Below are 112,135 nucleotides of genomic sequence, written 5' to 3' on the forward strand. Positions count from 1 at the left end.
CGCCGCCAGCACGGAGGCCAGCAGCAGCCAGGGCAGATAGCCGAAAATCAGCCCCAGCAGTAAGGCAGGCAGGCAGAAAAGGGCCAGCTCCAGGGCCAGCCTCTTCCAGGATAGACGTTCTAGCACGGCATATTCTCCAGCGCGGCGCGATCAGTAGCGCGTTGAGAATCGGTAGCCGGTGCCCCGAACGGTTTGAACCATTTTGTCATGACCACTGGTCTCTAACGCCTTACGGAGTCGGCGGATATGCACGTCAACGGTGCGGTCTTCCACATAAACGTTAGTGCCCCAGACGTGATTAAGCAACTGTTCGCGGCTATAAACACGCTCAGGATGGGTCATAAAGAAGTGCAGTAATTTGAACTCGGTCGGCCCCATATCCAGCGCCTGCTCGTTGGCCATCACCCGGTGTGAAGAAGGATCCAGGCTCAGCCCTTGCATTTCAATTACTTCTTCCACCGCCATCGGTGAAATACGGCGCATGACCGCCTTGATGCGTGCCACCAGTTCCTTTGGCGAGAAGGGTTTGGTGATGTAATCATCCGCCCCGACTTCCAGACCACGTACCCGGTCTTCTTCTTCACCGCGGGCAGTCAGCATCATCACCGGAATATCTCGGGTCAGTGCTTCACGCTTCATATGTTTGATAAACTGAATGCCGGAACCTCCGGGTAACATCCAGTCGAGCAACACTAAATCAGGGAACGGCTCAGACAGGCGCGTCACTGCGCTGTCATAATCCTCAGCTTCCAACGGTTGGTAACCATTCTGTTCCAACACAAAGCACACCATCTCACGGATCGGCGCTTCGTCTTCCACCACCAGTATGCGTCTTGCCATCGTCAATCCTGCCAATGTGTTAGCGATCACAGTTGATTGCGGTCGCCATTATGCGTCAGTTTTGTGACACTTTTATGAAAAATCCTACCTGTTATAGCCAGTAAGCATAGCGATTATTTCCAACGTCAAAGAAAAATCATTCAGTTGTCATAATGATTGCGTCACGACAGCCACCGCAACGCCCTTTATAATCCCTGCCATTACTCTATCGCCCTGGGAGTGTCATGCGCCTGATCCACACCTCTGACTGGCATCTTGGCCAGTATTTTTTCACCAAAAGCCGCGCCGCCGAACATCAGGCTTTTCTGCGCTGGCTGATCGAGCAGATCGAACAACAGCAGGTGGATGCGCTGATCGTCGCCGGGGATCTGTTCGATACCGGCTCGCCGCCAAGTTATGCCCGCGAGCTGTATAACCGTTTTGTGGTCGAGCTGCAGCGCACCGGCTGCCAGTTGGTGGTGTTGGGCGGCAACCACGACTCCGTGGCAACCTTAAATGAATCGCGTGAATTGCTTTCCTGCCTGAATACCACCGTGATTGCCAACGCACAGAGCGAAACCGAACAGCAAATCCTGGTGCTAAATCAGCGCGACGGCCAGCCGGGCGCGGTGCTGTGCGCCATCCCGTTCCTGCGCCCGCGCGATTTGCTCACCAGCCGCGCCGGGGAATCCGGGGTACAAAAACAGCAGGCGCTGCAAGAGGCCATCGCCGACCATTATCAAACGCTGTATCAGGCGGCCTGTGCACGCCGTGACGCGCTGGGCTTGCCCCTGCCGATTGTTGCCACCGGCCACCTGACCACCGTGGGTGTCACCACCTCCGATTCGGTGCGAGATATCTATATTGGCACGCTGGACGCCTTTCCGGCGCAGGCCTTCCCACCGGCCGATTACATCGCGCTGGGGCATATTCACCGTGCGCAGAACGTCGCAAAATCCGAACATATCCGTTACAGCGGCTCGCCGATCCCCCTCAGTTTTGACGAGTTGGGCAAGGCCAAAAGCGTGTTTATGGTGGATTTCAGCGCGGGTGCCCTGCAACAGGTCAGCGCGCTGGAGATCCCCAGCTTCCAGCCCATGCAGCTTATCAAGGGCGATTTTGCGCAGATCGAGCAACAATTGCGGCAGTTCGCCGATTATCAGGGTGAATTACCGGTGTGGCTGGATATCGAAGTGGCAACGCAGGATTACCTTAGCGACATTCAGCGCCGCATCCAGCTACTGGCCGACCAACTGCCAGTAGAAGTGGTGCTGTTGCGCCGCAGCAAAGAACAACGCCGCCAGGCAATTGAACAGCAGGACAAAGAAACGCTGAACGAACTGAGTGTTAATGAGGTGTTCGAGCGGCGACTGGCGCAGGAGCCTGAAATGGCTGAAGAACGTCGGCAGCGAATGAGCCAAATGTTCCAGCAGGTTGTCGAGGCCGTACAGCATAACGACCAGGAGCCGAGCCAATGAAAATTCTCAGCCTGAGATTAAAGAACCTCAATTCATTGCAGGGCGAATGGAAGATCGACTTCACCGCCGAACCCTTTGCCAGTAATGGGTTGTTCGCCATCACCGGGCCCACCGGCGCGGGCAAAACTACCCTGCTGGATGCCATCTGTCTGGCGTTGTACCACCAAACGCCACGCCTTAACGTTACGCCAAGCCAAAACGAGCTGATGACGCGCCACACCGCCGAATCGCTGGCTGAGGTCGAATTTGAAGTTAAAGGCATCGGCTACCGTGCTTTCTGGAGCCAACGACGCGCCAAAAACGCCCCGGACGGCAATTTGCAGGCACCAAAGGTCGAACTGGCGCTGCGTGAAGACGGCAAGATCCTGGCAGACAAAGTGCGCGACAAGCTGGATATGACTGCCGCGATCACCGGGTTGGATTTCGGCCGCTTTACCAAATCGATGATGCTGTCCCAGGGGCAGTTCGCCGCCTTCCTCAATGCCGACGCCAACGATCGCGCCGAACTGCTGGAAGAGCTGACCGGTACCGAGATCTACGGCCAGCTTTCCGAGCGGGTTTTCGAACAGCATAAGCAGGCCAAGGCCGACCTGGATGCACTGCACCAACGCGCCAGCGGCATTGAACTGCTGAATGACGAACAGCGTCAGCAACTGGAAAATCAGTTGGTTGAGCTGGGGACGCAGGAAAATACCCTTAGCGGACAGACCCGCCAGCAGCAGCAGGCGCTGAACTGGTTACAGCAGTGGCAACAGACGCAGCACAAGCAGCAGGAATACCAACGCCAACTGAACGCGGCACAGCAGGAACAGGCCGCAGCCGAACCGCAACTGCAGCAGTTAGCGCGCAGTGAGCCGGCAGAAAAACTGCGACCGCTGCTTAACGAACGTAACCGCTGCCGCCACGATCAACAGGCGCTGCAACAGCAGATCGCCCAGTTGACGCAGCAGCAGGCGCAACAACTTGCCCAGATGGCGCCGTTGCAGCAGGCGGTAGAACAAGCACGCGCGCAACTGCAGGCGCATGTTGAACACCAGCAAACCCAACAGCGTGTGATCGATGAGCAAGTGGTTCCGCTCGATAACCAGATCGCCCAGTGGCAGAAAACACAGGCCGAACTGCAACAGGCCTGCACTAACGCCATCCAGCAATACGCACTGCAAAAAGCGGAGCTGGAAAAGCTCGAGCTTCAGCGAGTCCAGTTAACCGCACAGGCCGGACAGCATCAGGAAAAGCTTAACGGTCTCACCGCCGCGCTGGCAACGCAGCAACAGCTGCAAAATGCACTGGAAGCCCAGTCCCCGCTGGCGGCGCTGCGTCAGCGTCAGACCGAATTGGCCGAGCTGCGCCCGGTGCGCCATCAGTTATTCGCCCTCTCCTCGCTGTTCAGTCAGGTCAGCGAGCGGCTGGAACAGCAACGTAAAGAATTTGCCGCCCGTCAGACACAGCTCGGCGACCATGAAAAACAGCTCGAAGAGACGCGGCAGCAGTATAAACAACAAAAAGCCCACCAGTTGGACGTGGAGAAAGCCCTCGAGCTGGAACAGCGCATTGTCAGCCTGGAAGCCGAACGTGCCCGCCTGCAAACCGGTGAACCCTGTCCGCTGTGCGGTTCCAGCAGTCATCCGGCCATTGAACAGTATCAGGCGGTAAAACCTTCTGAGACCGCATTGCGCCTGGCCCAAATGCGCGTCACAACCGAGGCTTTGTATACTCAGGGCACCGAGCTGCGCACCCGGTGCGAAAGCCTGAAAGAGCAGCAACAGCGCCAACAGCAACTCATCGCGCAAGACGAGCAACAGCTGGCCGCACACCTGCTGCAGTGGCAAACACTCAGCACACCGCTGGCGTTTGATTTTGCCCTGCAGGATGCCGAACGTCTGAGCCAGTGGCTGAACGCCTGCGACAGTGAAGAACGTCTGGGTCAGGCTGCTCTGCTGCAACACGAGCAGGCGTCGCGCGCCGTGCAACAGGCCAAAGACCAATTGGCCGCACTGCAAACACAACAGCAGCAGGCGCAACAAGACAAAGCACGGCTGGACGAGCGTTTCACCCTGCTGGAGAAAAGCCACACCGAAGCCCTGTTGCAACAGCAGCGTTTGCAGCAGCAGTGGCAGGAAGGTGAACAAGCCCTTGGTGAACAACGTGCACAGCGGCTGGCCCTGTTTGGCGAACAGCAAATCACGCAGGTGCGCGAACAGTTACGCGCCCGCCAGACGGCCTGTGAGCAGGCCAGCCAGCAGGCGGCCGAACAATGGCAGAAAGCCCAGGAGCAACGCGATCGTCTGAGTGGCCAGTTGGCCGTACTACAGCAGCAACTGCGGCAACAGACCGAGCGGTTGCAGCAGGCAGAGCAAGAGTGGCTACAGGCGCTGGCCGCCAGTGAATTCAGCGACGAGGCCGCCTTTAGCGCCGCGCTGTTGGATGACCACCAGCGCCAGCAATTGCAACAGCGTAAAGAGCAGTTGCAACAGCGTCAGGTTGAAGCCAGCGCCCTGCTGGCCCAGGCCACAGACAGCCTGCAGCAGCACCAACAACAGCGCCCCGAAGGGCTGAATGAGAGTCAGGTCGATCCCCACACCCTGAGCCAGTGTCTGGAAGCGCTGGCACAGCAGTTAAAAACCCTGCAGCTACGCCAGGGTGAGGTGCGCAATCAGTTAGAAAGCGATGCCGCACGCCGCATCAATCAGCAGTCGCTGTTTGAACAAATCAGTCAGAGCCAGAGCCAGTACGACGACTGGAGCTATCTCAACCAGCTCATCGGCTCCAAAGAGGGCGATAAATTCCGCAAGTTTGCCCAGGGGCTGACGCTCGATCACCTGGTGTATCTGGCGAATAACCAGCTTGGGCGGCTGCATGGGCGCTACCTGCTGCAACGCAAAACCAGCGACGCGCTGGAGCTGCAGGTGGTGGATACCTGGCAGGCGGATGCGCTGCGCGATACCCGCACCCTGTCCGGCGGTGAAAGCTTCCTGGTGAGCCTGGCGCTGGCATTGGCGCTGTCCGATCTGGTCAGCCACAAGACCAGCATCGACTCGCTGTTCCTCGACGAAGGCTTTGGCACGCTGGATGCAGAAACCCTGGATACCGCGCTGGACGCCCTCGACAGCCTGAACGCCTCCGGGAAAACCATTGGCGTGATCAGCCACGTTGAAGCCATGAAAGAACGCATTCCGGTGCAGATTAAGGTGAAAAAGGTTAACGGCCTCGGCATCAGCCGGCTGGAGCCGCAGTTCCGCCTGGAATAATGCTGCACTGACTAAGAAATGTGACCGCGGCGGCAGTCCGCACTCAAAAGCATTGAGCCACTACGGACAAAGGTTATGATGCGGCTGATAACAGGATTGTTACTGTATACCCGTCGCCTTTCAAGCCGCAGCGTTGTTACCTGCACTCGCTCACCCCAGTTACTTACTCAAGTAAGCGCCTGGGGATGAGCGAGTTGGCCGCCTAGCCGCAGCTTGAAATTCATAGGGTAGAGATATTTAAATACAGGCAAAACCTGACGCACGGGATCGCTCCTGTGCGTCAGGTTTTTTCGTTTTCAGCATGCTGAAACATCCGGGAATAGCCATGAAGATCGAAAAAATACTCAATAATAACGTGGTGATTACGCTGGACGATCGTCAGGAAGAAACGGTCGTCATGGGGAAAGGTATTGGTTTTAAAAAGAAGGCCGGCGATCCGCTGGACGAAAGTCTGATCGAGAAGATCTTCACCCTGAACGGCAGCGAAATGGCCGAGCGCTTTAAAACGCTGCTGTCGGAGATCCCATTGGCCTGTGTGACCACCGCCGACAAGATTATTACCCTTGCCCGCCAGCGTCTGCCGGGCAAGTTGCACAACATCGTCTATATCACGCTGACCGATCATATCCACTTTGCGTTGCAGCGCCACGCGCAAGGGCTGGACATTAAAAACGTGCTGCTGTGGGAAATCAAAAAACTCTACCCGGCGGAGTTTGCCGTCGGGCTGGAAGCGCTGGCGCTGATCGCTCAACGGCTCGGCACCGCCCTGCCGGAAGATGAGGCCGGGTTTATCGCCCTGCACCTGGTCAACGCCCAACTGAATGACGAAATGCACAACACCCTGCACATCACCCGGGTGATGCAGGAGATCCTGAATATCGTCAAATATCACTTCCGTTTTGACTACAACGAAGAAGCCCTGAGCTATCACCGTTTTGTCACCCATCTGAAGTTCTTCGCGCAGCGCCTGCTGGGGAAAAACTACGTCGACAGCGACGACGATTCGCTCTATCAGGTAGTGAAAGAAAAGTACCGCGAGTCCTTCGCCTGCTCAGGCAAGATTAACCAACACATCGAAAAAAATTACCAGCACCAGCTCACCAGCGAAGAAATGATGTTCCTGACTATTCATATCGAACGGGTACGCAGCGAGAGCGAAGTGAAATAGATCTAGCGCCGGGCGTCAAACACCCGGATGCCATACTGCGGGAAAGCGGCATCGGCGGAAATCAGCGTCAGCCCTTCGGCTTGTGCCTGAGCGATCAGCATGCGATCAAAAGGATCCTGATGATGTGGCGGCAATTGGCCCGCCTGCTGACCATGAAAGGCGGCCATCGGCAATGGCAGAAAATCTTCGGCATCAATCACCTCGAAAATGTCCTCCGGCAGGGCCAGCTTGCCCAGCGCCCGCTTAATCGAAATCTCCCAAATGCTGGCCGCGCTGACGTACACCACATTACCCGGATCGGCGATCTGCCTTCTGGCGTTCTCCCCCAGGCTGGCGTCATCTATCAGCCACCACAGCAACGCATGGGTATCCAGCAGCAGGCGTTTCATTCATCGCCCTCAAACAGCGCGGTGATGTCTGCATCGCCATCATTAAAATTGTCCGGCACGGTAAACTTGCCCTTGGCAGCACCGGGCTGGCGGGTTTGCCCCTTGATGGCCATCAGCTGAACATACGGCTTCCCTGCTTTCGCTATAATCACGGTCTCTCCCTGCGCGGCTTTATCCGCCAGTTGGCTCAGGTTGGATTTGGCTTCATGCATATTGGCCTGGATAGGCATACGCGATCTCCTTAGCTAAGTTAGCTAAAGCATAGGGGGGAGTCTAGTTTTTGTACAGCGGATTGATTAAAGCGCGAGTGGGCCCGCGCTTTTTTGCAACAGTTACAGCTGTGGCCACAACCAGGCCGCGCCGCGCACGCCGCTGGAGTCGCCGTGGATGGCCTTGCGGATCGGGGTTTCACATTCGCCGCCGAATACCCAGGATTTCACTAACTGCGGCACCTGCTGATACAGACGATCCACATTGCTCATCCCGCCGCCCAACACCACCACGTCCGGATCAAAAATATTGATCACGTGCGCCAGCGACTTAGCCAACCGCAGCTCATAACGGCTGATGGCTTGCTCTGCCAGCCTGTCCCCTTGCTCCACCAACGTCATGATTTCATGCCCTTTCAGCGGGTTGCCGCTCAAACGGGCATAGTCGGTGGCAAAACCGGTACCGGAGATAAAGGTTTCAATGCAACCCTGCTTCCCACAGTAACAAGGAACCTCAGCGCGAAAACGCAGCTCGTCCTCATCCAACCACGGCAGCGGATTATGCCCCCACTCGCCAGAGATCCCGTTCCCACCCGAGTGTGCCTGGCCGTTGATCGCCACCCCAGCACCACAACCGGTGCCGATAATCACCGCAAATACGGTTTGCTTGCCGGCGGCTGCGCCATCGGTAGCTTCCGACACCGCAAGGCAGTTGGCATCGTTAGCAATACGGACTTCGCGCGCCAGCATCGCTGACAGGTCTTTATCCAGCGGTTGGCCGTTGAGCCACACCGAGTTGGCGTTTTTGACCAGCCCGGTATAGGGCGACAGCGTGCCGGGAATGCCCACGCCGACCGAGCCCTGCTGGCCGGTATTTTCTTCTGCCAGCTTCACCAGACCGGTAATCGCATCCAGCGTTTGCTGATAGTCATGGCGCGGCGTGGCGATGCGATGGCGGAACAGTTCCCGCCCATCGTTGGCCAACGCGATCACTTCAATTTTGGTGCCACCCAGGTCGATACCAATGCGCACGATTTTTCTCCTCAATGCACCACAACGTTGCCACAGCCTAATATATTCAGTTGCCAGGATCACTCAATCAGCGCCGAGTGTGACGGTGATGGCAATTTCCGCATCAGATCCACACCGGCTACCGCTTATTAATTAGCCATCGGGTACACTGCAGTTAGCCAGTTAACTTATTGATAACATTTTCCGCATCATAAAATCCGGAGAGCAGCGATGAAACCTGCCATATTGATCGTCGATGACGACCCCGCTATCTGTGACCTGCTTTGCGACGTGCTCAATGAACACGTATTTACCGTGCATGCCTGCCACCGGGGCAGCGAGGCGCTAACGTTACTCAACCAGCAGCCTGACATTGCGCTGGTGCTGCTTGATCTGATCCTGCCGGACACCAACGGCCTGCTGGTGTTGCAGCAAATCCACCGGCTGCGTCCGGATCTGCCGGTGGTGATGCTGACCGGCCTGGGCTCCGAATCCGATGTGGTGGTCGGTCTGGAGATGGGGGCCGACGACTACATCGCCAAACCCTTTAACCCACGCGTGGTGGTCGCCCGCGCCAAGGCGGTATTACGTCGTACCGGTGCGCTGGCGCTGGAACCGGCCGCCGCCGGTCACAACAAATCCGAAGGCTGGCAGTTTAACGGCTGGTGCCTGGATACAGCCCGCTGCACCTTGCACAACCCGCAGCGACAACCGGTCGATCTGACCCAGGGCGAATACGGCCTGCTGCTGGCGCTGGTGCAACATGCGCGCAAAGTACTGACCCGCGACCGCCTGTTGGAGCTGACCCACAGCGAAACGCTGGAGGTGTTCGATCGCACCATCGACGTACTGATCATGCGGTTACGACGCAAGATCGAGAGCAATCCACATCAGCCCGAATTGATCCGCACCATTCGCGGGCTGGGCTATGTTTTTGCCGCCGACGTCAGCCAACCGGTGGCTGTCGCCTGATATAATCCTGCAGTTCCGGCAAGGATCGTGCGCCATCGATCGCGTTGGCGCACAGTAAATTGAACCGCGCACAGGCATGTGCCAATTGCAACGTCTCTACCAGTGACCAGTCTTCATGGCTGGCGTACAACACACCGGCGCAGAAAGCATCCCCGGCACCGACGCTGCCGACAATTTCGCTTTCACTGACACGCCACGACGGCTGCCAGCGTGCTTCTCCCCCTTGCTCGACGCCGTATGCGCCTTCCGGGCAGTGGATCACCACTCGTCGCCGCACACCGGCCTGCAATAACTGTTCTGCCGCCTCGGCCATCAACTGCGGCTGCACCTCACCATTAGCCGCACGCAATGCCAGCCCGGTAAACTCACCGGCCTCCAGCTCGTTGATCACCAGATAATCCAGCCAGCGCAGGGCCGGTAACACCAACGGGCGATAGCGTGGATCGCCCTGGCGCGATACCAGATCCAATGAAGTCTGGTAACCGCGCTGCTGCATCTGTGCCAGCAGGCGGGCGCTGCGAGTACCGAATTCTTCATCCGGGCGATCCAGGCTGTCGAGCAGCAACAGATAACCCAGATGGAAAATTTTATGCTCGCTGTGCAGCCCGTCAAAATCGACCAGATCCAGACAGCGATTGGCACCCGGAGCATGGAAAAACGTCCGCTGCCCGCCCGGTTCGGTCATCACCTGCGACATGGCGGTCATTGCCGTTTCGCTACGCCGCACCAGGTCGCTGTCGACCCGATGCTGCGCCAGCATCTGCAGAATGTAGTCACCATCCGCATCGCAGCCGATCAACCCGAGCGCCGCCAGCGGCAACCCGGTCTCCATGCGTGCCAATGTCAGCAGCACATTCAGTGGGGCGCCGCCGGTGGCACGTTGGCTGTGTTCAATCTCCACCAACCAGCCCGGCTGCGGCCAGTGCGCTATTTGATGCACATGATCCACCAGCATATTGCCGGCCGAAACAATGCCACGCCGGCTCATCACAACCGTCCGGCGCTGCCGAAAATATGCATCTGCTGCTGCACCACTTCGCTGATCGACTGCTCCACCGCCAGCAGCACTTCGGCAAACTCATCGTAAATCGCGTGGCGCTGCGTGATGCGCTGTTCAACCGCCCCCAGCGCTGCCTGTGACATGCCGGTATAGAAGTTGATTTTGTGAATGCCCAGGCCGATCGCGCGTTTGAAATCGGCATCGCTAATGCCGGACCCGCCATGCAGCACCAGTGGGATACCGGCCTGCTGCTGGATCGCCGCCAGCCGCTCAAAATCAAGCTTCGGCTCGCCTTTGTATTTGCCATGCGCATTGCCAATCGCCACCGCCAGCGCATCAATGCCAGTCAATTCGACAAACTCGCGCGCCCGCTGCGGATCGGTAAATTTGTTGCTGTCCGCCTCGCCGTACAGCGCACCACCTTCGTCACCGCCTACAGCACCCAGCTCCGCCTCCACCGATACGCCGACCGCGTGGCACATGCGTACCACTTCCTGCGTCTGACGTACGTTCTCTTCGTAGCTCAGGCCGGAGCCGTCGAACATCACCGAGCTGAATCCCAGTCGCAGTGCCTGCACCACCGCCTCAAAATGCAGGCCATGATCCAGATTCAACACCACCGGAATATCGTGCTGCGCCACTTCGCTTTTAATCGCCGCCACCAGGGATTCCAGCGAGACGTACTTAAAGTGCACTTCGGCAATATTGATAATGAAGGGCGATCGCGCCGCCTGCGCCGCGGCAAACAAGGCACGCAGAAAGTGGCTGTCGAGCACGTTGAACGCGCCCAGCGCATAGCCGTGTTGACGAGCCTGCGCCAACCCCTGCGCCAGTGAAATCAATGCCATGCTGGTTCTCCTTAAGCGATAAAGCGCAAGTATTCGTGACACAGCAACCACTGCGGCGGCTGGTCTTCTTCAAGCTGGCTAAAACGACTGAGCGGCAGCAGGAAACGGTTGTCGTTGTCGTCATCGTTTACCGTCGACACTTCGCCCACCAATACGTCACCAAACCCCTCCTCGCCCCAGAAGCTGTGATAGATCCCCGGCGTCAGGCAGATGCTTTCTCCCGGTGCCAGCCGCAGGCGCGAACCGGCGGCGTGGGTCTGTCGGCAGCCATCCAGCGTCACGGTCACCGCGCTATCGGCCAGCCCTTCCTGAAGGTCTGCGTTATACAGCTCGACAATCAGGTTGCCGCCACCACGGTTGATAATGTCTTCCCGCTTGCGCCAGTGGAAATGCATCGGCGTCACCTGCGCTTCGCGGCAATGCATGATTTTCTCCGCGTAACCTTTGGCGTAGGGTTGACCACCGGGTGAACCGTTGCGCAGGGTAAATAGCGTTAACCCTTTGCGGGCAAAATCGTTATCGCCAAATGCCGTGACGTCCCAACCCAGTTTCAGGTCAAACACCTCCAGCCACGGCTGGCGATCGAGCTGCTGCCAGACCGCTGGGCTAAAATGGGCAAACGGCGGCAGATGGACGTCGAAGCGGGCAAAAAAATGCTGGGTTTGCTGCAGGATTTGGTTCACGGCGGAACGGTTCATGGTGCCTCCGGAAGCGATAAGGAATGAGGGGCCCGATCGGACAGGCCCCGCCGATAACAGGTTATTTCACCGTCCAGCCTTTGTAGCTGCCGATATTGTTTTTATCGATCATGGTTACCGGGATCAGCACCGGGCCGGTTGGCGCGGGTTTACCCTGCAAAATGTCGTAACCGATCTCGACCGCCTTGGCCGCCATCACCTGAGGATCCTGTGCCGGCGTCGCGACAAACAGCGATTTTCCGCCGCGTTTGAGCGCCTCTTCACCGTCCGGCGATCCATCGACACCAACGATAAAGAATTCGCTGCGCTGCGCCTGCTTGGCGGCCAGATCGGCACCGATCGCCGTAGGATCGTTAATGGCGAACACGCCGTCGATCTTCGGATTGGCCGCCAACAGCGCGGTCATGATCTCCAGCCCACCTTCACGGCTGCCCTTGGCGTTTTGGTTATAAGACAACAGCTTGATCTCCGGGTGTTTCTTCAGCTCGGTCATGCAGCCTTCTACCCGGTTTTGCACGGCAGACACCGGCGGCCCGTTGATGATCACCACGTTGCCTTTCTCTTTCAGACGATCGCTGATGTATTTACAGGCCATCGCCCCGGCCTGGGTGTTGTCCGAGGTGATCGTGGCATCGGCCCCTTCGGCCGCCACGTCAACCGCCACCACCACGATACCGGCATCCTTGGCGCGTTTTACCGCCGGGCCGATGCCCTTGGAGTCCGCGGCGTTCAGGATGATCATATCGACCTTGGCAGCGATAAAGTTGTCGATCTGCGCCACCTGCTGGCCAAGATCGTAACCGCTCGACACCAGCGTCACGTTGACCTTGTCGCCGGCCAACTCACGCGCTTTCATTTCTGCACCCTTGGTGATCTGGACAAAGAACGGGTTGGCCAAATCGCCTACCGTCACCCCAATCGATTTCAACTCTTTTGCCTGCACCAACGAGGCGCTGCCGAGCGCAGCGGTAACCAGTAAAGCAGTAATCAATGGCTTGAAACGCATAGTGTTTTCCTCATTATTTTCTGATCTACGAAAAAACCTGCCCCGGTGGGCGCCAACCAACCTTTCTTTATCACCCAACCTTACCCTATGGATTTCAAGTTGCAGCTAGGCGGCCAGCTAGTTCATCCCCAGGCGCTTACTTGAGTAAGTAACTGGGGTGGGCTAGTGCAGGTAACAACGCTGCGGCTTGAAAGACGACGGGTAAGCTAGTGCTGGTAATTGCGGGTGCGGTACTTGTCTATCAGTACAGCTATGATGATCACCGCCCCCTTGATCACCAATTGCCAGAAGTATGAGACGCCCATCAGCGTCATGCCGTTGTTCAGGGTGGCGATAATCAGCGCCCCCACCAGCGTGCCGGTAATGGTGCCAATGCCACCGACAAAGCTGGTGCCGCCGAGGATCACCGCAGCGATCGCGTCCAGCTCATAGCCCATGCCAAGGTTGCCGTTGGCGCTGTACAACCGTGAGGCACTCATTATCCCCCCCAGCCCTGACAGCAAGCCGCTCATGCCGTAGACGAACAGCAACACCGCACCGACCTTGATCCCGGTCAGGCGTGCCGCCTGGATATTACCGCCCACCGCGTAGATATGGACGCCCAGCGTGGTGCGGCGCAGGATGAACCAGCACAGTGCGATCACCGCGAAAGCGATAATCACCAGCCAGGGGATCGGCCCCAGATAAGAGTTGCCGATCCATTCAAAATTGATATCGGAATTGATAATGGTGGTGCCGTCGGCCAGCAAATAAGCCGCGCCGCGCAGGGCGGTATAGGTCCCCAGCGTGACAATAAACGGCGGCAGACCGGCGTAAGCCACCAGAAAACCGTTAAACAGGCCCATGCCCAAACCGGCCAGCAGCGCCAGTGGGATCGACAGCCCGGCCAGGCCCGGCATCAGTGAGACCGCCATCGCCACCACCGCGGTGGTACCCAGCATCGACCCCACCGAGAGATCGATACCGCCGGTCAGGATGATGAAGGTCATGCCCGCCGCCAATACGATGTTAATCGACGCCTGCCGGGCAATATTCAGCAGGTTGGCGTCGGTAAAGAAATTGGGCGCGACAAAGCCGAAAACCGCGACGATCAGGATCAAGATCGGCAAGATCCCGACGGTTTGCATCATATCGCCCAAAAATGCCCGTTTCAGCGTCGGATTTTTTGCGGCCGGTGGCAGCGGGTTTGAAGTCATGACAGGCTCCTTGAGCGTAGGGATAGAATTATTCATGGCTGGCCGCCTCCAGGACAGGTTCGACGCCGGTGGCCAGCGTCATAATACTTTCCTGACTGATCTCACCGCCGCCCAGCTCCCCGGCAATGCTGCCTTCGTGCATCACGTAGACCCGGTCACTCATGCCGACCACCTCGGGCAGTTCACTGGATATCATCAGGATCGCCACTCCCTGCTGCGCCATCTGGCTCATAATGCGGTAAATTTCGCTTTTGGCGCCGACGTCAACGCCGCGTGTCGGTTCATCGAGGATCAGAATGCGCGGGCCGATCGCCACCCAGCGTGAAATCAGCAGCTTTTGCTGGTTGCCGCCGGACAGCCCACCGGCCCGTACCTGAGCATGCGGCACGCGGATGTTCAGCAGGCCGATGGCATCGCTGGAAATACGCTGTGCCTTGCGGCGATTAAGCAGGCCATAGCGCCCGTCGCGCTCCAGCGTCGCCATAACGATATTTTCATGCGCCGCCAGATCGAGGAACAAGCCCTGCTCTTTGCGGTTTTCGGTGAGAAAACCGATGCCCAGCGCAATGGCGTCGCGCGGTGAATGGATATTGGCCGGTTTGCCGTCAATTTCTACCCTGCCGCCGCTCGGCTTGCGCACGCCGAAAATCAACTGTGCCAGTTCGGAACGGCCCGCGCCCACCAGCCCGGCAAGGCCAACGATCTCTCCGGCACGGACCTGCAGGCTGACCGGTTTCACTTTCTTGCCGTCGGTCAGCCCGTGTAGCGTCAGGCGCGGTTCACCCACGGCAATGCCCTGTTCCTTGTTGAACAAATCGCTCAGTGGACGGCCCACCATCATGCGCACCAATTCGCTGGCAGACAGTTTGTCGCGCATCAGGCTGCCGACGTACTGGCCGTCGCGCAGCACGCTAACGCGATCCGACAGCTCGTACACTTCCGCCATGCGGTGGCTGATGTAAATGATCGCCATTCCCTCATCGCGCAGACGTTTGATCAACTCAAACAGCCGATGCGTCTCACGCGAAGAGAGTGCCGCCGTCGGTTCGTCCATCACCAGAATGCGGCTGTTGCGGTGCAGCGCGCGGGCGATTTCCACCTGCTGCTGTTCGGCGATGGTTAATTTCATCACCCGATCGCCGGCGCTGAACTGGGCGCCCAAACGGTCGATCACCTTCTGTGCTTCCAGCAACATCTGCTGGCGCTTCACCAGACCGCCGCGCTGGATCTCGCTGCCCAGAAAAATGTTTTCCGCCACCGTCAGATTCGGCGCCAGATTCATTTCCTGATAAATCAGCGTGATACCTGCTGCCAGGGCATCTTTTGGCCCCTTAATGGCAAACGGCTGCCCATCGATAAAAATTTCCCCGCTGCTGGCGATATAAGCGCCGGCCAATATTTTCATTAACGTGCTTTTACCCGCGCCGTTTTCACCCATCAGCGCGTGGATCTCACCGCTATAAACCGTCAGGTTGACGCCCTCCAGTGCATAGAACTGACCAAAACTCTTGGCGATGTTGTGCATTTCCAGAATCGGGGTTGCGCTCATCGTCATACCTCAGGTTGCGGTTCGGATTGAGTGCAGTTAACCACGCATAAATAAATGCAAAATGTCAGCGGCCGTTCATCTTTGTCATATTGTTAATGGAACGAGGATTTATACTGCGAACAGTCAGTTACGGGGGATACGATGCGCAGACTGCCTTTCCTTGCCGGCGCACGTGGGCGCCTGCTGATGTTCAACCTGCTGGTGGTGGCGGTGACGCTGATGGTCAGCGGCGTGGCGATCGTCGGTTTTAACCATGCGGGCAAGCTGCAGGAACAGGTGCAGGCGCAGACGCTGAAAGAGATGAACGGCAGCATGGCGCTGAGCCGGGATACCTCGAACGTGGCGACCGCCGCCATTCGGCTTTCACAGGTGGTGGGCGCGCTGGAGTACCAGAGCGAATCGGCACGATTGAAACAGACCCAGTTGGCGCTGCAGGCCTCGCTCAGCCGACTGGCGGACGCTCCGCTGGCACACAGCGAGCCGGAACTGGTCCAGCGCATCATCAGCCGCAGCAACGCGCTGGAAACCAGCGTGACCCGCATGCTGGATCTCGGCCATGCGCGGCATCTGCAACGCAATATCCTGCTCAGTGGGTTGTATCAGTCGCAGAGCACGCTGCGGCATATTGCCAGCCTCAATCAGCGTAATAACCTGGACCAGCCTTCGCTGCCGCTGCTGAGCCAGATCGACCGGCTGCTGGCGATCGCCATTCAAACCCCAACGCCCAAGGCCGCCGCCCAACAGCTCGACAGCGTGATGGCCTACTGGCCGCAGCGCAGCCCGGATGCCCTGGTAGACGAGAAAATGCGGCAGTTTCGCGACAGTGAGCAGCGCCTGCTGCCCGAAACGTTGGAGCTGGAGCAAAGCGATCTGGCGCTGGCCTATTACACCTACCACATCAAAGCCCTGGTGGCGATGCTCAACGACGACATCAACCTTTACGTGCAGAAGGTGGCGGACGAGTCGGAGCTGCGCACCCACCAAACGCATCGTGAGCTCAGCTCCATCAGTTGGTTTATCGGCCTGTTCGCACTGTTGGCGCTGGTGATTACCGGCTTCGCCGGGCTGTATATCTACCGCAATCTCGGTTCGAACCTGACGGCAATCGCCGGTGCCATGACGCGGCTGGCGCGTGGCGAACGTGATGTCAGCGTACCGGCGTTGCAACGGCGTGACGAACTGGGCGAATTGGCGCGGGCATTCAACGTCTTTGCGCGCAACACTGCCTCACTGGAACAGACCTCCCGCCTGCTGAAAGAGAAAAGCACCCAGCTGGAAACCACCTTTCTGGCGATGCGCGACGGCTTTGCGCTGTTTGATAACGACGGCCAGTTGGTAGTGTGGAACCCGCAGTATCCGTTGTTGCTGGGACTCAACGAACACCAGTTACACCGTGGTCAGCACTACCGTGAGTTGCTGCAACACGTGACGCCACCGGCGGGCCAGCGTTGGGAAGCGGTACTGGCTAACCTGTCCAGCGAACTGCCGCAGCCACAGGAGTTGCGCCTGAGCGATGGCCGCACCGTCGAACTGCGTTTTAGCCCGGTACCCAATCGCGGCGTAGTCAACGTGGTGCTGGAACGCACCGAGCGCAAAGCGCTGGAAGAGGCGCTGCTGCACAGCCAAAAAATGAAGGCGGTCGGCCAGCTCACCGGCGGGCTGGCCCATGATTTTAACAACCTGCTGGCGGTGATCATCGGCAGCCTGGAACTGACCACCCAACAGACTCAGGATGCGCAAACCGAGCAGCGCATCGCCCGCGCGCTGAAGGCCGCCGAACGCGGTGCACAACTCACCCAACGGTTACTGGCCTTCTCGCGTAAACAGGCGCTACATCCGCAGGCCATCACGCTGCAGTCACTGGTGGAGAATCTGCAGGAGCTGCTACGCCATTCTCTGCCGACCACGCTGTCGCTGACCATTGAGTCTCAGCGGCTCGGCTGGCCGGCGTGGGTCGATGCCAATCAGTTGGAAAACGCACTGATCAACCTGGTGGTCAACGCCCGGGATGCCATGGAAGGCCGTAGCGGCGTGGTGAAGATCCGCATCTACAACCAGCGGGTACAACGCAGCGGCGGCAAAAAGCAGGACATGGTGGCGCTGGAGGTGATCGACACCGGCTGCGGTATGTCGGAAGAGGTGAAGGCACAGGTGTTCGAGCCCTTCTTCACCACCAAGCCCGTCGGCAGTGGCAGCGGACTGGGGCTGTCGATGGTGTACGGCTTTGTCCGCCAGTCCGGCGGTCGGGTGCAGATTGAAACCGCACCGGGCGAAGGTACGCTGGTGCGACTGCAACTGCCGCGAGCACCGACACCGGCCGTCACGCAAGCGCCAACCCTGCTGCCAGAGGAAAACGACGGCACCGACAATCTGGTGCTGGTGCTGGAAGATGAAAACGACGTGCGTCATACACTGTGCGAGCACCTGCACCAGCTCGGCTACCTGACGCTGGACTGCGCGGACAGCCATGAAGCGCTGGCTCTGCTGCGCCAGACGCCGGATATTGGAGTATTGATCAGCGATCTGATGTTGCCGGGTGAACTGGATGGCGTGCAGGTGATTGGCCTGGCGCGAGAGATTAATCCGCATATCACCGCGCTGCTGATCAGCGGTCAGGATATACGCCGCCACCACGAAGACACACTGCCCAATGTGGAACTGCTGCGCAAGCCTTTCAGCCAGCGGCAACTGGCGCTTGCACTGCAACGGGCACGCCATTCAAACGCGGCCGGCGACGCAATTAGGAGGGAATGAGGCGATTTTTCGCCTCTGATTCGTTATTATGCCGCCCTGCTTTTGATGAATCAGCGTGCCAGACGCACGCCCAGCCAGGGATAACATTATGCTGTGGTTTAAGAATTTGATGGTTTACCGTTTGAGCCGCGAAGTGGCGTTAAACGCGGATGAAATGGAAAAACAGCTCAGCGCTTTTGCTTTCACCCCGTGCGGCAGCCAGGACATGGCGAAGACCGGCTGGGTTTCCCCGATGGGCTCACACAGCGAATCACTGACGCATGCGGTTAACGGCCAGATCGTTATCTGCGCGCGCAAGGAAGAAAAAATCCTGCCGTCGCCGGTCATCAAACAAGAGTTGCAGGCCAAGATTGAACGCCTGGAAGGCGAACAGCACCGCAAGCTGAAGAAAACCGAGAAAGACGCGCTGAAAGATGAAGTGCTGCACAGCCTGTTGCCACGCGCCTTCAGCCGCTTTAACCAGACCTTTATGTGGATCGACACGGTTAACGATCTGATCATGGTTGATGCCGCCAGCGCCAAACGCGCGGAAGACACTCTGGCGCTGCTGCGCAAGAGCCTGGGTTCACTGCCGGTGGTGCCGTTGACCATGGAAAGCCCAATCGAACTGACGCTGACCGAATGGGTGCGTTCCGGCGAACTGCCGGCTGGGTTTATCATTCAGGACGAAGCGGAGTTGAAAGCAATTCTGGAAGACGGCGGCGTGATCCGCTGCAAAAAACAGAACCTGATCAGCGATGAGATTGCGGTGCATATCGAAGCCGGCAAGCTGGTGACCAAGCTGGCAGTGGACTGGCAAGAGCGTATTCAGCTGGTACTGGCAGACGACGGTTCGCTGAAGCGTTTGAAGTTCGCCGATACCTTGCGTGAACAGAATGACGATATCGATCGTGACGACTTCGCCCAGCGTTTTGACGCCGACTTTATCCTGATGACCAGCGAACTGGCGGCGTTAATCAAGAACACCATCGAAGCCCTGGGTGGCGAAGCCCAACGTTAAGCCTGCCTGAAAATACCAAGGGCTCTGCATGCAGAGCCCTTATTGCTATATATTAGGCAGGAAAATCACTCAATTTCCCCCACCCATAGTATTTTCTGAATAACTGCCATCCGTTTTTAATTATTTTCATCTACACGTATTGATACCACTTATAAATGACATTAAAAACTTTATATTCTCATCAATTAAATCATGAAAATGAATTATTTATGTTGCAGGAAAATAGATTACAATCTCTCAGACAACTGTCAAAGCCCGTTATTAGGGAGAGCGTGCCGAAGGGGTCGTAGCAGCTTTAGCTGCCGGAGCGCCCCTCGGTGCGCTAGGCCCGAGTATCTCGGGTTCAAAGGCAACCTCGTCATTACACTCAGAGATTGCAATCTCTCCGTTTAAGCAAAGGAGTGCGTTGTGAAACAGGAAAGATTAAAAAGATTGATGTTCGTTGCAGGGGTTTCCTTTTCATCATTTTTAATCGCAAACATAAGGGAGTTGTCCCTCCCCACCACATTAATCAAAGCCTTTTTCGCGTCTATTATCTTCACATTGATTTATGCATTTCTTTCCAGCCACTTCTGGAAAAAGTATGTTCTAAAAATAAAAGATGAAGAATAACCTGAGGGTTCAGCGCCACGTTTTTTCCCAACATCCCAGTCGCAAACGTCTAAGGGCTCTGCATGCAGAGCCCTGATTTATCACCGAAGGGTGAAAATTATTTACTTAAGTAACGGCACAGGTAGGCGGTAGCGTCAGCCACCTGCAGGTTGAACTCACTGTGGGCCGGCACGAAGAATTTCTCACCCGGCATAAACACCTGCCAGTCCGGCGAGCCCGGCAGCAACACTTTCAACGCTCCGGTAATCACGGTCATTTCTTCCGGCTGGGCGGTGGTGAAGGTGTACTCTCCCTCTTCCATAACACCGACGCTGGTAAGGCCGATGCTGCTACTATCGAAACCGATAGACTTCACTTTTCCGGCAAAATACTCGTTCACTTTCAGCATAGACTGACACCCGCGTAATCAACTTTATGGGAAATCCATATTGGGGGATTGCGGTTGATCTGTCACTGGTTTTTCTCGCGAAATGCGATCGTGGCGCAGAGTAAAACTCTGCCGAGCGGTTGACCGTCAGCCCGCCGTTCTGGATCCACGGCCAAAAACACGCAGCGGCGCCCCCGACGGACCGCGAGATAAGATTTTATTAGCTTTTTAATCAGTCGATTAGCTCTGCAGCCAGCTTGGCCACCAGCGCGTTGGACAACAGCACCGGTATTTCAAGCCGTGCCTGCAGGAAATCACGATGCTGGCGGTGATAACCGATACAGTCGAGCACCACTACCTGCGCCCCCTGCCGCTGCAGCTCGCACGCGGCCAACTCCAGTACCGCGTCATCCGCCAGATAAGGGCTGGCAACGGCGAAACAGGGCGGCGTCGCCAGTAACTGCCACTTGCCTGCCTGCTGGCTGATTTGCTCCACCACCGGTACCACAATGCCAACCCGATGTTGGCTGACGATGGCAGAAATCAGCGGTGGAATAATGCGATCCGGCTCCAGTAACAGCGCCTGTTCTGCATGCAACTGACCAAACTCTCCGGTGCACAACAGCAGGATCACCTCGCAACCCTCCGCTTCCAGCGCATTGATTTTCTGCTGCAACCCCTGTTCAACCCGCGAGGCCGCCAATCTCACCTGTGTGCCGTCCAGCAGGCGTGAAACCAACACCTTCTCTCCGGCCTGCGGTGCGTAACCTTCGTCAATCTGGCGGGCGTTCAGCCCGTCCAGCAACCCGACATGCCTCACCTGCTCCGCAGGCAGATAGGCAGACAGCAACGGCATAATGTCGTTGCGCGGCGCCTGGCCGATAGTCAGCGTGGCAAATGAGGCATTCATCCGGTTATTTCCTTTTTTGCAGGTGGCTCAGGCTGCCGTACAGCGCCAGCAGCTGCGCATATTCGTCGGCCTGATAAAAATGACAGGTACCGCGCCCGAACTCTTTCGCCACTTCCACCGCAAACTTAACGGTTAGCGCAATATCCACTTCATGGCTGGCACCGGTACCGCAGCCCGGCACCACCGACTCAGTACAAATCGCCACACCGACCACCGGCGCAGAGGTCGCGGTAGAAGGCTGCAGAATGCTGTTCAGATGGTGCACCCCGTTACCGTACGGCGTAATGTCCTGGGTGGTGATCGGGAAGGTCACCGCCGGGCGACCGCTGGTCATCTCCATAATCCGCAGCAGATCTTCCGCCACCCGCAGGATGTAGCCTTCCTTCACCGTCGGCGACAACGCATAACCTTTGTGGTTGATGATGCGATTGCCCTTGGTGGTGTCGATGGACAAAATCGCATCGACCTCCGCCACCACTTCATTATCGTTCATCGTCACGTCATCGATCGGTGAATCCATAAAATCGACCGGATCGTGCGGACGAGTGGGGGCATCTGGACAAATATGGGTGGTGATGATCACATCGCCCGCCAGTACATCGCCCTTGCGCTGCATTTCCGCCAGTTTCAGCGCACTGGCAATCGCAGCGATCGCCCCGTCGCCGTCGGATACCAGACCAATACGCGTTGGCCGCGCACCGATGCCACCCAATCGGCCGATGATGCCCAACGTCGGCGCATCGCCACCCTGGCTTTTCCCGGCGCTGCCGGGGATCTCAATGCGCACGAAGTCGGTCGCGCCTTTCGGCCCGCTGGCGCGCAGCGTGCTGGCCCGGATACCGGGATACGAAGTAAACAGATCGACAACTTCCTGACCGCTCACATAAGCACTATCAATTAATTCAAAAACCTGCAGCGTTTGTTGCAAACTCATAATCGGCTGACCTCACAATTTAACCGGATGGGTTATTTCCCTTTACTGGAAAAAATGGAATTGAAAAAGCTGTACAGCGCGTCACCGGCGATAAAACCGGCCGCCATGATCTCCATCGGCGTGCGGCCCTTATCACCCCAGCGGCGAATAATCAGGATGCGCAGCGCAATACCGACAAGCACTGCCCAACCCGCCAACGCGTTGTTGATCAACAGGCCAGTGGCCAACAGCACGCCGAGCTGACGCTTGGGTCCGCCAATCCACTGTACGATGGCACCGGGGATCGCCCAGATCAGCAGGCTGTAGGCAATGCCCGGCTGGGCACCCGCCTCGATGGTTTTGGCATACACCCGTGCAACCGGCGGGATCAGGTCCTGCAGGAAATAGCTGGTGTAAGCGAAGTACACCACCGGAATGGCGACGACAAAGGCGATCAATGCGGCAAACAACTGAATGCGACGTCCCAGCAGCTCCTGCTGCAGATCTTTGCCGTAGCCGCGCAGAATGAAGCCGGCTTTCAGATCAAAGCCCATGTCGGCAAACGCCGGGCCGGTAGCGGCGGTAAACCCGGTCAGCACGCACAGCGCCAACGGCGGGAAGCCAATCAGAATGCCGATAATCAGGGTAATCAGCGCCACCGCAAAGGCCGGGAACCAGCCGGAATGCATCGCGGCGATGCCGACGATCAACTCATGCACGAAGGCAGCAAACGCGGCGTAAATCACAAACAGCACCAGCATGCCCAGCGACATCTCGCTGTACAGCCCAGCGGCCAATGCCAGCAGTACGGCAATAACGATATAACCCACCGCGCCCAACCCCAGCGCCTTGCGGACTTCACTGTCGTCCCGGCTGAAACCGGTGGTGTCTACGCGCTTGCTGCGGATCACCTGCACTACCTGGATCAACGCCACCAGCCCGGCACCGACCATCACTCCGTGAGGGATGAAATTCGCATTGATGTCGAAACCCGCCATCGGTTCTGCATAGGCTCGCAATAACAGGCCAACACCAAACATACCCAATGCCCAGATATTGCCGATAAACGCGGTACCAAACGCCGCCATCGGGATTTTCAGCATCGAACCGGCGATACCTACCCCCACACCCACCACCAACAGCCAGGCCTGTTTACCGCCCCGGTCACCGGCCTTAATGGCTTCCGCCGCCGCGACGCCCGGTGGCCAGGCATTGGCCGCAGGAAAGATTTTGGTGTCAAACAGGCGATACAGCAGGTAGGCGTCCAGCAACATCGCCGCAGCCACCCCGCAAAACATCGGCAGGATCAACTGCGGTTGCCCCATCACATAAGGCACGGCAATCGGCATCAGCAATGAGTTGGCAGCGCCAAAGGTGGCGGAGGAGATCACCGTCTGCGCCAGATTTTGCGTATGCACCGAGCGGTAACGCTGGAACATTTGCAGCGGAATACGCGCCAACAACATGGCGAGTAACGCGCCAATGATCGACGTGTTGGGCGTAACCCCCAGCGTAGTAATCAACTGCACGCCGATAATTGCGCCGACGATGGACAGCAGCACCATCACCAGCAAGGTGCCAATATCTTTCAACGGATTGATGCTGCTATTTGGTTTCATCGTTTTAATTTCCCTGAATATTCCATGGCGTTTGACCACGTTAATTTCGGCATAAGACGGCCATCGCAGTTCCAAATATTGGAACTGCGAGTGAAATTAAAGAGTTATTACCCATAACGCTAAGTGAGATAATTAAGAAATTCCCTGGTGTTGGTTTTCGTTAATTATCGGGTGCTGACGAACTGTTTCGGTGTGTTATTTTATCTGTTGCCAATAATCATCACCGAGTTTTTCCGCCACTTGCCGGGATACTGTCATTAATGCCTCCAGCACGCCGGGTGAATACGGCTGTTCTTCCGCCTGCGTGGGGAAAGACAAGCACAGACCGACCGTTTCATTGCGGTGTTTGTTGGTCACCGCAGTCGCCAGTGAACTGATGCCCTGCAGGGTTTCGTTGCGCGCCAGAGACCAGCCCTGCCGCCGGATCTGCGCCAGCTTATTCAATAACGCCTCCAGCGTTTGCGGGGCGTTAGGTGAAGCCGCACGGTAGCCGGCAGTAAAACGCGCTATCACCTGTTCATCGCTGTCACGCGCCAGTATCGCCCGGCCCACCGAGGTTTCCGCCACCGGTGAGCGGCTGCCCGCCGGCGTCACTACCTGGAGGAAATGGCGGCCTGGAAACATGCGCATCACCATGATTTCCTGCGCCTCCAGCACCGAAACATAACCCGTGCAGTGGGTCTGCTGACTGAGCTGCACCATGTTGGCCGCCACGCTGTCGACCAGTGGCGTCGACAAATAGTGACTGGAGACCGATAACAACAAACGGCCAATTTTATACAGCTTGCTGTCAGCATCCCGTTCCAGCATGCCCTGGCTCTCCATGGTCTGCAGCAGGCGCGATGCGGTGCTTTTTGGCAGTGCCAATTGATTCACCACATCACTGAATGAAATACCGGGCTGGCCGTGCATCATTCGCTGTTGTGAAAATAACTTTAATACCGCAGCAGCATTTTCCAGGGTTGTCATGGCACGCCTTGTTCCACTATATGGAACTTAGTTCCTGTTTGATAATAAGAAACTAAAACTCGCACAACTTATCGTCAAGCAGTTTATTTTATACCCTGCGGGTTAATAGCAGCGGATGATGCTTCACTAAATTAAATGCAACAGAGAACGCTGATAAAACAGGCTAATTACCGCGTGGTTATTCGACTATGACGTTATAAACCAGCATGTCGTGCTAATTGGGTTCGGCATTACGAGGTAATTAGTGAAAGTGGTAAGTGGAATAAATAAAGAAACCGACCTGACGTCGGTTTCTGAGGCGAGCTAATTAATCTTCCAGCGCCGGATCTTCATAGCGGTGCTTGGCATCGAGCGCTTCCTGCTCGGTAGGATGTTCACTGAGCAGCGTATTCGGCTCAATGTCATCGGTGCGCACCTCAAAACGGTGCATATTCAAACTCGGATCGCCCCGGTCAACGGCGACCACTCGAGCGGTTCTCGGATAGCCAGGTCGGTCATTTTCGCGCATGCTGATCTCCCGTGTGATTCCACAGGCTTAAGTATAGCAGCGGTATTTATACCGACAAGCGCGACCCCAAATCGCGATCTTTGTGTTCACCTTCCAGCAGTTGCGTCAGCTCATCGCAGGCGCAGATCTTGCCGTCGCGCACGGTGAAATGCGCCAACACCTTGACCAGGCTGCGGCCGCCATCGCGCTTTTCCACTCGTACCCGGTGGTGGGTCAGCACCGAATCCCCCTGCCCGGCCACGGCGACGATCTCCAGCGTCATGCTGCGAGTGAGTTGTTTCAGTAACGCCATATGCTGCATAAAATGGGCGTAATCCAGCGTGTTGCCGTCCACCTGCTGGTGGTAATCCTCACTGAAAAACTCAGCGATCAGCACCGGCTGGTGTTGGGGTGCTGCAACGACCCGTCGCAAGGCCTCGAGCACGAGGGCGGTTGGGGTTTTCAGGCTCATCATTTATCTCCAAAATTGAATGATGTGGAGATCATAGATCAGGCAGAAGGTGGCATAATAACCACAACTGGACTTTCTATACGGTAAATCGGCCAATCATCATGATCCTGCAAAGCGAGCGACTTTGGCATGAGAAAAAACACTTAACGCCCTGGCATCAACACGCCAGCGGACAGGTCTATTTATTAACCCACGGCATGATCGCGCTGGAAACCCAGGAGCAGCAATGGGCTATGACCGCCGGCAGCATCGGCTGGCTGCCACCGAACTGCGCGCACCAGGCATTGGCCTGTGGCAACGTCGCCGGCTGGAGCCTGTATCTGCCCGGATCCCAATGTGCAGCGCTGCCGGAACAGCCGCATCTGAGTAGCGCATCCGGGTTGATTCTGGCGTTAATGGAACGCATTGCACAATTCGCAGGCCAAAGGCTGAACGCGCCGCAACGGCGACTACTGCAAGTATTGTTGGATGAGATGCGCGCGCAGGAAAACACGCCGTTGCAACTGCCGTTGCCGCAGGATGCCCGACTGCTGAAAATCGCCCGGGCGCTACTCAATGAGCCGGCCAACAAACGCAGCCAGAGTGAATGGGCTGCCTGGGCCGGATTGAGCGTCCGCACCCTGAGCCGGCATTTTCTCAGCGAAACCGGCGTGACTTTCGCCCGCTGGCGCCAGCAAGCCCGGGTGATCCGCTCACTGGAGCCGCTATCACGCGGTGAAGCCGTCAATCAGATTGCCGGCGACTGCGGTTATGACAATGTCAGCGCCTATATAGCTGCTTTCCGCCAGCGCTTTGGCACCACCCCAGGGCTGTATTTTACTCAGCGTCCGCCGGCAGCAATGCCTGACGCGCCGCGTTGAGAAACTGTTCCGACACAGCATCACCCTGGGTTGCCCTCGCCAGCGTTAGCGCGCCCACCAGCATCGCCATCTGCGCCAGCGCCTGCTGCTGTCGTTGTTGCTCATCCTCCACCGGGGACAGCGACTCCAGCCGCGCCAGCATGGATTTCACGCCATTCAGGTAAGCCTGATGTACCGGTTTATCCACGCCCTCTCGCGCCACGTCGCTGGCCAGAGCTGTCACCACGCAGCCTTCTGCCGGGCCGTCGCGATGTTTGACATCCAGATAGCCGTCAACCAGGGCCTGTAAATTGTGTTTACCGGGCTGACGACTCATCGCGTCCCAACGTTGAGCGGATTCTTCCGCCGCCCTGCGGCTGGCTACCGCCGCCAGTTCATCCTTGGAGGCAAAATGGCCATAGAAACCACCGTGTGTCAGCCCCACTGCCGCCATCAGATCGTTGACGCTGACGCCATTCAGGCCGCGTTCGCGAAACAGCTGTGAGGACACCTGCTCAATCGCCTCGCGATTGCGCTCCATCTGTTGTTTTGATACCCGTGCCATGGCGTTTCCCCTTATCAATCAGACACCATCTTAGGCCATCCCTGAACGGCGCTCAATAGATGATGACCTTCATCCAAAAAACCACCGGGGAGGAAGCACGGCGGCGAGACTATCTATCGATTGTGAGGAATAAAGAGGGGTATAGCCGGGATCCGGGCACAGGTGACTGTGCCCGAAGGGAAAGCGAAAGGTGAATTACTTTACCGTTTCCAACTGCAGGGCGGTCAGGATCTGCTCCACCACCTGCTGCGGGTTGCCGGTGCCGTCCATCACGTAGTGTGCGGCCTCCTGATACAAAGCTTCGCGCGCGGCCAGTACTTCCAGCATCTCTTCGGCAATCGGACGGCCGGTCAGCGTAGGGCGCTGCGTGTCTTGCGGGTACTCTTCCAGCCGCTGAGCCAACACTTCGGCCGGGGAACGCAGATAAATCACGGTGCCATTCTGACGCATAAAACGGCGGTTCTCTTCCGCCAGGATCGCGCCACCGCCAGTGGCAACTACAGTTGACGGTTGAGTCACCGTTTGCAGCGCAATGCTTTCACGGCGGCGAAATCCCAGCCAGCCTTCTTTTTCGACCATTTCCGCCACGCTCATCTGCGTAGTCTGTTGCATAAACAGATCGGTATCGATAAATTGATAGCCCAGCGCCAGCGCCAGTACGCTGCCCACCGTGGTTTTACCGGCTCCGCGCGCGCCTACCATGAAAATGGTTTGTGTCATTACGGGTTGTCCCTTATACGGTGACTTGAATACATTTGCCCGCCAGAAACCGGCGTGCAGATCCTGCGATGGCGTGGTTGCTGCATCATACCGCCATCCACCTGTATTTCAATATTTACGATAGTGTAAATTCCATGGCACAGCGACTGCCTGCGGCAAATCCCTGTGCCCGTTCTTCCGCCAGGTGATGGCTCAGTGACGCACTGAGCCGTTCGACGGCTACCGGCCGGAACCCCAGCCGTTGGTAATAAGGTGCATTCCAGGGCACATCAATAAAGGTGGTCAGCGTCAGGCGCTGCGCCCCTTGCAATCGGGCCTGAGCGGCCACTTCGGCAATCAATCGGCGCCCAATCCCCTGGCGTTGCCAGTCGGCGGCGACCGACAACTCGGCGATATGCCAATCCTGCGGCTGTGCCGCCACGGCGATAAATCCGACCAACTCACCCGCGGCGCTTTCCGCCAGCCATTCTCCCTGCTGTTGAATAAAATCGGCATGCTGCTCTGCGCTCATCACCGGACCTTCGGCGATATAGCGCCAGGCCGGTTGTTGATGAAATAGTTGCGCTGCCGATCGCTCAACCGCGATCAGTTGAGCAATATCCTGAGGTTGCGCTAGACGGATCTTCAGGCTCATCGGGCTCTCCTCAACAACAGGGCCGGGTATTTAACCAGATTTCCCCGGTGGCAGATACCTGCCACCGGGCCTGCTTTTTAACCGCCAAATCAGAAATCAACGCTGGCACGCAGCACCACTTCACGCGGTTCCCCCACCGCCACGCGTAAATTGCCGCCGCTGGAAGGGTAATAGGTTTTGTCGAACAGGTTCTTCAGGTTCAACTGCCATTTCACCCGATAACCATTCACCGGCATGGTGTAAGCAGCAAAAGCGTCGGCGACGGTGTAGTTATCAAGATTAAAGCTGTTGGCAGCATCACCCGGACGGCGCCCTACGTAACGCGCACCGGCCCCCATTCGCACGTTGTCCCCGCTGTACAATCCTGGGGAACCCAGATCCTGCGTCAGGAACAATGAGGCAGTATGACGCGCCACGTTGGTCATTTCTTTGCCTTTGTTGTCAGGATCATCCACCACCCGCGCGTCGGTATAGGCGTAAGACCCGATCAGGCTCAGGGAATCGGTAATATTCCCGGCGACATCCAGCTCCCCCCCCTGCGAGCGCACACGCCCAGCGGTGCGGGTGACGGTTTCCCCATTCACCAACTCGCTGACCATCACGTTGCGCTTGGTGATATCAAACAGCGCCAGCGTACCGGTAATGCCATTCGGCAACTCAAGCTTGCTGCCCACTTCCCAGGCCTTGCCCTGTTCCGGCGGCAACGAACCAATCTGGCTGGCGATGGAAGAGTTCGGCTTGAAAGACTCGGTGTAGCTGCTGTACAGCGACACATACGGCGTCAGCTTGTAGACCACCCCGGCACGCGGCACCAGTTTGCCGTCGGAGCTGTCGGTATTGGTGATAAACGGCCGCCCCTTGCCGGCGAACACGTCAAAGGCGTCATAGCGCAATCCGCCCATCACCAGCCATTTATCGGTCAGTTGCACGGAGTCCTGCATAAACCAGCCGTAGCTGGTGAGGTTTTCACGCTGATCGCTGTCTTTGGCACTGACGGCATTCGAGGTGGGCATCTGGCCGTACACCGGATGGTAGATATTGAAATCGCTGTTCTTTTTACCGCGGATCATATCGCCACGGTAGGTGCGGTTATCTTCAAAATCAAAGCCGAACAGCATCTGGTGGTTGATACTGCCCCAGTCGACGTCACCGTTGAACGTCAGTTGCACCGCATTGGCATGACTAACGGCATGGGCGGTAGAGTCAGCCTGACGCGACAGCACGCCGGTTTCAGGATCCAAAGCCAGCGCACGCGCCTGGTTGTCACTGTAGCTATTGCGGCTGTAGGCGTAAGTCAGTGAGCTTTTCCAGCTCTCGTTCAGCACCTGATCGACCTGCAGAGTAACGCTATCCTGATCGCCACGCGTGGCGTTATAGCCTTCATCGAAGCGGCGGTCGCGCGGCGTATTCTCCGGCTTGCCGGTACGCGAATCAATGATGGTGCCACGATCGAACGGTACCAGATATTCCATATGTTCGTAGGCAACGCGCACCGTGGTGCTCTCGCCGTACCACATCAACGAGGGTGCGATCACCGTCTGGCGATTACGGCCGAAATTGCGCCAGTAGTCAGTTTCATCGTGATCGACAATCATCCGATAGGCAAATCCGGAAGTCCCCAACGGCCCGGTAACGTCCAACTGACCGCCACCGCCCTTGAAACTGCTGCCCCAGCCTTCCACATGGGTGTGCTGCTGCAACTGCGGCTTCTTGGTGATCATATTAATCATCCCGCCCGGCTCGCCCATGCCGTACAACATCGAGGCCGGGCCTTTCAGCACCTCAACCCGTTCGGTGGTGGGGGTAAAGTTGCGCGCCTGTACCGAACGCACGCCGTCGCGCAGAATTGAGCCGTCGCGGTTATCACCAAAGCCACGCTTCATCACCGCGTCCTGAGTTCCGCCCAAGGTATTTGCCTGGGTGATACCGCTGACGTTATACAAGGCCTCATCCAGGCTGCTGACCGCCTGATCGGTAATCACCTGCTGCGGCACTATGTCGATAGCCTGCGGCACGTTCAGCAAGCTGGTTTCCGTGCGAGTGCCGGTCACGCTGGTCAGCGGCTGATAGCTTTGCACGCCATCGGTCTGCGTCTGGCCGACCACCACCAGGGTTTCGCCCTTCTGTGCGGTTTTGTCGGCACCGATCGCCGGTGCAGAGGCACAGGCTGCCAAAGGCAGTGCACACCACCAGCCACGCTGAGTGTTATTCATTATTTAACTGACTCCAATAGGTCCCTGAAAAAGGTAACGGCAAAAATTGTTGATATAACTGCTTAAAGGTCTGCTGCGGGTTGATGTCTGCAAACAGATCCGGATAGAAGGCTTTGGCGAACATCTCAACCGCCACCACGTGGTAAGGGCTGAGATAGAAGTTGTGCCAGATGCTCCAGGCCTGGTGGTTTTTTATTGCTTTCAGGTTGGCGAGCATCGGCTGTTTTTTCATAACCCTGCGGAAGCTCTCATCGGCGTCCTGCTGAGTGACCAGTGGTCCAAGGCGCAGATCGGAAAAATGCTTGCCCTGCGGCCCGGCCATGCCGGTGGCAATATAGATGTCAGGATTGGCGGTCAGGATGGTTTCCGGGTTCAGTTCACCGTAGACGCCCTTGATGCTGGCGTTAGCGATATTGTCACCGCCGGCAAAGGCCAGCAGATCGCCGAGGTTGCCATGGGCCGCCGTGGTGCAGCAGGTTTCGCGCCGCCCAAGATGCAGATGCAGCATCACCTTGGGCTTCGGCCCCTGGTAACCGGCCAACCGTTGCTGGATCACCGCCATATGCTGCTGATAGAAACTGATGAATTGCTCTGCACGCTGTTGGCGATTAAGCACTTCGCCCAGTAGGCGGACGCTCGGCACGGTGTTATTCAGCAAATCGACCCGTAAATCGACGTAGATCACCGCAATGCCAGCCTTGCTCAACGCACTCAGCACTAAATCACTGTCACCCTCTTCCCGTGCATAGCGCGCAAGGATCACCAGATCCGGCTTCAACCGGATCAGATTTTCAATGTTAACCTGGCGAAAATTACCCTTGCTGATAGAAGGTATCGCTTTGATCTGCGGGAATTTCTGCGTATAGAGCTGCCAACTTTGCGCATCAAAACGCGCCATGTCTTCCGGCCAGCCGACAATACGTTGGGCTGGGTTACCCGGCTCCAGCAGCGCCAGGGTATACAACATTCGACTTTCGCCCAGCACGATACGCTGCGGATTGTCCGGCACCTTAACCTGACGGCCAGTGATGTCGGTGACCATTTTCGCCTGGACGCCAAAAACGCCCAGTAGCAAGGAAAGCAGCAGAAAAATGAGGGAATTGCGCATCAGTAAGCCGGGTTAGCTAAAATATGCGCGCATGATAATCACTCTCATTAGCACTTTCAATCCCAACGCGCGCAGAGCGGGTCAAATCTGCGGAATTCCGCTATTTCGACGCTGATGCGTGCAAAACCGCTGTAAATACGGTTTTATAAAGTTAAAAATTTGGGAGATAACCCGAAGTCAGATTGCAGATCATTCAGGAGGTGCAGAGATGACCCAACGCATTATTCCCCTGACGGAGTGCCCAGAGCTCAGCGACGTCTGTGCCGCATGGGCATTTGGTCAATGGGGCTCGCAACGCGGCGGTTCGCTGGAACGCACGCGTCAGCGCTTTGCCCTGTGTACCCAGCCGAGTGAAGACTACACCACGTTGTTGATGCTTGAGGGCGAGCGCCCACTGGGAATGGCCAGCCTGTGGCCGAGCGACGATCATCACCGGATGGACCTTTCCCCCTGGCTGGCGGGGGTGTTTGTTCATCCTGACCATCGTCGTCAGGGCATTGCACTGCGTTTGGAAGCCGCCATCGTACAATTGGCGCGCCAGCGCAATCACCCGGTATTGCACCTGATCACCGATCAATCCGAGGCGCTGTATACGGGCTGGGGCTGGCAAACCATCGAACGTCGGCAGCAATATGAAGACCAGGTGGTGGTGATGGAAAAAAGGCTTTAGCTAACGGGGCGTACAGACATACACCAGCGCCGGCGGGAAATTACGCACCACCCGCAGCCGTTTCCAGTGGAAATAGCGGGACAGGAGTTTTTCCGACAGATGGCTGTACTGGAACAACACCAGGGTGCCGTTGCGTGCACGCAAGCGCTGCTGCGCCTGCTGCAAAATACGCATGCTGATTTTAAGCGGGATCGACAGCAGCGGCAGGCAGGAAAACACCACGTCGTAATCACGGGCCATCTGTTCCGCCGAACGGTCCATCACCTGCAGGCGACGATCGTCAATTTTCCGCAGCTGATGGACAAAATGAGATTGGATTTCGAAGGCTTCAAGCGAGGCATCGGCACGCATGCGCCCCAATATGCGCTTGGTCAGCACGCCATCCGCCGCACCCAGCTCCGCAATTGACAAGGCGCCCGTCCATTCAATCTGATTGAGCATCGCCTGGCACAGCCAGGGGGAAGAAGGCGCCAGTGTGCCAATGGTGCGCGGCGAAGCCATAAACTGCTGGAGGTAGAAAAAGTGGTTCTTCAGTTGCAGCCGTGTCGCATTTAACATTGGGGCCTCCTTAGGTTGAGTAGCCACCAATCTGAACTCAATTCCTTAAGTATTCATTAACATGTTTCCTAAAACCACCGACACAGTTGTAATAAAATGCGACTGACTACAGGCAAAAAAACGGTTGTGGTCATCATCATCGGGTGAGCCAGGAATGGCATTACCGGTCAGATTATTATCCACAACCGTTTATTTTATCGGCCACCTATTACAGTGGCCGAATTGTATTTATTGCCGGATTATTAGCGGTATATTTCCGCATTACCACGCCAGTTGCTGGAATCCCCCGGGGTGTCCAGCCCGATAATACGCAGGTGGCTGGCGCCATCGGCCTGAGCTTTTTCTTTCAGCGCGTGAACCGCATCACCCGGTGAACCACTGATGCCGGAAACCGACACCACGCCAAGGCTCTGCATGCCGCTGGCCTGCTCTGTGTTGACCTGTTTTACCGACGACAGCGGCGCTGCAAAGGAAGAAAACGAAGCGGCTGCCAATAGAATTGCTGCGATGCCAGGTAATAGTTTCATGATTAACTCCAGGTGTTTTTGTTTATTTTCTCGTATCAGTGGAGTTAATTATCCGCCAGACAATGAAAGGAGACGTAATCCAATGTAAAGAACATCAATCATTGTGATGAAAATAAGGAGGAGGTGCGTGCAGATATGTCTTACAGGGAATAATAGCGGGCTACGCAGTGACTCTACTCCCGGCAGATGACAATTTAAAGTCCGTTTGGCCAGGGAAAGATAAAAATCCTCACTTTTAAGATTTCTCTCCCACCCGCAGGTGGCTGAACTACGCTATTGCTGAAGGTTATCATTTTGGAAGGATCCCCTATGTCGCAAACCTTGCTTCGTGTGCGTGATGGTCGTGGCGCCTCGGTTTCGTTCTCGGAACTGTTATTCGACCTGATCTACGTTTTTGCCGTGACCCAACTGTCCCATTACCTGTTGCACCATCTGACGCTGACCGGTGCGCTGGAAACCCTGTTGTTGTGGTTTGCCGTCTGGCTGGCGTGGCAATACACCGCCTGGGTCACCAACTGGTTTAACCCGGATACCCGCCCTATCCGTATCCTGCTGTTCGCCATCATGCTGCTGGGGCTGTTCGCCTCCTCCGCGCTACCCCAGGCGTTTGGTGAACGCGGGTTGATGTTCGCGCTGTTCTACGTGGCTATTCAGGTTGGCCGCTCGCTGGTGGTGCTGAAGCTGCTCCCCGCCCACCATCCACTGAAACAAAACTTTCGGCGCATTCTCGGCTGGATGTGCATTTCGGCGGTGTTCTGGATCCTCGGCGGGCTGGCGGAAGGCCATCATCGGCTGTTGTTGTGGGCCATCGCGGTACTGTGCGAATACGTTTCACCGATGTTCGGTTTCCGCCTGCCGGTGCTTGGTCGCTCCGACAGCAGCAGCGAATGGACCATCGAAGGCCATCACCTGGCGGAACGCTGTCAACTGTTCGTGATAGTGGCACTGGGGGAAACCATTCTGATTACCGGCTCCACCCTCAGCGAAATGGAGTCCTGGAGCGCGCCGGTACTGATTGCGTCGTTGGTGGCCTTTCTCGGCAGCCTGGCGATGTGGTGGGTGTATTTCGATACCAGCAGCAAAGCCGGTAGCCATGCCATCAGCCAGGCGGAAAACCCTGGCCAACTGGGTGCCAACTTCCATTATGTTCATGTGGTACTGGTTGGCGCGATCATCGTCTGCGCCGTCGCCAATGAGCTGGTGATCGCCCACCCTGACGGCCATATCAACAACGTGACAGCCGCGGTGCTGCTGCTCGGCCCGGCGATTTATCTGCTCGCCAATGCGCTGTACAAGCGACTGGTATATCGCCGTTTTCCGCTATCGCATCTGCTGGGGCTGATTGCACTGGCGGTGCTGACGCCAATCGCTTTTCTCACCGATTTGCTGATGGTGAACGCCCTGACCACCCTGATTATGGTGGCAGTGGCCGTGTGGGAGAGCATTTCGCGCGGCAGAGCGCCGCAAGCCAGCAGTGAGGCAATCTAATAAGGAAGAAAGACCGGGGGCCACGCCCCCGGCCGTGATGCTTACTTCAGCGGTTGTGGCAGCGTCAGTACCCACAGCTCGCTGAGCGATTCCGGTTTATCCAGCGGGCGCAGTTCGATACGGGTCGATACGGCTTTGCCCTCCAGGCTCAGGTTACCCTGTTGATCCAACTGGTAATCGCCGACTTTCTTCGCTTTCGGCTGTGCGTCCACCAGCTTGGCCTGCAGGCCAAAATCGTTATCGTTAATCACCGCCAACGTGCGATCGTCAATCAGCGACAAGCCTTCTACCTTCTCCTGCTGCCAGCCTAATTTACGCAGATCCACCACTTCCCGCTTCTGCGCCAGCTTCACGCCGCGTTTCGCGAGATCTTTTGCATCATCAAACTCCAGCGCTTTGCCCTTACCGTCAAAGGCGGTCAGATCGGTCGCCTGGCTGAGATCAACCAGGTAGATCTTGTTGATCATCTGCTTGTCTTTATCGCTGCCCTGTTCGACCAACAGGATGTGCTGATTGTCTACCGCCACGATGTCGCCTACCTTGGCGTCTTTAGCCTTTTTATAGCTGTCGATATCGATCGGATAACCGTACATTGCCGTTTTCCCGCTGGCCGGATCAAAACTGACCAGACGGGTGAACTGCGCCTTGTTCTTGCTTTTACCCTCAACGTCGAGCGTGCTCTGCACCGCTGCCAGAATGCGTCCGTCCGGCAAACGGGTGATGCCTTCAAAACCGCGGTTCGGCTGACGCCACTTGATAATATTCGGCAATCCACCGGCCACCGCCTGCTCGCCCTGCTCCGGCGTTGGGCCGTATTTGGCGAGGATCTTGCCCTGGCTGTCGATGTGGATCAGGAACGGACCGTATTCGTCACACAACCAGTAGCCGCCGTTGCCATCCGCCGTAATGCCTTCGGTATCCAACCCACGGCGATCGCCCTGTAACGTTTTCAGCGTATCGCTCAACGCCACTTCGTTGGTTGAACCAATCAGACCCGCTGGCAGCGGCAACCCGCTGATCGGCCCTTGCTGGTCATGCAGCGGCCTTGAGTTACTGGCAACCGCCTTACCGCCGCCGACGCGAATATCCATCAATAAAGGAACAAACTCAGGGTTGGCGAAGATTTTCGCTTCCTGTTCACCGACCGCAGGTGCATCGGCATTGGGGCCGCGATCGGTCAGGGTAGTCAACAGCAGATCCTGGCCTTCACGGCCATTGAATACCAGGCCAGAACCAATACCTACCGGCAATCCCTGCGGGAAATTCTTGGCAAAAGCGCCCTGATAACTTACATGTTCGCCGCCGGGAAAGCTGACCACATAGCGCGCCACCTCAACGTCAGTGGCAGCATAGGAGAACAGAGGAAACAACGAACTGATTAACAGCGAAACCGATTTTATTTTCATGTTTATGGCTCAGAGTTAAGGGTGTGAAGTTGGCAGCTTGCTAAGGTATTAGCCCGGCATGACAGTTTGATGACAAACCGGTCTAATACCCTGAATTTCCGTGATAATTAAATATGGCAAATAGAAATTAACAATTAACACGGACAAATCGAATGGGAAAATCATATGAAAAATTGAATTTAACCGTAGCTATTTACCGCCAGAAATACCTATACCGCTTAAGCTTAGGGTAAATTCTTATAACAGCGATAAAAAAACCAGCAAACGCACCGCAATGCCCCAAATATAGCCGTATTCTCATAGACAAAGTTAATTGACGGGGATTTAATATCTGCTGTTATTCAAGCTGCATTAAGAATAATCCTGATAGAAACCTGCATTAATTGAAAAAGGTGTTCTATAGTTTTTAGTGCTAACGCCCGTTAGTATTTTCCGTAGGATGGAGTCTATGTCAAAGCGACTTTTTGCCGAATTTTTTGGCACATTTTGGTTGGTGTTCGGTGGTTGTGGTAGCGCAGTATTAGCAGCAGCATTCCCACAGCTGGGTATTGGTTTTCTTGGTGTGGCACTCGCTTTTGGTCTGACCGTGGTCACCATGGCTTATGCCGTTGGCCATATTTCTGGCGGGCACTTTAACCCGGCCATTACCGTAGGATTATTTGCCGGTGGCCGTTTCGCTGCCAAAGACGTGATTCCCTATGTGATTGCTCAGGTTATTGGCGGGATCGCTGCAGCGGCGGTGTTGTATTTGATCGCCAGCGGCAAAGCAGGTTTTGACGCTACCGGCGGCGGCTTTGCCTCCAACGGTTACGGTGAGCACTCACCGGGCGGCTATTCTCTGCAGTCGGCTATCGTTATTGAACTGGTACTGACCGCATTCTTCCTGATCGTTATTCACGGTGTGACCGATAAACGTGCGCCTGCGGGCTTTGCTCCGCTGGCCATTGGTTTGACGTTAACCCTGATCCACCTGATCAGTATTCCGGTAACCAACACTTCCGTTAACCCAGCGCGCAGTACCGGCGTGGCAATATTCCAGGGTACCTGGGCATTGCAACAGCTTTGGGTATTCTGGCTGGTGCCATTGGTGGGCGGTGTTATTGGCGGCCTGATTTATCGCTGCCTGCTGGAAGACAAGAAGTAATTTCTATCCGGTAACAATCTGTCAGGGCAGCCACTATATCCCATAAATTTCGATTGCAGCCAATCCCGCTGCAATCGGAAAAATAAAGGGTCTATTGGCTGCCCTGATATTATTTATCCTCTGACTACTTCAAACATCATAATATCGCTGGTGAACGATCCGTCCGGTTCGATGGCAAAATGCTGCATCACCTCTTCGGAAACCCCCTGCTGATAAGCACGGATCGCGGTAACGAAATGCTCCGGCGTACGCATCCGCTCTACCCAACTACTGAATTCCAGCAGCAGCCGATCCGACGTCACTTCCTGTACCAGCAGCCCGGCTTCGGTCAGCAGGCCCAACCATTCACCCGGCGCATAGTCACGCACATGTGAAGTATCGCGCAGCACCTCAACGGTTTGCAGATAGATATCCAGCAGCGGATGCCCCGGTGAAACCACATCCATAAAGATCGCTCTGCCACCCGGTTTCAGCACCCGTCGAACTTCACGCAATGCCTGGCCGACGTCATGCCAATGGTGTGCCGAGTAGCGGCTGATCACCAGATCAAAGCTGGCATCGTCAAACGGCAGCGACTCCGCCACGCCCTGCTGTACCTGGATGTTGTTGAAGCCTTTGTCCGCTGCCGCCTGGCTTACCACTGCCAGCATCTGCGCCGACAAATCATAGGCCACCACCTGTGCCACTTTGGCTGCGGCGGTAAAGCTGGCATGCCCCGCGCCGCAACCCAGATCCAGTAATTTGGCGTTGGTGTGAGGTTCCAACAGTCGTGCCAGCCGCTGTAAATCCTTTCCCTGTGCATGCACTGCGCTGGTCAGATAGGCGCTGGCTTGCTCACCAAACTGACGGTCAACCGCATTTTTATGGCTATTGCTGATGCTCATAGGTGCTCCCTTATTGTATGGCTTTCGCCTGTGCCGGATGGCTTTTAATGACTATAATCGCCTTATTATACGGGTACAATATAAGCAGTTATCCTAGTATCAGGAGGTACCAGTCTATGCAATCAGAAGCCTTATCCGGCCCTAAAGCCCTGGGTGCCTTCCTGCGTGCGCACCGTGAACGCATCACACCGGAAATGCTGGGGTTACCCAGCGCCCCGCGCCGTCGCACCAGCGGCTTGCGTCGTGAAGAGCTGGCACAAATCAGCGGCATCAGCGCCACCTGGTATACCTGGATAGAACAGGGGCGCGAGGTCTCCATATCGCCCCATACGCTGGCTCGCATCGCCAAGGCACTGCGGCTGGGGCCAGCCGAACGTCACTACCTGTTTACCCTGGCGCGTGTAGCCGATCCCGAACAGGAACATCATCAGGAAACGGCCAACAGTGCCGTTTTGCAAAGTGTTCACCAGGTGACGGTGCCTTGTTACCTGTTGGATATCACCTGGAATGTTGTCGCCTGGAACCCGCAGGCGGAGAGCCTGTTCAGCGGCTGGCTGGATCAGGCCGGCAGCCCCAATCTGCTGCACTTTATGTTTTTCCATCCGTTGGCAAAAACGTTGGTCAGCGACTGGGACGATCGCGCACGGCGTGTGGTCGCCGAGTTTCGAGCCGAAACCAGCCACCACCAGAACACCGAAGAGATACGCGCTCTCGTGCGCAACATGACGCACAACAGCGAGGCTTTTCACCACTGGTGGAAACAGCAGGACGTGCTGGCGCGGGAGGGGGGCGAGCGAGCATTCACCCATTTGCAGCAGGGGGCGTTGCGCTATCGGCAACTGACGTTTAATCCGGCGGAAAATAGCGGGCTGAAGCTGGTGATGCTGATCCCTTTGCCGTAACTGGTAACAAATTCATGAACAGGTTTACCTGCCATTTATTTATTGGTTCATATAAACGCGCTAGGGTGATAGCTACCGATGATAGTCATCATCCAGTAACGTTATTAATCTCCTTGAGGTAATCCTATGCAATCCGAAGAACAACGTCTTATCGATGGTCTGTTTGGCCGCTTGAAAGAAGCCGAGACCAAGACGGGCCAGAGGGATCTCCAGGCAGAGCAGCAAATCAATCAGCACATCCGTGAACAACCTTCCGCTCCCTATTACATGGCGCAGGCGATGATCATTCAGGAAGCGGCGCTGAAACAGTTGGACCAACGGGTGAAAGATCTGGAAAGCCAGATTGCCCAACAGCAGCAAAATAGTGCCAACCCGCCAAGCAGCGGCGGTTTTCTGGCCGGGCTGTTCGGCGGCGGCAACCGCAATACCCCGAGCCCACGCGAGCAGTATCAGGCGCAACAGCAGAATAACGCGGCATGGAACAACCAGCCGCAGCCGGGCTATGCTCCGCAACAGCAGCAGCCGACCTACAGTCAACCTCAGCAGGCGGCACCTTCACGCGCCGGCGGGTTCCTCGGTGGCGCATTGCAGACCGCAGCCGGCGTGGCGGGCGGTGTGGTGTTGGCCGATATGCTGACCGGCATGTTCCGCCATTCGCAGCCGCAAGAGATTGTGAACATCATCGACGAGACCCCAGCAGCACCGGTGACACCGGTCGATGACAGCGCGATGAGTAATTTCGACGCCTCCAACAACCTCGACACCTTCAACGGTGGCGATAGTCGCTTCCTCAATCAGGACAACGGCTTCCAGAATGCGGACTATCAAAATGACGATAACACCGACTTCTCGGATGACGACTACAACGACGACGATTCGTTTATCTGATGCTGCCCCCCTCTCCGCCCGGGGAGGGGTTTAATGTTTCTTGTTCCCCGTATCCTGGTCTACAGTTAACCCTTCCCAATGACTGCAGGTGACGAGAAGCCATGCCGCAAATTCCCCCTCCCTCTCTTTTTGTTAGCACCCGTATGCTGATGCGTCCGCCGGTGGCCGACGATATTGCCCGCTTTTACGCTATTTTTGGCGATCCGGAAACTCAACGCTTTAACCCCGCCGGACCTGTCGCCAGTGAACAGTTGGCACGGCAGGCGCTAACGGAACGGATCGAAAACTGGCAGCAGCACGGCTATGGTTCCTGGGCGATTGCGCTGCATGAACGACCGGAGTGGATTATTGGATTTGGCGGGATTTCCTGGCGGCCACTGGGGGCACAGCGCACGGTAAATCTGGGCTATCGCTTTGATACGCAGGTTTGGGGCCAGGGATTGGCGACGGAACTGGCGCAAGCCTCGCTGGAATATGGTTTCGAACAGCTACGGCTGGCAGAAATTTCCGCGGTTGTACGTGAAAAAAATCTGGCCTCGTGCCGCGTGCTGGAAAAAGCGGGTTTACGTTTGGTGGATACCCTGGATGACGTGCCTGGCGATAGGCCAAGCCTGGTTTACAGCCTGCAGCGCAGCGAGTATCAGAGCTGCTGAGACGGAGGATCATCGTTGATTTTCGCCAGTTCCCGGCGATAGGACCTCACCTTTTGGCGCTTCTTCAGCCAGGTGGTGGTGGCGACGATAAAAATCAGCCCGGACATAGTCAGTACGCCAATCGGATGGCCATAAAACACCATCATGGCGAAGTAAATGGCAGACACCATCGCCACCCATTTCGCCGTATTTCCCACCGCATTCTTTTCCTGGCTTAAACGGCGAATGTGCTCTTCTTCACTGATTCCCATACCCTCTCCTGATTCGTTGAACGTTCCATTATATGGGGCCGGAGTGCTGATATTTCAATCGATTAAAGGGTAAAGAAGCGTAAAGCACAGCGGGTTTACTCACTGCGATGATGCAAATAACGGCCTGGTAAATGCTCACCGGGCAAGGCGGTGCCTTGGTTGCGGCCAAACAATCGGTAGCGGTTGCTCGCCACCGCATTGTAAAACGCGTCCGCCAGCCGCTGCGGCAGAAAGCGGGCCCATGCCAGCAGGTGAAATGGCCAGCCAAGCTGGCGCAGTGCCTGAAAAAATGCGGCGGAACGTAACCAGTGCTGGCCTTGTTGCAGGTAAACAATAGAGTCAAAACGGTCGGTGGGTAACGCCAGCCAGCGCAAGATCGCCTGCCCTTCCTCGGATTGCACCGTGGCCAGCAGGATCTTGCCCTGCCGATCGGCACGGATCAAAAATCGCACCAGCCCGTGACACAGGTTACATTCGCCATCGAATAACAACACCCGATCACCGGGCCGCAGATAAGGGGGGAGCGTTGACTTATTCATTTGGCCTCCTGAGGGGATCACCAGACTAACGCGCATTTCCCCTCAGAGCCAGCAGACCCGTTTAAGGCACCGAAGGAGCCGGTGGTTTATCCGGTAATGCCACCACCGAAACGCGGACTTCATAATGCTTGGCCGCACTGGCCGGGATCACCGAAGTCAGCTTATTGATGGTTTCGGTCGGATTATCGCTGGCGGAAGTCGCGCAGAACAGCTCCCCCCCGTGGCAGAAACCCGGTTTGGCCATATGCCCGCCAGGGAAAGGCGGCAAGTGGAAGCCTTGCTCAGTTTGCGGTGGTGCAGTTTTATCAGCAGGAGCGGAAAGAGCACTGACGCTGAACAGCGTCACGGCAGCCAGAAAAGGCAATGCCAGTACTTTGATGGTTTTTTTCATCTCATTGACCTCATGTGTCGGGATTGGGCTTAACCTACCCCGCCCCCGGCACATGAGAAAGTCGCTTTTCACGACCTTTTCACCCCGATGCTCTTTGCTTACATCCCACCGCTAACGTGATGAAAGTTTAAGGATTATGTAAAGTTTATGAGGATATTTATCTTAAAAAGCACACTGCGGTACTTTATAAAACCACTCACCCTAATCCATTATTACGATAGCGTTTTTTTCTTCTGCCTGAAGTTTTCATCATCAATGCAATAATGGTAGGAGTCGATAATCAAACCTGTCAGCCGCAAGATATTCTCTGGCCGATCAATAATAATATGTCCCCCGGCGGCAAGTTCCAGGCCTGCTCGGATAATTTCGGCATGCCTCTCTTCGTTGATTTCCAAAGGGAGTAATATGGTAGGCCGTTGCTTATTGTCGAAATAACGCAGGACCCATCGGGTTGTCTTTCCCTGAACCAAAACACTGAAATAACTTTCAGTATCTTTTGCTGTTAAATCTGCGTTTTCACCCAGAATCATTGCCACATTTTCAAATAATGCCCTTTCAGCATAAGTGGTCACTATCTTGCTATTTTCTGGGTCAACAATCGGCGCTAGCGGATCGGTTTTGTTACCTTCCTTAGCGTCAGAAAGCTCTTCAGTCGGCGCTTTATTTTCAGAAGTCACGGACAACCCGGAAACCACCATAGCGCTTACCGCTTTCTCAACGGCCAGGCGCACCAAAGGGGTGATAGTCTCAAGAAAACGTTGATTAAGTTGACGTTGGACGTTAGAGCGATTCGCCACATACCTGACAAAATCCGCGTCCACATCTCTTAGACTGGCACTGATTGTTTTGGTGAATGATGTCAAATAAATACTCTCCTCAGCCAGGGTTCTCAACGCCTCAGGCTGAAATTGATCATGCCTAAACCTATAAAGCTGTTCAATATCAGAGTCATTTAAATCATTAAAATCTATCTTAAGGAATGGCGTATCATCCATGATGTTTTTATCTTTCAGATCGGTAAAGAACCGCCATTCTTTGCCGTTGGTGATCGCTGATACCGTGACTTCTGGGGTGGCATTAAAGTAACGTGACAGCTGTGGGCTGTGATTGGATAAGTTTTGATTGAAGGATTTCGCCTCAATGAACATGACAGGCACGGCATGACAAAAAAGAGAGTAATCCACCCGCTCACCCACTTTAACCCCAGGAAAATCAGCGCCGTATTCTGCTTTTACTTTGGTGGGATCATACGGATGAAAACCAAGAATTTCCAATAAAGGTAAAATTAATGCCTGCTTTGTTGTTTCTTCCGTGTTGCAATGCTGGCCTACCGCAGCCACATGATGTACATGCGCTTTAAGCTTATCTCTGAATGCATTCATCAACCATCCCTCTTGCTGTGTTAGAAATTTGTCATTTCTTAAAATCATACCTACAGAAAGGTTTACTAATTTCACCAGCACTGCCTTATTGGTTGCTGGCTAATTTTATTTATTGAAGAAAAACACATTAACCTTAAACATTAAATATATAGCAGAACAAGCAAGCTTTGATCAAAGGCATTAATTCAATATTAATACGCAGTTCAAAAATAATCGACCAACATTCATAACCAAAAAAAACTTATAGAAACTTAATCATTTCAATCACAATTGAATTTCAGTATTTCACGGTTACATTTCTGGTATTTTCTTGGTGAAACAGAATGGGATAAACGGTAAGGAGGTGGGTATAACAGATGGATTTATCTACTAATATTTTTCAGTCAGCTAATATCTCTCAGTCTGGATAAAATCAAGTGGAGCACAGCCAGCAGCTGCGCTCCAGAGACATTACTTGCCGCTGGTCAGCGTGCTGTAACTGGTCATCAAGTTACGGTAATCAGGGATATGGTTGGCAAACAGTGCACCCAGCCCTTCGACGTCATTGCGCCAGTCGCGATGCAGTTCGCAGGCGACGCCGAACCAGGTCATCAGCTGTGCGCCTTCGGCTTCCATGCGGCTCCAGGCGGATTGGCGCGTCAGTTCATTAAAGGTGCCGGAGGCGTCGGTGACTACAAACACCTCAAAACCTTCGCTGAGGGCAGACAGCGCCGGGAAGGCTACGCACACCTCGGTGACCACCCCGGCGATAATCAGCTGTTTACGCCCGGTCGCTTTCACTGCCTTGACGAAGTCATCGTTGTCCCAGGCATTAATCTGTCCAGGACGAGGAATAAAAGGCGCATCGGGAAATTGAGCTTTTAGCTCCGGTACCAGCGGGCCGTTAGGGCCGTCTTCAAAACTGGTGGTCAGAATGGTCGGCAGGTTGAAATACTTCGCTAAATCACCCAGTGCCAGTACGTTATTTTTAAAACGATCGGGATCGATATCTCGTACCAGTGAAAGCAGCCCTGCCTGATGATCCACCAGCAATACGGCGGCCTGATCCTTGTCGAGGCGTTTGTAATTTGCAGTCATGGTTTACTCCTGTGGGGTTTTGATTGTTGCGGTTAAAAGTGCCCTTGGCCGTTAGGCCAGAGCGCTGAGGTTGTCTTAAAGTGTAGAACCGGATCCGGCATTGTTTTACCGGATCGGTTCTCGGGTGTGGATTGGCTTAGCCGACGTCGTGCTCTGCCGCCATGCTGCCGAACTTGCCACCGTTGAAGTCATGGAAAGCCTGCTGAATTTCCGCGTTGCTGTTCATAACGAACGGACCATGACCAACGATCGGCTCGTCGATCGGCTCGCCGCTCAGTACCAGCAAGCTGACGTCGTTGTTGGCTTCGATGGTGATAGAATCCCCCGCGCGGTCAAACCTGACCATTTGGGTTTCACGCACCACTTCCTCACCGTTAACATGAATAGCCCCGTGCAGCATCACCAGCGCCAGCGTATGGCCTTCTTCCACCGTCAACGTGGTGGTGTGACCGGCGTTCAGCTTCATGTCCCAGACATTGAGCGGGCTGAAGGTACGTGCCGGGCCGGCTGCATCGCCGAAACTACCGGCAATCACCCGAACCTGTCCTGCGCCGTCTGCCAGTGGAACCACCGGGATATCCGCATTCAACAGCGTCTGGTAACCCGGCTCAGCCATTTTGTCCTTGGCCGGCAGATTCACCCACAGCTGGACCATTTCCATGGTGCCGCCATTGCGCGAGAAATCCCGGGAATGGAACTCTTCGTGCAAAATACCTGAGGCGGCGGTCATCCACTGCACATCACCAGGGCCAATCACCCCGCCGCTGCCGGTGGAGTCGCGGTGCTCGACTTCCCCTTGGTAGACGATGGTCACCGTTTCAAACCCGCGATGCGGGTGCTGGCCAACGCCACGGGTGCCAGAAGCAGAGCGGAACTTGGTTGGCGCCGCATGATCCAACAGCAGGAACGGGCTCATTTCCGCCCCCAGATCGTTATAGGAGAACAGCGAATTCACCAGGAAGCCGTTGCCGACCCAGTGGGCTTCAGGGCTGTTGTAAATACCGAGGATCTTTTTCATCTTGAACTCCTGTTTCAGGTCTCACGACCTTAGGTTGATGCCAGAAGTTTAATCCAACGCCATTTGCTGCAGTAGTAGGCAAGATGTACACTCAGCGTTCTATTTATGGAACGATAAGGACAGGCGATGTTCACCGATTTGAACGATCTGTTTTATTTCGCCAGCGTGGTCGATCACCAGGGATTCGCCCCCGCCAGTCGTGCGCTGGGCATCCCGAAGTCCAAACTGAGCCGCCGCGTGGCGCTGTTGGAAGAACGCCTGGGTGTGCGCCTGATCCAGCGCTCTACGCGGCGTTTCTCCGTCACTGACGTCGGTCAGAACTACTATGCACACTGTAAGGCGATGCTGGTGGAAGCCGATGCGGCACAGCAGGCGATCGAACAAACCCGCGCCGAACCTTGCGGCACGGTACGCATGTCCTGTCCGGTGGCGATCTTGCATACCCGGGTCGGCAGTATGGTGGCGACCTTTATGGCCGATTACCCGAAAGTCACGGTGCATCTGGATGCCACCAACCGCCGGGTAGATGTGGTGGGTGAAGGGTTGGATCTGGCGATCCGCGTGCGGCCGCCGCCGCTGGAAGACAGCGATCTGGTGCTGAAGATCCTGGCGCAACGTACCTGGTGCGTCGCGGCCAGCCCGGCACTGGTGCGCACCCTCGGCCCAGTGCAACGGCCAGAGGATCTGCATAAATACCCCACGCTCGATCTTGGGCCGGCACGTGCGCAGCACCTGTGGCAATTGACCGGGCCGGACGGTGAAAAAGTGGAGTGGGAACATACGCCACGGCTGGTGACTGACGATATGCTGATGCTGCGTACTGCCGCGATTGCCGGTGCCGGTATTGTGCAACTGCCCTCGATGATGATGCGCGATGACATGCTGCGTGGGGAACTGGTGCAACTGTTACCCGACTGGCAGCCACAGGGCGGCGTGGTGCACGCGGTTTACCCGTCACGCCGTGGGTTACTGCCGGCGGTGCGGCTGCTGCTCGACTATCTGGCGCAGCAGTTCGCCATCATTGAAGAAGAGTGATCAGCCGGTGATTTCGATGGCATTGCCGTCAGGATCACGGATTATCGCTTCGTAAAAACCATCGCCGGTCCAGCGCGGCGACGCCTGCAGGATCCCCTCCTGCTGCGCGCGCTGCGCTAATTGATCGACAAGGCCCTCGTCGCCTAATGACAGCGCAATGTGCGCCCAACCCACACGTTCTTCGGCCTGATCCGCCGGCAACAACGCCGGCAAGCCCATGATCTCCAGCGTCGGGCCGCTAGCCAGGCTGACAAAACGGGAAACAAAACCCGGACGGTTCTTGCTGACGTACAATTCTCCGGCCACGCCGTTGAAGTAACGCTGCCAGAACGCCACCTGGGCATCAATATCGCGGGTCCACAGGGCAACATGGGCTATTTTCATTTCACTCTCCAATTGATGAATCGCTGTACAGCACCTTGCCACCGCTGTGGGTCACCTGCTGTTCGAGCTGTGGATGTCGGCCAGGCGGCGTCACCAAATAATCAACGCGGTTGGCAGGCAGAAAGCTGTAAGGGGCGTAGGTATTCAATTTGTCGCCGGTACAGAGCACCGCTACGTTACCGGAACGCGTCAGCAGGCGTTTCTTGAACTGGGCATCCTGGTAATGCAGCGCCGAGAAACCGCTGGCCGGGTCGTAAGCGCAGATGCCGGTGAAAGCAATGTCGAAATGGAAACCGTCAATTTCCTGCACCGCTTTGGCATCGACACAGCCGCCGATGTCGGCATCCAACTCACCGCCAATTAAAATAGTGCGGATCCCCGGCCGTTCCAGCATTTTAGCGGCGATGCTCAGCGCATTAGTCACCACCGTCAGCCGCTGGTCGGCGGGCAACAGATCGGCCAGATAAAGATGGGTGCTGCCGGCGTCGAGGAAAATCACCTGCCCCTCCTCGATTAGCGCCAGTGCGGCCAGCGCCAACGCCTGTTTCTCATCACCGCTCAAATGCAGTCGCTCCCCGATCGGCCCGGTTGCTGGCGTGGGGGCCAGCGCTCCGCCATAGATGCGTTTACACAGGTTTTGTGCCGCCAGCTGGCGCAGATCGCGTCGAATGGTCGCTTCGGTGGTATTCAGACGCTCCGCCATTTCAACCGCCAGCACTCGCCCCTGCTGCTGCAGCGTGGTAAGGATCGCCTCATGGCGTTGGTTGGGTAACAGTTTGGACATTCTACCTCTCGGTGGCGAACAAGTGATCACAAATGTACACAAACGTGCAAAAACGTACAACCCATTTATCCCTTACCGCAAATGGGCAGCACTGGACTAAACTTTGACTGGAGTGTTACATCTCAGATAAAGGAATATTGATGACTTCCGCCGTGCTTTATACGCTGTTCCCCGCCGCAGCCACCGTGGTCGGTGCCGCCGTCGCGCTTTATCGCCGTCCTGGTGATGCCACCATGCGCATCATTCACCACTTTACCGCCGGTATTGTCTTTGCCGCCGCCGCCACCGAAATTCTGCCCGACCTCAAGCAACAGTCTCCCTGGGCAGTACTGTTCGGCGGGGTCGCAGGCGTGCTGTTGATGCTTTTGGTCAGACGACTGGGGGAACGCGCCCAGGGCCCGGTAGGTTTTGTCGCCGCTGTCGGCGTGGACATTTTTATCGATGGGTTGGTGCTGGGCATCGCCTTTGCCGCCGGTGCCAAAGCCGGCCTGTTATTGACCCTGGCGCTGACGCTGGAAGTGCTGTTTCTCGGGTTGTCGATCGTCGGCGATTTACGTGATTTTCTCGGCCGACGAATAAAGGCCATGCTGGCGGTGATCGGTCTGGCACTGTTGTTGCCGCTCGGCGGCATGCTGGGTGCACCGATTGCCACGCTGGGCGCCTTCTGGCTGACGGCTTTTCTGGCTTTTGGCCTGATTGCCCTACTGTATCTGGTCACGGAGGAACTGCTGGTTGAAGCCCATGAAGGGGGGAAAGATACGCCGCTGGCCACCGCGATGTTTTTTGCCGGTTTCTTACTGCTGCTGCTGTTGGAAGAAGGGATCGGGTAAGCACGGGAATTTCATGGGACGCTCACCTCACGGCGAACGATTTGGCTATACTGAGGCAAGTCACGTTACCGCAGAACGTAACGGCTTGGGCGCTAAGGGAAAAAGATGCTGTCAAAATTAGTGAAGTGGCTGTTTCAATTGCCGGGCAGGCTGTTTGGTGGGATTTTCAGGAGTCGTCTGACGATTTTTATCTTCTTTATGCTGATTGCCGTTGGGGTGTTCAGCACCAAGCGCTATCTGCGCGCTCATCAAAATGACGATGAGTTTGTCTCGGTCACCCCCACTGATTACAACCGGGCTATCCAGCGTGAAATGCCGCTGCGCGAGGCTCGCGAACAGTGCGGAGGCCCGCTGCATGACAATGCCGGGCAACCCTGGCCCGAGTCGGCCGGTTACCTGCATCAACCAGAGCACAAAAACAGCGGTCGCTTGCAGCAACTGACACTGGACAATCAAAACAACGATTTTCCGGTGCTGGTCAAACTGGAAACGCCCGGCCAGCCGCAACAACTGGCTGAAGTGTTTATTCCCGCTGCCGGCAGTTTCAATATCAAAACCAATCCGGCCGGCGAATACGTCATGAAGATCAGAAACATCAAAAGCGGTTGTAACTTCCGCTCCAGGCCCTTCACCCTCAGCAGCCATCTGGACTGGCGACTGCCGCTCAATACGCAAACGGACGGCAGCGTGCGGCTCCAGCCAATCAGCGATCGTGAGTTTTAACCCGAGCGCTTATTTCTTCACCGGGTGGTCACGACGGAACAGTTCCCAGCTTTCAATTTCCTGGCCATTTGGCAAGGTGCAGGTGGAATACTGGCCATTGGCATTTTGTTTGGCATTCAATTTGCCGCCGATCTCGGTGCAATAAACGTCTGCCGGGTTGGCCATGCCGATCGGTTTCATCTGCGGTGGAGGTGGTGCATCGTTGGATTTCATGGTGCAGCCCTGTAGCATCGCCATCCCTGCAAGCAGGGAGACCATCAGAATTTTTTTCATTTTTTCAGCTTATACAAATTAAAAACGGCGGTGCATAAGCAACCGCCGTTTACGTTATCAGGAAATGAAAGACGCGCCCTGCTTCAGGACCAGATCACAGGCTTTTTGCTTCACTTTCTCGGTGATTTGCGAAGTGCCCAGGCTGTTCAGATCCAGGCTCTTGCCTTCGCCGGTTTTCAGCAAACCGCCCAGCCCTTGCTGGTAGTCCTGGCTTTTGGCGTTCTCAGTGCTGCTGATGCCCAATTTGCCCAACAGTTTGTCTTGCACGCCTTGAACGCCATTGGCTGACAGTACGTTGTTTTTCACACAGTACTGCAGGATACCGGCGGCATTGGTCATGCTGCTGGAGCTTAGCGCTTTATCGCCACCGTTCAGCAAGCCGGTCAGTGTGGACAGAGAGGTGCCGCCCGTGCTGTCGCCGGACTTGCTCAGCTCACCGGCTGCGCTACTCAGGGAATCCATCAATCCGGCAGCCTGAGCCGCCCCACAGGTCATAGCGGTAGTCAATGTCAGCGCCAACAGTAAACGATGCTTGGTGTTCATGGGGTAAAACTCCTGTTTATCTTGCCATCCCTGCCTGTTTCCTCTTGCTCTGCGGCGGGAGAAATCAGGTGGGCATATCGTGTGCAATAAGCGCAATGCGCTGGGTCACCTCTTCGGACGCCACCACCCGCGACAAGTTCCTTTTATCTGACAATGCAGTGATTTTTTCAGAATTCAGGTAGTTTTCTGGCTGGAAAATGCGCGACAGAAAGAGTTGGGGATGGCAGATCGAACGACCCGCCAGCGATCAGAACTGCCAGCGGAACCAGCCAAAGAACACGTTACCGTTATTGTAGGTACCGGGAATATAGGTGGCCTGGAAGGTCAGTTGCTTATAGCCGATAGAGGCCAACGGCAACGGCGCCGGGATAGGAATGTAGCTCCAGTTATCACGCGCGGTGATACTGGCGGTAAAGCCCAGGCCGAGACGGAAATCTTTGTCCTCCAGCGGCCGCCAGATCTTCTCATAAGCGTAACCGCCGATCGGCTCCCACTTATTGAATGAATCCTTGAATACCATCAGATAGAGGCCATGCCAGTCACCGTCGCTGTCGTAGCGCGAGATACCATAACCGCCGCCCCAGGGGCGCTCGTTGTACGAGTCGATTTTTTCCTGGCTGTAGGTAAGACGGTTGTGCCAGGTAATCGCCGGCACATAGAGATCTTTATTCGGTGAGTTGTTCCAGGTTTCCGCCACGTTACGGGTGAAACGCTGCCACAGGCCCGGTTTTTCAGCCTGTGTGGAGTTGCTATTTTCTGCACCAACCTCAGCGTAAGAAGGTAGTGCAGGAAATAGCAGCGCCACTGTGCAAGCCAAAATTGTCCGTTTAAAAAACATCATAAACTCCTGTAAAAAATAAGGCCGAGGATTCTTACCTATCGCCCAATCAAGATCAAGCTGTATCTTATTTATCCAGCCAATTTCCCTCCTTCGTTGTCACTTGGTTAAGTTTAGCTGCCATCAGGAGGAAAGCCGGTTTTGGGCGCACAGGCTACCCTTCCCTCAGTACAGCGTCTGTCAGAATACTCCGCAATCTGGCCGTCGGTGCAGAGGGCGCTGGCGGTTAAGTAGCATGCGGTAAAACTTCTTTCCTGCACTGGGCGTAGCGAAATCTTTACTGCCGCCCGGCAAGCTAATGTAACGGCGATCACGTTTTTGATCGGGACTGAAAAGCCGTTTTACCGGCGATCCTGCCAAGCTGAGGGTTCTGTCGCCTGGCACTGCTGTAAATATGCAGTTACAACGCTGCTGTAGGCGTCGATGCAATCAACAATGGGCAGATGGCTGGCTGCAAATGCATCCGCAGGCAAAAGTACCGGGCACTCACTCAGCGCGCCATGATCTGGCTACACAAGCCGGATTTTACATCTCTATTACATTCAACGAAAAATACCACCGCCGATAACCCCACCTTTAATGCCGATTAGTCACAACGTAAACCCGGGAATACAAACTACCCGCCCCCGATACAGCCACCTCAACTTGAACAAGCCGATAGTTTAAATAATTGTTAAAGCTAACCAGCGAATCCCTGCCTGTAAGGGGCCAGCGTTATTTCATGGTTCGCTACACAGCATCGTCGGCAATTAACTTGCTGTTCTCTGCCTGATAAAAGAAAGATAAAAAATCCGGAGAATTACATGAAAATCACCATTGGGGCTTTCATCCTGCAGCAGCTCCGCACCCTGAACATCGATCGTATTTATGGCGTACCTGGCGACTATAATTTGGCGCTACTGGAATTGATTGAACAGGATGACGGCCTTGAGTTCATCGGCAACTGCAATGAACTGAACGCATCCTATGCGGCCGACGGCTATGCACGGCTAAAAGGTGCCGGAGCGCTGATCACCACCTACGGCGTCGGCGATCTGGCCGCGCTGTCCGGTATTGCCGGTGCCTACGCCGAATCTGCCCCGGTGGTCTGCCTGTCCGGTACCCCGCCACTGCACGCGATGAAAAACCATCTGCTGCTGCACCACACGCTGGCGGACGGCAACTTTGATAACGTGATGAACTGCTTTAAACAATTCACCGTCGCCCAGGCATTAATTACACCGGAAAATGCGGCGGTGGAAATCCCCCGGGTTATTTCCCGCGCCTGGACGGAAAAGAAACCGGTTTATTTACAATTGCCTTCCGATATTTGTGATGTGGAAATTGAAGTTACTCAGGCGGTAACCCCGCCGCAATTGCCGGCCAGCGACAAATATAATGTTCAACTGGCGGCGATGGCGTTGCTGGCACGGCTCAAACAGGCGAAAAAACCGATTATTCTGGTCGATCAAATGGTGGATCGCTTTCAGCTACAGCAATTAGTGATCGACGTGGCGCATAAATTCGCCATCCCACTCACCAACATGCCGACGGCCAAATGCATTATTCCGGAAACTACGCCGGGTTGGATGGGCGGTTACAGCGGTAATCTGTCGCGCCCCGACCTGTATGAACATATGGCGCACGCCGACTGCGTGCTGAGCTTTGGGGTACGGCTGGTGGACTCCACCACCGGTTATTTCTCGCATCGCATCCCGTCCGACGCGCAAATTGATATTCAGCCGTTTTCAGTGAAGCTGGGTGACACTTCTTACCCGGCAGTAGCAACGGCAGACCTGTTGCAGGCACTGCTGGCACTGGGCGAAGGCGTGGCAAATTATCACCCGGCTCCACTGCCTGAAGCGCGCCATCGGCTGGCGACGCCGAGCGAAACCCCGATCGACCAGGCCTATTTATGGCAGCGCCTGCAACGCTTTATTCGGGCCGATGATGTCCTGGTGGTAGAGAATGGCACTTCGGGTGCAGCGATTGGCGGCATGCGGATGCCGGACGGCGTCCAGGTGGTCAATCAGCCGATCTGGGGCTCGATCGGTTATACCTTACCGGCGCTGTTGGGCACCATGATGGCCGCACCGGATCGCCGACATCTGCTGTTTATCGGCGATGGCTCCTTCCAACTGACCGCGCAGGAAGTTTCCACCCTGCTGCGATACGATCAGAAGCCGATTATCTTCCTGATTAATAACGACGGTTACACCATCGAGCGCTACATTCTCGGCGAAAACTCGTCATACAACGACATTGGGCCGTGGGACTACGCCAAACTGCCAGCGGTGCTCAACACCCAGGCGACGCCGTTCAGCGTGGCGGTAGAAACCACTCAACAGTTGGAAATTGCGCTGGAGCACGCCTCGCGGCAGGATCGGCTGGCCTTTATCGAAGTGAAGGTACCCATGATGGACACCCCGCCGGTGATGAAGGAGTTCTGCAATCGCTGTAATCACTTTAACTTCGGCCTGACCAACCCGCGTCGCGTTTAACCCCGTGGGAGCCGCCGTTGCTCAGGGAACGGCGGATGGCCCCAGTGCCTGCACCACCTGCTGTTGCAAGGTTTGCAGTAGTGGATGGTGCCGCTTGGCGCCCAGACGTAACGCATGCGCCACGCTCGGCAAGGGCAGCATGCGCTCGAAGCTGGTCTCGATCTGCACCCGTCGATCGATAGACTGCTGATTGAGCAGGCCAATGCCCATCCCGGCAGCAATAGCCGCCAACATCCCCGCCACCGACGGACACTCCACCGACACCTGGCAGGCAATACCTGCGGAGCTCAGTCGTTCTTCCGCCAGACGGCGGTAAAAACAGTCCGGCCCATAGCTGACCAGTTTCACCCTGTCTCCTGACTGATAGCGCCACCCCGGTGGCACACACCAGTGAATGCGCTCCGTTGCCAGCACAACATCTTCTGCGCTCAGCGCATCGCAAAACTGTTGATGCAGCACCAGATCCAGCGTCCCTTGATCCAGTGCGTTACGCAGCACCTGGCTTTGCTCGATGACCAATTGCACATCCACCTGCGGGTGTTGGTGGGTAAATGCCGCCAGCAAGGCCGCCAACTGCGGTAACGACATCTGCTCCGTGGCACCAAACCGCACCCTGCCCTGCAATAACGAGGGGGAGAAATGCGCCAGTGCCCGATCGTGAGCCTGCAAAATCTGCCGTCCATGCGACAACAGAGCCTCGCCATCCGGGGTGGCGGTCAATGTCATGCCCTGACGATCGACCAGTCTGCGCCCCAACTGCTCCTCCAGACGTTTGATTTTCCAACTCACCGCCGACTGGCTGAGATTGAGCTGTTGTGCCGCTCGCGTCATGCTACCGGTATCGATCACGCTCAATAGCGCTCGCAATGCATCAATGGATAAACGCTGATTCATAAACAGACCATGACAAAAATTGGATTTAAGCACCATAACTTGTCATTGGCGTCATGGAAAGGCGGTGAGTATGGTTTGTCGACAACGCGACAACCGGTGGATCATCATGAACAGCTTGGCCTCTCTGCTTAATCAGCAAGTTATTATCCAGGGTCACCGTATTGCCACTGGCATCCAGGGCGCAGGTGAACCGCTGGTATTGGTACACGGCACCCCTGCCCACTCGATCATCTGGCGAGACTTGTTACCCAGCCTGACGGCAGCAGGCTTCAGGGTTTATATCTACGATTTACTGGGCTACGGTGCATCAGAACGCCCGTTGTCGGCAGACACCTCAATTGCAGCACAGGCGGAATTACTGATCGGCCTGCTGGACCACTGGCAACTGGATTCCGCCCACGTGTTTGGTCACGATATTGGTGGCGCATTGTCACTGCGTGCAGCATTCGAGCACTCCCGACGCTTTCGCTCGCTGACCATCGCGGATATTTGCAGTTACGACTCCTGGCCTTCTCCGACCTGGCGCGGCATCCGTGATAGCTATCGCCAGTACGCGGTCATGGACGCGTCACAGCACCAGCAAACCCTGGCTCGCCAACTGAAAATGGCGGTGTTCAACAAGTCGCGGATGTCCGGAGAGCTATTGCAGCACTATCTGGCGCCGATCGTCGGTGTAGTCGGCCAGCCGGCGTTTTATCAACATCAAATCGCCCATTACGACGCCCGCTATACTGAAGACTTCGCCCAGCGCTTGCCAGAGCTCCGCCTGCCGGTGCAAATCCTCTGGGGTGAGAACGATGAGTGGCAGCCGGTAAGTTACGCCTACCGTTTGCAGGGCGACATTCCCGGTGCCAGGCTGCAGGTGATCCCACAAGCAGGACATTTTTTAATGGAAGACGCGCCGGAAACGGTAGCCAAGTGGTTGGTGACGTTTATTCATTCACTTAAATCGGGCGAATAGGCCCAGGAGAACATGATGCAATTGATTGGCATGCTGGATTCACCCTATGTGCGCCGGGTGGCAATTTGTTTGAAATTATTGGAGATCGAGTTTGAGCACCACGCCATTTCGGTGTTCCGCGGTTTTGAACAATTCAAAGCCATTAATCCGGTGGTGAAAGCCCCAACGCTGGTGCTGACCGACGATCAAATCCTGATGGACTCTTCGCTGATCCTGGAGTATGCCGCCGGCATCGCCCCTAGCGGTAAGGCTCTGCTGCCGACTCAGGGCGCTGCACGACTCTATGCTCTGCAACTGACTGGGCTGGCGCTGGCCGCCTGCGAAAAAACGGTGCAGATCGTTTATGAGCAGCAGCTACGGCCACAGGAGAAACAGCATCAGCCCTGGTTGGATCGCGTTCAGGGCCAACTGCTGGCAGCCTACGCCGAACTGGAGAAACAGTTGCTGCAAGCCCCCGCTACACCTCAGGTTACGGGCAGCTCTGAGGTCAGTGTGGCGGTGGCCTGGAGCTTCACTCAACTCATGCTACCCGGGCTGATTAGCGCCGATAACCACCCGACGCTGGCGGCATTTGCCGCTCAGGCCGAGCGGCATCCTGCGTTTATCAGTACCCCACAGGTTTAACCCGCCGAGGCGCGCGTCATACAACGTTGGCGACGCTCATCCACCCGCTTGGCAAACCAGGCGGTGGTCAGCTTACGGGTAATTTTCGGGCTTTCCAGCTGAATGCCCGGCAGCATTTCCCGTGGCAGTTTCTTGCCGGTGGATTTCTCCGCCAGGGCATAGACTCGCTCATACAGGTCGGTGTCGGCAAACTCCAGCAAATCGCCCTTCTCCAGCGCCCGGCGAATCGACGAGTTACTCATATCCAGGCGCTTGCCGAGGGTGCGCACGGCCAGTTCGGTGGTGCCCGGCTTGTCGGTGCCGTAGTTAATCACATCGCCGTCCAGCGCCAGCGGGATCCCCGTCGCCCGGCTGACTGCGCTTTGGAAAGCTGCATTACGGCTGGCGTACCACCCGGCATTAAAGTCGGCAAAGCGGTAAATCGGCTGGCTGTAGTTGGCCGGATACCCCAACAGGTGAGCGATACCGAAATACATGCCGCCACGGCGGCTGAACACTTCGCGGCGAATAGTACCGTCAATCGGGTAAGGGTAGCCTTTGGCATGAGCCTCGGCGAAGGCGATACTCACCTGCATCGGCCCGGCGGTATGTACCGGATTCAGGCTGCCAAACAGCTTCTGCCCCATCGGCACTGAATCAATCATGTCATCAAAAATATCGCTCAGGTCTTTCTCGGTGCGCACCTTATCCAGCCGCTCGCTATAGCTCTTGCCATTCGACGATTTAATCAGCAGGGCGGTGTGCACCAGGAAGTTGGGAATATGCAGTTGGTCGGCGCGGCGGTCGATCTCTTTCCAGGCGATTTTTGGCAGCCCCGGCACCGGCGGGTTGGCCTGGAAGGTCGACTCCTGCTCGGTGACGGCCAGTACCGAACACAGGTTTTGATCGCTGGGTTCAATGCCCTGCGCAGCAAAAGCAGCGGTGATATCGGTGGCCCAGCCCTGGCGATCGGCGGTGTTGGCCGGCATTAACCGCACTAACTGGGCTTTGACGTCTGCCGGACGTTGCACCGGCGCGGTAGGCGTTTTAGTGGTACAACCGGCCAACACCAGCAGCGCGGCCAGGCTCAACGGACGCAAGGTCATCGGGTTGATAAAACGGCGAATTAGCATCTTTTCCCTGATCGTTTTGGCATAAACTGCACTGACGTTAGCCCAGCCGCAGGCCGTGATCCAGTTTAAATATGCCGATCCGGTCGTTAATATCGGGCCATGAAAGGAAAATAACCGTCAAGGAACAACCCAATGATTGAACTCAGAGACATGAGCCAGCAGGAATTCGAGCGTTACTGCACTCACGCAATCGAAGAATATGCCAGGGATCTGCAGCGTTCTCTGCTGCTGAGCCAGGAACAGGCGCTGGTGGAAGCCGCAGCCACCTATAACGACTCGTTGCCCCAGGGGTTGGCGACGCCCAACCACAGGTTGGTTTGTGCCCGGCGGGTGGGAGCAGAAGAGAATATCGCCATCGTCTGGTACAACATCAAACAACGCACCTATGGTAAGCAGCTATTCGTTTATGATTTTGAAGTCGATGCCGCCTGGCGGGGCAAGGGCTACGGTGAGAAAATCCTGAGCGCGGTGTTGGACGCAGGACGGGCTGCCGGTGCGGAATATGCCGAGTTGGCGGTCTTCAACGACAACCCAACGGCAGCCAGGCTGTATACCCGGCTTGGCTTTAAAGCCGTCAACACTCGAATGCACCGTAAGCTCTAAATCACGCCTTTCATGATCGCGGGCATTTTCAATGGCCCCATAAACATGTATTTTATATGCAACATATGAAATTATTCTGTTCGCCCGCTACATGCGGCAACGCAGAACTCAAGGAGTGATTTATGAATGAGCTACTTTGTTATAAAACCCTGCCAGAATGGAACAGCACCACGCTGCCGGAGAGTTTCCAGAAAAAGCACAACACCCAGAGCGGCACCTGGGCCAAACTCAGGCTGCTGAGCGGGACATTAACTTTCGCATTGATGACCGAACAGGGCGAAACTACCGAAACCTGGCAGTTCAGCCCCGAGAGCCAACCGCCGTTTATCGAGCCGCAGCAATGGCACCGCATCGTTTCATTCTCCGATGACATGACCTGCCAACTGGCTTTCTATTGTTCACCAGAAGATTATTACCACAAGAAATACCAACTGACCCGTACCCACTCCGAAGTGATCGAGGCCGTACAACGCATCGCGCCCGGCAAAACACTGGATCTGGGCTGTGGCGGCGGACGCAACTCGCTTTATCTCAACCTGAAAGGCTTCGACGTCACCGCCTGGGACAAACACAGCCCATCGATTGATAATCTCAACGGCATCATCGATAGCGAAGGCTTGTCGCACATTCGCGCCAGTGTGCAAGACCTCAACACCCACAGCTTCAGCGGCGAATACGACTTTATCCTTTCTACCGTGGTGTTGATGTTCCTCGACCCGGCGCAAATCCCCTCGCTGGTGAAAAACATGCAAGACAGTACCGTCAACGGCGGTTACAACCTGATCGTCGCGGCGATGGATACACCGGATTACCCTTGTAGCCTGCCTTTCCCGTTCACCTTTAAACCAGGTGAGCTGAAAGAGTATTACGCCGGTTGGGAAGTGCTTAAGTACAACGAAGAGGTTGGCCAACTGCACAAAACTGACGCCGAGGGTAATCGCATTTCGCTGCGTTTCGCCACGCTGCTGGCACGCAAGCCATAGCCCCTTTTTGACCCCTGTGTAACGGGCGGCGAAATACGGCAAACAACATGAAGTTTATTACGTTGCCAACCCGCCGCTGCGGCGTTAGGATCGCGCCCGGCTACGGGTGTAGCCAGTGTTATTGGCTGTCAGTTCCGCGCATGGAGAGGTTATTGTGTTAGAGAGTTTTGGCGTCCTGAATCTTTGGACCTATCTGGCCGGGGTGATTTTTATCATCATCCTGCCGGGCCCGAATACGTTGTACGTGCTGAAAACCGGCGTGACACGCGGTGTGCGAGCTGGCTATACCGCCGCGCTGGGCGTGTTTATCGGTGATGCAATTCTGATTTTCTGCGCCTATATCGGCGTGGCTTCGCTGATCCGCACCACGCCGTTCCTGTTTACCCTGGTGCGTTTTCTCGGCGCGATCTACCTGCTGTTTCTGGGTGCAAAAATTCTCTATGCCACCTTTATCCAGAAAAATGCGGCACAGCATCAGCAGATTGAAGGCAGCCACAGTATTCTGCGCAAATCGCTGACGCTCAGCCTGACCAACCCGAAAGCGATCCTGTTCTATGTGTCGTTCTTCGTACAGTTTATCGACTTCGACTATGCCCACACCGGCCTGTCGTTCACCATTCTGGCGTTGATCCTCGAGTCGGTCAGTTTTCTCTATATGACCACGCTGATCTTCTCCGGCGCGATGCTGGCGCACTTCTTCAACCACAAGAAGGGCTTGGCAAAACTGGGCAATGGCCTGATTGGCTTGCTGTTCCTCGGCTTCGCCACCCGCCTGGCGACCCTTAGTTCCTGATCCGGTTCCTGATCCGGTTCCCTAACGGCTGACCCGTTCAGCCGTTGGCTTCTCCCCCATGATGTCACGCAGGGCAAACCGATTGTCAGGCAGACAAAAGTCGATCCTCTCCACCTGCTGTAAGCTTTTAAGGTTAACGATTTACCCAAAATAATTGGAGCTGCATCAAGGCGGCTAGCGAGTGAATCCCGATGAGCTTACACAAGTAAGTGATTCGGGTGAGTGAGTGAAGCCAACACAGATGTAGCTTCAATAATTAAGGGTACGACCTTTTTTGTCTGACAGGAGGGCGTATGCCTGACAATACCCTAGCAGTGATGGACAGCGTTTCGCGTTTTCTCGATCGTCATCATGGGCTGTATATCGACGGCCATTGGTGCGAAGCCAGCGCCGAAGGCCGGTTGGCGGTGTATAACCCCGCCGACGGACAGCAAATCTCTTCTACCGCCGATGCCAACGCACAGGACGTCGCGCGTGCCGTGCAGTCAGCCCATCAGGCTTTTACCGCCGGGATCTGGGCACAGCGTTTACCCACCGAGCGCGAACGCATTTTATTGCGCTATGCCGATCTCCTTGAGCAACACAGCGAAGAGCTGGCCCAGTTGGAAACGCTGGAACAGGGCAAGTCGATCAATATCGCCCGCATGTTTGAAGTCGGCAGCACGGTGAACTGGATGCGCTACACCGCCGGGCTGACCACCAAGATCACCGGCCAAACGCTGGACGTGTCGATCCCGATACCACCGGGTGCCAAATATCAGGTATATACCCGCAAAGAACCGATTGGCGTAGTGGCCGGTATTGTGCCATGGAACTTCCCGCTGATGATCGCCATGTGGAAAGTGATGCCGGCGCTGGCGGCAGGTTGCTCTATTGTCATCAAACCCTCGGAAACCACCCCGCTCACCGTGCTGCGCATGGCCGAACTGGCCACCGAGGCCGGTATTCCGCCGGGCGTATTCAACGTGGTAACCGGCAAAGGCACCGGCTGCGGCAAGGCACTGACCGAACACCCGCTGGTCGCCAAAGTGAGCTTTACCGGCTCCACGCCGGTCGGCAAAGGTATCGCACGCGCAGCGGCAGATCGCCTGACCCGCGTCACGCTGGAACTGGGCGGAAAAAACCCGGCTATCGTGTTAAAAGACGCCGATCCCCAACAGGTCATCGAAGGCCTGATGGCGGGCAGCTTCCTCAATCAGGGCCAGGTGTGCGCCGCCAGTTCGCGGATTTATATTGAAGCACCGATCTACGACACCCTGGTGGCCGGGTTCGAGCAGGCGGTGAAATCCCTGACCGTCGGGCCGGGCATGGATGCCAACGCGCAGATCAACCCGCTGGTATCCAGCGATCACCGTAATAAAGTGGCGGCCTATCTGGACGATGCCAGATCCAAGCATGCGGAGCTGATCAGCGGCGCAACCGGGCCAGACTCACAGGGGTTTTATATTCCGCCGACATTGGTAATTAACCCGGACGATAAGCTGAACCTGACGCGCGAAGAAGTGTTTGGTCCGGTGGTGAATTTGATCCGCGTGGCGGACGCCGAAGAGGCGCTGCGCAAAGCCAATGACACCGACTACGGCCTGACCGCCAGTCTGTGGACCACCAGTCTGCAGGCAGCAATGGCGTATACGCCACGCATTCAGGCCGGTACGGTCTGGGTCAACACCCATACGTTGATCGACCCCAATATGCCTTTCGGCGGCTTTAAACAATCGGGCAGTGGCCGCGACTTCGGCCCGGACTGGCTGGATGCCTATACCGAATCCAAATCGGTGTGTATCCGTTACTAAACAACGCCTTAATCATCAGTAGCGCCACCTGTGGCGCTACTGATGCTGTTTGCGGTATTCGCTCGGCGAAACGCCAAAACGGCTTTTGAAGGCGGTGGAAAAGTGGCTGTGATCGCTAAAGCCCCAGTCATAGCCGATAGTGGCCAGTTTCTGTCGCTCCGGTGCGCTGCGTAATGCCTGCGCGCACAAATCCAGACGGCGGTGCTTGATATATTGCGCCACCACCAGTCCCTGACGAGCAAACATCCGATACAAACTGCGCACCGAAACGCCAAGCTCGCCGGCAATCCACTCCGGCCGCAACTGCGGTGACTGAATATGCGTATCGATAAACGCCAGCGTTCGGCTAAAGCTGCGCGGATAACGGTCTTCCTCAACCACGCGCTCGACCAGCGCCGGACGCAACAGCGTCGCCACCGCGTTCAGTATCGCTTCGCTTTCCGGAGCGCTCATCTGCGAGTCCTGCATGCAACCCAACACCAGTTGCCGACTAAGGCGCACCACGCTGCTTTGCGCATCGAGCCGCCGGGCGTACTGCACTTCGGACGCAGACTGCTCGAGATAGCTGCGCGGCATCAGTAATGAGATTTGGCGGGAATTCTGTTGGAAGGTAAAGCTGCTGGTGCGTGAGGCGTCAATCAGCGTGACGTCACCGGCGGACAATACCGCCTGCCGATCGCCCTGCTCCATCAATGAGCTGCCACGCAGTTGAAACACCGTGAAAAAGTGCGAGCCGTCGCTACGGGCAATCTCCTGTTGGGTACGGTACAGCCGGGTCTGGGCGGCATCAACCACGCTCAGACGCAACGCGTGGGCGCGGAACTCCTGCATCGCACCGCTAAAGCCAGGCCCCAGCGTCTTGGCGCAAAACCGGCCACAGGCGGAATTGATTTTCGCCAGCCATTCCTCGAAACCGACCTCCCTGACCTGTGCGGAAATTGCCATGGCTTACCCCTCAAACATCAGCGATGAAACGCGAACGGCGTCGAACAGAAAATCAACATAACAACCCGGTAACATACAAGCAATGTCGGGGACGGGATTTGGCGCTGGGATCACAGATTGCGCCGGCAACAGAACCCACGTCATCAAATAGACACGCATCTGTCATGTAACCATCACATTACGCACCAAATATAGAGCCCAGTTTGATGACAACCAACTTCACACCATGGGTATTCCTAATGAAAATATTACAAAAATCTGCGCTGGCACTGTGCTTGTTCACGGCTGCCGCCCTGCCTGCGTTCAGCGCTTACGCTGCCGAAGAAGCACAGCCCTTCACAACCGCACAACAGGTTGATCTGACCAAGATCCTGCCACCGCCACCGGCCAATGACTCGGTACAAACCAAACGGGAATTGCAACAGGTGGTGGATATGCAGCAGAAACGGACGCCTGAAATGGCCGTTCAGGCCAAGGCGGATGCAGAAGAGAATGTCTGGGTGTACAGCAACGTGATGGGGCCGAAATTTAATGCCCAAAACCTGCCGACGCTGAGCGCTTTCTTTGAGCGTATTGTCGCTACCGAGGCCGCCGTGGTTGACCCCGCGAAAGACTTTTGGAAACGCCCGCGCCCGCACATGTTGGACAGCCGCATAGAGCCGATCGTAAAACGCTCCACCTCCGGCTCCTGGCCTTCCGGCCATACCACGCTGGGCACGCTAATGGGCATTACGCTGGCTAATATGGTGCCGGAAAAGCGCGCCGAGATCATGACGCGCGCCTGGCAATATGGCGATAACCGCGTGGTCGCCGGCATCCATTACCCATCAGATATTGAGATGGGCCGCATCTCCGGCAGCGTGATCAGCCAACAGCTCTCGCAGCAGCAAGATTTCCAGCAGCAATACCAGCAGGCGCGCGATGAACTGCGTCACGCACTGGATCTGCCAGCCGGAAAATAACGCTTAGGGCTGAGTATCCAATAAATAGCGGACCACGGCGGCGTACTCTTTGGCGTAACCGTCAACGCTTTGGCTCGCCATACCGGCATTGTCGATTTTGTACTTGCCGGAGACATAGAATGAAGGCGTTGCACGCACGTCCAGCGCCTTCACCGCTTCATTCTGTTTGGCAATCATGCCCTTCACCAGCAGGCTGTGGCGCGCATTTTCATAGGTAGCAGCATCCACACCGGCAGCAGCAAACACCCGCTGGATATCCTGTTCACTGTTAATGGCGCGCTTCTTTTGCAACTCGTCGAACAGCATGCCTTCGATTTTGTCCTCAATGCCCATCACCATCGCCACCGACCAGGCTTCGGTCAGCTCATTACCCAGTTTGCCCATCAAGCCAACGTGATATTTGGTCAGTTTAGTGCCCGCAGGCAAGGCCTGGCTGACGGTGCTGCCCACATGGTAGGTATCGGCAAACTGATAGCAGGGACCGCAATAGAAGGAGAAAAACTCCACCACCGCAGGGGCAGAGGCCACCGGCTTATCCAGGCGGGAATACTGTTCACCCGCGCGGTAATCCGCCGCCGCAGCGACAGCAGGAAGCAATAACGCCAGTAACGCACCGGCAAGCAGTCGATTCACTTTAGCCAACATAAATACTCCAATTCAGATGAGAACATTGTCCCTAACGCCGGTGTTTATAATCAAATTATCGGTTCAAGGCCAGGCTTTATTACCTTATGTTTATGTGGAATTGACTCACGTCAAAAGTATCGGGCAGAGAGCCGGTGGTGCTCTGCAACTCAGGGACTATGCTTAAAAGAAGGCGTTGACCGGTGCGTAGCGGCACCAGAAAATCCGATACCGAGGTTAAAATGACATCGATTAATAAGAACATTGGCGAATACGACTTCACCGCGCAAAAGAGAGCGGACATGATCACCGGCACCATCAGCGGCGAATTCCCGGACAGCGATGCCAGCCTTCCCCTGCTGCCATTCTCCGGTACCTTTGCCGCCCCTTCCGTCGAGGACGCCATCAAGGATATTACCCGGCAGTTCCCAGATATAGAGCCGGCGATAATCGATTTATTGCGGGATGAAATGCTCAGGGCGGGATATTAACCCGCCCCATCTCAAAGGATTGCCCCCGGTTAGAATATTCTTACTTACAGAACCTTTTCGGTTTGCCTACTCTTTCCATATTGCTAATACCTACATCGGAAGATGATACTGGCCCTCTTAATTTAGAGATTAAAGGTTATATTATGCGTCCTATTATGATGTTCATCAGCGCGCTGGCTATTAGCGCCATGCTTTCCGGCTGTATATTCCCACCTCCGGGTGGCGGTGGTGGCGGTGGACGCGGCGGCCATGGCTATCATTTTAACGGCCCACGTTAAACGATCAGCCCCTAATCGGGGCTGTTCAAAAATATGATTTAAATAAATCAGGACATCGTAATGAAAAAACTGATATTTATTATTACCGCCGTAGTCGCGCTAAATTGCACATCGGTATTCGCTGCGCCACCGGCCAATGATCATAATGACAGACCGATCGTTCATCAAAATAATAAAAAACCGCACAATAATAAAGTGCAGCCCAAACCCCATCACAATAAAAAACCGGTCAAGAAACACTACAAAAAAATGCCAGAAAGACCTGCGCCAGAGAACCGCCCCCATTAATCGCGATTAATGTCAGTGATTGACCCGCGATAACTCTACGGTGGAAAACTCACCCCACCGCCATGCCGTGGGTGTGAGTCTCGGAGCATGATTTACAGATCCTTGGCCCGCAGGGTATCGCCACTGCGAATAAAATTGCCGGCCCCCAGATGATGGATAGTATGTAATTGCGGATCGGCGTCGGCAAAGTTCCAGCGGCCACCGTGAAACACCCGTTCGTCTGCCGCGGCGGCCACCACTTCACCAAAGCAAGTGTCATATTTCTGCTGCGCGCCACTCTCCGGCAACAGGCGGCACTCCAGCCAGGCCACGCAACCCTGTTCTATCAAGGGAACATTCAACTGGGTGCCGGAGATCGTGGCAATGTTGAAGCGGGAAAACTTGTCCTCCACTTCCTGCCCCGAGATACTGCCCACCGCATAGGTGGTATCGATAAACATCGCCGCCGGAATGCAGATACCAAACACCCCGCTCTCTTCGATCATCTGCCGGGAATACGCCCCCTTGTCGACGACAATGGCAATGCGCGGCGGTGTGAATTCGACCGGCATCGACCAGGCGGCCGCCATCACATTGCGCCGGGTACCATCCAGGCTTCGGCTGGTGATCAACACCGTCGGACCATGGTTAAGCAAACGGCTGGCATGTTCCAGTGCAACGGGACGAAAATGATTCATGGGAAGCCCTTAATGGGTATTGCTGGCTGATCAAACATCGGATTGAGAGGCGACGCCCTCCGTTCAGCAGTGTAGATCTGCGTTGCTGCGCAGATCAATCTCGTTGGCGGCGAGGAAGCACGGAATGTGTATGTCCGGACGGCCCGAAGCCGCCGAGGTATTGAGGTCGGGCAAAGAAACGCTGCGTCAGCCTTTACTGACGCAGCAGGGTAAAACTAGTTTTTTGGCAGTTGAATACGCACGACGCTTTCCGGTTTACCGGCCTTGGTGCTGGCGCCGTCATTTTTCACCGTCACGAACAGCACGTTGTTGCTGGTATCCAGCGCCAGGCTGTTAGGGTGCGGTGGCAGTTCTACCGTTTGCTGGCGTTTGAGGGTTTTCGCATCAAACACCGTCAAGGTCCCTGCGCCGTGATCGACACGGATCCCTTTACGGTTAGCGACGTAGATCCGCTGGTTACGATCGTCCAGCAGCAGGCCGATCGGCACTTCGTCGGTCAATTCGCTGGCCAACACCTTGCCGCTGTCCGCATCCAGTGCAAACACCCGATGGCCACTGCTGCGCTTCGCGTAGTCGTGCCCCAGGTGAGTATTACGGTAGTTATCGCGATCGATCCCCTGATCCACACCTAACAAACGGTTGTTCTTGCCGTCATACACCAGGTTCAGCAACTGATCCGCCTGGATCTCCTGGGTGGAGGTGATCGCCAGCGTATCGGCATTCAGGGTGATCAACTGCCCCTGCATGTTAGAGACAAATACCCGCCGTCCTTTTTCATCAATAGTGATACCCACCGCGTTGTAACCAAAACCGGGGATCATTTTCTCCAGTTTTTTGGTTTTGGTGTCTACCACAAACAGCACGCTGTCGACCCCAAAGCCCAGTCCCGGCAGGAACAGGCGGCCGGTCTGCGCGTCATACTTCACCTCGCGGATACGGTACTGGTAATCCTCGGTGATCTTGAAGCGCTTAAGCTCCTCGAGCAGAAATTCCAGCCGCTTTCCACTGATGCCGGCATCTTTGTAGGTCTTTTCCAGCATCGTCTTTTCAGTCACAAGAATGCTGTCCAGGGCACGGTTGGTGGCGGTATCCACCACGCCGACCGAACCGTTGAAGCCCTGCGTCAGATACAAGCGATGACCGGCGTCATCCAGCGCCACGCCAAAGCCTTTCACCTGCAGAGGGATTTCCGCCTGCACCGCCAGCGTGGCCGGATCCAGACGCAGCACGCGAGATTTCGCCTCTTCCTTCCAGTCCGGTGCGCTGACAAACAGCGACTGCTGGCTTGGGCTATAGGCCATCTCCACCACCGCCGACGACAGCGGTTGACGCTTGATATCCTCTGGCTTGATCCCGCTATCACGGGCCTGTGCCGCCCCCGCTACCACCAACGACGTGGCGATCAACAGCGACAATAAAGCGCGAGGTGTTCCTGGTGTTCCAGACATCCGTTTATCTCCATGAAAGTAATAAAGTCAGTTAGGGTGAACAACGTCATTGCTGCGGTGCCGGCGGCAGAGCTGCAAGCCGCATCTCCCCACCTGCCTGCTGAGAAAAATGCGAAAACACGTGCTCAATGCTGCTGGCGATCAGCGCCGCCTGTTGCGCGGTGTAGTGATCGGTGCGGTAGGTCATCATCACGCGCAGGGATTTCACGCCATCGAGGTTTTCTTCCATCACTTCAAACTCACAGCACAAAGCCGACTGTCAGATACTCCCCAAATAAAAAGGGCGCAGTCCAATTGGACTGCGCCCCTGCATTTTTTAAACACCGAACTAAAACTTAACTCCGAACCAAATCATCACCATAACCGATCCACTTATAGGTGGTCAGTGCGTCCAGGCCCATTGGGCCGCGAGCGTGCAGTTTCTGGGTGCTGACAGCTACTTCTGCGCCCAGACCGAACTGGCCGCCGTCGGTGAAGCGGGTGCTGGCATTGACGTACACCGCGCTAGAGTCCACCGCACGTACGAAGTGCTCGGCGTTGCTCAGTGAACGGGTGAGGATCGCGTCGGAATGGCTGGTGCCGTGGGTGCGAATATGGTCGATGGCCTGATCGATGTCATCTACCAGCGCCACGTTCAAGTCCAACGACAGCCATTCGTCGTCGTAATCTTCCGCTGCTACCACCACCACTGTTGCCGGGCCGTCTTGCAGCAGTGGCATGGCGTTCTCCGCTGCGTGCAGGGTGACGCCGACTGCCGCCATTCTGCTGCTCAAGGCTGGTAAGAACTCTGCGGCGATATTGCGGTTAACCAGCAATGTCTCCAGCGAGTTACAGGCGCTTGGGCGTTGGATCTTGGCGTTTTCGATTACCGTCAGCGCTTTGTCGAAGTCAACGCTGTCATCCACGTAGGTGTGGCAAACGCCGATACCGCCGGTGATCACCGGGATGGTCGACTGTTCGCGGCACAGCTTGTGCAGGCCCGCGCCACCACGAGGGATCAGCATGTCGACGTAGCGATCCAGGCGCAGCAGTTCATTCACCAGGGCGCGATCCGGGCTTTCAATCGCCTGTACCGCCGCTGCCGGTAGGCCACACTGTTCCAGCGCCTGCTGGATCACCTTCACCGTCGCCTGGTTGGTGTGATGGGTTTCTTTACCACCACGCAGGATCACCGCGTTGCCGGTTTTCAGGCACAGGCTGGCGACGTCGATGGTGACGTTTGGCCGTGCTTCGTAAATCACGCCAATCACCCCGAGCGGTACCCGGCGGCGTTCCAGCTTCAAGCCACTGTCCAGCAGGCTGCCGTCCAATACGTGGCCGACCGGGTCGTTCAGGCGGCATACCTGACGCACGTCATTGGCGATCGCCGCCAGGCGTGCCGGGGTCAGTAACAGACGATCGAGCAGCGCCTCGGTCATCCCGCTGGCGCGTGCCTGTTCCATGTCCTGTTCGTTAGCCTGTAAAATCACTTCGCTTTCGGCTTCCAGTTTGTCGGCAATCACCGACAACACCTGGTTTTTCTTCGCCGTGCTCAGCACCGCCAGTTGCCAGGAGGCCTGCTTGGCGGCCTTCCCCATCTGCTCTAGCATGCTCACTCCTTAGCTGACAATCATATCGTCGCGGTGTACTGCCACCGGGCCGTATTCATAACCGAGAATTTCGCTGATTTCCTGCGAGTGGTGACCGGCAATCATGCGCATCGCGTCGCTGTTATAACGGCTGACGCCGTGCGCCAGATCGCGCCCCGTCAGGTTGCGGATGCGGATCACTTCCCCACGGGAGAAATCGCCTTTGACTTCGCGAATGCCCTTCGGCAGCAGTGAACTGCCGCGCGCCAGAATGGCATCGACCGCACCGTCGTCGACGGTGATCTCACCGGCCGGAGGTGCGCCGAAGATCCAGCGTTTGCGGTTTTCCAATGGGGTTTCCAACGCGTGGAAACGGGTGCCCACCGGTTTGCCTTCAATCACGTCACTCACTACGCCCGGCTTGCTGCCAGCCGCGATGATCACGTCGATACCGGCGCGGCAGGCCACGTCGGCGGCTTGCAGCTTGGTGCCCATGCCGCCGGTACCCAGGCCGGAAACGCTGTCGCCGGCAATGGCACGCAGTGCATCGTCGATACCGTGCACTTCACGGATCAGCTCTGCCTGCGGGTTGTTACGCGGGTCGGCGGTGTACAGCCCCTGCTGATCGGTCAGCAACAACAGTTTATCGGCCCCGGCCAGGATCGCCGCCAATGCCGACAGGTTGTCGTTGTCGCCCACCTTGATTTCTGCGGTCGCTACCGCGTCGTTCTCATTGATTACCGGCACGATACGGTTGTCCAGCAACGCCGTCATGGTGTCACGCGCGTTGAGGAAGCGTTCGCGGTCTTCCAGATCGGCGCGCGTCAGCAACATCTGCCCGACGTGGATGCCATAAATGGAGAACAGTTGCTCCCACAGTTGGATCAACCGACTCTGCCCGACCGCCGCCAGCAACTGCTTGGAGGCGATGGTGGCGGGGAGTTCGGGGTAGCCCAAATGCTCGCGCCCGGCGGCAATCGCGCCAGAGGTGACGATAACGATGCGGTGACCCGCTGCATGCTGTTGTGCGCACTGGCGAACCAGTTCGACAATATGGGCACGGTTAAGACGCAGCGATCCGCCGGTCAACACGCTGGTGCCCAATTTCACAACCAGTGTCTGGCTGCCGTTCATAGTGTTTCTGCCGTATAAGATGAGAGGAATAATGCTTAAGGACTTTGTAACAGGAGAGACGCGTTATGCCAACAGGCACAACGCGAAATCAGCAGAATACTTGCGGTCAAACGGGGTCAGGCGGAAAGTTTAATCAATTTTTCTTTGAAATCAGGGGCCGGTTCAAGCGTCAGCTCCATGGTGGTCAGCAGATCGCCCAGACGACGATGGAAATCACGCAGGGTGGTTTCCAGCTTGGTTTTTACTTCAGTATCCTTAATCTTTTCCGGCGTCCACTGCCCTTTCTTATCAAACAGGCCAAACTGATAGGCGTAGGTGAAGCGCGTATCTTCAGCATGCAGTTCGATCCACCAACCCCAAAACTCTCGCAGCTCTGGAGCAGGCTTAACATTGACGCAGACGGCTAAACAATCAAAGAAAAAACGGTCGTTCTCACATTGCCCTTCACGCAGATACGGCCCCAAGCTGGCGAAACGTTTCATTAGTCGGCTTTTAGGGTGACCACTCGGTAACGTCATTCTTAAGCTCCTCAATGTAGACCATTCTTTTTAACAAATTGTTAAAATTTAGCAACTATTTAACGCATTTTATCTTTCATCCAATGAGACATTTGCTGCAGCGCCTTGTGAAAACTGCTGTACACCGGCTTGCGCGGTATGGCGATCAATTTGCCGTCCATCGAGGATGAAGCGATCAGCTGCGCCTCTTCTTTCGGGCTGAGCGGATCCTGATCCCAGTAACCGGCCAGCATCGGCGTCGGGCAGCGGCGGCCCAACAGCCCCTGATTTTTCAACGAATAGCTGTTCAGCTCGACCTTCAGCACATGGTCCGAAGCGTTGGCCATGCCCATCCGGCTGGCCAGCACGTCCATATACATGTCCGGCACGTTCTTCTGGGTGTTGATGTCGCACAGCAGGCGATGCACCACCGGCCCCAGGCAGGCCACGCCCCGTAGCCGCTGTGGCTCCAGATAGGCTAACCGGACGGCCACATTGGCACCAAAGCGGAAGCCAAACGCGGTGACGCGCTGATGGTCAATCCAGGGCACTGAGGCTAATTGGGTCAGCACCTGCTGGTGCAGGAAGCTGGAATCCTGGGTTAGCTTCCACTTATAAGAAGAACCAATGGAAGGCATATCAATGGTCAGCATGGCAATGCCCTGCGGTGCCAGATAATCGCGGAACAGGCGGTGATAGTCGGTCTGCAGGGTATCCAGGCTGCCGCACATCAGTACCGTCGGGAACGGCGCTTCGCCCTTCTCCGGCATATGCAGGAAGCCGGTAATGCTGCTGCCACCTTCAATGCGGAATTCCAGCTCTTTCAACTGGTACGGCAGTAACAGCGCGGCCTCTTCGTAAGCCCGGTTGGACAACGACTCCGCCTGCTCGGCCAACTCGTCGCCTTTCAGGTGCGGGTAGCCGGCAATGCTGTAAAAGTTGGCAGCGTTGAGCCAGTACTGGCCGCCAATCAGCGGATCCTGTTGTTCCAGCGCACGCTGTTGCCAGAGCATGCCCTGATGCACCCACTCGTAGATCCAGTTGCCGTTACGGTAACCGATCACGGTATCCAGCCATTTGTCGTTGGTGTGTTCCACATCCGCGACCGCGATGCGTGCCAGTACTTCGTTGATTTCGATCGGATCGACGCCGCGCCAGGCCCACAACAGCGGGTTGAGCATGCGGTACCAATTGCTGACGGTATTGCCTTCCAGCGTGGAATGCAGATCGGCGCTGACTTTGTTGCGCGCGCGCAGTACCAGAGTTGAGGTCTCAGGGTGTTTAAATGAGGGTTTGAACAGGATTTCAGAAAGGTTGGCTTGTGCCATGGTAACAACAGCCTCCGTAAATCTGGTAATAGGCCGCAAACAGCCTAATCAACTGGAGGTAGTGTACCTAACTCTGGAGCGATAAAGCAAAATAACGCAAACGCCCGGCAGAACCGGGCGTTTTGGTGAATCAGCGTGGCTAGCTTAACGGCCGCCGATCGGTGGCACGAAGGTCACCGCCATGTCCCATGGCTGCTCGATCCAGGTATCCTGTGGGATATCAACCACATAGTCATCAACCAGCGGGCGACCTGCCGGCTTGGCGAAGATGGTGACGAAATGCGCTTTCGGGTACATATCACGGATCGCTTTCGCGGTGCCGCCGGTATCCACCAGATCGTCGATCACGATAAAGCCTTCACCGTCGCCTTCGGCGCGCTTGAGCACTTTCATTTCGCGTTGGTTGTCATGGTCATAGCTGGAGATGCAGACGGTATCTACATAACGGATGCTCAACTCACGCGCTAACAGAGAGGCCGGTACCAGACCGCCACGGCTGACGGCAATAATGCCCTTCCATTGGTCAGCAGGCAGCAGGCGGTGAGCCAGTTTGCGCGCTTGCATTTGCAGCATGTCCCAGGTAACAACGTATTTTTCGCTCATAGAATGGTGTCCCAGCCAGCAGTGGTGCGGCTTACTCAGTAATCAGGGGAAAAAAGGTTGCGCGAGATTATAAAGACTGGACGCACCAAATACCAGTTGTACCTTGGAATTCATAAGTATTTCGTCTGGTGATTGATGCTGCATAAATGAGCAATGACGCATCAAACTAGTGTGATCAAGCGCTTAAACAGCGCAATACGGCACGGGCACCGCCCGGAATAAAGTGATATTCTCTGGAGATCGTGCCACGAAGCACAGATGCCCCTAACCCTAACCGAGCGGCATTCCCGCACTGCCGAGAATGCTGTTACAGGAGACTTATAGTGTCTGAATTGTCTCAACTTTCGCCACAGCCGCTGTGGGATATTTTTGCCAAAATCTGCTCTATTCCGCATCCTTCTTATCATGAAGAAGCGCTGGCACAGCACATCCTCGAGTGGGCCAAAGAGAAACACCTGCACGCCGAGCGTGACCATGTAGGCAACATCCTGCTGCGTAAGCCTGCCACCAAAGGCATGGAAAACCGCAAGCCGGTCGCCCTGCAGGCGCACCTGGATATGGTGCCGCAGAAAAATAACGACACCGTGCACGACTTCACCAAGGATCCGATCCTGCCGTACATTGACGGCGAGTGGATCAAAGCCCGCGGTACCACGCTGGGTGCCGACAACGGTATCGGTATGGCTTCCGCGCTGGCAGTGCTGGCTGACGACAGCGTCGAGCACGGTCCACTGGAAGTGCTGCTGACCATGACCGAAGAAGCGGGCATGGACGGCGCATTCGGCCTGCAGGCGAACTGGCTGCAGGCGGATATCCTGATCAACACCGACTCCGAAGAGGAAGGCGAGATCTACATGGGTTGCGCCGGGGGTATTGATTTCATCACCACCCTGCCGCTGCAGCGCGAAGCCGTGCCTGCCGGTTATCAAACCCTGAAACTGACGCTCAAAGGCCTGAAAGGCGGCCACTCTGGCGCTGATATCCACGTCGGGCTGGGCAACGCCAACAAACTGCTGGCACGCTTCCTGTTTGATCATAGCGCTGAGCTGAACCTGCGCCTGCTGGACCTGAACGGCGGCACGCTGCGTAATGCTATCCCGCGTGAGGCCTCTGCGGTGGTTGCCGTACCGGCCGAGAAAGCCGATGCGCTGAAAGCGCTGAGCCAGGCGTTCCTGGCGACCCTGCAAAACGAACTGGCGGCCAAAGAGAAGAACATCACCGTGCTGCTGGAGCCTGTCACCAGCACCTCTCAGGCGATGACTGCCGACAGCCAACAGCGTTTTGTGGCACTGCTGAATGGTACGCCGAACGGTGTGATCCGCATGAGCGACGCAGTGAAAGGCGTGGTGGAAACCTCACTGAACGTGGGCGTGGTTACCACCAGCGACAGCGAAGCAGAAATCATCTGCCTGATCCGCTCGCTGATCGACAGCGGTAAAGACTACGTGGTCGGCATGCTGACCGCACTGGGCCAGTTGGCCAACGCCAAGGTCGCGCCAAAAGGCGGCTACCCAGGCTGGCAGCCGGACGCAGACTCACCGGTCATGCATCTGGTGCGCGAGATCTATCAGGACCTGTTCAACAAGACGCCGAACATCATGGTGATCCACGCCGGTCTGGAATGCGGCCTGTTCAAAAAGCCGTACCCGAATATGGATATGGTATCGATTGGGCCAACCATCACCGGGCCACACTCGCCGGATGAGCAGGTGCATATCGAAAGCGTGGGTCTGTACTGGAAGTTGCTGACCGCACTGCTGAAGGCCATCCCAGAGCGCGCGTAATATTACAGATGATTTAGTGATTAAACCAAAGGCGCAAATATTTGCGCCTTTGTTATTCCCACGGCAGTAACAGTTGCCGTTCCAGCTGCGGATCCAGTAACGTCACGTGCAACCCGACCAGTCGCACCCCGCGCCCTTCACGCCGCTCACGCCAGACCTGCCGCGCCACGTTGATCAAATCGTCTTTATTCAGTACTGGCCAGACGTGTTCCTGGGTGGTTTGCTGGAAATCCTGAAACTTGAGTTTTACCCCTTGCCGGGCGATGTGCAGATCCGGTTTCACCTTACGCAACCGCAGTTCCAACTCGGGATAAAGCTTGTCGACGATCAGTGTTTCACAATCTTCCCAGTCATGAATGTCTTCCGCCAGCGTACGCTCCACCCCCACCGACTTACGCAGCCGCTCTGGCGAAACCTCACGCAGATCGATCCCCTGACAACGCTCCCACAGCACCCGGCCAAATTTGCCGAAGCGCTTTAACAGCAACACCAGGTCATACTGCTGCACGTCGGCACAGGTGATTAGCCCCACTTCTTCCAGCCGTTTGGCCGTGACTTTGCCCACGCCGGGAATTTTACTCAGCGGCAACTGCTGTAAAAACGCCGGCACCTGCGCCGGCGTGATGACGTATTGTCCGTTCGGTTTATTCAGCTCTGAGGCAATCTTGGCCAGGAACTTGATCGGCGCGATACCGGCAGAAGCGGTGAGGTTGAGTTCATCGGAGATAGTCTGGCGGATTTGTTCGGCGATCAGCGTTGCTGACCCATTGCACTGGCTGCAGTCGGTCACGTCCAGATAGGCTTCATCCAGTGACAGCGGCTCAATCAACGGAGTGTAACGGGCAAAGATTTCGCGGATATGCTGCGAGGCTTCTTTATACGCCGCCATGCGGCCGGGCAGTAGTTTCAGGTGCGGGCAAAGCTTGAGCGCCATCGCCGTCGACATCGCACTGTGTACGCCATAGCGACGGGCAGGATAGTTGGCGGTGCTGATCACCCCACGCCGGTCGGCACTGCCGCCGATCGCCAACGGAATATCGCGCAGGCTGGGATCGTCGCGCATTTCTACCGCCGCGAAGAAGCAGTCCATATCGACATGAATGATTTTACGCATCTCGCCTCCAATAACACTGTATAAGTATACAGGCAACAATGGAAAGCTCAAGCCTCGGTTCTACTCGGAGAAAACAGGCTTTCACCCAATTATCTTCGACTTGTTAAAAAAGCGTAATTTTTCAATAGTACGCTGTGGCAAATTAACCGCCGCGCTTACTGATAACAATAACGCTACGCACAGGATGGTGCCCTACATGAAAACATTATCGGTCTATTTATTAGCTTCAGCCTTATCCCTGATATCCCTTGCCGCTACCGCCGCCCCCGCCATTATCGCTCACCGTGGTGGTACTGCCGACGCCCCTGAAAATACCCGCATCGCCATTGAAACCGCACTGAAAAACGGTGCCGATGCCATTTGGATCACCCTGCAGGAATCCAAAGACGGGGTGATTGTGCTGTACCGCCCTTCGGATCTAAAGGCGCTGACCAATCAGCAAGGGCTGGTCTCTGCCTTTACCGCCGCGCAACTGGCAAAAGTTGACGCCGGTTGGTCATTTGCCAAAGGGGAAACCCATCCGTTCCGTGGCAAAGGCATTGGTATTCCCCGGCTGGATGAGATCCTCAACGCCTTCCCCAAGGTCAATTTCTATCTGGATATCAAATCACCGGACGCTGACCCGGCCCAGTTCGGCAAAGCCCTGTTGGCAACGCTGGAAAAGACCCACAGCCTGAACCGCACCCGCGTGTATTCTACCGACGCCAAGTATCTGCAGGCGCTGCCACCGGCGATTAAACGTTTTGAGACCCGCGATGAAACCCGCGACCTGCTGGCGAATATCAGCCTGTCACACCTGTGTGAGCTGAAGCCAGACAATCAGCAACCACGCTGGTACGGGCTGGAACTGAAACGTGAAGTGGAAGTGGTGGAGAAATTTACCCTGGGTGAAGGGCGCTCCAAGGCATTTCTGACCTGGGATAAAGAATCGATCGACTGCTTCCGTTCGCAAGGACCGGCACACATCATCCTGTTCGGCATCAATTCACCGGCAGAATACCAGCAGGCGCTGGCGTTAGGCGTAGACGGGGTTATGGTCAATTCTCCGGCCGAAGCGAAGGGCTTCGTTAAGGCCAAATAACCGATAAAAAAAGGGGCGCTGCATGCGCCCCTGTTATTCAGATGATCCGGTGTTTTTCCAACTGCTGCTGGCGCAGCGCCTCTTTTTCCAGACGCTTTTTACGGGCATCGCAGGGTTCAGGACAGTCGCAGACTTTATCCATCCCCAGCGCCGTAATACCGCCGCAACTGCCTTGCAGGCTTTTACGCTTGAACACGTAACCCAACGACATCCCGCCGACAATCAGCAGAAACAACACGAAGCTGGCGACAAATACAGTCAACATAGCGACCTCATGAGTTGTTGTTCAAATAGGGTTTGAACGCCTCGGAGTAGCGCTCTTCAAAACCTTTAGCCGTTTTCACAATCATGAATACCGGGATCCCCATCAGGTTCGCCAGCGCCATGCCGCGTTCCGGCCCCAGGACGTTCAGCCCGGTCGACAGACCGTCGGCAGCCATACAGGTTGGACTCAGCACCGTGACCGAGACCAGATGGTGGTGGATCGGCTTACCGGTGACCGGATCTATGGTATGCGAATAGCGCACGCCACCCTGTTCGAAGTAGTTGCGATAATCCCCCGAAGTGGCGATCGACATCTCGCCCGGTTGGATCACCAACTGCGCCTTCTGCTCCATGCCGGCGGTTGGCCGTTCAATGGCGATACGCCACGGTTTTTTCTCACCGTTATGGCCGCGAGTACGTACCTCACCGCCAATATCCACCATGTAGTTCTTAACCTGCTGCGATTGCAAGTACTGGGCAATCACATCCACCCCATAGCCCTTGGCGATCGAGGAAAGATCGACATACAGCTCAGGAATGCTCTTTACCAATGCGTTGCCCTGCACCGACAGCTTGTCGATCCCGGTCCAGGCGCGGCGTTGCTCCAGCTCGGCGGCGCTCGGTACTTTATCCGGGCGCCCTTCCGGGCCAAAGCCCCACAGATTAACCAACGGCCCGACGGTCACATCCAGCGCACCGTCGGTGACGCGGTTGATACGCAATGCCTCCAACACCACCTCGGTGGTCGCTGCCGATACCGGGAAGGGTTTATCCACCGCGCGGCTGGCGTTGAAGCGGCTCAGTTCAGAGCCCGGCCGGTAGGTGGACATTTGGTCGTTCACCAATTCCAGACGCTTGTCGATCTCCGCCTGCATTTTGGTGGCAGACGGCGTGTCGTCCCCGGTGACATAGCGGATCGAATAAGAGGTCCCCATGGTTTTTCCATCGAGATTCACCTGCTCCGGTCCGCAGCCGGTCAATAACAGGGCAGCGCTGAGCGCCACCGTGGTCATTAACCCCTTCATTGCCCCTGCACGCATTTAGCCACCAAAGTCATCAAGCATGATATTTTCGTCTTCGACGCCCAGATCTTTCAGCATCTTGATCACCGCGGCGTTCATCATTGGCGGACCGCACATGTAAAACTCGCAGTCTTCCGGCGCCGGGTGGTTACGTAGATAGTTCTCCAGCAGAACATTATGAATAAAGCCGGTGTAACCCGTCCAGTTATCCTCAGGCTGCGGATCGGAAAGCGCCACATGCCAGGTAAAGTTCTCGTTCTCTGCCTGCAGTTGGTTGAAATCTTCCTCGTAGAACATTTCACGCAGTGAACGCGCACCGTACCAGAAGGTGATTTTACGCTTCGACTTCAGGCGATTGAGCTGGTCAAAGATGTGTGAACGCATAGGAGCCATACCGGCACCACCGCCGATGAAGATCATTTCCGCGTCGGTATCCTTAGCGAAGAACTCGCCGAACGGCCCGGAGATGGTCACCTTGTCACCGGCTTTCAACGACCAGATATAAGAGGACATAATGCCCGGTGGCACGTCCGGATCACGCGGTGGCGGCGTAGCGATACGCACGTTGAGCATGATAATGCCCTTCTCGTCCGGGTAGTTGGCCATCGAGTAGGCGCGCACCGTGGTTTCATTCACCACTGAGCGGTAGCGGAACAGGTTGAACTTGTCCCAGTCACCGCGGTACTCGTCCGGCACGTCAAAATCGGCATAGCTGATGTCATGTGCAGGTGCTTCGATCTGGATAAACCCACCGGCGCGGAACGGCACGTCTTCCCCATCAGGGATTTTCAGCTTCAGCTCTTTGATAAAAGTGGCTTTGTTATCATTGGAGATAACCTCGCATTCCCACTTCTTCACGCCAAAAATTTCTTCCGGCAGCTCGATTTTCAGGTTCTGCTTCACGTTCACCTGGCAAGCCAGGCGACAGCCCTCTTTCGCTTCACGCTTGTTGATGTGCGACAGCTCGGTCGGCAGGATATCGCCGCCGCCCTCTTTGATCACTACCCGACACTGGCCGCAGGAACCGCCGCCGCCGCAGGCGGACGAAACGAAGATCCCCTGGCTGGAGAGCATATTCAGCAGCTTGTCACCCGCCGGAGCGGTAAAGCTTTTGTCGAGATCGCCGTTCACTTCCACCGCAATGTCACCGGTGTTCACCAGCTTGGATTTGGCGAACAGGATGAGCAGCACCAGCACCATAACGATGCCGGTAAACATCGCGACGCCTAAAATAATTTCCATAAATTCTTCCCGCCTTTACAACTGAACACCGGAGAAGGACATAAAGCCCAACGCCATCAGCCCGGTGGTGATAAAGGTAATGCCCAGGCCGCGCAACCCTGCGGGGACATTGGCATACTTGAGTTTTTCGCGGATCCCCGCCATCGCGACAATCGCTAACATCCAGCCGGTGCCGGAGCCGAAGCCATACACCACCGATTCGACGAAGTTGTAGTCACGTTGCACCATGAAGGACACGCCGCCAAAGATGGCGCAGTTCACGGTGATCAATGGCAGGAAAATGCCGAGTGCGTTGTACAGCGACGGGAAGAAGCGATCGAGGATCATCTCCAGAATCTGCACCAGCGCCGCAATCACGCCGATAAAGGTAATGAAGTTAAGGAAGCTCAGATCAACACCTTCCACCAGCGCACCGTCGCGCAGGATCAGGTTGTAGACCAGGTTGTTCACCGGTACGGAGATCCCGAGTACCAGCGTTACCGCGATACCCAGACCAAAGGCGGTCGACACCTTTTTCGACACCGCCAGGAAGGTACACATCCCCAGGAAGAACGCCAACGCCATGTTCTCAACGAACACCGCGCGTACAAACAGGCTGATATAATGTTCCATCGGCCATTACTCCTTTTCGATCTGCGCTGGTTTCAGGCTGCGAAGCGCCCAAATCAGCAGGCCGATGATAAAGAACGCGCTCGGTGCCAGCAGGAACAGGCCGTTCGGCTGATACCAGCCGCCGTTCTGTACCGTCTCCAGCACTGGAATGCCGAACAGCTTGCCGGAACCAAACAGCTCACGCAGGAAGCCGACCAACACCAGGATCACCCCGTAGCCCAGCCCGTTACCGATGCCGTCCATAAAGCTCTCGATCGGCGGTGACTTCATGGCGTACGCCTCGGCACGCCCCATCACGATACAGTTTGTGATGATCAAGCCGACAAACACCGACAGCTGCTTGGAGATTTCAAACGCATAGGCGCGCAGCAACTGATCGACCACAATCACCAGTGAGGCAATAATCGCCATCTGTACGATGATGCGCACGCTGTTCGGAATATGGTGACGAATCAGGGAAATAAAGAAGCTGGAGAACGCGGTAACCAGCGTCACCGCAATGGTCATCACCACCGCCGTCTCCAGCTTGGTGGTTACCGCCAGCGCGGAACAGACGCCCAACACCTGCAAGGCAATCGGGTTGTTGTCGAACAGCGGCCCTAAAAGGACCCGTTTAATCTCTTTGGAATCAGCCATTTTTCAGCGCTCCTTCACGAACTTTTTGCAGGAACGGGCCAAAGCCGTGCTCGCCCAACCAGAAGTCAAAAGTATGCTGCACGCCGTTGGAGGTCAGCGTGGCGCCGGACAAACCGTCTACCCCGTGTTCATCTCCCTGACGCGCCCCGCCTTTCACCACGCGGATCGCCGGTTGACCGTTGTCGTCAAACAACTTTTTACCGATCCACTGCTGGCGCCAGCTGGCATTCTCAACTTCACCGCCCAGTCCCGGAGTTTCCCCCTGCTGGTAGTAAGTGATGCCTTTCACCGTATTGCCGTCGTTATCCAACGCCACAAAGGCGTACATCATCGACCACAGGCCGGTGCCGTAGACGGGCAGCACGATTTTGTTGACCGCACCGCTGTCGTCGCGCACCAGGTAGATTTCCGCCTGATTGCTGCGACGCTTGATACCGGCCGGATCGTCAGCCGCCGGCAGCGCTACGCTTTTGGCGTCATCACGCAGGGCCGCAGCCAGATCGAACGCCGTCGCCTTACCGGTGACAAACTCACCGCTGTTCAAGTCCAGCAGGTGCGGTTCAATACGTTGAGTGAACAGCGCCTTGACCTGCTCGCCTTCCATTTTTGGCTGCAGCAAACCGGCCACATCGAGAATATTGCGCTGCTTGTCGAGCAACTTCTGTTCCTGCTGTTTGGACTTCAGGCCGACGGCGGAACCCGCCACCACCACAGAACACACCAGGCACAGCAGCAGTACCACCAGCAGCGTTTTACCGATGCTGTCGTTTTTAGATTCATTCGCCACGGGCTTTTCTCCGCTTGATGTTGGCCTGCACCACCAGGTAATCGAACAGCGGTGCGAACAGGTTGGCGAACAGGATCGCCAGCATCATGCCTTCCGGATAGGCCGGGTTGACCACCCGGATCAGCACGCACATCACGCCAATCAGAATGCCGTACCACCATTTCCCCTTGTTGGTAAACGAGGCAGAAACCGGGTCGGTAGCCATAAAGATCATACCGAAGGCGAAGCCACCCAACACCAGGTGCCAGTACCACGGCATGGCGAACAGCGGGTTGGTGGTAGAACCGATCGAATTGAACAGGAAGGCGGTAGCCATCATGCCGAGCATCACACCGGCGACAATTCGCCAGGAAGCCACGCGGCCAAACAGGATTATCGCCCCGCCGAGCAGGATCATCAGCGTGGAGACTTCACCGACCGAGCCGGGGATGTTGCCGAGAAACGCGTCCATCCAGCTAATGGAATGGCCGGTAGCCACGTTGCTCAGGCTGTGTGCCCCGCCCGCGCTCCACTGTGCCAGCGGAGTCGCGCCGGAGAAACCGTCGGCGGAGGTCCACACCAGGTCACCGGAAATCTGCGCCGGGTAAGCGAAGAACAGGAACGCACGCCCAGCCAAAGCCGGGTTGAGGAAGTTGCGTCCGGTGCCACCGAATATCTCTTTCGCCACCACTACGCCGAAGGTAATACCCAGCGCGGCCTGCCACAGCGGCAGCGTGGGCGGCACAATCAGCGCAAACAGAATCGAGGTGACGAAGAAGCCTTCGTTAATCTCATGCTTGCGAATGACCGCGAACAGTACCTCCCAAAAGCCCCCCACCAGGAACACCACGGCATAAATTGGCAGGAAATAGCAGGCACCCAGCACCATTTTGCTGATCCAGCCCGCATCCGCCGCCAGTGAGGCCCCGAGCCATTGCGCCAACCGGTAGTGCCAATCGCCCGCCAGCACCTGCTGCAGTTGATCGCCACTGTAAAGATGGTGCAGCGCCGGAATGGCCTGCTGGCCGACGTTGTACATCCCCCAGAACATCGCCGGGAAGACCGCCAACCACACCAGGATCATCATGCGTTTCAGATCGATAGCATCGCGCACGTGCGAAGCACCACGCGTCACCTGCCCCGGGGTATAGAACACCGTGGTGGTCGCTTCATACAGCGGGTACCACTTTTCCAGCTTGCCGCCCGGAGTGAAGTGATGCTCGATCTTTTCAAAAAAATTCTTCAGGCCCATCGGTTATCCTTCCTGCTCAATCTTGGTCAGCACATCGCGCAGCACCGGAGCGTATTCATACTTGCCGGGGCAAACAAAGGTGCACAGCGCCAGATCTTCTTCATCCAGCTCCAGACAGCCCAGCGCCTGCGCGCTGTCGCTGTCACCCGCCAGCAGGTCACGCAGCAGCAGGGTCGGCAGGATATCCAGCGGCATTACCCGCTCGTAGTTGCCGATCGGCACCATCGCACGCTCACCGCCGTGGGTGGTGGTCGAGAAGGCAAACAGCTTGTTCTTCAGGAAGTGGCCCAGCGTGGTGCGGGTGATGGAGAATTTATCCGGTGATGGGGCAATCCAACCGAACAGCTCTTTATCACGCCCTTCCTGCAGCACGGAAACCAGCGAGTGGAAACGGCCAAGGTAAGCGTTCGGCCCGGCGACGTGGGTGCCGCTCAGCACCGAGCCGGAAATGACCCGGTTCTCGCCGGCTTTCAAACGACCGGCGGTCAGTTCGTCGATGCTGGCGCCCAACCGGGTGCGCAGCAGTACCGGCTGTTCCACCTGCGGCCCGGCCAGTGCCACTACCCGGCGGGTATCGAGCTTGCCGGTGGTGAACAAGGTACCGATGGCGATCGCGTCCTGATAACCGAGATGCCAGACGGTTTTTTTCAAACTGGCCGGCTCGAGGAAATGAATATGGGTGCCTACCAGCCCGGCAGGATGCGGACCAGCGAATTCGTTATAGGTCACCTGCGCATCGGGCTGCTTGCCCAGGTTCACCCCTGCGGCATGACAAACGTGTACCTTGCCGTCGGTCAGGCGAGCCAATACCGCCAGCCCGGCGTTAAACGCCGCCAACTGCTCGGCAATGATCACCTGCGGATCGGCGGCCAGCGGCTGGCTGTCGATGGCGGTAACGAAGATGGCGCGTGGGCTGGTGCCCGGTGCCGGTGTTTTGCTGAAGGGGCGGGTGCGCAGTGCGGTCCACAGGCCACTGGCGATCAGTTCGCCTTCAACCTGTTCACGCGGCAGCATCGCCAGTTCGGCGACCGGAAAATGAGCGAACTCCAGTTGATCATCGCCGCCGTTTTCAACGGCAATGACGACCGACTGCAATACGCGTCGTTCACCGCGATTGATTGCCACAATACGACCACTGGCAGGCGCGGTGAAGAAAACCCCGGGGGTCTTTTTATCTTCAAACAGTGCCTGGCCTTTCTTAACGCTATCGCCTTCCTGCACCAGCATAGACGGGCGCATTCCGACGTAATCTTCCCCAAGCAGGGCGACATGCTGAATGACTGGGCCGTCCTGAATCGCCTGAACCGGGGCTCCGGCAATTGGCAGGTCTAACCCTTTTCTGATTTTAATCATAGGTTTTATACGATGTTGGTTAGTTTCACACGTCTTACCGGCCCCAGAGGCTGGTACTGACGATGCCTGGATGATGAGGCCGCATCAGCAGCCTCTGGGTTGAGCGCAACGGCATCACGCTCAACATGAAATCTTTCGCACTGATAAAATGGGCTAACGTACATTCCGTTGATTAACTCCTGCGTCCATTTTTTGCGCATTTATTCGAGCCGGAATATTAACATTTTCCACAACATTTTTCTGCGTCAGGCAGTGACCTGAGTCAAGCAAACACAATTAAATTTCGGCTGTTTTACGCGACTAATCGTTAAAATCTGCCTATAGATTCACTTTTATCGAAGTTTGTGGTTTTTTTATACACATCGCATATTGCTAAAAAAGAACACACTGGTAATCTGGCGGTGTTTTAAGACCGTAAAACAATAATCAGTGGCATGTTGGCCAATTGCATTGAGCCGACAGATAAATATAAGCAGGAATAATAATGAGCAAAATCGCGTTGTTGTTTGCGATGCTTTTTTCTATGCCGATGATCACGGCCTGCAGCGCCAGCGAGCAGGTTCCCGAGGTTCCGGTAGTTAAGCAGCAATTAGTGGGTTCACCGGTCTATATTCAGATTTTCAAAGAAGAACGCACGTTGGAATTGTATGCCAAAATGGGCAACGAATTCCGTCTGGTGAACTCTTTCCAAATCTGTAATTTCTCCGGCGGCCTCGGCCCAAAACGCCGTGAAGGTGACTTTAAGAGTCCGGAAGGCTTTTATAGCGTCGACGCGCGCCATCTGAAACCCGACAGCAAGTATTATCGGGCAATCAATATCGGCTTCCCAAATGATTACGATAAATCACAGGGCTATTCCGGTGCTTATCTGATGATCCACGGTGAATGTAAATCGATTGGTTGTTATGCGATGACCAACACCTATATGGATGAGATTTACCGCTATGTCGAAGCTGCGTTCGCTTACGGACAGAACCGGATTGATATCAGTATCTACCCGTTCCGCATGACCGATAAGAACCTGAAACGCCACAGCTCTTCCAGCTACATCGCCTTCTGGCGTCAGCTGAAACCAGGCTATGACTACTTTGTCAAAAACCATCAGCCGCCGATGGTCAGCGTAGCCAATGGGCAGTACGTATTGGGTCAACCCGTGCTGAGCAGCGGCCAGATGACGCAGTATGCGTCAAACACGGCTCCCGCTGTCAGTACCAATCCCTTCGCTCAGACCAAGCCGCTCACCGAAGTGAAATAATGCGAATTCGCCTGGCGCAATCTTGTGCCAGGTTTCATTCGCCGTCAGCGGCTGGGTAGCAATCACCGTGACCACATCGTTGGGTGTGGTCTGCTGCTGAAAATCAATCTCCACATCCTGATCGAGTAACGTGGCTTTGCCAAACGGCGCGCGCCGCGTGATCCAATACAGGTTGGTGGAGCAATAAGCCATCACAAAGCGCCCATCCGACAGCAACATATTAAATACCCCCTTCTGACGCAGTTGATCCGCCAGCAGAGCGATATAACGGAACACCGGCGGCCAACGGCTCGGGGTACGCGGGTATTTCAGGGAAAGCTGATGCAGCAGCCAGCAGAAAGCGTACTCGCTGTCAGTCTGGCCGACCGGGCGGAAAGTGCCGGTTTCCAACTGACGGTAGCCTTTCAATTGGCCATTGTGCGCGTAGGTCCAGTTACGGCCCCACAGTTCGCGGGTAAACGGGTGGGTATTCTCCAGCGCCACTTCACCGCGATTGGCCTGACGGATATGTGATACCACCGCGCAGGATTTGATCGGGTATTCCTGCACCAGACGGGCGATCGGCGAGTCGAAACTCGGCTGGGGATCCTTAAACGTGCGGCAACCGTTCCCTTCATAGAAGGTAATGCCCCAACCATCTTTATGTGGCCCGGTACGGCCACCGCGCTGAACCAGCCCGGTAAAGCTAAAGCAAATATCGGTCGGTACGTTTGCGCTCATCCCGAGCAATTCACACATCGCCAGCCACTCCTTAACTCCCACTGACACCGTCTATTCGGGCGCGATCAACTGCGCCCCTGTGCATTATTAACGGGGCGCTATGCCCCCAAAAGCCGTTAAGCCTTAACCATCTCTTTTTCAATCAGCTGAATCAAGATGTGGATCGCTTTGATATGAATTTCCTGAATGCGGTCTGCGTAACCAAAGTGCGGTACGCGGATTTCCACATCGGCAGAACCGGCCATTTTGCCGCCGTCTTTGCCGGTCAGGGTGATCACTTTCATCCCTTTGGCGCGCGCCGCTTCGATGGCTTTAATGATGTTGCCGGAATTGCCTGAGGTGGAAATGCCCAGCAATACGTCGCCTTCACGGCCTACCGCTTCCACATAGCGAGAAAATACATACTCGTAACCAAAGTCGTTGCTGACGCAAGACAGATGGCTAACGTCGGAAATGGCAATCGCCGGATAACCCGGACGGTTTTCACGGTAGCGGCCAGTCAGCTCTTCGGCAAAGTGCATCGCGTCACAGTGGGAGCCACCGTTACCGCAAGAAATGACTTTCCCACCGGCTTTAAAGGAATCGGCCAGCAGCACGGCTGCGCGTTGGATCGCGTCGATATTGGCGTCGTCATTGATAAATTTCGCCAGGGTATCGGCCGCTTCGTTCAGTTCACTACGAATAAGGTCGTGGTACATGAGGAACCTCTTGTTATCGTCAATCTTCCGCCCCGCAGTGTAACGGATCGGGGAAAAACCGAGAAGCATTGTCAGTCAAACAGCCGCCCGGTTGAGGCGCCGATGAGGTTTTTGATGATTGATGCGGTCAGTTTGTGACTTAAGTTGTAATTAAACTGTAAATGCATTGATAAAAATATGGGGTTGTACTAAAACCTATTACATACACACAACAGGTCAGACCTCTTGCCACTTCGGAGCTTCTTATGATGGTTCTTAGTATTGTTGTTTTACTGGCACTCATTGGTGTGGTGTTTTATCACCGAGTGAACCTCACCCTCAGTAGCCTTATTCTTCTGGCATACACCGCCGCCATGGGCGCCATCGGTCTGTGGACCTTTTGGATGCTGTTGCCGCTGGCGATTATTCTGCTGCCGCTGAACGTCACATCTCTGCGCCGTTCGATGCTGTCTGCACCGGCGCTGCGCGCGTTCCGCAAGGTGATGCCGCCAATGTCCACTACCGAAAAGGAAGCGATCGAAGCCGGGACCACCTGGTGGGAAGGCGATCTGTTCCGCGGTGCACCAGACTGGAACAAGCTGCATAACTACCCGAAACCGCAGTTGACCGCCGAAGAACAGGCGTTTATCGACGGTCCGGTGGAAGAAGCCTGCCGCATGGCCAACGACTTCCAGATCACCCATGAACTGGCCGATTTGCCGCCGGAACTCTGGGCATACCTGAAAGAACACCGCTTCTTTGCGATGATCATCAAGAAAGAATACGGCGGCCTGGACTTCTCTCCTTATGCTCAGGCTCGCGTACTGCAAAAACTGTCCGGCGTTTCCGGCATTTTGGCCATCACCGTTGGCGTACCAAACTCCCTCGGCCCAGGCGAACTGCTGCAGCATTACGGTACTGACGAACAGAAAAATCATTACCTGCCAGGCCTGGCACGCGGCGACGAGATCCCTTGTTTCGCCTTGACCAGCCCGGAAGCGGGTTCCGATGCCGGTGCCATTCCTGACGTCGGCACCGTCTGCATGGGCGAGTGGCAAGGCGAACAGGTTCTGGGCATGCGCCTGACCTGGAACAAACGCTATATCACGTTGGCACCGGTGGCGACAGTGTTGGGCCTGGCGTTCAAACTGCATGACCCGAACCACCTGCTGAGCACCAATGAATCACCGGGCATCACCTGTGCACTGATCCCGACCAGTACGCCGGGTGTTGAAATCGGTAACCGTCACTTCCCGCTCAACGTGCCGTTCCAAAACGGCCCGACTCGCGGCAATGACGTGTTCGTCCCGATTGATTACATCATCGGCGGGCCAAAAATGGCCGGTCAGGGCTGGCGTATGCTGGTTGAGTGCCTGTCGGTAGGCCGCGGCATCACCCTGCCTTCCAACTCTACCGGTAGCGTGAAGTCCATGGCGCTGGGAATAGGCGCATACGCCCATATCCGTCGTCAGTTCAAGCTGTCGATCGGCAAGATGGAAGGTATTGAAGAACCACTGGCGCGTATCGCCGGTAACACCTATGTGATGGATGCAGCGGCTACGCTTATCACCAGCGGCCTGATGCTGGGCGAGAAACCGGCCGTGCTGTCGGCCATCGTGAAATACCACTGTACCCACCGCGGCCAGCAGGCAATCATTGATGCAATGGATATCGCCGGCGGTAAAGGCATCATGTTGGGGAAATCCAACTTCCTGGCCCGTGCCTATCAGGGCGCGCCTATCGCTATCACGGTAGAAGGCGCCAATATCCTGACCCGTACCATGATGATCTTCGGTCAGGGTGCGATCCGTTGCCATCCTTATGTGCTGGACGAAATGGCGGCAGCGCAGAATAACGACCTGAACGCCTATGACAAATTGCTGTTCGGCCATCTGGGCCACGTAGGCAGCAACAAGGTACGCAGCTTCTGGCTGGGTCTGACCAACGGCCGCACCAGCAGTACACCGACCAAGGACGCTACCCGTCGTTACTACCAGCAGTTGAACCGCCTGAGCGCTAACCTGGCACTGCTGTCGGACGTTTCAATGGGAGTACTGGGCGGCAGCCTGAAGCGCCGTGAGCGTATCTCTGCCCGTCTGGGAGATATCCTCAGCCAAATGTACCTGGCTTCCGCTTCGCTGAAACGCTTTGAAGATGAAGGCCGTCAGAAAGAAGATTTGCCGCTGGTACATTGGGCCGTACAGGACAGTCTGCATCAGGCAGAACAGGCGCTGGACGATCTGCTGCGCAACTTCCCGAACCGCTTTATCGCTGGCGTGATGCGTCTGGTTATCTTCCCGTTAGGCCGCGTGCATACTGCACCGTCTGACCGTCTGGATCACCAGTTGGCCAAGATTATCCAACAGCCGTCCGCCACCCGTAGCCGTCTGGGTCGTGGTCAGTATCTGACGCCAAGCGAGCATAACCCGGTCGGTCTGCTGGAAGCCGCACTGGTTGACGTGATCGCCGCCGAGCCGATTCACGATCGTCTGTGCAAGGCGGCTGGCAAGAACCTGCCGTTCACCCGACTGGATCGTCTGGCGCAGCGTGCGCTGGAAGAAGGCAAGATTAGCGCCGACGAAGCGAAGATCCTGGTGAAAGCCGAAGAGAGCCGTTTGCGTTCCATCAACGTGGATGACTTTGAGCCGGATGCGCTGGCGGCCAGTAAGCCGGAAAAGTTGCTCAAGCAGGATAAGCGCCAGAAACACACCGAAGCCGCGTAACTGCAATAAACTGACTTACCCAGGGGCGATAATCATCGCCCCTTTTCTATTTATCCCCATAAATGCGCAGAGCTTCGCAACGTTATCAGAACGGCTAATTTAACCCTGGGGATTATCGGATAGACTGCGGATGGGTGCTCTGGATCTTTCTGTCCGGAGCCTTGGTAACGGATAGAAAGAGAAAGGCCCCGAGTCGATATTATCAACCCGAGGCCACTCTGAATGTCTAAGCAACATCAGGTTAGCCTCTTCCCCGCCGCAAGGCAAGGATAAGGAGGTCAAAAATGCAGCAGGAACGGGTCGTTCTGAGGCTGATGATTATCTGCATCACGCTGATAGCGTTGATGTGGATCACTCGCGGTTCGCTATGTGAACTGCGCATCACACTGGGAGACACGGAGGTTGCCGCCATTTTGGCTTACGAACCCGAAGGGTAAGGCAACCCAACGGCGGGGCTTGCCCCCGCCTGTTGGTTGTTAGCGACGGATCCATGAGCACCCTTCTCCCTGCCAGACTAACGGATCCGTATCATCGCCCCCTTTCGCCGGTATTCCATTCAAATCTGCGCAGCGCTCCGCACCTTACCAGAACGGCTAATTTAACCCCGGGAATAATCGGATAGACTGCGGATGGGTGCTCTGGATCTTTCTGTCCGGAACCTGAGCAACGGATAGAAAGAGAAAGGCCCCGAGTCGATGTAATCAACCCGAGGCCACTCTGAACGTCTAGCAACGTCAGGTTAGCCTCTTCCCCGCCGCAAGGCAAGGATAAGGAGGTCAAAAATGCAGCAAGAACGGGTCGTTCTGAGGCTGATGATTATCTGCATCACGCTGATCGCGCTGATGTGGATCACTCGCGGTTCGCTATGTGAACTGCGCATCACACTGGGAGACACGGAGGTTGCCGCCATTTTGGCTTACGAACCCGAAGGGTAAGGCAACCCAACGGCGGGGCTTGCCCCCGCCTGTTGGTTGTTAGCGACGGATCCATGAGCACCCTTTTCACCGCATCCAGGAGGCTTAGCCGTTCTGGCGGATGCGCGCCAACAACGCGTCGATATGTTCGATTTGCGACGCGTTGACGATCAGCGCGCGGCCCAGACTCAACGCACTGCGCTGGCATTCGGCACGCATATCGTCATCGCTGATGCTGTCCAGATCGGCAACGTGCGCCAGACCTATGGTGCGACGGATTAACTCACTGCCACAGTAGCCGACCGCATCGGTCCACACCTGCTGCAGGAACTGTTCGGCGTAACCCGGTACCGCCAGCGCCAGTTCCCGTGTTTGTTGGTGGCACAATGCCAGGAAACGATCGGCAAAAATCAGCCAGAGTTCACGGACATCCTGCAGGCGCTGCTCGCGCCCGGCAGCGGCGTCACGCGGCCCCAAAAGCCCTGGCAGACCGCAGTAGTTCAGCAACAGATTGCCCAATACGCTGCCGACGTCGAAACCGATCGGGCCATAGAAACCAAACTCGGCGTCTATCGCCTTCAGCTTGCCTTCCGCGACAAAAACCGAGCCGCTGTGGATATCACCGTGCAGCAGCGCTTCCGCCTTGCTCAGGAAACGATGCTTCAATCCGGCGACCGCCAGCCTCAGTGCCATATCATCACGCAGCTCAAGGACCTGCGGCAACAGCACCGGATCAAACTGATTACGCTCATGATCAACATAGGGATCGGTAAAGAACAGATCTTCGGTGATCTGGCACAGTTCGGGGTTACTAAAGCGACTAACCTCCGCTTTTTTCTCCTGCGCGGTCTGATAAAAGTCGGAAGTATGAAACAGGGTTTGCGCCAAATACTCCGCCAGTTGCCCGGCAGCCAGCGGGTAATAGTGCCCCTTGAGTAACTCACTGCGCCAGATGTGGTGATCAGAAAGATCTTCCTGCACCATCACCGCCAGTTCAGGATCGTGATGCAACACCTTAACCGTATGCCTTGGACAAAAACCGCCGTGGATCAACAGGGTTTCCGCCTCAATACGCGCTCGATCCAGGGTTAGCGGCCAGGATTCGCCCACGCAACGTACATACGGCAGCGCCTGTTTAACAATTACCCGGCTCACGCCATCACGATCACGGATCTTGAACACCAGGTTCAGATTACCGTCACCAATCTCGTCAGCGCTCACCAACGCCTGGGGATCGGCTAACTGCCCGTATTGGCGGGCATACTCAACGGCATCAGCAGCAGTAAACGTACGATAATGCGACATTCCCAACCCCTCTGAACTTTCTCACTGACCCAGCGATTATCTTTTTTTAGACGTAAAAGCATTTGGACGTCTATACATCCGGAAGTCATGTTGGCAGAATAGCTTTCCAGATGCAATAACTACGCAACAAGGAATTAACCGCCGATGCAAGCGCTTAACACCACCAGTTTGACCCTGAGTGACAACCGACTTTGGATCCTCGACCAGCAGGCTTTGCCGCAGGAAAAACAGTGGCGGACCTGCGACAGTGTGGAACAGCTGGTTGATCATATTCTCACCTTGCGGGTGCGGGGGGCGCCGCTGATCGGCCTGTCTGCCAGCCTGTTACTGGCCCTGCTGGCGGAACGAGGCTTGCCGCGTGAGGAACTGGAGCAGGCACTGATCACCCTGCGCGCCTCACGACCGACGGCGGTCAACCTGATGAACAACCTGGACCGCATGAAGCTGGCGCTGGCACAACCGCACTGGGTGCCGGCGATGGTAGAAGAAGCCCTGCGATTGGTGGAAGAAGACCGTCAATTGTGCGATCGCATTGCCGATCACGGCGCCGATCTGGTGAAACCCGGCAGCCGCCTGCTGACCCACTGCAATACCGGGGGCTTGGCAACCGCCGGCATTGGTACCGCTATCGGCGTGCTGTTACGCGCTCATCAGCAAGGCAAGGTGCAGCAGGTGTGGGTCGATGAAACCCGTCCGCTATTGCAGGGCGGCCGATTGACCGCCTGGGAACTGGGTGAGCTGGGTATCCCCTACCGGCTGATTTGTGACTCCATGGCAGCCAGCCTGATGGCGCAAGGCCAGGTGGATGCGGTGTGGGTGGGTGCAGACCGCATCGCCGCCAACGGTGACGTCGCCAACAAGATTGGCACTTATAGCCTGGCGGTCCTGGCGCACTATCACCGCATTCCGTTCTACGTCGCGGCCCCGCACACTACGCACGATCCGCACTGTCCGAATGGCGCCGCAATCCCTATCGAGCAGCGTGCCGCAACAGAAGTGACCGGCGTGTCCGGCAGTTTTGGCTCATGCCAGTGGGCACCTGTCGATGCCCAGGTTTATAACCCGGCATTTGACGTAACGCCGGCGGCGTTGATTAGCGGTTGGGTGTTCGACAGCGGCGTGATCACGCCACAGCAGGTCAATGAAGGGATTTTTCAGCGGGCGTTAGGTTAACACCCGCATCCTAGCGGTCAGTCGAGGCGCGGATAGGCATCGGCGATGTTATCGCCGGTGAAATGCGCCACCCAGCCTTCCGGGTTATCAAACACGCGGATCGCAGTGAAATTCGGTGCCGAACCCATATCGAACCAATGGCGAGTATCGGCCGGCACCGAGATCAGATCGTTCTTCTCACACAGGATCTGGAAGATCTTGCCCTCCAGATGCAGGCAGAACAGCCCAGCCCCTTCAACAAAGAAACGCACTTCATCTTCGCCGTGCGTGTGTTCGGATAAAAACTTGCTGCGCAACACTTCACGCTGGGCATTATCCGGACGCATGCTGATCACATCCCAACTCTGGTAGCCCTTCTCCGCCACCAGTCGATCGATCTGCTGCTGATAGGCGGCGATCACCGTCTCCGGCTCCGGGTTTTCACCCAGTTCACGATCCGCCTGCCAGCGCTCAAAACGGACGCCAATTTGCGCCAGTTGCTGCTGAATCGCCTGCGCGTCGCGGCTCTGCCACAGTGGCTGCTGCGGCTCTTTATCGCTGAAAATAGTCAATCCACTCATGAGGCAAACTCCCCTAAATCGATCTGATCAAAACGGTTAACCTGCGGATGTTGACTCTGGTTATCGGCGTCATCGCGGATCAGTTGGCAGGTATGCCAACCGGCGGCACGAGCGGCGTCCAGCTCTTGATGAATATCGGAAAGGAATAACAGCTGCTCAGGGGCGATACCGATTTCACTGGCGATATTGCGATACGAAGCGGTTTCACGCTTGGCACCGACGTGGGTATCGAAATAACCGCTGAACAGCGGCTGTAAATCCCCTGCATCGCTGTAGCCGAACAGCAGTTTCTGCGCCTCCACCGAGCCGGAAGAATAGACGTACAGCTTCAGCCCCTGCTGTTGCCAGGCGGCCAGTTGCTCAGCCACCTCCGGGTACAAATGCCCGCGAAAATCGCCGTTCTGGTAGCCGCTGCGCCAGATGATGCCTTGCAGCGCCTTCAGCGCGGTAGATTTACGGTCTTCGTCCATAAAGCGGTACAACGCGGTAATCAGTTGCTCGATATCCGCCTGCGGCTGCTCAAGTTCCTGGCGCAAAGCGGCCAGCGGGGCGGCAACTTCGGCTTCTTCGGCGTGCTGACGGAGAAAGGTCGCCAGGCGCTCGCGTGCATAGGGGAACAGCACCTGATGGACGAAACGGATATCGCTGGTCGTGCCTTCAATGTCGGTAACGATGGCGCGGATCATTTTGCCTCCAGTAAACGGCGTTGTAGTTCGCACTGGAACAGGAATTCCAGCCCTTCAAGATGACGACGAGCTTCCGCGACCTGGCGGCCCCAGCAATACAAACCGTGGCCGCGCACCAGAAAACCGTACTGCAGCGGCGTGACTTCGGCATGGGCCGCCACGCGCGCCGCTAATCGCGGGATGTCCTGATCGTTATCGAAAATCGGGATCACCACGCTGTCCAGATGCGTGCTCTGGCCACCGAGTGATTTTTGCATCTCATAACCCTGCAACACCAGTCCATCGCTGCGTTCAACCCGCGACAATACGGTCGCGTTCACTGAATGCGTATGCAGCACCGCACCAATTTGTGGGTACAAGCGGTAAATCAGAGTATGCAGGCCGGTTTCCGCCGATGGGGTGCGACCGCTCGGCACATGGTTGCTGGCGGTTTCCACCAGCAGGAAGTCAGTTTCGGTCAGGCTGCCTTTATCCTTACCGGATTCGGTCACCAGACAATGCTGGTCATCGAGACGCAGCGACATATTGCCACCGGTCGCCGGGCACCAGCCCTTTTCACCAATCCAGTGACAGGCAGACAATAGCGCTGTAAGTTGCGGATTTTCGGTCATTATCGTTTCCCGGTCTGTAAGGTCATCTGCAGGTGAAGCTTAGAATGATTTGATTAATGGTTAGATTTTTTCTTCATTTAGCCATCTAAGCGTCTTGATTGCCAAATACTAACATCGTGTTATATTGACGGCAACATAAGCGCCAGGAGTATTAGCCTGCTATGAGCACTTCAGCATTGATTCCCGAAAGTAAACTGCCCGCGCTGGGCACCACCATTTTCACCCAGATGAGTGCGCTGGCGGCGCAGCATCAGGCGATCAACCTGTCGCAGGGCTTCCCCGATTTCGATGGCCCGGACTACCTGAAAGAACGTCTGGCCTGGCATGTCAGCCAGGGCGCGAACCAATATGCTCCGATGACCGGTGTCGCCCCACTGCGTGAGGCCATCGCCGAGAAAACCGCCGCCCTGTACGGCTGGCTGCCGGACGCCACTAACGAAGTCACCGTCACCGCGGGTGCCACCGAGGCGCTGTTCGCCGCCATCAGCGCGCTGGTGCGTCCTGGCGATGAAGTGATCTGCTTTGATCCCAGCTACGACAGCTATGCACCGGCGGTGACCTTATCCGGCGGCACGCTAAAACGCATTGCACTGCAGCCACCGGCGTTCAAAGTCGACTGGCAACAGTTTGCTGAGTTGCTGTCGCCACGCACCCGGCTGGTGATCCTCAATACGCCGCACAACCCTTCCGCCACGGCCTGGCAGGCAGAAGATATGCAGCAACTGTGGCATGCCATTGGGGATCATGAGATCTACGTGCTGAGCGATGAAGTCTACGAACACATTTGTTTCGCCAAAGGCGGCCACACCAGCGTATTGGCGCACCCGCAGTTGCGTCAGCGCGCCATCGCCGTGTCTTCCTTCGGCAAAACCTTCCACATGACCGGCTGGAAAGTGGGTTACTGCGTGGCCCCGGCCGCGCTGAGTGCGGAGGTGCGCAAGGTGCACCAGTACCTGACCTTCTCGGTCAACACCCCGGCCCAGTTGGCGCTGGCGGATATGCTACGCAGCGAGCCGGAACACTGGCAGCAGTTGTCGGCATTTTATCGCGCCAAGCGCGATCGTTTTGTGCAGGCGCTGTCCAACAGCCGACTGGAAATTTTGCCCTGCGAGGGTACATACTTCTTACTGGCAGATTACAGCGCCGTCTCCGATTTGGACGACGTGGCATTCTGCCATTGGTTAACCGAGCACGTTGGCGTGGCGGCGATCCCGCTGTCGGTCTTCTGTGCCGATCCTTTCCCTCATAAATTGATCCGGCTGTGCTTCGCTAAACAGGATGCCACGCTGGATGTTGCTGCGGAGCGGTTATGTCGACTTTAAAAATTACCCTGTTGCAGCAACCTTTGGTTTGGCGCGATGGCGAGGCCAATCTGCGTCATTTTGATGCGCTGCTGGCGCCGTTAAGTGGCCGCGACCTGATCGTGCTGCCGGAGATGTTTACCACCGGCTTTGCTATGGATGCCGGGGAAAGCGCACTGCCGGAACAGCAGGTCGTCGACTGGCTGCACGGCTGGGCGAGTAAAAGTAACGCCCTGGTCGGCGGCAGCGTGGCGCTGAAAACTGCCGAGGGCGCGGTTAACCGTTTCCTGCTGGTCGAGCCGAACGGCCGGGTGCATGCCTACGATAAACGCCACCTGTTCCGCATGGCCGGCGAGCACCTGCACTATCAGGCCGGCAAACGACGTGAAATTTTCGAGTGGCGTGGCTGGCGTATCCTGCCGCAGATCTGTTACGACCTGCGTTTCCCGGTGTGGTCCCGCTATCAACAGGATTACGACTTGGCGCTGTACGTCGCCAACTGGCCGGCACCACGCAGCAAACACTGGCAAACGCTGCTGGCAGCACGCGCCATTGAGAACCAGGTGTATGTGGCCGGCTGCAACCGCGTCGGCGAAGACGGCAACGGCCTGACCTACAGCGGTGACAGCCTGATCCTCAGTCCGCAGGGGGAAACATTGGCCCAGGCGGAACCCGGAGCCGCCGCACGGCTGGACGCCGAACTGTCGCTGGAAAACCTGCAAAGTTACCGCAGCGCCTTCCCGGCCTGGCGTGATGCCGACAGCTTCCTGCGCCACGATTAATCCTTCCGGGCGCGGTCCGCTGTGCCCGTTGTTTCAGGAAAGCTCCTCCTCCACCGCGTTTTCTTCTTTGGCACCAATAGGGTTAAACAGCAGGTTCAGCAGCAACGCCACCAGGCAAGAAGCGCTGATACCGGAATGCAATAAGGTGCGCACCCAGTTCGGAAACTGATCGTAGAAGGTCGGCATCACGATCGGGATCATGCCGAAGGCAATCGCCGTCGCCACCACCACCAGATTCATATTGTCCTTGTAATCCACCTTTGCCAGGGTACGGATCCCGCTGGCAGCCACCGAACCGAACAGCACCACGCCTGCGCCGCCCAAGACCGGCAATGGAATACAGGCCACCAGTCGCCCCAGTACCGGCAGTAACCCCAGCAGCACCAAAATGGCCCCTCCTGCACTGACCACAAAGCGGCTCTTCACGCCGGTGATCGCCACCAATCCGATGTTCTGGGCAAACGAGCTTTGTGGGAATGAGTTGAACACTGGCGACAGTGCGCTGGACAGCATATCGGCACGCAGGCCATTGGCGATACGGCGCGCATTCACCGGCGAACCGACGATCTCGCCAACAGCCATCAAGCCGGCGGTGGTTTCCGTCAGCAACACCAGTACGATCAACAGCATGGAGAGGATCGCACTCAGTTCGAAGGTCGGCCAGCCATAGGCGAAAGGCTCGGGGAATGCCAGCCATGGCCCGCTGCCTACGGCGGCAAAGCTCACTTTACCCGCCAGCACGGCGACCACACAGCCGACCGCCATCGCCAGTAACACCGACAGCCGTTTTAGCGCCGGGGAGCCGACCTTGTTCAGCAACAGGATCACCGCCAGCGTGAAGGCCGCCAGACCAATATTCCCGGTGGATCCCCAGTCTGCCGCCCTGGCGTTGCCGCCCATGGCCCAGCGCACCGCCACCGGCATCAGCGACAGCCCGATTACCGTCACCACGGTGCCGGTGACCACCGGTGGAAAGAAGCGAATAATTTGCGAGAAGAACGGCGCGATCAACAACCCAATCAGCGAGGCGGCAATCACTGCACCGAACACCGCCGGCAACCCGCCATCGCCGGTCACAATCGTCACCATGGTCGCCACCCCGGCAAAAGAAACGCCCTGTACCAGCGGCAGACGCGAGCCGAAACCGGGTGCCCCAAGAGTTTGCAGCAACGTCGCCAACCCACTGACAAACAGGGCTGCCGTCACCAGCATACCAATCTGCGGCGCGCTTAACCCTGCGGCCGACCCGATGATCAGCGGCGGTGCGATAATCCCGCCGTACATGGTCAGAATATGCTGCAAGCCGTAGGCGAAGGTCTTTGCCAGCGGCAGTTTTTCATCTTCCGGGCAGCACGAAGCCGCGCCCTTATCCTGAGACAGAGCCATAGGTACCTCGTCAATGCGGGTTAACCGCTAAGGGCGTTTAACTGCCCCGGTAGGTTGAGTAGGAATACGGGCTAATGAGCAGCGGTAAATGGTAATGCTGCGCCGCATCATTGATGACAAAATCGATAATTGCCGTGGCATACAAGGTTGCACGCCGGTCAGCGGCAAAGTAAGCGCCGAGATCGGCAGACAGACGGTAATGCCCGGCGGCCAGGCTATCAGGGGTTAGGTCACGCGCACGGCCGTCGGCATCGGTATGGCTTTCTGCCAGGGTCCGCCACTGTCCGTCCTGTTGCTGCTCCAGCCACACCCGCACGCCTCCAGCGGGTTTACCGAGTGAGGTGTCCAGAATATGGGTGCTGATATTACTCATGGCTCAGTAACTCCTTAAAACGCAGCATCACGATTTCACGCAGTTGTTCGGCGGTTTCCTGCCGTTCCTGCTCCGCACTGTTATTCAAGCGCCGTTGTAACTCACGTAAAATACTCTGACCATCGCGACCGGCGGCACGGATCAAAAAAATCTGACCAAATTGCTGTTCATAGCGTCGATTCCCGTCCCACAGCACTTCGGTCAGCTCAACATCCTGCGCGTTGACCGCCGCTTGCTCACGCTGCGAAAACTGCGCCTCTTGCCCCTGGCCCTTGGCACGTTCGCCGATACGCGGGTGCTGCGCCAATGCCTGGCTGATCTCTTCCGGCTGCCAGCGCTGCGCCGCTTGCCAGGCCACCGCCAGCGCGGCGTCGATGCTGCTGAAGGGCCGCGCTACTATCACCGCCGCGATCCATGCCGCAATATCCACGCAGGGCTGCAGTAAACGCTCCGCTTCCGCCTGCGGTAATTGATTAAATCGTTGCAGACTCATCGGGCCTCCTCCCAACCGCTGACCGTCTGGCAGTAAGCCTGGATCGCCAGCGCCACATCGGACTGGCTGACGGCTTCGGCCGGATGATGGCTGATACCGCGATCGCAGCGGACAAACAGCATCCCCACTGGCCAACAGGCCGCTACGGCAATGGCATCGTGCCCGGCGCCGCTCGGCAACGCCATGCTGCGCCCCTGTACCGCCATCACGCTCTGCTGCCAGCGCTGTTGCAAATTTGCATCACAGGCCGTTGCATTTATGCGGTAAAACTCTTCACTGTCAAAACGCAGTCCCCGACGGGTACAGATCGCCTGCGCCTGTTCCAGCAACTGCGTCAACAGCGCTGCCAGCGGGCCATCCTCCGGGCCGCGTACATCGAGGGTCAGTTTGACCTCACCGGGGATCACATTGACCGCTCCCGGCAGGCTTTCAATCCGGCCAACGGTAGCCACCAGGTGCCGATCGCTGGCCGAAGTCATCGCCTCTACCGCCACCATCCATTCCGCCGCCGCCGCCAGCGCGTCTTTACGTTGCCCCATCGGCACGGTACCGGCATGGCCTGCCTGACCGGTAAAGGTACAGTTAAGCCGACGGGCGCCGTTAATTGCCGTCACCACGCCCAAAGCCAGATCGGCCGCCTCCAGGCAGGGCCCTTGCTCAATATGCAGTTCCAGATAGCTGCAGATATCACTTTGCGCGCGTCGCGCTTCGCCAACCGCCGCCGGATCCAGCCCAAACTCACGTAATGCCTGTGCCACGCTAATGCCATCAGCATCGGTGCGTTCCAGCCAATCCGCCGGCCACTGTCCGGTAATGCCCCGGCTGCCCAGCAGCGCGATACCAAAGCGCGTGCCTTCTTCATCAGCAAAGCCAATCACCTCAACCGCCACCGGCAAACGCCGCTGCTGCCGATGCAAATGCGCCACCACTTCCAGCGCGGTCAACACGCCGAGCATGCCGTCATAGCGCCCGGCGTTGCGCACCGTGTCCAGATGCGAACCCAGCAGCAACGCAGGCGCATCTGGCGTTTGGCCTTCGTAGCGGCCACAGAGGTTACCGACGCTGTCCTGCCAGACCTTCATGCCGATAGTACGCATCCAGTCGCCGACCAACAGGTTGGCGCGTTGATGTTCCGGCGACAGGTAAACCCGCGTCAACTGGCCCGGCGTGGCGCTGATCGCCGCCAGCGCATCGCAACGAGTCATCACCCGAGCCGCAGCCTGCTCCGCCTCCTGGGCGGTTAACAGCGCCGCCATCAACGACTCCCGTCGTCGTAGGTATTCCAGGCCGCCTGCAGCGCTTCACCCTGTTTGCTGGCGAAACCCAGCCGGTTCAGCACCGCTTCCAGCGCGGTGAGGGTCTGCAGCACGCAGTCTTTACGCGCGTTGTAGCCCATGGTGCCGATGCGCCAGATTTTGCCCTGCAGCGGGCCGAACGAGGTACCAATCTCAATGGCGAAATCGTTCAGCATCATTTGGCGGACCTGCTCGCCGTGTACCTGTTGCGGGATCACCACGCCGAGCACGTTATTCATGCGGTTATCAAGATCGCCGAACACTTCCAGCCCCATGCCCTGAATGCCGGCCAGCATCGCCGCGCCGTGCAGCTTATGCCGGGCGATGGTGTTATCCAGCCCTTCCTCCAGGATCACCCGGGCGCACTCGCGCGCGGCAAACAGCATGCTGGTGGCTTCGGTATGGTGATTCAGACGCTCCGGGCCCCAGTAATCCATGATCATGCCGAGATCGAAGTAGTTGGAGTAGATCATTTCATCGTCACCATCCGCGTGATCAAGGGTGCGAATGCCCTGCTCTACGCATTTGCGGCGGCGAACGATCTCTTCAAACTGCGGGCTGAGAGTGACCGGCGAACTGCCCGATGGGCCACCCAGACATTTTTGCAGGCCGGCAGAAACCGCATCCAGCCCCCAGGCATCGGTTTCCAACGGGTTGCCGGCAAACGAAGCGGTGGCATCGGTGTAAAACAGCACGCCATGGCGACGGCAGATATCCCCCAATTCCGCCAGCGGCTGCAACATGGTGGTAGAGGTGTCGCCTTGCACCGTCAACAGCAGGCGCGGGCGTACCTTCTTGATCGCGTCTTCAATCTGGTCGGCAGTGAATACCTCGCCCCAGGGCACCTCTATGGTGTGCACTTCGGCGCGGCAGCGGCGGGCTATCTCACACAGCAGATGACCGAAACGCCCAAACACCGGCACCAGCACCTTGTCGCCAGGGCGGATTGAAGAGACCAGCATCGCTTCGATACCGGAGCGGGAAGTGCCGTCTACCAGCAGCGTCCAGCGGTTTTCGGTGCGGAACAGCGCGCGATACAGCTCCATCACCTGATTCATGTAACCGGTCATCGCCGGATCGTACTGACCAACCAACTGGCTCGACATGGCGCGCAGCACGCGCGGATCCGCGTTGATCGGCCCCGGCCCCATTAGCAGGCGGGCGGGTGGATTAATCTGATCGAATTGGGTGATATCTAACATGTTGATTCCTTACCAGCTTAATATACCCTTCATCTTTCAAGTTGCAGATGCGTTGGCTTTCCTCGCTCGCCCTGGTCACGTACTACCTGTACGCTCCCAGGGACTTGCTGCGTTGCCGCCTTCCTGCATCTTGAAATCTATTGGGTAGAGATTTACGCGCATCAGTGCTCAGACAGGCCGCGAACCGATGCAATAAACTGTTTTAATTCCTGCGTTTGCGGATTGGCGAACAGCGTGCGACTGTCGCCCTGCTCCCATACCTTGCCCTGGTGCATAAACACCACCCGGTCGCCGACCTCGCGGGCAAAGTTCATTTCATGGGTCACCAGGATCAGCGTCATGCCCTCTTTGGCCAGTTGCTCCAGCACCTTTAGCACTTCGCCCACCAGCTCAGGATCCAACGCCGAGGTAATTTCGTCACACAGCAAGACTTTCGGGTTCATCGCCAGCGCCCGGGCAATCGCCACCCGCTGCTGCTGTCCGCCGGAAAGGTTAGCCGGTGAATAATGCATGCGCTCGCCCAGCCCGACCTTGTTCAGCATCTCTTCCGCCAGTTCACGGCATTCGGCCGGGCTTTTCTTCAGCACCCGACGCGGCGCCAGCATCACGTTCTCCAGCGCGGTCATGTGCGGGAATAAATTGAAGTTCTGGAATACCATGCCAATGGAGCGGCTGATTTCACGGGCCTGTGAATCGCGATCGGTGACGGTCATGCCACCCAGCTTGATACTGCCTTCCTGATAGCCTTCCAGCCCGTTGATACAGCGTAACAAGGTGCTCTTGCCGGAGCCGCTGCGGCCGATGATCGAAATCACCTGGCCCATATCGATATCCAAATCCACGCCCTTTAGCACATGATTCTGACCGTAATATTTCTGCACCTGATTAATTGTGATGAGCGGCATGGAATTTCTTCTCCAGATAATGACTGTAGCGCGACAGCGGATAACACATCAGGAAATAGCCCAACGCGACCAGGCCGAAAACTTTAAACGGTTGATAAGTCACATTGTTCAGCATGGTTCCGGCCTTGGTCAGTTCGATAAAACCAATGATCGACGCCAGTGCGGTGCCCTTGATCACCTGCACCGAAAAACCGACGGTGGGGGCGATAGCGATACGCACCGCCTGCGGCACAATCACCCGCACCAGGGTCTGACCAAAACTCAGCCCCAGACAGCGCGACGCTTCCCACTGTCCCTTTGGCAACGCAGCAATGCTGCCGGACCAGATATCCACCAGAAAAGCGCTGGTAAACAAAGTCAGTGCCAAAGCGGCAGCGGTCCAGGGGCTCACATCAATGCCGAACAGCGCCAGACCAAAGAAGGCCAGGAACAGCTGCATCAGCAGCGGCGTGCCCTGAAACAGTTCGGAATAACAGCGGACAAACCGCAACGCCCACTTACGCTTGCTCAGGCGCAGCAATAACAACGGCAACGTCACCAGAGTGCCGCCAAAAAACGCCGTCAGCGACAGCAGCAAGGTCCAGCGTGCCGCCAGCAGCAGGTTGCGCACAATGTCCCAGTCGGTAAAAGTCAGCATCAGCCCTTGCTCCCTAGAAAACGGCGTCCGGCGGCCAGCAACAGCTGGCGCATCAGTATGGATAACAGCAGGTAAAGCAGCGCCGTCACCAGATAGACCTCAAAACTGAGGAAGGTCCGCGACTGGATCAGGTTGGCGGCGAAGGTCAACTCTTCGAACGACACCTGTGACACCACCGATGATCCCAACATGACGATAATGCACTGGCTGACCAACGCCGGATAAATCCGTTGCAGCGACGGCGGCAACACGATGCGCAAAAATGTCTGGCTGCGGCTGAGACCCAGCACCCTACCGGCTTCCCACTGGCCTTTCGGCGTCACCTGAATGCCGGCACGGATGATCTCGGTGCTGTAGGCTCCCAGGTTAATCACCATCGCCAGCAGCGCCGCCTGCCCGGCGGTCAGTTTCCAGCCCAAACTCGGCAGGCCGAAGACGATGAAGAACAGTTGCACCACGAACGGTGTATTGCGCACCACTTCAACGTAAATACCCCAAACGCGGCTGAGCAAGTTGACCTTACCGCTGCGGATCGCCGCTCCGCAGATACCCAGCGCCACCCCCATTAAGGTAGCCAGCGCCGTCAGTTCAATGGTGGTCAGCAGACCGGCCAGCAATTCGGGCAGGTAAGGCCACAGGGCAGGAAAGTTCAGCTGATAGGTCATCAGGCGCTCCCGTTATGCGCCGAAGTCGGCAGGCAGCGGCGCTTTCAGCCATTTCTCGGACAGGCCATTGAGGGTGTTATCCTTTAACGCCTGCTCAATCAGTTCGTCCACTTTCGCTTTCAGCGCCGGCTCACCCAGACGCAGGCCTACGTAGCAGGGCGAATCTTTCAGCATAAATTTGGCCACCGGCGCTTTGGTCGGGTTCTGCCGCGCAATGGCGCTCACCACCAGATTGCCGGTGGCGATGTATTGCACCTGACCGGACAGATAGGCCGACAACGTAGTGTTGTTGTCTTCATAGCGCTTGATTTGTGTGCCCTTCGGCGCGGTATCACTCAGCACCATGTCTTCCACCGCACCGCGCGTCACGCCGATGGTTTTACCGTCCAACTGCGCGGCATCAGCCAGTACCGACTCTTTCGGACCAAACACACCCAGGAAGAACGGTGCATAAATACGGCTGAAGGCGATCGCCTTCTCGCGTTCCGCGTTTTTGCCCAGGCTGGAAATCACCAGATCGACCTTGTTGGTTTGCAGATAAGGTACGCGGTTGGCACTGGTGACCGGTACCAACTGCAACTTAAGTTTCATCTTGTCGGCCAGATACTGCGCCATATCGATGTCATAACCCTGCGGCTGCAGATCGGTGCCCACGGAGCCGAACGGCGGGAAGTCCTGGGGTACTGCCACCCGCAGCACACCACGCTGCTGGATTTCCTGCAGTTGATCCGCCATCGCCGAAGCGGCCTGTGCCAGCAACAGCACCGCACCTAACGCCACTACCCCGATTTTCTTGAAGTTCATAGATTATCCCCGATGGTGAAATGATGAAACAAAAGATTCTTTGATTATCACTCTGCAACTAATGTGCCAATCCGGGATGTCAGGAACGATCGGCTTTAGTGACCGTAAGTTAGGGCATTAAGACGGAAACCGCCCTGCCAGAGTAGCGTTAGGGGGAGTCAATAAAAGGGGACAGTAACGCACCATCAAAGTGCGAAAGCACCAAAATGGCGCTGAGTTTAGCGCTGTTCCAACTCATCCAGATCGCTATACAGATCGGCAATCTGGTGAATGCGTTGCCGTCCTTGCGCCAGCGTCTCATGCAGCAGAGCATTACTGAGCAAGTTGGCCAGACTCATGGCGGCAGAGTAGCTGTCGAAAGCAGAAACGCTGTCGAGTGGCGCCGCCAGATGCCAGTTGGCCAGCGGGATCAACGCCTGCGCCTGTGGCTCACACACCAGCAGAATCGGTACCTGTTGTACCTGTAACTGCGTCAATAACGCCCGCAACTGGCGTGGCCGACGACGAAATGCCACCACCACCGCCACATCCCGCCGATCAATATCGACCAGTTCCTCCGCCAACGTCTGGCCGGGCTGCGGCACCAGTAACACCTGCTCACGCACCTGCATCAGTTGTTGACGCAGATGCATCGCCACCGGATAGCTGTTACGAAACCCCATCAGCACCACGCGCCGCGCCTGCACCAAAGCAGCGATCACCGCGTTGAACTGCTCGGCATCAATATGGTTAACCCACTGGGTGATATTAGCCATTTCCTGCTTGTAGTGGCGCGCCAACAGGGTATTGCCCTGCACCGCATCACGGTTATCGGTCAGCGGCATACCGCTCTGACGCAGAGTGCGCAATTCATCACGCATAGCGCGGTAGCTCGGGTAACCCAGGCGTTTGAACAAGCGGCTGACGGTGGCTTTGGAGACGCCACTCAAGCGCGCCAGTTCGGCACTGTTGTAGCTGATCAGGTCATCAAAGTGATCGAAAATAAAATCGGCCACCCGCTGTTCCTGCGGCGTGAGCTGCGGATAGTCCCCGCGCAGGCGTTCATCAATCTGCTTCATTGCTACTCCAGCTGTAACCTTTGTTTCAGCGGAACATACCACGGCCAATCCACCCGCTGGCAAGCGATTATTGCCTTGGCAGAAAACATGGAACGTCTCTTGCTTGTGTTTAAGGCAGACGCTGACCTCAAACAAGGGCCAAGAAATGATTAACAGCAACACCGCGCCATTGGGCATGGCCGTCACGCCGCATCACCTCGCCAGTGAAAGTGCACTGGCGGTACTGCGCGCAGGAGGCAACGCGATTGAAGCCATGGTCGCCGCCGCCGCGACCATCGCCGTGGTCTACCCGCACATGAATGGTTTGGGTGGCGATGGATTCTGGCTGATCGTTCCGCCGCAGGGGGATCCGGTAGCCATCGACGCCAGCGGTGCAGCCGGCTCGCTGGCCACACTGGATTTTTACGCCGGTGAAAGTCACATTCCACATCGGGGACCAAAAGCCGCGCTGACCGTCGCCGGTACCGTCGGTGGCTGGCAGGAAGCACTGGACTACTCCGTTGAATTGGGCGGCGAACAGTTGCCGTTGTCGCGCCTGCTGGCAGATGCGATTCGCTATGCCGCAGACGGCATTCCGGTCACTGCCTCGCAGGAGGCGGCTACCCGCAGTAAATATCATGAGTTGGCAGATCGGGAGCATTTTGCCCGCACCTACCTGCCGCACGGGGAAATCCCTCACGCCGGGCAGCGTTTCTGTCAACCGCAGTTAGCGGATACCCTGATCGCCCTGACCGAACAGGGCCTGGACAGCTTCTATCGCGGCCCGCTGGCGCAGGGCATGGCGGCGGATATGGCCAAGCTCGGTATGCCGCTCACCGCGCAGGATCTGGCAGATTATCGGCCACGCCGCTGCACCCCGCTGCGGCTGGAGCATCAGAAAGGGGAAATATTTAACCTGACACCGCCGACTCAGGGTCTGGTCTCGCTGGCGATCCTCGGGCTAACCGACCGCCTGCCGCTGGCCAGCCGCAGCGAAGGTGCGGTGGTGCATAGCATCGTCGAGGCCACCAAACTGGCTTTCGGCCTGCGCGATCAATTCATCACCGACCCGCGTCAAATGACTCAGGATCCTCAGGCGTTGCTGACGGCCGAACATCTGGATCGCCTGGCCAGGCGCATCGATCCTGAGCAAGCCGCCGCCTGGGGTAAAGGCAAAGGGCCAGGCGATACCGTCTGGATGGGGGTGATGGACAGCAGCGGCCTGGCGGTATCCTTTATCCAGAGTATCTATCACGAATTCGGCAGCGGCGTGGTACTGCCGCAAAGTGGCGTACTGTGGCAAAACCGGGGCGCGTCCTTCAGTCTGGATGCTGCGCACCTGCTGGCACTGGCGCCGGGTAAACAACCTTTCCACACCTTGAATCCGGCAGCGGCACGTCTGTATGACGGGCGTACCCTGGTGTACGGCTCCATGGGGGGTGATGGCCAGCCGCAAACCCAGGCGGCAGTGTTTGTCCGCCATGTGGTGCAGGGACTGCCGCTGCAACAGGCGATCAGCGCGCCGCGCTGGCTGCTCGGCCGCACCTGGGGTGAAAGCTCCGACTCATTAAAACTGGAGGGGCGTTTCAGCGAAGAAACCCTTGCCTACCTGCGTCAACGCGGCCACGACGTGGAACTGCTACCGGACTTCAGCGAAGCGGTCGGCCACGCCGGCGCCATTGTTCGCCATACTAGCGGCATGCTCGAAGGCGCTTTTGATCCACGCAGCAACGGCAGCGCCGCCGGCTTCTAACCGATCTCTCAAAAAGGGGACACCGATGAACCACCCACCTGCCACCGACTGGGCGACCTATATCAGCCAGATGGAAGCCTTGCTGGCCCTGGAGCTGAATGACATGCGCCGTCAGGAACTGCTGATCCAATTCAACCGCATCGCTGCGATGGCGGAACCGCTGATGGCCCTGCCGCTCGATCAGCGTCTGGAGATTGCCGGGGTATATCGAGCATGAATCCACTAAGCGCACTGTCGATCGCCGAGATCCGCGCCGCCCTGAAACAAGGCGCGATTTCCGCCCGCGAGATCGCCCAGCAAACGCTGGACAATATCGACAGCCAAAACCCTTCGCTGAATGCCTACACCCACGTCACCCGCGAACGTATGCTGAGTGAAGCCGATCATCTCGATCGCAGCCGCGCCCAGGGGCAAACGCTACCCAGCCTGGCAGCCATTCCTTATGCGGTAAAAAACCTGTTCGACGTCACCGGGGAAACTACCCTGGCCGGTGCCAGCCTGTTCAGCGATAACCCACCTGCCAAACAAGATGCCTGGGTGGTGAACAAGCTGGCGGCGCAAGGCGCGCTGCTCTCCGGCTTGCTGAATATGGACGCCTATGCCTACGGTTTCACCACCGAAAACAGCCACTACGGCGCAACGCGCAACCCACACGACACCACACGTATTGCCGGTGGATCCTCCGGCGGATCAGCGGCTGCGGTCGCCGCCGGACTGGTGACATTTTCGCTCGGCAGCGATACCAACGGCTCAATACGCGTGCCCGCCTCGCTGTGCGGCATCTTTGGCCTGAAACCGACCTTTGGCCGCCTTTCGCGCAGCGGCAGCCAGCCGTTTGTCGCCAGTCTGGATCATGTCGGCCCCTTTGCCCGTCGGGTACGCGACCTGGCAGCGGTGTATGACGTGATGCAGGGTACCGACGTCGAAGACCGCTTCCAGGCGGAAAAACCGATCACCCAAACCGAATCGCTGCTGCCGCGTGGCCAGCAGGGACTGCGTTGTGCGGTGCTGGCCGGTTATTTCCAGCAGTGGTGCAATGGCGACGCCAAAGCGGCGGTGCAACAGGTCGCTCAGGCGCTGGAGGCCATCGCCGAAGTCGAACTGCCGCAGGCCGAACTGGCACGCTCGGCGGCGTTTATTCTCACCGCCGCCGAGGGGGGGAACCAGTATCTGCCGCAGTTGCGCAGCCAGCCTGAGCGCTTTGAACCGCTGTCGCGCGAGCGGCTGCTGACCGGTGCCATGCTGCCCGCCGCCTGGTACCTGCAGGCACAACGTTTCCGCTCTCATTTTCAGCAGCAGGTACTGCCGCTGTTTGAACACTGGGACATTCTGATCGCCCCGGCCACGCCGTGCGGCGCAACGGTCATTGGTCAGGAAACCATGCGTATCAACGGCACCGACCTGCCGATCCGCGCCAGCATGGGCATGTTGACACAGCCAATCTCCTTCCTTGGTTTGCCGGTGGTGACGGTGCCGCTGAAAACTGCGGCCGGGCTGCCGATCGGCCTGCAGCTTATCGCGCCGCCATGGCGTGAAGATCTGGCACTGCGAGCCGCCTATGCGCTGGAGCAACGCGGTGTGGCCTTCTGTGGTTTAGCGGGAAAACAGGATTAACCATGAAAAGTGAATATATCGATCGACCGGCGGTATTGGCAGAGGTGAACAGCGCATTTTACCGCTATGAACAGGCGCTGATTGGCAATGATATTGAAGTTTTGGATGAGCTGTTTTGGCACGATGGGCGCACTGTCCGTTACGGCGCGACGGAAAATTTGTACGGTATCGATCAGATCCGTGACTTCCGCCAGCAACGCCCCTCGAAAGGGCTGGATCGTCTGCTGGAGAACACCGTCATCACCACCTACGGCGATGATATGGCGGTGGCCAGTACCGAATTCCGCCGCCCGGGCAGCGATAGGCTCGGCCGCCAGATGCAAACCTGGGTCAAACTGCCCTGCGGCTGGCGTATTGTGGCTGCGCATGTGAGTTTGATGGCGGAATAATCGTGGCTGAACGAAATTCGGACAACTCGACTCAACCCGCCGTATAGTAGCCACAGGTACTATCTGAATTTGATGAAAAAGTTGTCTTTGAACCCGAGATACCCGGGCCTAGCGCACCGAGGGGCGCTCCGGCAGCCAAGGCTGCTACGACCCCTTCGGCACGCTCTCCCTAATAACGGGCTTTGTCAGCCGTCTGAGATATTATTTTTAGCTAACAGGGAAGACCAATGACGAGTGCAACATTGATTAAAATTGATGAACAACTGAAGCAGCGGGTGCAGCAAATTGCGGCTACACGTCAGCGCAGCGCGCACTGGATAATGCGTGAAGCGATCCGTGAATATGTCGAACGAGAAGAAAAACGCGAAGCGCTGCGCAAAGATGCGTTACAGGCATGGGAAGCCTATCAGGCAAATGGTAGACATCTGTCTCAGGAAGAGACCAATAATTGGCTCGTCGACCTGGAAAGAGGTGACGACGCGGAGATCCCGGTGCGCCACCAAAGTGAAGCCGGCTATTGAAGGATTAGCTCAGCACCAATAGGCCATAAAGTTCACGGTGGAACGGTCCAAATCGCGTTCGCCAATCAGGTAACGGCGTAATGCCTTCACCGCTGAAGACTCCGCCGCAACCCAGGCGTAGAAACTTTTCGCCCCTTCCGCCCGTTCCCACAGCAGGTCGCCGCCCAGGCTGTTTTCCGTCAGCGACTGTGCTTGCGTACGCGCCGACTCTGGAATATTTACCCGCTGGCGTACCGACTCCACCAGCAATGTACCGTGTATTTGCTGGTGTCCGACGTCACGCGGCAACCAATACACCTCGGCAAACGGGAAACGGTCCATATTCAGGCAGTCACCCGCCACCGGCACTTCAAAGAATGCCTGCACCCGTGGCGGATTGGCCCGCTGCGCCAGCTGTTCCAAAATACCCACTGCCGCCGGTACCGCGGTTTCATCGGCAATCAGCAGGGCCTGTTGCAGCGCGCTCGGCGGTGCCCATTCATAACCGCCGCTGTCACCGTCAAAATCGGCATTGGGTGCCACCGCCTGAAGGGTATCCCCCGGTTTGGCCTGTGTCGCCCAGGCGGAAGCCGGGCCGTTGACGCCATGCAGCACAAACTCGACGTCCATCTGATTGTGTTCCGTGCGCAACGCACGCAGCGTATAAGTCCGCATCACCGGGCGTTGCTCTTTCGGTATCGCCATGTACTGACGATACCAGTCATCGCTATTTTCCAACTGTGGCTGCTGGCCATCCTCGGCCGGGAACAACAGTTTGATGCGCTGATCCGGCGCCTCTAACTTCATGCGATGGACGTCCGGTCCTTCGAATACGCAGCGCAGCAAGGAAGGCGATACGTTTTCTTTTACTTTCAGTGTGATATCAAAAATTCTGTAGCTTGATGCGCCGGACATAACAGTTACTCTCCCGCAGAATTTACCCGGATACGGTGCTGGCACCACAGCCAGCCGCTGATACCGCCCAGCAGAACCGCCATCATCAGAGCCGCCGCGATCAGCTGCGACTCACCATAAAACCTGGCCACCACCGGCACCATCAACGCACTCAGGCCGTAACCCAGCGTGTGGCTGGTGGCGATCGCTCCCGACCCTTTGCCGGTGGATAATTTATCGTTCAACATCAGTTGATAGCCCGGTGTCGCCATGGCCGCGCCAAAGGAGGCCAGCGCACAACCGGCATAGAACAAGGCTAGCGGCTGAGCACACATCAGGCCCAGGCCGACGACCATCAACACCGCCGCAATCAGCAGCAGTTGTGGCGCGCTAAAGCGCTGTGGCCGCACTACCAGAAACTGTGCCAACAAGGTACAGGCCGCCGCCACACTCAACAACACCGCCACATGATGGCTGACGCCAGTGGCGGAGTGGTTGAACAAACGGGTCAAATGCGGCGCCAATCCCAGTTGCATCAGGCTGACCGAGGCCGCCAACAGCACCGCGCACAGCAGGTAAGGCACCATATTCAGACGCAGTCGGTTTTGCTGATGGGCCACCGGCGGCAAAGGCGGATCGTTTTGTTGGCGACATATCACCAACAAGGCGATTAAAGGCGCAATCGCCATCAGCCACAGCGGTGCCATCGGATGAATCGACAATGCCAATGCCGCACACAGTGGGCCAAGCAGCCGCCCGCAGCTCAACCCGGAGCTGATGGTTGCCAGCGCCGACATTCGCTGTTCGTAACCGGCACGCTGCAAAGCCCAGGTCTGACTGGCCGGCACCATGCCGGAGACCGTCAAACCATAGATAATCCGCGCTACGATCAGGCCGCCCAGTCCCAGCATCGGCGAAAGCCAGCCGGACGCCAGCCCCCAAACGGCCAAGGCCAGTAAAGCAAAACTGAACAAATACCCTGTTAAGGCCAGGGTTACTACAAACTTGCAGCCGCGAATTTCAGACTGTCTGCCCCACCAGGGTGAGCCAACCAGAAATAGCATTGAGCCGAGCGTTAATAGCCCGGCCCAGACGGAAAGCGACAGATGAGTCATGCTGACCAACACCGGCAACGCCACCAGCAGGCCGTTTTGCCCGATGCCCAACAACCCGGCGCAGAGTGCCAGCGGCCAGTTGGAAGGAGACGTATTCCCAATTGTCGGTGATTTTGGGGGAGAAGAAATATGCATCAAACGTAAATTTACCGTTAATAATATTATAAGGTTATGTTCAATTCATTGAAAAATTGTATCATAGGACGATTGATAACAATAAATATTATTGATATAAGAATCATTCTCAATTGATTCAACAGTGAATGGGATCATGACAATCCAGTTTGAAACCGCGACGACCGACGTGGCTGCACAATGTTTTCTCAACGCATTGATGCGTGAAACCCGGGACTGGCAAATCGTTCCGCCAGCCAACGACCAACAGCATCCGCAGCTCCACATTCCACTTTCGCCTTCTCAGGCTATTCGCATCGCTTTACGCCATACCTCCCCCACTCAACATCACCAGTATCTGTTCCCTGCTTATCTTTATCAGCAGGATGACGGTGCCGGGGTTGCGCTGAGCGTAGAACAGCTTATCTCCTTGATGTTGGAAAAACCGGCGGTGAAAGGCGAACTGTCGGATGAAGTCGTAGCCCGTTTCCGCCAGCGAGTTCTGGAGAGTCATGACAACACCCAACAGGCGATCGATATCCGTCTGGACTGGCCAGCACTGCGCGACAAGCCGCTGAACTTCGCCCAGGCAGAACAGGGCCTGCTGGTCGGCCACGCCTTCCACCCAGCACCGAAGTCTCATGAGCCGTTCAACCAACAGCAGGCGCGCCGCTATCTGCCGGACTTTGGCGCCAGCTTCCCGCTGCGTTGGTTCGCCGTGGATAAACGCCAACTGTGCGGCGACAGCCTGAACCTGACGCTACAGCAACGCCTGCAATGTTTTACCGCCGAAAGCGCCCCGCAACTGCTGGCCCATTTTAGCGATGACGTCTGGCTGCTGCCGATGCATCCCTGGCAGGCCGACCATTTGCTGACCCAGAGCTGGTGTCAGGATCTGGTGGCCCAGGGGCTGCTGCACGATCTGGGCGAAGCCGGCGAACGCTGGCTGCCAACCAGCTCTTCGCGCTCGCTGTACAGCGCCAGCAACCGCGACATGATCAAGTTTTCCCTCAGCGTGCGTCTGACCAACTCGGTACGCACCCTGTCAGTAAAAGAAGTGAAGCGCGGCATCCGCCTCG

At 56.6% G+C, this 112,135-nt stretch carries 120 protein-coding genes (2 of these 120 running past the window's edge); 43 read left to right on the top strand and 77 right to left on the bottom strand.

The annotated features are described in order from the left end of the window. On the bottom strand, positions 1-126 hold the start of the coding sequence (phoR, locus tag OC597_RS14190) for a phosphate regulon sensor histidine kinase PhoR (protein WP_085115417.1). 1,191 nt of this gene lie to the left of the window's left edge; the window shows 126 of its 1,317 coding nt (coding positions 1-126); it begins with the start codon at positions 124-126; its stop codon lies off the left edge, out of view. A 24-nt stretch (positions 127-150) separates the two neighbouring features. Beyond that, positions 151-840 carry a phosphate response regulator transcription factor PhoB gene (gene phoB / locus OC597_RS14195; protein WP_020825449.1) on the bottom strand — a complete coding sequence of 230 codons (690 nt, stop codon included), beginning with the start codon at positions 838-840 and terminating at the stop codon, positions 151-153. A gap of 224 nt (positions 841-1,064) precedes the next feature. On the opposite strand from phoB, the gene sbcD reads away from it, so the two are divergent. The 3 genes from sbcD (at position 1,065) to licT (ending at position 6,713) form a co-directional block, all read left to right on the top strand. Then, positions 1,065-2,297, top strand: coding sequence for an exonuclease subunit SbcD (gene sbcD / locus OC597_RS14200; RefSeq protein ID WP_262209191.1), 1,233 nt, complete (start codon positions 1,065-1,067; stop codon positions 2,295-2,297). Further along, positions 2,294-5,545, top strand: a complete 3,252-nt coding sequence (gene sbcC, locus OC597_RS14205; protein WP_262209193.1) for an exonuclease subunit SbcC — start codon at positions 2,294-2,296, stop codon at positions 5,543-5,545. Before sbcD ends, sbcC begins: the two co-directional genes overlap by 4 nt. Before the next feature lie 325 nt (positions 5,546-5,870). Continuing rightward, positions 5,871-6,713: a BglG family transcription antiterminator LicT gene (licT, locus tag OC597_RS14210; protein ID WP_099062319.1), complete on the top strand. Its 843-nt coding sequence runs from the start codon at positions 5,871-5,873 to the stop codon at positions 6,711-6,713. A 2-nt stretch (positions 6,714-6,715) separates the two neighbouring features. On the opposite strand, the gene OC597_RS14215 is transcribed toward licT, so the two are convergent. The 3 genes from OC597_RS14215 to mak all read right to left on the bottom strand — a co-directional run bounded on the left by OC597_RS14215 (position 6,716) and on the right by mak (position 8,343). Next, a complete protein-coding gene (locus OC597_RS14215) occupies positions 6,716-7,102 on the bottom strand; it encodes a type II toxin-antitoxin system VapC family toxin (RefSeq protein WP_085115413.1) in 387 nt (128 codons plus the stop codon). Further along, positions 7,099-7,332, bottom strand: coding sequence for a type II toxin-antitoxin system Phd/YefM family antitoxin (locus OC597_RS14220; RefSeq protein WP_085115412.1), 234 nt, complete (start codon positions 7,330-7,332; stop codon positions 7,099-7,101). The genes OC597_RS14215 and OC597_RS14220 overlap by 4 nt, the downstream gene beginning before the upstream one ends. 102 nt (positions 7,333-7,434) lie before the next feature. Continuing rightward, the gene (gene mak, locus OC597_RS14225) at positions 7,435-8,343 is read right to left on the bottom strand and encodes a fructokinase (RefSeq protein ID WP_261462994.1); all 909 of its coding nucleotides are present in this window, start codon (positions 8,341-8,343) and stop codon (positions 7,435-7,437) included. A gap of 210 nt (positions 8,344-8,553) precedes the next feature. On the opposite strand from mak, the gene OC597_RS14230 reads away from it, so the two are divergent. Continuing rightward, complete coding sequence (locus OC597_RS14230; protein ID WP_262209197.1) at positions 8,554-9,294, top strand: response regulator; 741 nt, start codon at positions 8,554-8,556, stop codon at positions 9,292-9,294. Here OC597_RS14230 and OC597_RS14235 read toward each other — a convergent pair. From OC597_RS14235 to OC597_RS14260, 6 genes are all read right to left on the bottom strand, one after another. Then, entirely contained in the window at positions 9,269-10,282 is a 1,014-nt protein-coding gene (locus OC597_RS14235; protein ID WP_261462993.1) for a carbohydrate kinase family protein, read from the bottom strand. The genes OC597_RS14230 and OC597_RS14235 overlap by 26 nt on opposite strands. After that, complete coding sequence (locus tag OC597_RS14240) at positions 10,282-11,142, bottom strand: ketose 1,6-bisphosphate aldolase (protein ID WP_012005474.1); 861 nt, start codon at positions 11,140-11,142, stop codon at positions 10,282-10,284. Before OC597_RS14240 ends, OC597_RS14235 begins: the two co-directional genes overlap by 1 nt. An 11-nt stretch (positions 11,143-11,153) precedes the next feature. Then, complete coding sequence (locus OC597_RS14245; RefSeq protein ID WP_261251669.1) at positions 11,154-11,840, bottom strand: D-lyxose/D-mannose isomerase; 687 nt, start codon at positions 11,838-11,840, stop codon at positions 11,154-11,156. Between the two features lie 61 nt (positions 11,841-11,901). Then, positions 11,902-12,846: an ABC transporter substrate-binding protein gene (locus OC597_RS14250; protein ID WP_085115406.1), complete on the bottom strand. Its 945-nt coding sequence runs from the start codon at positions 12,844-12,846 to the stop codon at positions 11,902-11,904. A gap of 206 nt (positions 12,847-13,052) precedes the next feature. Continuing rightward, positions 13,053-14,042: an ABC transporter permease subunit gene (locus tag OC597_RS14255; RefSeq protein ID WP_261251668.1), complete on the bottom strand. Its 990-nt coding sequence runs from the start codon at positions 14,040-14,042 to the stop codon at positions 13,053-13,055. 28 nt (positions 14,043-14,070) lie between these two features. Continuing rightward, a complete protein-coding gene (locus OC597_RS14260; protein ID WP_262209201.1) occupies positions 14,071-15,591 on the bottom strand; it encodes a sugar ABC transporter ATP-binding protein in 1,521 nt (506 codons plus the stop codon). A gap of 141 nt (positions 15,592-15,732) precedes the next feature. Here OC597_RS14260 and OC597_RS14265 point away from each other — a divergent pair, with 141 nt between their 5' ends. The 3 genes from OC597_RS14265 (at position 15,733) to OC597_RS14275 (ending at position 19,957) form a co-directional block, all read left to right on the top strand. Next, entirely contained in the window at positions 15,733-18,345 is a 2,613-nt protein-coding gene (locus OC597_RS14265; protein ID WP_262209203.1) for an ATP-binding protein, read from the top strand. A gap of 88 nt (positions 18,346-18,433) precedes the next feature. Beyond that, the gene (gene rdgC / locus OC597_RS14270; RefSeq protein WP_012005468.1) at positions 18,434-19,345 is read left to right on the top strand and encodes a recombination-associated protein RdgC; all 912 of its coding nucleotides are present in this window, start codon (positions 18,434-18,436) and stop codon (positions 19,343-19,345) included. A 408-nt stretch (positions 19,346-19,753) separates the two neighbouring features. Further along, positions 19,754-19,957, top strand: coding sequence for a hypothetical protein (locus tag OC597_RS14275; protein WP_261283742.1), 204 nt, complete (start codon positions 19,754-19,756; stop codon positions 19,955-19,957). A 97-nt stretch (positions 19,958-20,054) separates the two neighbouring features. On the opposite strand, the gene ppnP is transcribed toward OC597_RS14275, so the two are convergent. The 7 genes from ppnP to OC597_RS14310 form a co-directional block, all read right to left on the bottom strand. Next, on the bottom strand, positions 20,055-20,345 hold the full coding sequence (gene ppnP, locus OC597_RS14280) for a pyrimidine/purine nucleoside phosphorylase (protein WP_099062330.1): 291 nt from the start codon (positions 20,343-20,345) through the stop codon (positions 20,055-20,057). Between the two features lie 211 nt (positions 20,346-20,556). Then, positions 20,557-21,234 carry an AroM family protein gene (locus OC597_RS14285; protein WP_261283741.1) on the bottom strand — a complete coding sequence of 226 codons (678 nt, stop codon included), beginning with the start codon at positions 21,232-21,234 and terminating at the stop codon, positions 20,557-20,559. 4 nt (positions 21,235-21,238) lie between these two features. Continuing rightward, positions 21,239-22,168 carry a DUF1177 domain-containing protein gene (locus tag OC597_RS14290; protein WP_261425498.1) on the bottom strand — a complete coding sequence of 310 codons (930 nt, stop codon included), beginning with the start codon at positions 22,166-22,168 and terminating at the stop codon, positions 21,239-21,241. A 32-nt stretch (positions 22,169-22,200) separates the two neighbouring features. Then, on the bottom strand, positions 22,201-23,766 hold the full coding sequence (locus tag OC597_RS14295; protein WP_262209209.1) for an OPT/YSL family transporter: 1,566 nt from the start codon (positions 23,764-23,766) through the stop codon (positions 22,201-22,203). Positions 23,767-23,961: 195 nt separating this feature from the next. Further along, positions 23,962-24,735 (bottom strand): IclR family transcriptional regulator, encoded by a 774-nt coding sequence (locus tag OC597_RS14300; RefSeq protein ID WP_261425500.1) that lies wholly within the window; start codon positions 24,733-24,735, stop codon positions 23,962-23,964. Positions 24,736-25,042: 307 nt separating this feature from the next. Beyond that, on the bottom strand, positions 25,043-25,243 hold the full coding sequence (locus tag OC597_RS14305) for a YaiA family protein (RefSeq protein ID WP_085115397.1): 201 nt from the start codon (positions 25,241-25,243) through the stop codon (positions 25,043-25,045). A 46-nt stretch (positions 25,244-25,289) separates the two neighbouring features. After that, a complete protein-coding gene (locus OC597_RS14310) occupies positions 25,290-25,694 on the bottom strand; it encodes a nuclear transport factor 2 family protein (RefSeq protein WP_262209321.1) in 405 nt (134 codons plus the stop codon). Positions 25,695-25,792: 98 nt separating this feature from the next. Here OC597_RS14310 and OC597_RS14315 point away from each other — a divergent pair, with 98 nt between their 5' ends. Then, complete coding sequence (locus OC597_RS14315) at positions 25,793-26,554, top strand: helix-turn-helix domain-containing protein (protein ID WP_261425607.1); 762 nt, start codon at positions 25,793-25,795, stop codon at positions 26,552-26,554. Here the strand turns inward: OC597_RS14315 and OC597_RS14320 are convergent. From OC597_RS14320 to OC597_RS14340, 5 genes are all read right to left on the bottom strand, one after another. Continuing rightward, complete coding sequence (locus OC597_RS14320) at positions 26,511-27,098, bottom strand: TetR/AcrR family transcriptional regulator (RefSeq protein WP_262209212.1); 588 nt, start codon at positions 27,096-27,098, stop codon at positions 26,511-26,513. The genes OC597_RS14315 and OC597_RS14320 overlap by 44 nt on opposite strands. Before the next feature lie 195 nt (positions 27,099-27,293). Beyond that, positions 27,294-27,818 carry a shikimate kinase AroL gene (gene aroL, locus OC597_RS14325; RefSeq protein ID WP_261462986.1) on the bottom strand — a complete coding sequence of 175 codons (525 nt, stop codon included), beginning with the start codon at positions 27,816-27,818 and terminating at the stop codon, positions 27,294-27,296. A 115-nt stretch (positions 27,819-27,933) separates the two neighbouring features. Further along, positions 27,934-28,452, bottom strand: coding sequence for a GNAT family N-acetyltransferase (locus OC597_RS14330; protein ID WP_262209213.1), 519 nt, complete (start codon positions 28,450-28,452; stop codon positions 27,934-27,936). 89 nt (positions 28,453-28,541) lie between these two features. Then, positions 28,542-30,665 carry a TonB-dependent siderophore receptor gene (locus OC597_RS14335; protein WP_262209215.1) on the bottom strand — a complete coding sequence of 708 codons (2,124 nt, stop codon included), beginning with the start codon at positions 30,663-30,665 and terminating at the stop codon, positions 28,542-28,544. Further along, entirely contained in the window at positions 30,658-31,773 is a 1,116-nt protein-coding gene (locus tag OC597_RS14340; RefSeq protein ID WP_262209217.1) for an ABC transporter substrate-binding protein, read from the bottom strand. The genes OC597_RS14335 and OC597_RS14340 overlap by 8 nt, the downstream gene beginning before the upstream one ends. 208 nt (positions 31,774-31,981) lie before the next feature. Here OC597_RS14340 and OC597_RS14345 point away from each other — a divergent pair, with 208 nt between their 5' ends. After that, positions 31,982-32,443: a GNAT family N-acetyltransferase gene (locus OC597_RS14345; protein ID WP_262209219.1), complete on the top strand. Its 462-nt coding sequence runs from the start codon at positions 31,982-31,984 to the stop codon at positions 32,441-32,443. Here OC597_RS14345 and OC597_RS14350 read toward each other — a convergent pair whose 3' ends face one another. Next, positions 32,444-33,001 carry a class I SAM-dependent methyltransferase gene (locus OC597_RS14350; RefSeq protein ID WP_261251655.1) on the bottom strand — a complete coding sequence of 186 codons (558 nt, stop codon included), beginning with the start codon at positions 32,999-33,001 and terminating at the stop codon, positions 32,444-32,446. It lies immediately after the preceding gene. A gap of 242 nt (positions 33,002-33,243) precedes the next feature. Next, on the bottom strand, positions 33,244-33,528 hold the full coding sequence (locus OC597_RS14355; RefSeq protein ID WP_261283731.1) for a YdgH/BhsA/McbA family protein: 285 nt from the start codon (positions 33,526-33,528) through the stop codon (positions 33,244-33,246). 309 nt (positions 33,529-33,837) lie between these two features. Between OC597_RS14355 and OC597_RS14360 the strand changes: the two genes are divergently transcribed. Further along, positions 33,838-35,016 carry a low temperature requirement protein A gene (locus tag OC597_RS14360; RefSeq protein WP_261251653.1) on the top strand — a complete coding sequence of 393 codons (1,179 nt, stop codon included), beginning with the start codon at positions 33,838-33,840 and terminating at the stop codon, positions 35,014-35,016. A 41-nt stretch (positions 35,017-35,057) separates the two neighbouring features. Here OC597_RS14360 and OC597_RS14365 read toward each other — a convergent pair whose 3' ends face one another. Continuing rightward, positions 35,058-36,422, bottom strand: coding sequence for an esterase-like activity of phytase family protein (locus OC597_RS14365; RefSeq protein WP_262209222.1), 1,365 nt, complete (start codon positions 36,420-36,422; stop codon positions 35,058-35,060). A 448-nt stretch (positions 36,423-36,870) separates the two neighbouring features. Between OC597_RS14365 and aqpZ the strand changes: the two genes are divergently transcribed. Beyond that, positions 36,871-37,566 carry an aquaporin Z gene (gene aqpZ, locus OC597_RS14370; protein WP_012005450.1) on the top strand — a complete coding sequence of 232 codons (696 nt, stop codon included), beginning with the start codon at positions 36,871-36,873 and terminating at the stop codon, positions 37,564-37,566. 113 nt (positions 37,567-37,679) lie between these two features. Here aqpZ and OC597_RS14375 read toward each other — a convergent pair whose 3' ends face one another. Further along, positions 37,680-38,489 carry a class I SAM-dependent methyltransferase gene (locus OC597_RS14375; RefSeq protein ID WP_261253769.1) on the bottom strand — a complete coding sequence of 270 codons (810 nt, stop codon included), beginning with the start codon at positions 38,487-38,489 and terminating at the stop codon, positions 37,680-37,682. A gap of 77 nt (positions 38,490-38,566) precedes the next feature. Here OC597_RS14375 and OC597_RS14380 point away from each other — a divergent pair, with 77 nt between their 5' ends. The 3 genes from OC597_RS14380 (at position 38,567) to OC597_RS14390 (ending at position 40,893) form a co-directional block, all read left to right on the top strand. Next, positions 38,567-39,352: a helix-turn-helix transcriptional regulator gene (locus OC597_RS14380; RefSeq protein ID WP_262209224.1), complete on the top strand. Its 786-nt coding sequence runs from the start codon at positions 38,567-38,569 to the stop codon at positions 39,350-39,352. A gap of 126 nt (positions 39,353-39,478) precedes the next feature. Next, entirely contained in the window at positions 39,479-40,240 is a 762-nt protein-coding gene (locus OC597_RS14385; RefSeq protein WP_261425511.1) for a DUF2076 domain-containing protein, read from the top strand. A gap of 101 nt (positions 40,241-40,341) precedes the next feature. Beyond that, on the top strand, positions 40,342-40,893 hold the full coding sequence (locus tag OC597_RS14390) for a GNAT family N-acetyltransferase (protein WP_261425515.1): 552 nt from the start codon (positions 40,342-40,344) through the stop codon (positions 40,891-40,893). Here the strand turns inward: OC597_RS14390 and OC597_RS14395 are convergent. From OC597_RS14395 to OC597_RS14420, 6 genes are all read right to left on the bottom strand, one after another. Next, positions 40,881-41,144 carry a hypothetical protein gene (locus OC597_RS14395; protein WP_099064883.1) on the bottom strand — a complete coding sequence of 88 codons (264 nt, stop codon included), beginning with the start codon at positions 41,142-41,144 and terminating at the stop codon, positions 40,881-40,883. The genes OC597_RS14390 and OC597_RS14395 overlap by 13 nt on opposite strands. 95 nt (positions 41,145-41,239) lie before the next feature. Continuing rightward, complete coding sequence (locus OC597_RS14400) at positions 41,240-41,683, bottom strand: thiol-disulfide oxidoreductase DCC family protein (RefSeq protein ID WP_261251649.1); 444 nt, start codon at positions 41,681-41,683, stop codon at positions 41,240-41,242. Between the two features lie 61 nt (positions 41,684-41,744). After that, positions 41,745-42,074, bottom strand: a complete 330-nt coding sequence (locus OC597_RS14405) for a hypothetical protein (RefSeq protein WP_261251648.1) — start codon at positions 42,072-42,074, stop codon at positions 41,745-41,747. 212 nt (positions 42,075-42,286) lie between these two features. Then, positions 42,287-43,456, bottom strand: a complete 1,170-nt coding sequence (locus OC597_RS14410) for a type I restriction endonuclease (protein WP_262209323.1) — start codon at positions 43,454-43,456, stop codon at positions 42,287-42,289. A gap of 450 nt (positions 43,457-43,906) precedes the next feature. Further along, positions 43,907-44,533, bottom strand: coding sequence for an isochorismate family cysteine hydrolase YcaC (gene ycaC / locus OC597_RS14415; RefSeq protein WP_012005442.1), 627 nt, complete (start codon positions 44,531-44,533; stop codon positions 43,907-43,909). Positions 44,534-44,669: 136 nt separating this feature from the next. Then, positions 44,670-45,551: a pirin family protein gene (locus OC597_RS14420; RefSeq protein ID WP_261251647.1), complete on the bottom strand. Its 882-nt coding sequence runs from the start codon at positions 45,549-45,551 to the stop codon at positions 44,670-44,672. Positions 45,552-45,677: 126 nt separating this feature from the next. Between OC597_RS14420 and OC597_RS14425 the strand changes: the two genes are divergently transcribed. Next, positions 45,678-46,586 carry a LysR family transcriptional regulator gene (locus OC597_RS14425; RefSeq protein WP_262209226.1) on the top strand — a complete coding sequence of 303 codons (909 nt, stop codon included), beginning with the start codon at positions 45,678-45,680 and terminating at the stop codon, positions 46,584-46,586. Here OC597_RS14425 and OC597_RS14430 read toward each other — a convergent pair whose 3' ends face one another. Together OC597_RS14430 and OC597_RS14435 are read right to left on the bottom strand one after the other, a co-directional pair. After that, positions 46,587-46,970, bottom strand: coding sequence for a VOC family protein (locus OC597_RS14430; RefSeq protein WP_261251645.1), 384 nt, complete (start codon positions 46,968-46,970; stop codon positions 46,587-46,589). It lies immediately after the preceding gene. Position 46,971: 1 nt separating this feature from the next. After that, entirely contained in the window at positions 46,972-47,754 is a 783-nt protein-coding gene (locus OC597_RS14435; protein ID WP_262209227.1) for a DeoR/GlpR family DNA-binding transcription regulator, read from the bottom strand. Between the two features lie 140 nt (positions 47,755-47,894). Here OC597_RS14435 and OC597_RS14440 point away from each other — a divergent pair, with 140 nt between their 5' ends. Both OC597_RS14440 and OC597_RS14445 read left to right on the top strand, forming a co-directional pair. Next, positions 47,895-48,584 (top strand): ZIP family metal transporter, encoded by a 690-nt coding sequence (locus tag OC597_RS14440; RefSeq protein ID WP_262209228.1) that lies wholly within the window; start codon positions 47,895-47,897, stop codon positions 48,582-48,584. 105 nt (positions 48,585-48,689) lie between these two features. After that, positions 48,690-49,307, top strand: a complete 618-nt coding sequence (locus OC597_RS14445; RefSeq protein WP_261283725.1) for a hypothetical protein — start codon at positions 48,690-48,692, stop codon at positions 49,305-49,307. Between the two features lie 9 nt (positions 49,308-49,316). On the opposite strand, the gene OC597_RS14450 is transcribed toward OC597_RS14445, so the two are convergent. The 3 genes from OC597_RS14450 to pagP form a co-directional block, all read right to left on the bottom strand. After that, positions 49,317-49,580, bottom strand: a complete 264-nt coding sequence (locus OC597_RS14450; protein ID WP_085115377.1) for a putative hemolysin — start codon at positions 49,578-49,580, stop codon at positions 49,317-49,319. A gap of 57 nt (positions 49,581-49,637) precedes the next feature. Then, a complete protein-coding gene (locus OC597_RS14455) occupies positions 49,638-50,123 on the bottom strand; it encodes a YjjA family protein (protein ID WP_262209230.1) in 486 nt (161 codons plus the stop codon). Between the two features lie 247 nt (positions 50,124-50,370). Beyond that, positions 50,371-50,964, bottom strand: coding sequence for a lipid IV(A) palmitoyltransferase PagP (gene pagP / locus OC597_RS14460; RefSeq protein WP_261251641.1), 594 nt, complete (start codon positions 50,962-50,964; stop codon positions 50,371-50,373). Positions 50,965-51,764: 800 nt separating this feature from the next. Here pagP and OC597_RS14465 point away from each other — a divergent pair. Further along, positions 51,765-53,441, top strand: coding sequence for an alpha-keto acid decarboxylase family protein (locus OC597_RS14465; RefSeq protein ID WP_261425518.1), 1,677 nt, complete (start codon positions 51,765-51,767; stop codon positions 53,439-53,441). A 21-nt stretch (positions 53,442-53,462) separates the two neighbouring features. Here the strand turns inward: OC597_RS14465 and OC597_RS14470 are convergent, their stop codons facing one another. Then, entirely contained in the window at positions 53,463-54,371 is a 909-nt protein-coding gene (locus tag OC597_RS14470) for a LysR family transcriptional regulator (RefSeq protein WP_261251639.1), read from the bottom strand. A 70-nt stretch (positions 54,372-54,441) separates the two neighbouring features. On the opposite strand from OC597_RS14470, the gene OC597_RS14475 reads away from it, so the two are divergent. Both OC597_RS14475 and OC597_RS14480 read left to right on the top strand, forming a co-directional pair. Next, positions 54,442-55,296, top strand: a complete 855-nt coding sequence (locus tag OC597_RS14475; protein ID WP_410071715.1) for an alpha/beta fold hydrolase — start codon at positions 54,442-54,444, stop codon at positions 55,294-55,296. Positions 55,297-55,311: 15 nt separating this feature from the next. Further along, positions 55,312-55,920, top strand: a complete 609-nt coding sequence (locus OC597_RS14480; protein WP_316044867.1) for a glutathione S-transferase — start codon at positions 55,312-55,314, stop codon at positions 55,918-55,920. Here the strand turns inward: OC597_RS14480 and OC597_RS14485 are convergent. Further along, on the bottom strand, positions 55,917-57,032 hold the full coding sequence (locus tag OC597_RS14485) for a DUF1615 domain-containing protein (RefSeq protein ID WP_262209234.1): 1,116 nt from the start codon (positions 57,030-57,032) through the stop codon (positions 55,917-55,919). The genes OC597_RS14480 and OC597_RS14485 overlap by 4 nt on opposite strands. 132 nt (positions 57,033-57,164) lie before the next feature. Here OC597_RS14485 and OC597_RS14490 point away from each other — a divergent pair, with 132 nt between their 5' ends. From OC597_RS14490 to OC597_RS14505, 4 genes are all read left to right on the top strand, one after another. Next, complete coding sequence (locus OC597_RS14490) at positions 57,165-57,635, top strand: GNAT family N-acetyltransferase (protein WP_262209236.1); 471 nt, start codon at positions 57,165-57,167, stop codon at positions 57,633-57,635. Positions 57,636-57,757: 122 nt separating this feature from the next. Beyond that, a complete protein-coding gene (gene tehB / locus OC597_RS14495; protein WP_262209237.1) occupies positions 57,758-58,618 on the top strand; it encodes an SAM-dependent methyltransferase TehB in 861 nt (286 codons plus the stop codon). A 154-nt stretch (positions 58,619-58,772) separates the two neighbouring features. Then, positions 58,773-59,411, top strand: coding sequence for a leucine efflux protein LeuE (gene leuE, locus OC597_RS14500; protein ID WP_085115370.1), 639 nt, complete (start codon positions 58,773-58,775; stop codon positions 59,409-59,411). A 293-nt stretch (positions 59,412-59,704) separates the two neighbouring features. Further along, complete coding sequence (locus OC597_RS14505) at positions 59,705-61,204, top strand: aldehyde dehydrogenase family protein (RefSeq protein ID WP_262209238.1); 1,500 nt, start codon at positions 59,705-59,707, stop codon at positions 61,202-61,204. A gap of 36 nt (positions 61,205-61,240) precedes the next feature. On the opposite strand, the gene feaR is transcribed toward OC597_RS14505, so the two are convergent. Beyond that, complete coding sequence (gene feaR / locus OC597_RS14510) at positions 61,241-62,149, bottom strand: transcriptional regulator FeaR (protein WP_262209240.1); 909 nt, start codon at positions 62,147-62,149, stop codon at positions 61,241-61,243. Between the two features lie 239 nt (positions 62,150-62,388). On the opposite strand from feaR, the gene OC597_RS14515 reads away from it, so the two are divergent. Beyond that, complete coding sequence (locus tag OC597_RS14515; protein ID WP_262209241.1) at positions 62,389-63,111, top strand: acid phosphatase; 723 nt, start codon at positions 62,389-62,391, stop codon at positions 63,109-63,111. 3 nt (positions 63,112-63,114) lie between these two features. On the opposite strand, the gene OC597_RS14520 is transcribed toward OC597_RS14515, so the two are convergent. Then, positions 63,115-63,756 carry a DsbA family protein gene (locus OC597_RS14520; protein ID WP_261283718.1) on the bottom strand — a complete coding sequence of 214 codons (642 nt, stop codon included), beginning with the start codon at positions 63,754-63,756 and terminating at the stop codon, positions 63,115-63,117. 221 nt (positions 63,757-63,977) lie between these two features. Here OC597_RS14520 and OC597_RS14525 point away from each other — a divergent pair, with 221 nt between their 5' ends. The 3 genes from OC597_RS14525 (at position 63,978) to OC597_RS14535 (ending at position 64,792) form a co-directional block, all read left to right on the top strand. Beyond that, on the top strand, positions 63,978-64,226 hold the full coding sequence (locus OC597_RS14525; protein ID WP_219015492.1) for a hypothetical protein: 249 nt from the start codon (positions 63,978-63,980) through the stop codon (positions 64,224-64,226). Between the two features lie 143 nt (positions 64,227-64,369). Beyond that, positions 64,370-64,504 (top strand): hypothetical protein, encoded by a 135-nt coding sequence (locus tag OC597_RS14530; RefSeq protein WP_262209244.1) that lies wholly within the window; start codon positions 64,370-64,372, stop codon positions 64,502-64,504. A 60-nt stretch (positions 64,505-64,564) separates the two neighbouring features. Further along, positions 64,565-64,792: a hypothetical protein gene (locus tag OC597_RS14535; RefSeq protein ID WP_262209245.1), complete on the top strand. Its 228-nt coding sequence runs from the start codon at positions 64,565-64,567 to the stop codon at positions 64,790-64,792. Between the two features lie 92 nt (positions 64,793-64,884). Here OC597_RS14535 and OC597_RS14540 read toward each other — a convergent pair whose 3' ends face one another. The 8 genes from OC597_RS14540 to gpt all read right to left on the bottom strand — a co-directional run bounded on the left by OC597_RS14540 (position 64,885) and on the right by gpt (position 72,047). Then, positions 64,885-65,469 carry a flavin reductase family protein gene (locus OC597_RS14540; RefSeq protein ID WP_261251612.1) on the bottom strand — a complete coding sequence of 195 codons (585 nt, stop codon included), beginning with the start codon at positions 65,467-65,469 and terminating at the stop codon, positions 64,885-64,887. 215 nt (positions 65,470-65,684) lie between these two features. Continuing rightward, a complete protein-coding gene (locus tag OC597_RS14545; RefSeq protein ID WP_262209247.1) occupies positions 65,685-66,917 on the bottom strand; it encodes a YncE family protein in 1,233 nt (410 codons plus the stop codon). A 46-nt stretch (positions 66,918-66,963) separates the two neighbouring features. Then, positions 66,964-67,146 carry a hypothetical protein gene (locus OC597_RS14550; RefSeq protein WP_262209248.1) on the bottom strand — a complete coding sequence of 61 codons (183 nt, stop codon included), beginning with the start codon at positions 67,144-67,146 and terminating at the stop codon, positions 66,964-66,966. Between the two features lie 106 nt (positions 67,147-67,252). Next, complete coding sequence (proA, locus tag OC597_RS14555) at positions 67,253-68,506, bottom strand: glutamate-5-semialdehyde dehydrogenase (protein WP_262209250.1); 1,254 nt, start codon at positions 68,504-68,506, stop codon at positions 67,253-67,255. Between the two features lie 9 nt (positions 68,507-68,515). Next, entirely contained in the window at positions 68,516-69,619 is a 1,104-nt protein-coding gene (gene proB, locus OC597_RS14560; protein WP_261425546.1) for a glutamate 5-kinase, read from the bottom strand. A 116-nt stretch (positions 69,620-69,735) separates the two neighbouring features. Further along, positions 69,736-70,137 (bottom strand): sigma factor-binding protein Crl, encoded by a 402-nt coding sequence (gene crl, locus OC597_RS14565; RefSeq protein ID WP_262209253.1) that lies wholly within the window; start codon positions 70,135-70,137, stop codon positions 69,736-69,738. A gap of 59 nt (positions 70,138-70,196) precedes the next feature. Beyond that, entirely contained in the window at positions 70,197-71,444 is a 1,248-nt protein-coding gene (gene frsA, locus OC597_RS14570) for an esterase FrsA (protein WP_261251581.1), read from the bottom strand. A 144-nt stretch (positions 71,445-71,588) separates the two neighbouring features. After that, positions 71,589-72,047 (bottom strand): xanthine phosphoribosyltransferase, encoded by a 459-nt coding sequence (gene gpt / locus OC597_RS14575; RefSeq protein WP_085115349.1) that lies wholly within the window; start codon positions 72,045-72,047, stop codon positions 71,589-71,591. 323 nt (positions 72,048-72,370) lie between these two features. Between gpt and pepD the strand changes: the two genes are divergently transcribed. Continuing rightward, positions 72,371-73,831 carry a beta-Ala-His dipeptidase gene (gene pepD / locus OC597_RS14580; protein WP_262209256.1) on the top strand — a complete coding sequence of 487 codons (1,461 nt, stop codon included), beginning with the start codon at positions 72,371-72,373 and terminating at the stop codon, positions 73,829-73,831. 52 nt (positions 73,832-73,883) lie between these two features. Here pepD and dinB read toward each other — a convergent pair whose 3' ends face one another. Then, a complete protein-coding gene (gene dinB, locus OC597_RS14585) occupies positions 73,884-74,945 on the bottom strand; it encodes a DNA polymerase IV (RefSeq protein ID WP_085115347.1) in 1,062 nt (353 codons plus the stop codon). Positions 74,946-75,141: 196 nt separating this feature from the next. On the opposite strand from dinB, the gene OC597_RS14590 reads away from it, so the two are divergent. Further along, a complete protein-coding gene (locus OC597_RS14590) occupies positions 75,142-76,026 on the top strand; it encodes a glycerophosphodiester phosphodiesterase family protein (protein WP_262209257.1) in 885 nt (294 codons plus the stop codon). A gap of 37 nt (positions 76,027-76,063) precedes the next feature. On the opposite strand, the gene nqrM is transcribed toward OC597_RS14590, so the two are convergent. Genes nqrM through OC597_RS14630 form a run of 8 tightly spaced genes read right to left on the bottom strand, consistent with a single transcriptional unit; the run spans position 76,064 to position 83,173 of the window. Further along, positions 76,064-76,291: a (Na+)-NQR maturation NqrM gene (nqrM, locus tag OC597_RS14595; RefSeq protein WP_012005403.1), complete on the bottom strand. Its 228-nt coding sequence runs from the start codon at positions 76,289-76,291 to the stop codon at positions 76,064-76,066. A gap of 7 nt (positions 76,292-76,298) precedes the next feature. Next, complete coding sequence (locus OC597_RS14600) at positions 76,299-77,330, bottom strand: FAD:protein FMN transferase (RefSeq protein WP_261425551.1); 1,032 nt, start codon at positions 77,328-77,330, stop codon at positions 76,299-76,301. After that, positions 77,331-78,554, bottom strand: coding sequence for an NADH:ubiquinone reductase (Na(+)-transporting) subunit F (gene nqrF, locus OC597_RS14605; RefSeq protein ID WP_174353414.1), 1,224 nt, complete (start codon positions 78,552-78,554; stop codon positions 77,331-77,333). It abuts the gene before it with no gap. Positions 78,555-78,569: 15 nt separating this feature from the next. Continuing rightward, positions 78,570-79,166, bottom strand: a complete 597-nt coding sequence (gene nqrE, locus OC597_RS14610) for an NADH:ubiquinone reductase (Na(+)-transporting) subunit E (protein ID WP_085115343.1) — start codon at positions 79,164-79,166, stop codon at positions 78,570-78,572. A gap of 6 nt (positions 79,167-79,172) precedes the next feature. Then, positions 79,173-79,802 (bottom strand): NADH:ubiquinone reductase (Na(+)-transporting) subunit D, encoded by a 630-nt coding sequence (locus OC597_RS14615; RefSeq protein WP_012005399.1) that lies wholly within the window; start codon positions 79,800-79,802, stop codon positions 79,173-79,175. Continuing rightward, complete coding sequence (locus OC597_RS14620) at positions 79,795-80,589, bottom strand: Na(+)-translocating NADH-quinone reductase subunit C (RefSeq protein WP_085115342.1); 795 nt, start codon at positions 80,587-80,589, stop codon at positions 79,795-79,797. The genes OC597_RS14615 and OC597_RS14620 overlap by 8 nt, the downstream gene beginning before the upstream one ends. After that, complete coding sequence (locus OC597_RS14625) at positions 80,579-81,820, bottom strand: NADH:ubiquinone reductase (Na(+)-transporting) subunit B (RefSeq protein ID WP_085115341.1); 1,242 nt, start codon at positions 81,818-81,820, stop codon at positions 80,579-80,581. Before OC597_RS14625 ends, OC597_RS14620 begins: the two co-directional genes overlap by 11 nt. A gap of 3 nt (positions 81,821-81,823) precedes the next feature. Then, positions 81,824-83,173, bottom strand: coding sequence for a Na(+)-translocating NADH-quinone reductase subunit A (locus tag OC597_RS14630; protein ID WP_262209260.1), 1,350 nt, complete (start codon positions 83,171-83,173; stop codon positions 81,824-81,826). A 484-nt stretch (positions 83,174-83,657) separates the two neighbouring features. Between OC597_RS14630 and dpaA the strand changes: the two genes are divergently transcribed. Beyond that, the gene (gene dpaA, locus OC597_RS14635; protein ID WP_099064927.1) at positions 83,658-84,428 is read left to right on the top strand and encodes a peptidoglycan meso-diaminopimelic acid protein amidase; all 771 of its coding nucleotides are present in this window, start codon (positions 83,658-83,660) and stop codon (positions 84,426-84,428) included. On the opposite strand, the gene OC597_RS14640 is transcribed toward dpaA, so the two are convergent. Both OC597_RS14640 and lpcA read right to left on the bottom strand, forming a co-directional pair. Beyond that, positions 84,360-85,166, bottom strand: a complete 807-nt coding sequence (locus OC597_RS14640) for a class II glutamine amidotransferase (protein WP_099064928.1) — start codon at positions 85,164-85,166, stop codon at positions 84,360-84,362. The genes dpaA and OC597_RS14640 overlap by 69 nt on opposite strands. Before the next feature lie 98 nt (positions 85,167-85,264). Continuing rightward, positions 85,265-85,846 carry a D-sedoheptulose 7-phosphate isomerase gene (gene lpcA, locus OC597_RS14645; protein ID WP_004949058.1) on the bottom strand — a complete coding sequence of 194 codons (582 nt, stop codon included), beginning with the start codon at positions 85,844-85,846 and terminating at the stop codon, positions 85,265-85,267. Between the two features lie 245 nt (positions 85,847-86,091). On the opposite strand from lpcA, the gene fadE reads away from it, so the two are divergent. The 3 genes from fadE to OC597_RS14660 all read left to right on the top strand — a co-directional run bounded on the left by fadE (position 86,092) and on the right by OC597_RS14660 (position 89,483). Continuing rightward, positions 86,092-88,548 carry an acyl-CoA dehydrogenase FadE gene (fadE, locus tag OC597_RS14650; protein WP_261462959.1) on the top strand — a complete coding sequence of 819 codons (2,457 nt, stop codon included), beginning with the start codon at positions 86,092-86,094 and terminating at the stop codon, positions 88,546-88,548. A gap of 284 nt (positions 88,549-88,832) precedes the next feature. Continuing rightward, entirely contained in the window at positions 88,833-88,985 is a 153-nt protein-coding gene (locus OC597_RS14655; RefSeq protein WP_085115335.1) for a Hok/Gef family protein, read from the top strand. A gap of 345 nt (positions 88,986-89,330) precedes the next feature. Then, a complete protein-coding gene (locus OC597_RS14660; RefSeq protein WP_085115335.1) occupies positions 89,331-89,483 on the top strand; it encodes a Hok/Gef family protein in 153 nt (50 codons plus the stop codon). An 84-nt stretch (positions 89,484-89,567) separates the two neighbouring features. On the opposite strand, the gene mtnK is transcribed toward OC597_RS14660, so the two are convergent. Continuing rightward, a complete protein-coding gene (gene mtnK, locus OC597_RS14665; RefSeq protein ID WP_262209264.1) occupies positions 89,568-90,767 on the bottom strand; it encodes an S-methyl-5-thioribose kinase in 1,200 nt (399 codons plus the stop codon). A 144-nt stretch (positions 90,768-90,911) separates the two neighbouring features. Here mtnK and mtnA point away from each other — a divergent pair, with 144 nt between their 5' ends. After that, positions 90,912-91,940, top strand: coding sequence for an S-methyl-5-thioribose-1-phosphate isomerase (gene mtnA / locus OC597_RS14670; protein WP_261283701.1), 1,029 nt, complete (start codon positions 90,912-90,914; stop codon positions 91,938-91,940). Between the two features lie 17 nt (positions 91,941-91,957). Here mtnA and OC597_RS14675 read toward each other — a convergent pair whose 3' ends face one another. The 3 genes from OC597_RS14675 to OC597_RS14685 are packed head-to-tail and all read right to left on the bottom strand — an operon-like array spanning position 91,958 to position 93,797. Next, complete coding sequence (locus OC597_RS14675; RefSeq protein WP_262209266.1) at positions 91,958-92,500, bottom strand: 1,2-dihydroxy-3-keto-5-methylthiopentene dioxygenase; 543 nt, start codon at positions 92,498-92,500, stop codon at positions 91,958-91,960. Then, positions 92,497-93,186, bottom strand: coding sequence for an acireductone synthase (gene mtnC / locus OC597_RS14680; protein WP_261251549.1), 690 nt, complete (start codon positions 93,184-93,186; stop codon positions 92,497-92,499). The genes OC597_RS14675 and mtnC overlap by 4 nt, the downstream gene beginning before the upstream one ends. After that, the gene (locus OC597_RS14685) at positions 93,183-93,797 is read right to left on the bottom strand and encodes a methylthioribulose 1-phosphate dehydratase (RefSeq protein WP_112347801.1); all 615 of its coding nucleotides are present in this window, start codon (positions 93,795-93,797) and stop codon (positions 93,183-93,185) included. Before OC597_RS14685 ends, mtnC begins: the two co-directional genes overlap by 4 nt. A gap of 161 nt (positions 93,798-93,958) precedes the next feature. On the opposite strand from OC597_RS14685, the gene OC597_RS14690 reads away from it, so the two are divergent. Beyond that, the gene (locus tag OC597_RS14690; RefSeq protein WP_262209269.1) at positions 93,959-95,119 is read left to right on the top strand and encodes a pyridoxal phosphate-dependent aminotransferase; all 1,161 of its coding nucleotides are present in this window, start codon (positions 93,959-93,961) and stop codon (positions 95,117-95,119) included. Continuing rightward, on the top strand, positions 95,107-95,880 hold the full coding sequence (locus OC597_RS14695; protein ID WP_262209271.1) for an amidohydrolase: 774 nt from the start codon (positions 95,107-95,109) through the stop codon (positions 95,878-95,880). The genes OC597_RS14690 and OC597_RS14695 overlap by 13 nt, the downstream gene beginning before the upstream one ends. A gap of 33 nt (positions 95,881-95,913) precedes the next feature. Here the strand turns inward: OC597_RS14695 and OC597_RS14700 are convergent, their stop codons facing one another. From OC597_RS14700 to OC597_RS14745, 10 genes are all read right to left on the bottom strand, one after another. Continuing rightward, complete coding sequence (locus OC597_RS14700) at positions 95,914-97,266, bottom strand: nucleobase:cation symporter-2 family protein (protein ID WP_261425561.1); 1,353 nt, start codon at positions 97,264-97,266, stop codon at positions 95,914-95,916. 37 nt (positions 97,267-97,303) lie between these two features. Next, the gene (uraH, locus tag OC597_RS14705; protein WP_262209273.1) at positions 97,304-97,639 is read right to left on the bottom strand and encodes a hydroxyisourate hydrolase; all 336 of its coding nucleotides are present in this window, start codon (positions 97,637-97,639) and stop codon (positions 97,304-97,306) included. After that, a complete protein-coding gene (gene uraD, locus OC597_RS14710) occupies positions 97,632-98,132 on the bottom strand; it encodes a 2-oxo-4-hydroxy-4-carboxy-5-ureidoimidazoline decarboxylase (protein ID WP_262209274.1) in 501 nt (166 codons plus the stop codon). Before uraD ends, uraH begins: the two co-directional genes overlap by 8 nt. Continuing rightward, positions 98,129-99,388: an allantoate amidohydrolase gene (hpxK, locus tag OC597_RS14715; protein ID WP_262209276.1), complete on the bottom strand. Its 1,260-nt coding sequence runs from the start codon at positions 99,386-99,388 to the stop codon at positions 98,129-98,131. The genes uraD and hpxK overlap by 4 nt, the downstream gene beginning before the upstream one ends. Then, a complete protein-coding gene (gene pucG / locus OC597_RS14720) occupies positions 99,388-100,629 on the bottom strand; it encodes a (S)-ureidoglycine--glyoxylate transaminase (protein ID WP_262209277.1) in 1,242 nt (413 codons plus the stop codon). Before pucG ends, hpxK begins: the two co-directional genes overlap by 1 nt. Positions 100,630-100,790: 161 nt before the next feature. Continuing rightward, complete coding sequence (locus tag OC597_RS14725; RefSeq protein ID WP_261251531.1) at positions 100,791-101,534, bottom strand: amino acid ABC transporter ATP-binding protein; 744 nt, start codon at positions 101,532-101,534, stop codon at positions 100,791-100,793. Beyond that, positions 101,515-102,171 (bottom strand): amino acid ABC transporter permease, encoded by a 657-nt coding sequence (locus OC597_RS14730; protein ID WP_085115321.1) that lies wholly within the window; start codon positions 102,169-102,171, stop codon positions 101,515-101,517. Before OC597_RS14730 ends, OC597_RS14725 begins: the two co-directional genes overlap by 20 nt. After that, on the bottom strand, positions 102,171-102,836 hold the full coding sequence (locus OC597_RS14735; protein ID WP_262209279.1) for an amino acid ABC transporter permease: 666 nt from the start codon (positions 102,834-102,836) through the stop codon (positions 102,171-102,173). The genes OC597_RS14730 and OC597_RS14735 overlap by 1 nt, the downstream gene beginning before the upstream one ends. Before the next feature lie 12 nt (positions 102,837-102,848). After that, a complete protein-coding gene (locus OC597_RS14740; protein WP_498881644.1) occupies positions 102,849-103,571 on the bottom strand; it encodes a transporter substrate-binding domain-containing protein in 723 nt (240 codons plus the stop codon). A gap of 287 nt (positions 103,572-103,858) precedes the next feature. Next, a complete protein-coding gene (locus tag OC597_RS14745) occupies positions 103,859-104,698 on the bottom strand; it encodes a MurR/RpiR family transcriptional regulator (RefSeq protein WP_262209280.1) in 840 nt (279 codons plus the stop codon). A 145-nt stretch (positions 104,699-104,843) separates the two neighbouring features. On the opposite strand from OC597_RS14745, the gene OC597_RS14750 reads away from it, so the two are divergent. The 5 genes from OC597_RS14750 (at position 104,844) to OC597_RS14770 (ending at position 108,954) form a co-directional block, all read left to right on the top strand. Then, the gene (locus OC597_RS14750; protein ID WP_262209282.1) at positions 104,844-106,430 is read left to right on the top strand and encodes a gamma-glutamyltransferase family protein; all 1,587 of its coding nucleotides are present in this window, start codon (positions 104,844-104,846) and stop codon (positions 106,428-106,430) included. Positions 106,431-106,455: 25 nt separating this feature from the next. Further along, positions 106,456-106,647: an oxalurate catabolism protein HpxX gene (gene hpxX, locus OC597_RS14755; RefSeq protein ID WP_261251522.1), complete on the top strand. Its 192-nt coding sequence runs from the start codon at positions 106,456-106,458 to the stop codon at positions 106,645-106,647. Next, positions 106,644-108,044, top strand: coding sequence for an AtzE family amidohydrolase (locus tag OC597_RS14760; RefSeq protein WP_261251520.1), 1,401 nt, complete (start codon positions 106,644-106,646; stop codon positions 108,042-108,044). The genes hpxX and OC597_RS14760 overlap by 4 nt, the downstream gene beginning before the upstream one ends. A 2-nt stretch (positions 108,045-108,046) precedes the next feature. Continuing rightward, positions 108,047-108,433, top strand: a complete 387-nt coding sequence (hpxZ, locus tag OC597_RS14765; protein ID WP_112347814.1) for an oxalurate catabolism protein HpxZ — start codon at positions 108,047-108,049, stop codon at positions 108,431-108,433. A 227-nt stretch (positions 108,434-108,660) separates the two neighbouring features. After that, a complete protein-coding gene (locus tag OC597_RS14770; RefSeq protein WP_261283689.1) occupies positions 108,661-108,954 on the top strand; it encodes a CopG family ribbon-helix-helix protein in 294 nt (97 codons plus the stop codon). A gap of 9 nt (positions 108,955-108,963) precedes the next feature. Here OC597_RS14770 and OC597_RS14775 read toward each other — a convergent pair whose 3' ends face one another. Together OC597_RS14775 and OC597_RS14780 are read right to left on the bottom strand one after the other, a co-directional pair. Then, positions 108,964-109,848, bottom strand: coding sequence for a siderophore-interacting protein (locus OC597_RS14775; RefSeq protein WP_261283688.1), 885 nt, complete (start codon positions 109,846-109,848; stop codon positions 108,964-108,966). Positions 109,849-109,853: 5 nt separating this feature from the next. Further along, on the bottom strand, positions 109,854-111,077 hold the full coding sequence (locus tag OC597_RS14780; RefSeq protein ID WP_261283687.1) for an MFS transporter: 1,224 nt from the start codon (positions 111,075-111,077) through the stop codon (positions 109,854-109,856). A gap of 136 nt (positions 111,078-111,213) precedes the next feature. Between OC597_RS14780 and OC597_RS14785 the strand changes: the two genes are divergently transcribed. Then, a protein-coding gene (locus OC597_RS14785; protein ID WP_262209286.1) for an IucA/IucC family protein crosses the window boundary here: on the top strand, positions 111,214-112,135 show its 5' portion. It continues 824 nt past the right edge of the window; 922 of the gene's 1,746 nt are visible here — the first part of the coding sequence; it begins with the start codon at positions 111,214-111,216; its stop codon lies off the right edge, out of view.

The organism is Serratia proteamaculans (assembly GCF_946227095.1).
Taxonomy (GTDB): Bacteria; Pseudomonadota; Gammaproteobacteria; order Enterobacterales; family Enterobacteriaceae; genus Serratia; species Serratia proteamaculans_E.

Coding starts and splice junctions, on each gene's coding strand:
- phoB (WP_020825449.1), bottom strand. CDS start 840: ATGGCAAGACGCATACTGGTGGTGGAAGACGAAGCGCCGATCCGTGAG.
- sbcD (WP_262209191.1), top strand. CDS start 1,065: ATGCGCCTGATCCACACCTCTGACTGGCATCTTGGCCAGTATTTTTTC.
- sbcC (WP_262209193.1), top strand. CDS start 2,294: ATGAAAATTCTCAGCCTGAGATTAAAGAACCTCAATTCATTGCAGGGC.
- licT (WP_099062319.1), top strand. CDS start 5,871: ATGAAGATCGAAAAAATACTCAATAATAACGTGGTGATTACGCTGGAC.
- OC597_RS14215 (WP_085115413.1), bottom strand. CDS start 7,102: ATGAAACGCCTGCTGCTGGATACCCATGCGTTGCTGTGGTGGCTGATA.
- OC597_RS14220 (WP_085115412.1), bottom strand. CDS start 7,332: ATGCCTATCCAGGCCAATATGCATGAAGCCAAATCCAACCTGAGCCAA.
- OC597_RS14230 (WP_262209197.1), top strand. CDS start 8,554: ATGAAACCTGCCATATTGATCGTCGATGACGACCCCGCTATCTGTGAC.
- OC597_RS14235 (WP_261462993.1), bottom strand. CDS start 10,282: ATGAGCCGGCGTGGCATTGTTTCGGCCGGCAATATGCTGGTGGATCAT.
- OC597_RS14240 (WP_012005474.1), bottom strand. CDS start 11,142: ATGGCATTGATTTCACTGGCGCAGGGGTTGGCGCAGGCTCGTCAACAC.
- OC597_RS14245 (WP_261251669.1), bottom strand. CDS start 11,840: ATGAACCGTTCCGCCGTGAACCAAATCCTGCAGCAAACCCAGCATTTT.
- OC597_RS14250 (WP_085115406.1), bottom strand. CDS start 12,846: ATGCGTTTCAAGCCATTGATTACTGCTTTACTGGTTACCGCTGCGCTC.
- OC597_RS14255 (WP_261251668.1), bottom strand. CDS start 14,042: ATGACTTCAAACCCGCTGCCACCGGCCGCAAAAAATCCGACGCTGAAA.
- OC597_RS14260 (WP_262209201.1), bottom strand. CDS start 15,591: ATGAGCGCAACCCCGATTCTGGAAATGCACAACATCGCCAAGAGTTTT.
- OC597_RS14265 (WP_262209203.1), top strand. CDS start 15,733: ATGCGCAGACTGCCTTTCCTTGCCGGCGCACGTGGGCGCCTGCTGATG.
- rdgC (WP_012005468.1), top strand. CDS start 18,434: ATGCTGTGGTTTAAGAATTTGATGGTTTACCGTTTGAGCCGCGAAGTG.
- ppnP (WP_099062330.1), bottom strand. CDS start 20,345: ATGCTGAAAGTGAACGAGTATTTTGCCGGAAAAGTGAAGTCTATCGGT.
- OC597_RS14285 (WP_261283741.1), bottom strand. CDS start 21,234: ATGAATGCCTCATTTGCCACGCTGACTATCGGCCAGGCGCCGCGCAAC.
- OC597_RS14290 (WP_261425498.1), bottom strand. CDS start 22,168: ATGAGTTTGCAACAAACGCTGCAGGTTTTTGAATTAATTGATAGTGCT.
- OC597_RS14295 (WP_262209209.1), bottom strand. CDS start 23,766: ATGAAACCAAATAGCAGCATCAATCCGTTGAAAGATATTGGCACCTTG.
- OC597_RS14300 (WP_261425500.1), bottom strand. CDS start 24,735: ATGACAACCCTGGAAAATGCTGCTGCGGTATTAAAGTTATTTTCACAA.
- OC597_RS14305 (WP_085115397.1), bottom strand. CDS start 25,243: ATGCGCGAAAATGACCGACCTGGCTATCCGAGAACCGCTCGAGTGGTC.
- OC597_RS14310 (WP_262209321.1), bottom strand. CDS start 25,694: ATGAGCCTGAAAACCCCAACCGCCCTCGTGCTCGAGGCCTTGCGACGG.
- OC597_RS14320 (WP_262209212.1), bottom strand. CDS start 27,098: ATGGCACGGGTATCAAAACAACAGATGGAGCGCAATCGCGAGGCGATT.
- aroL (WP_261462986.1), bottom strand. CDS start 27,818: ATGACACAAACCATTTTCATGGTAGGCGCGCGCGGAGCCGGTAAAACC.
- OC597_RS14330 (WP_262209213.1), bottom strand. CDS start 28,452: ATGAGCCTGAAGATCCGTCTAGCGCAACCTCAGGATATTGCTCAACTG.
- OC597_RS14335 (WP_262209215.1), bottom strand. CDS start 30,665: ATGAATAACACTCAGCGTGGCTGGTGGTGTGCACTGCCTTTGGCAGCC.
- OC597_RS14340 (WP_262209217.1), bottom strand. CDS start 31,773: ATGCGCAATTCCCTCATTTTTCTGCTGCTTTCCTTGCTACTGGGCGTT.
- OC597_RS14345 (WP_262209219.1), top strand. CDS start 31,982: ATGACCCAACGCATTATTCCCCTGACGGAGTGCCCAGAGCTCAGCGAC.
- OC597_RS14350 (WP_261251655.1), bottom strand. CDS start 33,001: ATGTTAAATGCGACACGGCTGCAACTGAAGAACCACTTTTTCTACCTC.
- OC597_RS14355 (WP_261283731.1), bottom strand. CDS start 33,528: ATGAAACTATTACCTGGCATCGCAGCAATTCTATTGGCAGCCGCTTCG.
- OC597_RS14360 (WP_261251653.1), top strand. CDS start 33,838: ATGTCGCAAACCTTGCTTCGTGTGCGTGATGGTCGTGGCGCCTCGGTT.
- OC597_RS14365 (WP_262209222.1), bottom strand. CDS start 36,422: ATGAAAATAAAATCGGTTTCGCTGTTAATCAGTTCGTTGTTTCCTCTG.
- aqpZ (WP_012005450.1), top strand. CDS start 36,871: ATGTCAAAGCGACTTTTTGCCGAATTTTTTGGCACATTTTGGTTGGTG.
- OC597_RS14380 (WP_262209224.1), top strand. CDS start 38,567: ATGCAATCAGAAGCCTTATCCGGCCCTAAAGCCCTGGGTGCCTTCCTG.
- OC597_RS14385 (WP_261425511.1), top strand. CDS start 39,479: ATGCAATCCGAAGAACAACGTCTTATCGATGGTCTGTTTGGCCGCTTG.
- OC597_RS14390 (WP_261425515.1), top strand. CDS start 40,342: ATGCCGCAAATTCCCCCTCCCTCTCTTTTTGTTAGCACCCGTATGCTG.
- OC597_RS14395 (WP_099064883.1), bottom strand. CDS start 41,144: ATGGGAATCAGTGAAGAAGAGCACATTCGCCGTTTAAGCCAGGAAAAG.
- OC597_RS14400 (WP_261251649.1), bottom strand. CDS start 41,683: ATGAATAAGTCAACGCTCCCCCCTTATCTGCGGCCCGGTGATCGGGTG.
- OC597_RS14405 (WP_261251648.1), bottom strand. CDS start 42,074: ATGAAAAAAACCATCAAAGTACTGGCATTGCCTTTTCTGGCTGCCGTG.
- OC597_RS14410 (WP_262209323.1), bottom strand. CDS start 43,456: ATGAATGCATTCAGAGATAAGCTTAAAGCGCATGTACATCATGTGGCT.
- ycaC (WP_012005442.1), bottom strand. CDS start 44,533: ATGACTGCAAATTACAAACGCCTCGACAAGGATCAGGCCGCCGTATTG.
- OC597_RS14420 (WP_261251647.1), bottom strand. CDS start 45,551: ATGAAAAAGATCCTCGGTATTTACAACAGCCCTGAAGCCCACTGGGTC.
- OC597_RS14425 (WP_262209226.1), top strand. CDS start 45,678: ATGTTCACCGATTTGAACGATCTGTTTTATTTCGCCAGCGTGGTCGAT.
- OC597_RS14430 (WP_261251645.1), bottom strand. CDS start 46,970: ATGAAAATAGCCCATGTTGCCCTGTGGACCCGCGATATTGATGCCCAG.
- OC597_RS14435 (WP_262209227.1), bottom strand. CDS start 47,754: ATGTCCAAACTGTTACCCAACCAACGCCATGAGGCGATCCTTACCACG.
- OC597_RS14440 (WP_262209228.1), top strand. CDS start 47,895: ATGACTTCCGCCGTGCTTTATACGCTGTTCCCCGCCGCAGCCACCGTG.
- OC597_RS14445 (WP_261283725.1), top strand. CDS start 48,690: ATGCTGTCAAAATTAGTGAAGTGGCTGTTTCAATTGCCGGGCAGGCTG.
- OC597_RS14450 (WP_085115377.1), bottom strand. CDS start 49,580: ATGAAAAAAATTCTGATGGTCTCCCTGCTTGCAGGGATGGCGATGCTA.
- OC597_RS14455 (WP_262209230.1), bottom strand. CDS start 50,123: ATGAACACCAAGCATCGTTTACTGTTGGCGCTGACATTGACTACCGCT.
- pagP (WP_261251641.1), bottom strand. CDS start 50,964: ATGATGTTTTTTAAACGGACAATTTTGGCTTGCACAGTGGCGCTGCTA.
- OC597_RS14465 (WP_261425518.1), top strand. CDS start 51,765: ATGAAAATCACCATTGGGGCTTTCATCCTGCAGCAGCTCCGCACCCTG.
- OC597_RS14470 (WP_261251639.1), bottom strand. CDS start 54,371: ATGGTGCTTAAATCCAATTTTTGTCATGGTCTGTTTATGAATCAGCGT.
- OC597_RS14475 (WP_410071715.1), top strand. CDS start 54,442: ATGAACAGCTTGGCCTCTCTGCTTAATCAGCAAGTTATTATCCAGGGT.
- OC597_RS14480 (WP_316044867.1), top strand. CDS start 55,312: ATGCAATTGATTGGCATGCTGGATTCACCCTATGTGCGCCGGGTGGCA.
- OC597_RS14485 (WP_262209234.1), bottom strand. CDS start 57,032: ATGCTAATTCGCCGTTTTATCAACCCGATGACCTTGCGTCCGTTGAGC.
- OC597_RS14490 (WP_262209236.1), top strand. CDS start 57,165: ATGATTGAACTCAGAGACATGAGCCAGCAGGAATTCGAGCGTTACTGC.
- tehB (WP_262209237.1), top strand. CDS start 57,758: ATGAATGAGCTACTTTGTTATAAAACCCTGCCAGAATGGAACAGCACC.
- OC597_RS14505 (WP_262209238.1), top strand. CDS start 59,705: ATGCCTGACAATACCCTAGCAGTGATGGACAGCGTTTCGCGTTTTCTC.
- feaR (WP_262209240.1), bottom strand. CDS start 62,149: ATGGCAATTTCCGCACAGGTCAGGGAGGTCGGTTTCGAGGAATGGCTG.
- OC597_RS14515 (WP_262209241.1), top strand. CDS start 62,389: ATGAAAATATTACAAAAATCTGCGCTGGCACTGTGCTTGTTCACGGCT.
- OC597_RS14520 (WP_261283718.1), bottom strand. CDS start 63,756: ATGTTGGCTAAAGTGAATCGACTGCTTGCCGGTGCGTTACTGGCGTTA.
- OC597_RS14525 (WP_219015492.1), top strand. CDS start 63,978: ATGACATCGATTAATAAGAACATTGGCGAATACGACTTCACCGCGCAA.
- OC597_RS14530 (WP_262209244.1), top strand. CDS start 64,370: ATGCGTCCTATTATGATGTTCATCAGCGCGCTGGCTATTAGCGCCATG.
- OC597_RS14535 (WP_262209245.1), top strand. CDS start 64,565: ATGAAAAAACTGATATTTATTATTACCGCCGTAGTCGCGCTAAATTGC.
- OC597_RS14540 (WP_261251612.1), bottom strand. CDS start 65,469: ATGAATCATTTTCGTCCCGTTGCACTGGAACATGCCAGCCGTTTGCTT.
- OC597_RS14545 (WP_262209247.1), bottom strand. CDS start 66,917: ATGTCTGGAACACCAGGAACACCTCGCGCTTTATTGTCGCTGTTGATC.
- OC597_RS14550 (WP_262209248.1), bottom strand. CDS start 67,146: ATGGAAGAAAACCTCGATGGCGTGAAATCCCTGCGCGTGATGATGACC.
- proA (WP_262209250.1), bottom strand. CDS start 68,506: ATGCTAGAGCAGATGGGGAAGGCCGCCAAGCAGGCCTCCTGGCAACTG.
- proB (WP_261425546.1), bottom strand. CDS start 69,619: ATGAACGGCAGCCAGACACTGGTTGTGAAATTGGGCACCAGCGTGTTG.
- crl (WP_262209253.1), bottom strand. CDS start 70,137: ATGACGTTACCGAGTGGTCACCCTAAAAGCCGACTAATGAAACGTTTC.
- frsA (WP_261251581.1), bottom strand. CDS start 71,444: ATGGCACAAGCCAACCTTTCTGAAATCCTGTTCAAACCCTCATTTAAA.
- gpt (WP_085115349.1), bottom strand. CDS start 72,047: ATGAGCGAAAAATACGTTGTTACCTGGGACATGCTGCAAATGCAAGCG.
- dinB (WP_085115347.1), bottom strand. CDS start 74,945: ATGCGTAAAATCATTCATGTCGATATGGACTGCTTCTTCGCGGCGGTA.
- OC597_RS14590 (WP_262209257.1), top strand. CDS start 75,142: ATGAAAACATTATCGGTCTATTTATTAGCTTCAGCCTTATCCCTGATA.
- nqrM (WP_012005403.1), bottom strand. CDS start 76,291: ATGTTGACTGTATTTGTCGCCAGCTTCGTGTTGTTTCTGCTGATTGTC.
- OC597_RS14600 (WP_261425551.1), bottom strand. CDS start 77,330: ATGCGTGCAGGGGCAATGAAGGGGTTAATGACCACGGTGGCGCTCAGC.
- nqrF (WP_174353414.1), bottom strand. CDS start 78,554: ATGGAAATTATTTTAGGCGTCGCGATGTTTACCGGCATCGTTATGGTG.
- nqrE (WP_085115343.1), bottom strand. CDS start 79,166: ATGGAACATTATATCAGCCTGTTTGTACGCGCGGTGTTCGTTGAGAAC.
- OC597_RS14615 (WP_012005399.1), bottom strand. CDS start 79,802: ATGGCTGATTCCAAAGAGATTAAACGGGTCCTTTTAGGGCCGCTGTTC.
- OC597_RS14625 (WP_085115341.1), bottom strand. CDS start 81,820: ATGGGCCTGAAGAATTTTTTTGAAAAGATCGAGCATCACTTCACTCCG.
- OC597_RS14630 (WP_262209260.1), bottom strand. CDS start 83,173: ATGATTAAAATCAGAAAAGGGTTAGACCTGCCAATTGCCGGAGCCCCG.
- dpaA (WP_099064927.1), top strand. CDS start 83,658: ATGAGCAAAATCGCGTTGTTGTTTGCGATGCTTTTTTCTATGCCGATG.
- OC597_RS14640 (WP_099064928.1), bottom strand. CDS start 85,166: ATGTGTGAATTGCTCGGGATGAGCGCAAACGTACCGACCGATATTTGC.
- lpcA (WP_004949058.1), bottom strand. CDS start 85,846: ATGTACCACGACCTTATTCGTAGTGAACTGAACGAAGCGGCCGATACC.
- fadE (WP_261462959.1), top strand. CDS start 86,092: ATGATGGTTCTTAGTATTGTTGTTTTACTGGCACTCATTGGTGTGGTG.
- OC597_RS14655 (WP_085115335.1), top strand. CDS start 88,833: ATGCAGCAGGAACGGGTCGTTCTGAGGCTGATGATTATCTGCATCACG.
- OC597_RS14660 (WP_085115335.1), top strand. CDS start 89,331: ATGCAGCAAGAACGGGTCGTTCTGAGGCTGATGATTATCTGCATCACG.
- mtnK (WP_262209264.1), bottom strand. CDS start 90,767: ATGTCGCATTATCGTACGTTTACTGCTGCTGATGCCGTTGAGTATGCC.
- mtnA (WP_261283701.1), top strand. CDS start 90,912: ATGCAAGCGCTTAACACCACCAGTTTGACCCTGAGTGACAACCGACTT.
- OC597_RS14675 (WP_262209266.1), bottom strand. CDS start 92,500: ATGAGTGGATTGACTATTTTCAGCGATAAAGAGCCGCAGCAGCCACTG.
- mtnC (WP_261251549.1), bottom strand. CDS start 93,186: ATGATCCGCGCCATCGTTACCGACATTGAAGGCACGACCAGCGATATC.
- OC597_RS14685 (WP_112347801.1), bottom strand. CDS start 93,797: ATGACCGAAAATCCGCAACTTACAGCGCTATTGTCTGCCTGTCACTGG.
- OC597_RS14690 (WP_262209269.1), top strand. CDS start 93,959: ATGAGCACTTCAGCATTGATTCCCGAAAGTAAACTGCCCGCGCTGGGC.
- OC597_RS14695 (WP_262209271.1), top strand. CDS start 95,107: ATGTCGACTTTAAAAATTACCCTGTTGCAGCAACCTTTGGTTTGGCGC.
- OC597_RS14700 (WP_261425561.1), bottom strand. CDS start 97,266: ATGGCTCTGTCTCAGGATAAGGGCGCGGCTTCGTGCTGCCCGGAAGAT.
- uraH (WP_262209273.1), bottom strand. CDS start 97,639: ATGAGTAATATCAGCACCCATATTCTGGACACCTCACTCGGTAAACCC.
- uraD (WP_262209274.1), bottom strand. CDS start 98,132: ATGAGTCTGCAACGATTTAATCAATTACCGCAGGCGGAAGCGGAGCGT.
- hpxK (WP_262209276.1), bottom strand. CDS start 99,388: ATGGCGGCGCTGTTAACCGCCCAGGAGGCGGAGCAGGCTGCGGCTCGG.
- pucG (WP_262209277.1), bottom strand. CDS start 100,629: ATGTTAGATATCACCCAATTCGATCAGATTAATCCACCCGCCCGCCTG.
- OC597_RS14725 (WP_261251531.1), bottom strand. CDS start 101,534: ATGCCGCTCATCACAATTAATCAGGTGCAGAAATATTACGGTCAGAAT.
- OC597_RS14730 (WP_085115321.1), bottom strand. CDS start 102,171: ATGCTGACTTTTACCGACTGGGACATTGTGCGCAACCTGCTGCTGGCG.
- OC597_RS14735 (WP_262209279.1), bottom strand. CDS start 102,836: ATGACCTATCAGCTGAACTTTCCTGCCCTGTGGCCTTACCTGCCCGAA.
- OC597_RS14740 (WP_498881644.1), bottom strand. CDS start 103,571: ATGGCGGATCAACTGCAGGAAATCCAGCAGCGTGGTGTGCTGCGGGTG.
- OC597_RS14745 (WP_262209280.1), bottom strand. CDS start 104,698: ATGAAGCAGATTGATGAACGCCTGCGCGGGGACTATCCGCAGCTCACG.
- OC597_RS14750 (WP_262209282.1), top strand. CDS start 104,844: ATGATTAACAGCAACACCGCGCCATTGGGCATGGCCGTCACGCCGCAT.
- hpxX (WP_261251522.1), top strand. CDS start 106,456: ATGAACCACCCACCTGCCACCGACTGGGCGACCTATATCAGCCAGATG.
- OC597_RS14760 (WP_261251520.1), top strand. CDS start 106,644: ATGAATCCACTAAGCGCACTGTCGATCGCCGAGATCCGCGCCGCCCTG.
- hpxZ (WP_112347814.1), top strand. CDS start 108,047: ATGAAAAGTGAATATATCGATCGACCGGCGGTATTGGCAGAGGTGAAC.
- OC597_RS14770 (WP_261283689.1), top strand. CDS start 108,661: ATGACGAGTGCAACATTGATTAAAATTGATGAACAACTGAAGCAGCGG.
- OC597_RS14775 (WP_261283688.1), bottom strand. CDS start 109,848: ATGTCCGGCGCATCAAGCTACAGAATTTTTGATATCACACTGAAAGTA.
- OC597_RS14780 (WP_261283687.1), bottom strand. CDS start 111,077: ATGCATATTTCTTCTCCCCCAAAATCACCGACAATTGGGAATACGTCT.